93 protein-coding genes, 2 tRNA genes, 1 rRNA gene and 1 pseudogene (2 of these 97 cut by a window edge) are annotated in these 115,343 nt (G+C 45.0%); 79 read left to right on the top strand and 18 right to left on the bottom strand.

Annotated elements, in window-relative coordinates; genetic code table 11:
• From AC04Q6_RS09190 to AC04Q6_RS09245, 12 genes are all read left to right on the top strand, one after another.
• A 23S ribosomal RNA gene (locus AC04Q6_RS09190) occupies positions 1 to 2,000 on the top strand (it extends 888 nt beyond the left edge of the window).
• Between the two features lie 117 nt (positions 2,001 to 2,117).
• A tRNA-Trp gene (locus AC04Q6_RS09195) sits at positions 2,118 to 2,188 on the top strand.
• 233 nt (positions 2,189 to 2,421) lie between these two features.
• On the top strand, positions 2,422 to 3,552 hold the full coding sequence (locus tag AC04Q6_RS09200) for a hypothetical protein (protein ID WP_119247944.1): 1,131 nt from the start codon (positions 2,422 to 2,424) through the stop codon (positions 3,550 to 3,552).
• Between the two features lie 139 nt (positions 3,553 to 3,691).
• A complete protein-coding gene (locus AC04Q6_RS09205; protein WP_118071730.1) occupies positions 3,692 to 4,783 on the top strand; it encodes a zinc ribbon domain-containing protein in 1,092 nt (363 codons plus the stop codon).
• 284 nt (positions 4,784 to 5,067) lie between these two features.
• The gene (locus tag AC04Q6_RS09210; RefSeq protein WP_021975806.1) at positions 5,068 to 5,247 is read left to right on the top strand and encodes a hypothetical protein; all 180 of its coding nucleotides are present in this window, start codon (positions 5,068 to 5,070) and stop codon (positions 5,245 to 5,247) included.
• A complete protein-coding gene (locus AC04Q6_RS09215) occupies positions 5,244 to 7,550 on the top strand; it encodes a sigma-70 family RNA polymerase sigma factor (RefSeq protein ID WP_119247961.1) in 2,307 nt (768 codons plus the stop codon). The genes AC04Q6_RS09210 and AC04Q6_RS09215 overlap by 4 nt, the downstream gene beginning before the upstream one ends.
• 212 nt (positions 7,551 to 7,762) lie before the next feature.
• On the top strand, positions 7,763 to 7,906 hold the full coding sequence (locus AC04Q6_RS09220; protein WP_021976375.1) for a hypothetical protein: 144 nt from the start codon (positions 7,763 to 7,765) through the stop codon (positions 7,904 to 7,906).
• Positions 7,907 to 8,134: 228 nt separating this feature from the next.
• Positions 8,135 to 10,603, top strand: coding sequence for a sigma-70 family RNA polymerase sigma factor (locus tag AC04Q6_RS09225; protein WP_118071728.1), 2,469 nt, complete (start codon positions 8,135 to 8,137; stop codon positions 10,601 to 10,603).
• 169 nt (positions 10,604 to 10,772) lie between these two features.
• Complete coding sequence (locus tag AC04Q6_RS09230; protein ID WP_119247945.1) at positions 10,773 to 11,252, top strand: zinc-ribbon domain-containing protein; 480 nt, start codon at positions 10,773 to 10,775, stop codon at positions 11,250 to 11,252.
• Positions 11,253 to 11,381: 129 nt separating this feature from the next.
• A complete protein-coding gene (locus AC04Q6_RS09235; protein ID WP_118071726.1) occupies positions 11,382 to 12,290 on the top strand; it encodes a hypothetical protein in 909 nt (302 codons plus the stop codon).
• A gap of 132 nt (positions 12,291 to 12,422) precedes the next feature.
• On the top strand, positions 12,423 to 12,920 hold the full coding sequence (locus AC04Q6_RS09240) for a LemA family protein (RefSeq protein ID WP_118062520.1): 498 nt from the start codon (positions 12,423 to 12,425) through the stop codon (positions 12,918 to 12,920).
• A 72-nt stretch (positions 12,921 to 12,992) separates the two neighbouring features.
• Positions 12,993 to 14,339, top strand: coding sequence for a zinc ribbon domain-containing protein (locus AC04Q6_RS09245; RefSeq protein WP_021975996.1), 1,347 nt, complete (start codon positions 12,993 to 12,995; stop codon positions 14,337 to 14,339).
• Positions 14,340 to 14,397: 58 nt separating this feature from the next.
• Here AC04Q6_RS09245 and AC04Q6_RS09250 read toward each other — a convergent pair whose 3' ends face one another.
• The gene (locus AC04Q6_RS09250; RefSeq protein WP_021975997.1) at positions 14,398 to 14,991 is read right to left on the bottom strand and encodes a 50S ribosomal protein L25; all 594 of its coding nucleotides are present in this window, start codon (positions 14,989 to 14,991) and stop codon (positions 14,398 to 14,400) included.
• Positions 14,992 to 15,620: 629 nt separating this feature from the next.
• On the opposite strand from AC04Q6_RS09250, the gene AC04Q6_RS09255 reads away from it, so the two are divergent.
• The 22 genes from AC04Q6_RS09255 to AC04Q6_RS09360 all read left to right on the top strand — a co-directional run bounded on the left by AC04Q6_RS09255 (position 15,621) and on the right by AC04Q6_RS09360 (position 43,471).
• Positions 15,621 to 16,766: an ABC transporter ATP-binding protein gene (locus AC04Q6_RS09255; RefSeq protein ID WP_118071725.1), complete on the top strand. Its 1,146-nt coding sequence runs from the start codon at positions 15,621 to 15,623 to the stop codon at positions 16,764 to 16,766.
• A gap of 2 nt (positions 16,767 to 16,768) precedes the next feature.
• Complete coding sequence (locus AC04Q6_RS09260; RefSeq protein WP_118071724.1) at positions 16,769 to 17,632, top strand: carbohydrate ABC transporter permease; 864 nt, start codon at positions 16,769 to 16,771, stop codon at positions 17,630 to 17,632.
• Positions 17,632 to 18,549 carry a carbohydrate ABC transporter permease gene (locus AC04Q6_RS09265; RefSeq protein ID WP_118071723.1) on the top strand — a complete coding sequence of 306 codons (918 nt, stop codon included), beginning with the start codon at positions 17,632 to 17,634 and terminating at the stop codon, positions 18,547 to 18,549. Before AC04Q6_RS09260 ends, AC04Q6_RS09265 begins: the two co-directional genes overlap by 1 nt.
• Positions 18,550 to 18,683: 134 nt before the next feature.
• Positions 18,684 to 20,045, top strand: coding sequence for an ABC transporter substrate-binding protein (locus AC04Q6_RS09270; RefSeq protein WP_118062578.1), 1,362 nt, complete (start codon positions 18,684 to 18,686; stop codon positions 20,043 to 20,045).
• Between the two features lie 212 nt (positions 20,046 to 20,257).
• A complete protein-coding gene (locus AC04Q6_RS09275; protein WP_476389651.1) occupies positions 20,258 to 21,277 on the top strand; it encodes a sugar transferase in 1,020 nt (339 codons plus the stop codon).
• Positions 21,237 to 21,632, top strand: a complete 396-nt coding sequence (locus tag AC04Q6_RS09280) for a sugar transferase (protein WP_476389652.1) — start codon at positions 21,237 to 21,239, stop codon at positions 21,630 to 21,632. Before AC04Q6_RS09275 ends, AC04Q6_RS09280 begins: the two co-directional genes overlap by 41 nt.
• Positions 21,633 to 21,713: 81 nt before the next feature.
• The gene (locus AC04Q6_RS09285) at positions 21,714 to 22,457 is read left to right on the top strand and encodes a glycosyltransferase family 2 protein (protein ID WP_118071722.1); all 744 of its coding nucleotides are present in this window, start codon (positions 21,714 to 21,716) and stop codon (positions 22,455 to 22,457) included.
• Between the two features lie 202 nt (positions 22,458 to 22,659).
• Positions 22,660 to 25,236 (top strand): acyltransferase family protein, encoded by a 2,577-nt coding sequence (locus tag AC04Q6_RS09290; protein ID WP_476389653.1) that lies wholly within the window; start codon positions 22,660 to 22,662, stop codon positions 25,234 to 25,236.
• Positions 25,237 to 25,239: 3 nt separating this feature from the next.
• A complete protein-coding gene (locus tag AC04Q6_RS09295; protein WP_118062526.1) occupies positions 25,240 to 27,519 on the top strand; it encodes a LicD family protein in 2,280 nt (759 codons plus the stop codon).
• 41 nt (positions 27,520 to 27,560) lie between these two features.
• Positions 27,561 to 28,715 (top strand): LicD family protein, encoded by a 1,155-nt coding sequence (locus AC04Q6_RS09300; protein WP_476389654.1) that lies wholly within the window; start codon positions 27,561 to 27,563, stop codon positions 28,713 to 28,715.
• Positions 28,708 to 30,525 carry a thiamine pyrophosphate-binding protein gene (locus tag AC04Q6_RS09305; RefSeq protein WP_119247948.1) on the top strand — a complete coding sequence of 606 codons (1,818 nt, stop codon included), beginning with the start codon at positions 28,708 to 28,710 and terminating at the stop codon, positions 30,523 to 30,525. The genes AC04Q6_RS09300 and AC04Q6_RS09305 overlap by 8 nt, the downstream gene beginning before the upstream one ends.
• A 1-nt stretch (position 30,526) precedes the next feature.
• Positions 30,527 to 31,264 carry an SDR family NAD(P)-dependent oxidoreductase gene (locus AC04Q6_RS09310; RefSeq protein ID WP_118170055.1) on the top strand — a complete coding sequence of 246 codons (738 nt, stop codon included), beginning with the start codon at positions 30,527 to 30,529 and terminating at the stop codon, positions 31,262 to 31,264.
• Between the two features lie 326 nt (positions 31,265 to 31,590).
• Positions 31,591 to 31,740, top strand: coding sequence for a 50S ribosomal protein L33 (gene rpmG / locus AC04Q6_RS09315; RefSeq protein ID WP_044961412.1), 150 nt, complete (start codon positions 31,591 to 31,593; stop codon positions 31,738 to 31,740).
• A gap of 25 nt (positions 31,741 to 31,765) precedes the next feature.
• On the top strand, positions 31,766 to 31,972 hold the full coding sequence (gene secE, locus AC04Q6_RS09320) for a preprotein translocase subunit SecE (RefSeq protein WP_021976010.1): 207 nt from the start codon (positions 31,766 to 31,768) through the stop codon (positions 31,970 to 31,972).
• A gap of 15 nt (positions 31,973 to 31,987) precedes the next feature.
• The gene (gene nusG / locus AC04Q6_RS09325) at positions 31,988 to 32,509 is read left to right on the top strand and encodes a transcription termination/antitermination protein NusG (RefSeq protein ID WP_015525332.1); all 522 of its coding nucleotides are present in this window, start codon (positions 31,988 to 31,990) and stop codon (positions 32,507 to 32,509) included.
• A gap of 68 nt (positions 32,510 to 32,577) precedes the next feature.
• Positions 32,578 to 33,003 carry a 50S ribosomal protein L11 gene (gene rplK / locus AC04Q6_RS09330; RefSeq protein WP_015525333.1) on the top strand — a complete coding sequence of 142 codons (426 nt, stop codon included), beginning with the start codon at positions 32,578 to 32,580 and terminating at the stop codon, positions 33,001 to 33,003.
• Between the two features lie 95 nt (positions 33,004 to 33,098).
• Positions 33,099 to 33,794, top strand: a complete 696-nt coding sequence (gene rplA / locus AC04Q6_RS09335; RefSeq protein WP_021976011.1) for a 50S ribosomal protein L1 — start codon at positions 33,099 to 33,101, stop codon at positions 33,792 to 33,794.
• A 252-nt stretch (positions 33,795 to 34,046) separates the two neighbouring features.
• Positions 34,047 to 35,042, top strand: coding sequence for a D-alanyl-D-alanine carboxypeptidase family protein (locus AC04Q6_RS09340; RefSeq protein WP_021976012.1), 996 nt, complete (start codon positions 34,047 to 34,049; stop codon positions 35,040 to 35,042).
• Between the two features lie 193 nt (positions 35,043 to 35,235).
• Entirely contained in the window at positions 35,236 to 37,152 is a 1,917-nt protein-coding gene (locus tag AC04Q6_RS09345; RefSeq protein ID WP_244832745.1) for a leucine-rich repeat protein, read from the top strand.
• A 985-nt stretch (positions 37,153 to 38,137) separates the two neighbouring features.
• Entirely contained in the window at positions 38,138 to 40,399 is a 2,262-nt protein-coding gene (gene pflB, locus AC04Q6_RS09350; RefSeq protein ID WP_242996985.1) for a formate C-acetyltransferase, read from the top strand.
• A gap of 8 nt (positions 40,400 to 40,407) precedes the next feature.
• A complete protein-coding gene (pflA, locus tag AC04Q6_RS09355) occupies positions 40,408 to 41,157 on the top strand; it encodes a pyruvate formate-lyase-activating protein (protein ID WP_118071711.1) in 750 nt (249 codons plus the stop codon).
• Between the two features lie 211 nt (positions 41,158 to 41,368).
• On the top strand, positions 41,369 to 43,471 hold the full coding sequence (locus AC04Q6_RS09360; RefSeq protein WP_119247951.1) for a diguanylate cyclase: 2,103 nt from the start codon (positions 41,369 to 41,371) through the stop codon (positions 43,469 to 43,471).
• Between the two features lie 47 nt (positions 43,472 to 43,518).
• Here AC04Q6_RS09360 and AC04Q6_RS09365 read toward each other — a convergent pair whose 3' ends face one another.
• Positions 43,519 to 44,259, bottom strand: coding sequence for a lysophospholipid acyltransferase family protein (locus tag AC04Q6_RS09365; protein ID WP_118062535.1), 741 nt, complete (start codon positions 44,257 to 44,259; stop codon positions 43,519 to 43,521).
• Between the two features lie 142 nt (positions 44,260 to 44,401).
• On the opposite strand from AC04Q6_RS09365, the gene AC04Q6_RS09370 reads away from it, so the two are divergent.
• From AC04Q6_RS09370 to AC04Q6_RS09410, 9 genes are all read left to right on the top strand, one after another.
• Positions 44,402 to 44,821 carry a protease complex subunit PrcB family protein gene (locus tag AC04Q6_RS09370; protein WP_118071709.1) on the top strand — a complete coding sequence of 140 codons (420 nt, stop codon included), beginning with the start codon at positions 44,402 to 44,404 and terminating at the stop codon, positions 44,819 to 44,821.
• A 27-nt stretch (positions 44,822 to 44,848) separates the two neighbouring features.
• On the top strand, positions 44,849 to 46,417 hold the full coding sequence (locus AC04Q6_RS09375) for a DUF3794 and LysM peptidoglycan-binding domain-containing protein (protein ID WP_181988218.1): 1,569 nt from the start codon (positions 44,849 to 44,851) through the stop codon (positions 46,415 to 46,417).
• Between the two features lie 114 nt (positions 46,418 to 46,531).
• Positions 46,532 to 47,413, top strand: coding sequence for a 4-(cytidine 5'-diphospho)-2-C-methyl-D-erythritol kinase (gene ispE, locus AC04Q6_RS09380; protein ID WP_021976975.1), 882 nt, complete (start codon positions 46,532 to 46,534; stop codon positions 47,411 to 47,413).
• Positions 47,403 to 48,104 (top strand): GntR family transcriptional regulator, encoded by a 702-nt coding sequence (locus tag AC04Q6_RS09385; RefSeq protein WP_021976976.1) that lies wholly within the window; start codon positions 47,403 to 47,405, stop codon positions 48,102 to 48,104. The genes ispE and AC04Q6_RS09385 overlap by 11 nt, the downstream gene beginning before the upstream one ends.
• A 73-nt stretch (positions 48,105 to 48,177) precedes the next feature.
• On the top strand, positions 48,178 to 49,683 hold the full coding sequence (locus tag AC04Q6_RS09390; protein ID WP_119247962.1) for a spore germination protein: 1,506 nt from the start codon (positions 48,178 to 48,180) through the stop codon (positions 49,681 to 49,683).
• A complete protein-coding gene (locus AC04Q6_RS09395; protein WP_119247952.1) occupies positions 49,680 to 51,365 on the top strand; it encodes a GerAB/ArcD/ProY family transporter in 1,686 nt (561 codons plus the stop codon). The genes AC04Q6_RS09390 and AC04Q6_RS09395 overlap by 4 nt, the downstream gene beginning before the upstream one ends.
• 106 nt (positions 51,366 to 51,471) lie before the next feature.
• Positions 51,472 to 51,717: a hypothetical protein gene (locus tag AC04Q6_RS09400; RefSeq protein ID WP_021976979.1), complete on the top strand. Its 246-nt coding sequence runs from the start codon at positions 51,472 to 51,474 to the stop codon at positions 51,715 to 51,717.
• A gap of 59 nt (positions 51,718 to 51,776) precedes the next feature.
• Complete coding sequence (murI, locus tag AC04Q6_RS09405) at positions 51,777 to 52,598, top strand: glutamate racemase (RefSeq protein WP_021976980.1); 822 nt, start codon at positions 51,777 to 51,779, stop codon at positions 52,596 to 52,598.
• Between the two features lie 9 nt (positions 52,599 to 52,607).
• Positions 52,608 to 53,054, top strand: a complete 447-nt coding sequence (locus AC04Q6_RS09410; protein WP_021976981.1) for a YwiB family protein — start codon at positions 52,608 to 52,610, stop codon at positions 53,052 to 53,054.
• A 61-nt stretch (positions 53,055 to 53,115) separates the two neighbouring features.
• Here the strand turns inward: AC04Q6_RS09410 and AC04Q6_RS09415 are convergent, their stop codons facing one another.
• The gene (locus AC04Q6_RS09415; protein WP_021976982.1) at positions 53,116 to 53,556 is read right to left on the bottom strand and encodes a type IV pilin; all 441 of its coding nucleotides are present in this window, start codon (positions 53,554 to 53,556) and stop codon (positions 53,116 to 53,118) included.
• A 242-nt stretch (positions 53,557 to 53,798) separates the two neighbouring features.
• On the opposite strand from AC04Q6_RS09415, the gene AC04Q6_RS09420 reads away from it, so the two are divergent.
• From AC04Q6_RS09420 to AC04Q6_RS09445, 6 genes are all read left to right on the top strand, one after another.
• A complete protein-coding gene (locus AC04Q6_RS09420; RefSeq protein ID WP_021976983.1) occupies positions 53,799 to 55,310 on the top strand; it encodes a polysaccharide deacetylase family protein in 1,512 nt (503 codons plus the stop codon).
• 51 nt (positions 55,311 to 55,361) lie between these two features.
• Entirely contained in the window at positions 55,362 to 56,858 is a 1,497-nt protein-coding gene (locus tag AC04Q6_RS09425; RefSeq protein WP_118062538.1) for a polysaccharide deacetylase family protein, read from the top strand.
• A gap of 100 nt (positions 56,859 to 56,958) precedes the next feature.
• Positions 56,959 to 58,287, top strand: coding sequence for a trigger factor (tig, locus tag AC04Q6_RS09430; protein WP_021976985.1), 1,329 nt, complete (start codon positions 56,959 to 56,961; stop codon positions 58,285 to 58,287).
• A gap of 268 nt (positions 58,288 to 58,555) precedes the next feature.
• Positions 58,556 to 59,998, top strand: coding sequence for a polysaccharide deacetylase family protein (locus tag AC04Q6_RS09435; RefSeq protein ID WP_242996987.1), 1,443 nt, complete (start codon positions 58,556 to 58,558; stop codon positions 59,996 to 59,998).
• Positions 59,999 to 60,209: 211 nt separating this feature from the next.
• The gene (gene glgB / locus AC04Q6_RS09440) at positions 60,210 to 62,096 is read left to right on the top strand and encodes a 1,4-alpha-glucan branching protein GlgB (RefSeq protein WP_118170045.1); all 1,887 of its coding nucleotides are present in this window, start codon (positions 60,210 to 60,212) and stop codon (positions 62,094 to 62,096) included.
• A 230-nt stretch (positions 62,097 to 62,326) separates the two neighbouring features.
• The gene (locus AC04Q6_RS09445; protein ID WP_119247953.1) at positions 62,327 to 64,936 is read left to right on the top strand and encodes a cation-translocating P-type ATPase; all 2,610 of its coding nucleotides are present in this window, start codon (positions 62,327 to 62,329) and stop codon (positions 64,934 to 64,936) included.
• Positions 64,937 to 65,079: 143 nt separating this feature from the next.
• Here AC04Q6_RS09445 and AC04Q6_RS09450 read toward each other — a convergent pair whose 3' ends face one another.
• A complete protein-coding gene (locus AC04Q6_RS09450; RefSeq protein ID WP_021976990.1) occupies positions 65,080 to 66,705 on the bottom strand; it encodes a CapA family protein in 1,626 nt (541 codons plus the stop codon).
• 750 nt (positions 66,706 to 67,455) lie between these two features.
• Between AC04Q6_RS09450 and AC04Q6_RS09455 the strand changes: the two genes are divergently transcribed.
• Together AC04Q6_RS09455 and AC04Q6_RS09460 are read left to right on the top strand one after the other, a co-directional pair.
• Complete coding sequence (locus AC04Q6_RS09455; RefSeq protein WP_180214425.1) at positions 67,456 to 67,869, top strand: acyl-CoA thioesterase; 414 nt, start codon at positions 67,456 to 67,458, stop codon at positions 67,867 to 67,869.
• 5 nt (positions 67,870 to 67,874) lie between these two features.
• A complete protein-coding gene (locus AC04Q6_RS09460; RefSeq protein ID WP_021976992.1) occupies positions 67,875 to 68,156 on the top strand; it encodes a hypothetical protein in 282 nt (93 codons plus the stop codon).
• Between the two features lie 29 nt (positions 68,157 to 68,185).
• Here AC04Q6_RS09460 and AC04Q6_RS09465 read toward each other — a convergent pair whose 3' ends face one another.
• Positions 68,186 to 69,958 carry a DUF885 domain-containing protein gene (locus AC04Q6_RS09465; protein ID WP_242996990.1) on the bottom strand — a complete coding sequence of 591 codons (1,773 nt, stop codon included), beginning with the start codon at positions 69,956 to 69,958 and terminating at the stop codon, positions 68,186 to 68,188.
• 320 nt (positions 69,959 to 70,278) lie between these two features.
• Between AC04Q6_RS09465 and trxB the strand changes: the two genes are divergently transcribed.
• The 13 genes from trxB (at position 70,279) to AC04Q6_RS09530 (ending at position 86,883) form a co-directional block, all read left to right on the top strand.
• The gene (trxB, locus tag AC04Q6_RS09470) at positions 70,279 to 71,217 is read left to right on the top strand and encodes a thioredoxin-disulfide reductase (protein WP_119247954.1); all 939 of its coding nucleotides are present in this window, start codon (positions 70,279 to 70,281) and stop codon (positions 71,215 to 71,217) included.
• The gene (locus AC04Q6_RS09475; protein ID WP_118062545.1) at positions 71,204 to 72,238 is read left to right on the top strand and encodes a LacI family DNA-binding transcriptional regulator; all 1,035 of its coding nucleotides are present in this window, start codon (positions 71,204 to 71,206) and stop codon (positions 72,236 to 72,238) included. The genes trxB and AC04Q6_RS09475 overlap by 14 nt, the downstream gene beginning before the upstream one ends.
• A 243-nt stretch (positions 72,239 to 72,481) precedes the next feature.
• The gene (locus tag AC04Q6_RS09480) at positions 72,482 to 73,504 is read left to right on the top strand and encodes a PTS sugar transporter subunit IIB (RefSeq protein WP_476389655.1); all 1,023 of its coding nucleotides are present in this window, start codon (positions 72,482 to 72,484) and stop codon (positions 73,502 to 73,504) included.
• Positions 73,505 to 73,608: 104 nt separating this feature from the next.
• Positions 73,609 to 74,424, top strand: coding sequence for a PTS mannose/fructose/sorbose/N-acetylgalactosamine transporter subunit IIC (locus AC04Q6_RS09485; RefSeq protein WP_118062547.1), 816 nt, complete (start codon positions 73,609 to 73,611; stop codon positions 74,422 to 74,424).
• Positions 74,421 to 75,251, top strand: a complete 831-nt coding sequence (locus tag AC04Q6_RS09490) for a PTS system mannose/fructose/sorbose family transporter subunit IID (protein ID WP_118062548.1) — start codon at positions 74,421 to 74,423, stop codon at positions 75,249 to 75,251. The genes AC04Q6_RS09485 and AC04Q6_RS09490 overlap by 4 nt, the downstream gene beginning before the upstream one ends.
• A gap of 199 nt (positions 75,252 to 75,450) precedes the next feature.
• Positions 75,451 to 77,130, top strand: a complete 1,680-nt coding sequence (locus AC04Q6_RS09495) for a glycoside hydrolase family 13 protein (RefSeq protein WP_119247956.1) — start codon at positions 75,451 to 75,453, stop codon at positions 77,128 to 77,130.
• 159 nt (positions 77,131 to 77,289) lie between these two features.
• Positions 77,290 to 78,132 (top strand): Cof-type HAD-IIB family hydrolase, encoded by an 843-nt coding sequence (locus AC04Q6_RS09500; protein WP_119247957.1) that lies wholly within the window; start codon positions 77,290 to 77,292, stop codon positions 78,130 to 78,132.
• A gap of 178 nt (positions 78,133 to 78,310) precedes the next feature.
• Positions 78,311 to 79,168, top strand: coding sequence for a YitT family protein (locus AC04Q6_RS09505; protein WP_119247958.1), 858 nt, complete (start codon positions 78,311 to 78,313; stop codon positions 79,166 to 79,168).
• A 956-nt stretch (positions 79,169 to 80,124) separates the two neighbouring features.
• Positions 80,125 to 80,814, top strand: a complete 690-nt coding sequence (locus tag AC04Q6_RS09510; RefSeq protein ID WP_118062552.1) for a C40 family peptidase — start codon at positions 80,125 to 80,127, stop codon at positions 80,812 to 80,814.
• A gap of 309 nt (positions 80,815 to 81,123) precedes the next feature.
• On the top strand, positions 81,124 to 82,437 hold the full coding sequence (locus AC04Q6_RS09515) for a M28 family metallopeptidase (RefSeq protein ID WP_118170032.1): 1,314 nt from the start codon (positions 81,124 to 81,126) through the stop codon (positions 82,435 to 82,437).
• Positions 82,438 to 82,866: 429 nt separating this feature from the next.
• On the top strand, positions 82,867 to 83,628 hold the full coding sequence (locus AC04Q6_RS09520; protein ID WP_015525379.1) for a DeoR/GlpR family DNA-binding transcription regulator: 762 nt from the start codon (positions 82,867 to 82,869) through the stop codon (positions 83,626 to 83,628).
• Between the two features lie 28 nt (positions 83,629 to 83,656).
• Positions 83,657 to 84,403 (top strand): copper homeostasis protein CutC, encoded by a 747-nt coding sequence (locus AC04Q6_RS09525; protein WP_118170030.1) that lies wholly within the window; start codon positions 83,657 to 83,659, stop codon positions 84,401 to 84,403.
• Complete coding sequence (locus AC04Q6_RS09530; RefSeq protein WP_118170028.1) at positions 84,403 to 86,883, top strand: transglutaminase domain-containing protein; 2,481 nt, start codon at positions 84,403 to 84,405, stop codon at positions 86,881 to 86,883. The genes AC04Q6_RS09525 and AC04Q6_RS09530 overlap by 1 nt, the downstream gene beginning before the upstream one ends.
• 185 nt (positions 86,884 to 87,068) lie before the next feature.
• Here the strand turns inward: AC04Q6_RS09530 and AC04Q6_RS09535 are convergent, their stop codons facing one another.
• Positions 87,069 to 88,085: a LacI family DNA-binding transcriptional regulator gene (locus tag AC04Q6_RS09535; protein ID WP_118170026.1), complete on the bottom strand. Its 1,017-nt coding sequence runs from the start codon at positions 88,083 to 88,085 to the stop codon at positions 87,069 to 87,071.
• Positions 88,086 to 88,088: 3 nt separating this feature from the next.
• Positions 88,089 to 89,153 carry a LacI family DNA-binding transcriptional regulator gene (locus AC04Q6_RS09540; RefSeq protein ID WP_118170024.1) on the bottom strand — a complete coding sequence of 355 codons (1,065 nt, stop codon included), beginning with the start codon at positions 89,151 to 89,153 and terminating at the stop codon, positions 88,089 to 88,091.
• 243 nt (positions 89,154 to 89,396) lie between these two features.
• Here AC04Q6_RS09540 and AC04Q6_RS09545 point away from each other — a divergent pair, with 243 nt between their 5' ends.
• The 6 genes from AC04Q6_RS09545 to nagB all read left to right on the top strand — a co-directional run bounded on the left by AC04Q6_RS09545 (position 89,397) and on the right by nagB (position 96,246).
• A complete protein-coding gene (locus AC04Q6_RS09545; RefSeq protein ID WP_278278400.1) occupies positions 89,397 to 90,761 on the top strand; it encodes an alpha-L-fucosidase in 1,365 nt (454 codons plus the stop codon).
• Positions 90,762 to 90,825: 64 nt separating this feature from the next.
• Positions 90,826 to 92,181 (top strand): ABC transporter substrate-binding protein, encoded by a 1,356-nt coding sequence (locus tag AC04Q6_RS09550; RefSeq protein WP_119247959.1) that lies wholly within the window; start codon positions 90,826 to 90,828, stop codon positions 92,179 to 92,181.
• Between the two features lie 90 nt (positions 92,182 to 92,271).
• On the top strand, positions 92,272 to 93,192 hold the full coding sequence (locus tag AC04Q6_RS09555; protein ID WP_118170019.1) for a carbohydrate ABC transporter permease: 921 nt from the start codon (positions 92,272 to 92,274) through the stop codon (positions 93,190 to 93,192).
• Positions 93,193 to 93,212: 20 nt separating this feature from the next.
• Positions 93,213 to 94,058 carry a carbohydrate ABC transporter permease gene (locus AC04Q6_RS09560; RefSeq protein WP_227752335.1) on the top strand — a complete coding sequence of 282 codons (846 nt, stop codon included), beginning with the start codon at positions 93,213 to 93,215 and terminating at the stop codon, positions 94,056 to 94,058.
• A 30-nt stretch (positions 94,059 to 94,088) separates the two neighbouring features.
• Positions 94,089 to 95,399, top strand: coding sequence for an alpha-L-fucosidase (locus AC04Q6_RS09565; protein ID WP_021653144.1), 1,311 nt, complete (start codon positions 94,089 to 94,091; stop codon positions 95,397 to 95,399).
• 103 nt (positions 95,400 to 95,502) lie between these two features.
• The gene (nagB, locus tag AC04Q6_RS09570; RefSeq protein ID WP_118062558.1) at positions 95,503 to 96,246 is read left to right on the top strand and encodes a glucosamine-6-phosphate deaminase; all 744 of its coding nucleotides are present in this window, start codon (positions 95,503 to 95,505) and stop codon (positions 96,244 to 96,246) included.
• Between the two features lie 192 nt (positions 96,247 to 96,438).
• Here nagB and AC04Q6_RS09575 read toward each other — a convergent pair whose 3' ends face one another.
• From AC04Q6_RS09575 to AC04Q6_RS09625, 11 genes and pseudogenes are all read right to left on the bottom strand, one after another.
• Positions 96,439 to 97,770, bottom strand: coding sequence for an MATE family efflux transporter (locus AC04Q6_RS09575; protein ID WP_119247960.1), 1,332 nt, complete (start codon positions 97,768 to 97,770; stop codon positions 96,439 to 96,441).
• Between the two features lie 275 nt (positions 97,771 to 98,045).
• A complete protein-coding gene (locus AC04Q6_RS09580) occupies positions 98,046 to 98,435 on the bottom strand; it encodes a hypothetical protein (RefSeq protein ID WP_147343326.1) in 390 nt (129 codons plus the stop codon).
• Positions 98,436 to 98,665: 230 nt separating this feature from the next.
• Positions 98,666 to 99,289, bottom strand: coding sequence for a V-type ATP synthase subunit D (locus AC04Q6_RS09585; RefSeq protein ID WP_021976336.1), 624 nt, complete (start codon positions 99,287 to 99,289; stop codon positions 98,666 to 98,668).
• Positions 99,290 to 99,301: 12 nt separating this feature from the next.
• On the bottom strand, positions 99,302 to 100,684 hold the full coding sequence (locus tag AC04Q6_RS09590; protein WP_015525388.1) for a V-type ATP synthase subunit B: 1,383 nt from the start codon (positions 100,682 to 100,684) through the stop codon (positions 99,302 to 99,304).
• Between the two features lie 15 nt (positions 100,685 to 100,699).
• Positions 100,700 to 102,468 (bottom strand): annotated as a pseudogene (locus AC04Q6_RS09595) (V-type ATP synthase subunit A).
• The gene (locus AC04Q6_RS09600) at positions 102,461 to 103,048 is read right to left on the bottom strand and encodes a V-type ATP synthase subunit E (protein WP_178705027.1); all 588 of its coding nucleotides are present in this window, start codon (positions 103,046 to 103,048) and stop codon (positions 102,461 to 102,463) included. The pseudogene AC04Q6_RS09595 and the gene AC04Q6_RS09600 overlap by 8 nt, the downstream one beginning before the upstream one ends.
• A gap of 12 nt (positions 103,049 to 103,060) precedes the next feature.
• Entirely contained in the window at positions 103,061 to 103,369 is a 309-nt protein-coding gene (locus AC04Q6_RS09605) for a V-type ATP synthase subunit F (RefSeq protein WP_021653137.1), read from the bottom strand.
• Between the two features lies 1 nt (position 103,370).
• Positions 103,371 to 103,802, bottom strand: a complete 432-nt coding sequence (locus tag AC04Q6_RS09610) for an ATP synthase subunit C (protein WP_015525392.1) — start codon at positions 103,800 to 103,802, stop codon at positions 103,371 to 103,373.
• A 67-nt stretch (positions 103,803 to 103,869) separates the two neighbouring features.
• Positions 103,870 to 105,810 carry a V-type ATP synthase subunit I gene (locus tag AC04Q6_RS09615; protein ID WP_021976331.1) on the bottom strand — a complete coding sequence of 647 codons (1,941 nt, stop codon included), beginning with the start codon at positions 105,808 to 105,810 and terminating at the stop codon, positions 103,870 to 103,872.
• An 18-nt stretch (positions 105,811 to 105,828) separates the two neighbouring features.
• Positions 105,829 to 106,872, bottom strand: coding sequence for a V0D/AC39 family V-type ATPase subunit (locus AC04Q6_RS09620; RefSeq protein WP_244832758.1), 1,044 nt, complete (start codon positions 106,870 to 106,872; stop codon positions 105,829 to 105,831).
• Positions 106,873 to 106,891: 19 nt separating this feature from the next.
• A complete protein-coding gene (locus tag AC04Q6_RS09625; protein WP_118062568.1) occupies positions 106,892 to 107,212 on the bottom strand; it encodes a hypothetical protein in 321 nt (106 codons plus the stop codon).
• 613 nt (positions 107,213 to 107,825) lie between these two features.
• Between AC04Q6_RS09625 and trmB the strand changes: the two genes are divergently transcribed.
• From trmB to AC04Q6_RS09670, 9 genes are all read left to right on the top strand, one after another.
• Positions 107,826 to 108,482: a tRNA (guanosine(46)-N7)-methyltransferase TrmB gene (trmB, locus tag AC04Q6_RS09630; protein ID WP_021976327.1), complete on the top strand. Its 657-nt coding sequence runs from the start codon at positions 107,826 to 107,828 to the stop codon at positions 108,480 to 108,482.
• 10 nt (positions 108,483 to 108,492) lie between these two features.
• Entirely contained in the window at positions 108,493 to 109,821 is a 1,329-nt protein-coding gene (locus AC04Q6_RS09635; RefSeq protein WP_021976326.1) for an MATE family efflux transporter, read from the top strand.
• 208 nt (positions 109,822 to 110,029) lie between these two features.
• Complete coding sequence (locus tag AC04Q6_RS09640) at positions 110,030 to 110,203, top strand: hypothetical protein (RefSeq protein WP_161206342.1); 174 nt, start codon at positions 110,030 to 110,032, stop codon at positions 110,201 to 110,203.
• 87 nt (positions 110,204 to 110,290) lie between these two features.
• Positions 110,291 to 110,363: transfer RNA gene (locus tag AC04Q6_RS09645), tRNA-Lys, on the top strand.
• 738 nt (positions 110,364 to 111,101) lie between these two features.
• Positions 111,102 to 112,643 carry an alanine/glycine:cation symporter family protein gene (locus AC04Q6_RS09650; protein WP_021976325.1) on the top strand — a complete coding sequence of 514 codons (1,542 nt, stop codon included), beginning with the start codon at positions 111,102 to 111,104 and terminating at the stop codon, positions 112,641 to 112,643.
• A gap of 120 nt (positions 112,644 to 112,763) precedes the next feature.
• On the top strand, positions 112,764 to 114,341 hold the full coding sequence (guaA, locus tag AC04Q6_RS09655; protein ID WP_118170009.1) for a glutamine-hydrolyzing GMP synthase: 1,578 nt from the start codon (positions 112,764 to 112,766) through the stop codon (positions 114,339 to 114,341).
• A gap of 426 nt (positions 114,342 to 114,767) precedes the next feature.
• Positions 114,768 to 114,995, top strand: a complete 228-nt coding sequence (locus AC04Q6_RS09660; RefSeq protein WP_008705329.1) for a hypothetical protein — start codon at positions 114,768 to 114,770, stop codon at positions 114,993 to 114,995.
• Positions 114,988 to 115,206, top strand: coding sequence for a hypothetical protein (locus AC04Q6_RS09665; protein WP_008393122.1), 219 nt, complete (start codon positions 114,988 to 114,990; stop codon positions 115,204 to 115,206). The genes AC04Q6_RS09660 and AC04Q6_RS09665 overlap by 8 nt, the downstream gene beginning before the upstream one ends.
• On the top strand, positions 115,203 to 115,343 hold the 5' portion of the coding sequence (locus AC04Q6_RS09670) for a MerR family transcriptional regulator (protein ID WP_024853999.1). Its footprint extends 57 nt past the window's final position; 141 of the gene's 198 nt are visible here — the first part of the coding sequence; the start codon lies at positions 115,203 to 115,205; its stop codon lies off the right edge, out of view. The genes AC04Q6_RS09665 and AC04Q6_RS09670 overlap by 4 nt, the downstream gene beginning before the upstream one ends.

Here is a 115,343-nt window from a genome sequence, read left to right on the forward strand (position 1 = left end):
GGAGGTAGAGCACTGAATTTCCTAGGGGGCGTCAAAGCCTACCGAAGAATATCAAACTCCGAATGCCGTGTAGATATCACCGGGAGTCAGACTGCACGAGATAAGTTGGGCGGTCAAAAGGGAAAGAGCCCAGACCTACAGTTAAGGTCCCAAAGTGCGCGTTAAGTGGAAAAGGATGTGGGATTTCGAAGACAACCAGGATGTTGGCTCAGAAGCAGCCATACATTCAAAGAGTGCGTAATAGCTCACTGGTCGAGAGGTCCTGCGCCGAAAATGTCCGGGGCTGAAACGCGCCACCGAAACTAAGGAATCCGTAAGGATTGGTAGAGGAGCATTGCATATGGGAAGAAGCAGTACCGTAAGGAGCTGTGGACTATATGGAAGAGAGAATGCCGGAATGAGTAGCGAGATAGAGGTGGGAATCCTCTAGGCCGAATATCCAAGGTTTCCAGGGTAAAGCTGATCTGCCCTGGGTGAGTCGGGACCTAAGGTGAGGGCGGGAGCCGTAGCCGATGGACAACAGGTTGATATTCCTGTACTGCAGTATAACAGAACTGTGGGGACACGTAAGGAGAGCGGGAGCCGGGAATGGAAAGCCCGGTACAAGCGAGGTACCAGTATGGTAGGAAAATCCGCCATGCAATGGGAAGACGTGATGTGGAGTGAAATATAGTAACGAAGCCCGTGAGCCATGCGTCAAGAAAAGCCGCTATTGTTTATATTGTACCCGTACCGTAAACCGACACAGGTGGATGAGGAGAGAATCCTAAGGCCGGCGGAAGAAGTATTGCCAAGGAACTCGGCAAAATGGCCCCGTAACTTAGGGAGAAGGGGTGCCTGCGAGAGCAGGCCGCAGAGAATAGGCTCAAGCAACTGTTTAGCAAAAACACAGGTCTATGCGAAACCGAAAGGTGAGGTATATGGGCTGACGCCTGCCCGGTGCTGGAAGGTTAAGAGGAGAGGTTAGACATACGTCGAAGCTTTGAATTTAAGCCCCAGTAAACGGCGGCCGTAACTATAACGGTCCTAAGGTAGCGAAATTCCTTGTCGGGTAAGTTCCGACCCGCACGAAAGGCGTAATGATTTGAGCGCTGTCTCGGCAATACATCCGGTGAAATTGAAGTGCCAGTGAAGATGCTGGCTACCCGCGCCAGGACGGAAAGACCCCATGGAGCTTTACTCCAGTTTGGCACTGGGGTCCGGTGTTGCATGTACAGGATAGGTGGGAGGCTGAGAGATAGTGACGTCAGTTGCTATGGAGCCGCTGTTGGGATACCACCCTTGTGATATTGGGCTTCTAACCAGCCGCCGTAATCCGGCGGTGGGACAATGCCAGGCGGGGAGTTTGACTGGGGCGGTCGCCTCCGAAAGGGTATCGGAGGCGCCCAAAGGTTCCCTCAGAATGGACGGAAACCATTCGAAGAGTGCAAAGGCAGAAGGGAGCTTGACTGCGACACCGACGGGTGGAGCAGGTACGAAAGTAGGGCTTAGTGATCCGGTGGTATTAAGTGGGAATGCCATCGCTCAACGGATAAAAGCTACCCTGGGGATAACAGGCTTATCACTCCCAAGAGTTCACATCGACGGAGTGGTTTGGCACCTCGATGTCGGCTCATCGCATCCTGGGGCTGTAGTAGGTCCCAAGGGTTGGGCTGTTCGCCCATTAAAGCGGTACGCGAGCTGGGTTCAGAACGTCGTGAGACAGTTCGGTCCCTATCCGGCGTGGGCGTAGGATATCTGAGAGGAGCTGTCCTTAGTACGAGAGGACCGGGATGGACGGACCGCTGGTGGACCGGTTGGCTTGCCAAAGCCATGGCCGGGTAGCCAAGTCCGGAAGGGATAAACGCTGAAGGCATCTAAGCGTGAAGCCCCCCTCAAGATGAGATATCCCATTCTTTAAGAAGTAAACCCCCTTGAAGACGACGAGGTAGATAGGGCAGAGGTGGAAGTGTGGTAACACATGGAGCTGACTGTTACTAATCGGGTGAGGGCTTGACCAAGAAACGCAGGTTAAGAATTGATTCAAGAAGTTTGATTAACCATCAACAAGCATGTATGTAGTTTTGAGAGTACAATGTAAAAGAATTTGTGGCCAACAGCCACTTTTTCTTGTATATAGGGGATTGGTCAAATGGTATGATAGGGGTCTCCAAAACCTTTGGTGGGAGTTCGATTCTCTCATCCCCTGCTATTAATGAGTCGGTAGAACTTTAAAATTAAAGTTTTCCGGCTCTTTTTTGTTATGTTGAAAAAAATAAAAATTTTTTTTAAATATTAAAACCAAATCTCTTTTTGCATCGTCTATAATATAGAAAGAGGGGAAAAAGTAACTATAAGAAGGCACTGAAATAAGTATCGACAGTGAGTACACAAGAATATGATGAAAAAATCATATAAATAAAAACAAAGGAGAGAAAAATTATGTTAAGAGAAAAAGTTGCAAAACTGACAAAGCTTCTGTTTGCAGGAGCAACAATGGCACTGTGTGTAGCAGCAGTCAATCCGGCAGTGCAGGTTCAGGCGGGAATGCTGGAAGAGAGTGAACCGAATAACAGACCTGGAACTGCAAATAGAATTTCTTTAAATACCTGGGTAACGGGAGAAATGACATATTCTGATGAAGACTGGTTTCAGTTTACAATTCCAGCAGGAAGAGGTTATACATGGTTTCAGATAAAACCAACGATGAATAATGTTTATGATGATTCAAACTGGTCTATTACCTTAAAAGATTCGGATAATCATACATTATTAGATGGTGTGTCTGGTCATTCATTCAATACATTAAAATATGGATGGAAACCAGGAAAGTATTATGTACAGATACGACATAGTTATACTAGAGAAAAAGATGATTACATGTTTATAACTCGCTATACAAAATCCAGTGACTGGGAGGCAGAGAACTATTGGGGAAATAAAAAATATGGCGATCCCAATTATATATATGTAAATAAACAATACACAGGAAATATATATTGCAACAATGATACTGACTACTATCGCGTGAAATTAAACGGAACAAATAAAGTTTCATTGAAATTTGATATAGATGACAGTGTTTCTCATCCGGGAAGCTGGAGAATAGCGTTTGCTGAGTGTAAAAGCAGAAAACCATTAGGTGAGTATACGGTTAATTCAAATGATACAGTGACAATTCCCAAATGTACGGGAGATCTGATGATAGAAATTAAAAATGATGGTTATAATTCTGCAACAGGTCAGATCTACCACATTAAGGCATCCGTAAAAACAAACACAATTGTAAAACCAACCGCAACAACAATCTCCTCAATCAAAGCCGGCAAGCGCCAGGCAACAGTTTACTGGAGAAAAGCCAACAATGCAACCGGTTACTATGTATACCGAAGCACAAATTCAAAGAGTGGATACAAAAAAATCGCAACAGTAACAGGAAAGACATACTACACAGACAAGAAATCCCTGACCAGCAAAAAAACATACTATTATAAAGTAGTTTCTATCCGTAAATCCGGTTCCAAGGTTTTGACAGCGAAATCTTCAGCTTGCAAGAGTGTAAAGATTAAATAAAATCGGATAGTGCTGTATAATGCCGGAACTTTTGTAACTGGGTTCCGGCATTATTAGTCAAGCGGATATTTGCAACTCTCGCAGGGGACTTCTTTAATTCGGTTAAACATTAAAATTATCAGAGAAGGAGATTATGAAAATGAATGAAATTAGTAATATTTCTTCTGAAAAGAAGAAACTATCTGTTACAGTGAAAAATATAATACGAACACTGACATTTTGTTGCGTAATATTATTTTTTTGTCCGATGTTTATGGTTTCCTGTTCAGATTCAGACTGGGGTGTAGATACAGATCTGATAAAGGTATCAGCAGTAACAGCAATAAAAGGTATCTCAAGTTATGGTGAGACACTTGTATCTCCACAGCCTGTTATTGCATTATGTCTGTTGCTGCCTGTAGCTGTATTAGTGTTTCTTTTTATAAAGAAGTTTACAGATAAACAGACGTCAGCAGCTGTTTGTGGAATGACAGTGCTGGATCTTATTATATGGATCATTTTCAGAACATCTGCAAAGAAGTTTGCGGAGGATGCTCAGTGTCAGTTTAAAACAACAGGATGGTATGTCATCAATATAATAGCATTGCTTTTGATTCTTATATTTACAGTGTTAATACTGATAAATCGTTTACAGATGCAGACAGATTTAATGGATGTTTTTTCAAAAAAGGATATACATAATGCTATGGGGCAAATGTCAGATACAGTAGGGCATTTTTCCAATACAATGTCACAAATGGCGGGAAACGTAGCAGGTAATATTCGAAAAAGAACAATGAAAGAGGATATAATAGGTTATTGTGCAAAGTGCGGAAAACCGATTACATATGGACATAAATTCTGCATTTCATGCGGAACGCCTGTTCCGGAAAGTATGATTGCGGAAGCGGAAGCAGCGAGAAAAGCGGCAGAAGAAGCAAGAAGAGCAGAAGAAGCAAAGCGCGAGGCGGAAGCAGCAAGAAAAGCAGAAGAAGCAAAGCGCAAAGAGGAAGCAAGAAGGGAAGAAGCGAAACGTATAGCGGAAGAACAGAGAAAATCCGCGGAATCGGTAGCAAAAACAGAAGAAATTGCAGAAAAGCAGACGAAAATGCAGGAAAAAACAGATGATACACCAGAATCTGCAGAACAGTACATGGAAACAGAGGATAAGGTTGTAAAATGCCCTCAGTGTGGTGCAGAAATAGAAGCAAATGCGAAATTCTGTAAATTTTGCGGGTTCAAACAGTGGTAATTTCGGGTAAGGCAGAAATTATCATAGTGTGCGAAGAAAAATAGAATACAGATGAATGATAGCCCTGTGTATATGTTCAAAACATATCCAGGGCTATTGTGGATTTTTCAACCGAATCAAGTAAGTCCCCTGCCTCTATTGCGGAAAGCAATAAGCTGTGAGTGGGGACTTGATCGTGAATATTCGCCTGATTTTTAAGGCGTTAAAGTTACTGATTTTCCATAAAAATATAAAACCGGCAGTAACTCTGAATCGTCTATAAAGTAGAAAGGGGAGAAAAAGATATGACAGAACATGACATTGGAAAAATGATTACCTGTACGATTGACAGTATGCCGGTTCCCTGGGAAAAACTGTGGACTGTGTTTCGAAAAATCCTTCAGTTGACACAGCGGGAAAATGAGAATAACATCATACAAAAAGAAGAAAATAGTGAAGTGGAAACAACGGGGGAAGAAGAATGAGATGCAGTAAATGTGGAAGTGAAATACCAGATCATGCAAATTTTTGCAGGAACTGTGGAAGTCCTACCAGAAACAATATGACATGGCTGGTTCAGCGGGCGAGGGCAAATGATCAGCAAGCGCTTGCGGAAATATATGAGATCAGCAGTCCGGCAGTGTATAAAGCCATAAGAGTACTTATTAAAGATGAAGATACGGTTTATGATATTTTGCAGGATACCTATGTAAAAGCATTCACCAGACTTGATCAGCTGCAGGATGCAGAGAAACTGATCCCGTGGCTGAAAATGATCGCGAATAACCGTGCCAAAGACTGGCTGAAAAAATCAAAACCCGTATTTTTTACAGATATTTCCGGTACAGAAGAAGAGGACAATGTGTCTTTCGAGGAATCAATAGAAGATGTCCGTTCTGATATGAATCCGGAAATGTCTATGGATGAAAAAGAAGTTCGTCGTCTGGTAATGGAAATCCTGGATCAGCTTCCGGAAGATCAGCGAATCGTGATCGGTATGTTTTACTATGAAGAGATGCCGGTAAAGGATATTGCGGCGGCACTGGAAGTCAGTGAAAATACGGTTAAAAGCAGATTGTCTTATGGTCGTAAAAAAATAAAAGAACAGGTCCTGGATCTGGAAAAGCATGGAACCAAACTTTACAATGTCGCGCCGTTTGTATTCTTCCTGTATCTGCTTCGCAGAGTGGATTCTGTGTCCGCAGAGCCGCTTGATCCAGATGCGTTGCAGGGAATCCTGAATTCCTGTTCTGGAGGAATATCCGGGAAACAACTTACATGGGGAAAACCCGATTCAGACAGTAATTTACATAATGGCCAAAATGTTCAGGGAGGAACCGGTGCAGAAGGCAGTGCGGGTAACTCCTGGAATCGCACAGATGCATACGGAGATAATGGAAACAGCTGGAGTGATACAGGTATTTCAGAAAACAGAAGGAATCCGCAGAGCAGTACAGATGGATATGGAGATAACAGAAATAACTGGGGTAATACAGGTGCATCAGGAAATGAGAGAAAAAGATGGAATGGAGCCAACACAGCCGGCAATGACAGAAAAGCAGCCGGGGCTGCTGCAAAGGCTGGGACTGCTAAAACTGCAGGTGGTGCGGCAGCCAAATTTGCAGGAATTAAAATTGCGGCACTGATTCTGGCAGGATCTCTGGGTGCCGGAGGTATTACATATGGTATTGTGAGAAATGCGGATACCTTGCCGTTTGTCCATGGGCAGAAAGTTAAAGATACCTCTGATTCTGCAAAAGGAAAAACGTCTTCCGGTTCAGAGAAGAAATCGGGTACAAAAACGACAACAGGAACTGAAAAAACGACTGACACAAAGAACTCAGCAGATTCAAATACTGCATCCAACGCAGATAAAACTTCAAATACAAAGAAGTCTGCGGATTCAAACGGAACACAGCAGAATGCCCAGAATCCACAGACAGAATCCGCAGTCACACCAGAACCAACGGCCATACCGGAACCAACGGCCACACCAGTGCCGGCAGAAAATCCAAGTAATTATCAGGATATGCCGGAATATGCCAAATATGCATCTTTTATCCAGAATCTCTGTGCAAATACAGCTGGAACTACAGAGATAGCATTGTACGATATTGATGGGGATGGAATCCGGGAACTGATATTTTCTCATGGAACCTGTGAGGCAGACTGGATCAATGATGTTTACACTTTGGAAAATGATACAAATGTAATTTCTATTGGAAGTATCGGAAGCCATGTAGGACTTTATACGGCACCGGACGGAAATGGAATTTATTCTCAGTTTGGACATATGGGATACGAGAAAATAGATCGTTTTACCAAAAACGGAAATGCACTTAATGAGGAAAACATTGCGACCACAGATGTTGGCTCAGGAGAATACACAACCTTTGACAGAGAAATCAAATTAATTCCTGTTTCGGAACTTGGTGGTGGTCAGCAGGATCAGAATGGAGATTCGCAGGAAGTGGAAGGATTGGATTTGATTGCGGGAACGTGGTATACCTGGGGAGGAGATCCTTATCATTTTAAAGCGGTGATTTCAGGAAATACAATAAAAAAATATGGTCCTGGTGCAACAGAGCCGTCTTTGGAAGAAACGATCAGTGAAGTGATAAAAACCGATTACGGCTACTATTATTTGGTGCACTATGGATTTGGTGATGCGGGATATCGATATGAAGTAAATGATCCGGAAAATTTGTTATCAGTCGGTGCTGATCCATATAGTACAGAGGGATTTAGTGGTACTGATAGTTTTTGCAGAAATAAAGATTTTAACTGAAATAAGTAAGCCTTGCGAGGGTGCAAAAAGCAATAGGCAGCAGTTTAAAAAGCACATACAGGGATTCGCTCCCCTGATATGTGCTTTTTTTCAAAAAATTTCTTTTTTCTTAAAACCTGTACATCATGGTGATCGTCTATAAAGTGAAGGAGGTAAAAAAGGTAAAATCCAGGAAGATACTTAAAAACGATGAGAGAAAAAGGAGCATTTTTATGAATAAGAAATGGAAAAGAACAACAGTACTTGGCGGGTTAGCAGTGATTGTGATGGTCATTTTGAGGAGAAGAAAAAAACAATTGAAATTGAGCGAAAACAATATTAAAATTGTACGTGAAAAGAAGAAAAAACGACAATAAAACAGAAAAATGAGGCATATTCGACAATATAAACGACATAATTGTAGAAACCCCAATTATGAAAAAAGTAAATTCGTAAGATATTTATAATATCATATAAGACTTGCTTCATTTAACCAAATCAAGTAAGTCCCCTGCGGGGTTGTGAGAAGCAACAAGCAGAGGCTGGGACTTGTTAAACAGAATTTTTCATATAAAAATGAACGGAAGAACAACGGGAGGAGAAATATGAGGTGCGTGAAATGTGGACAGGAACTTCCTGATGATGCAAATTTTTGCAGAAGATGTGGAAGTCCTACCATAAGAAATATGTCTTACCTGGTTCAGAAAGCGAGGGAAAATGACCAGGAAGCACTTGCAGAAATATATAAGATCAGCAGCCCGGCAGTTTATAAAACGATATGGGTTTTGATAAAAGATGAAGATACGGTTTATGATATCCTGCAGGATACATATGTGAAGGCATTTACCAGGCTGGATCAGCTTCAGAATCCGGATAAACTGATCCCCTGGCTGAAAATGATCGCCAACAATCTTGCAAAAGACTGGCTGAAGAAATCAAAACCGGTATTTTTTACAGATATATACGGCGGAGAAGAGCTGGAAGATATCCCTTTTGAGGAGTCCATAGAGGATGTCAGGTCAGAGCTGAATCCTGAGATGGCTATGGACCAGCAGGAAGCAAAGCGTCTTGTAATGGAGATTCTGGACCATCTGCCAGAAGATCAGCGAGTGGTTATCGGTATGTTTTATTACGAGGAGATGTCCGTGAAAGATATCGCGCAAACTCTCGGAGTCAGTGAAAATACCGTAAAAAGCCGACTGTCATATGGGCGCAGAAAAATAAAAGAGCAGGTTCTGGATCTGGAGAAACGTGGAACGAAACTTTACAGTGTTGCACCGTTTGTATTCTTCCTGTATCTGCTTGGAAAAGCCGACAAAGTATCTGCAGAACCAATGGTGCAGAAAGCTCTGCCGGATGTTATGCAATCCTATTTCAGGGAGATATCCGGACATACTGCATCTCAGGCAGGGGCTGCTGGAAGCAGTTGGGGAAATAATAGCAGAAATCCAAATAACAGGTTATCAGGAGGTGCTGAAAGTTCAGGACAGACCGGACGTAGTTCAACAGGTCCAACGGGATATGATGGATCAACAGGGAGACCACCGGGGATAGGAAGTCCTGGTCCGGGTGCTGCAGGGTCAAATACAAACGGATGGGCATCCAATGCGGCACATACAGCGGCCTCGACATCGTCAAAGGCAACAGGGACCATAGCAGGAACTGCTGCGAAACATGCAGGGGTGAAAATTGCGGCAGTGATCCTGGCTGGTTCTCTGGGGGCAGGCGGTATCACCTATGGAGTTGTAAGAAATATAGATAAACTGCCATTTGTTCATCAACAGGAAGAGGAAACGCAGGAAAAAGAAACAGCAGAGACTCAGAAAGAAAAAACGACGGAAGCTGAAGAAACTCCAAAAGTAACCCAGGCAGTACCCAGGACAGTGAAAGCCACCGGTAAGAAGGAAGAGAAGTCCTCTGAAAAAAAGGCGAAAAAGCTTTCAGAGGAAGAACTCTACCGGACATTTTATGACGGATATGTGAAGGAAGAAAACCTTCAGGTGCTCCAAGATGGTTATGTAGCGGATTATGATTTCAATACAGGTTATGCAAATGATCTGCTGTTAAGCGCTACGATGGAAGACTTTGGAGGAGGTGGAAATAAAGAACTGCTTCTGATCCGGACCAGGGCGAAGGAAAAAGATGAGAACAGCAGTAATTATACAGATGTAGAACGACCGTTATATATGGAACTTTATGGGATTGATGATCAAAAAGTAACCTTGAGGAAGGAACTGGAGATCCCGGATACAGATCTGAATACATATGGAGACAGTATTGAAGAGAAGCTTGAACTGCGAAAAAAAGAAGGTTCTTATTATCTATACAGATCTGGACGATGGTCACCGAGTCATGGGGCAAGTGATTATCTGGACACTTTTATAAAAATGTCAGAAACCGACATGGTACAGGAGTGTAACCTCAGATGGTGTTTTGGAGCTACTTATGGAACATGCCAGATCAATGGACGGGATTTTTATACCGGTAATAAAGATTCGGATATGCAGCAGATTGAGAATCAGCTTGAAGTTTACGGGATGAATGGCGGTCAGGAATTAACAGGCCCATATTTGCTGGATTTTAACAGAGGGGCAGATTTGGATGCACAGACATACAGCCAGCGAGACAATGTAATATTACAGAACTGTTTCGCCGCACAGCCTGCAGTCGTCTCACCGACATTTACCCCGATGCCAACCATTGAGATACCGCAGGAGGAAACTGGGGTTACGGAATATTATTTTACAGTATTACATCCAAAATACAGTGAGGGAAGCACTTTGCCATGGACAACACAGGTGGATTATAATGCGGATGATGACACACTTACTTTTTACGCAACATTTAGGAAGTCGGATAAAAGCTCATTTGTATACGATGAAGCAATAGAGGTGTCGTATGGTCAGAGAACGTTCCAGCTGACTCCGGATACAAAATATTTATATAATGAAACAGATGAACAGGTTGCCAGACCAAAAGAAGATGCTGTGAATACCTGTGTAAGAGTAAATGGTTTGCAATTGTTAATAAAAGTCGTCGATGGAAACGTAGAATCCATGACATTTTCTTCATAAAAAACAAAAATTTTTTTCATCCCCCTAAAACCTTCCCCTTCCCTGAATCGTCTAATAATCAGAAAGGGGGGAAAACAGGCGGGGAATTGCAGCATACAGGGAAAGCTGCCAGAAGAGGATATGATAAAAAAATCATATACATTAAAAAAGAGAAAAGGAGAGAGAAACTATGGTATGTAAACATTGTGGAACTCAGAATCCGGACAGTTCTACATTCTGCCAGGGATGTGGAGCGAAACTTGGAGGCTCCGGTACAGCCGGAAGCAATGGCGCCGGAGGAAATAATTCTTATGGCGGAAACACCGCAGGCTTTAATGGAAGCACCGGAGGTTATGCAGGAAATAACGGAGGATTCCAGGGAGGCAATTACAATCAGAACAGTAATTTCAACAGATCACAGTTACCGAACACCGCTTCTATCCCGGAAGAATATCAGCCAATTTCCATGTGGGGATATTTTGGATATGAACTTCTGTTTTCTATCCCGCTGGTAGGATTTATCCTTCTTCTGGTATTTTCGTTTGGTGGAACAAAAAATAAGAACCTGAAGAATTTTGCCCGTTCTTATTTCTGCTTTACGATTGTGATCATTGTTCTTTCCATTATTTTCCTGGGAAGTACGATAGGCACTGCATTGAGTTATATGTAATTAATATGAAATAATATAAAATCTGGTGTAATGTCGGTGGTTAACTGGAGGTGGGCGAATTCTCCTGCCTGCAAACCCCCGGCATATGTCAGATATAATTTCCGTAGACAGAATAAAGGACACATACATATGAACGGTGAATTAAAAGATTTTGTCCTGAGAAAACAGGATGAACATACAAAAAACCTGGCATTATTTAAAACATTTGAAAGAATACGGTATTTTGGAAAAAACGTATTCATCATAGGTGGCATAGACGATCCGGATGACAGTGACTTAAGCGGACCAATTGAAAAGGTCATACATGTGGTTATCCTGCTGGCCTGTCTGTTACTGATCGGTGGAAAGTATTGGATCATAAAGGCACTTATCGTATATGCATTGATTCATTATATTCTGCAGAAACTGGGAAAATATTTCATTGATACTTATAAAGAAAAGCTGGATGAAATAGCAAAAGAATGTCAGGAAAGACTGAACAGTTTCTGCCAGGAACAATATCAGAAATATGAAATTGTATGGGGCAATGAATATGGTGAAATTTTATTTGATGGTCTGATGATAAAAAACGGATGTTTTGAAGCAGACCTGGGAGTGGAATGTGGCCCAATTGATATTTATTGCTTAAGTGATACAGTTGCCGGTGAGCGATATAAAGCAGAAAAAGCACAGAAATATCCAAATGGAAATAATGTGTACATTGATATGAAAAAGAATATTGCATCAACAGAGTTTAATAAAAAAATGGGTGTTCTTACATTACCGGAAAAAGAACATGAATGCATGAAATTTTTATCGACATCCTGTCAGCTTGCTATCGTGCAGGCAGCAGGAAATAATATAGTGAGAGAAATCCATATCTGGCAGGGAAAACTTCATATAACGATGATGCAGGCTTTTGGGCGTGCGGATGCAAATATTGCAGTATATGCAGAAAATGCGATCGTAAATGCATTTGGAGCAGTTGAGTATTCCTGCAGCCAGATACAGCATCAGGAAGAACTGGTACGCTCCTGTTATCAAAGCTTAACTGAATAAACTGCGGAGCAGTTATTTGGCCATGCAGTGAATGCATATGATTTTATCTGCCTGATACAGGAAGTAAATACATGAATACAAAGCGGAATAAGAATAATATCTGCTTTATAAATAAAAGAAAAGGGAGGATCTATGATGTATTTTTTAATTATTGTCGCTGCGATCGCAGTATACGTTATCATGACAAGAAACAAATTTAATGAGCTTCAGCAGATGATCAAAAACGGAGTATCTGATATTGGAGTACAGAGTGAAGCATTGGACAGAACTCTGGATAAACTGATCGATATTGCCAGAAACGGTTATCAGAAAGAAATCGAAGGTATTGCACAGCTGACAGCAAAAGACAAACTTGACAGACTGTTATTCCTCGGACAGAAATATCCGGATCTGAAAAGTATTGGAGAATATTCCGCGATTGCCAGAAAGTCGGAAATGCTGGATAAGAACCTCACCGCAGCCCGTCAGCTGGTAAACGGAAATATCCGTGAATATAATACAGCGATCAATAACTTCCCTGGAACCATCGTTGCATCTATGTTTGGTTTCAAAGAAGAAGCGTTCATTGATGCGGAAAATTACGAAAAGAATAAATCACTTGAAAGAAGAAACCTGGATCTTACAAAATAATTTTGAACGAATCAATCAGTCAGACAGCGAATATGGATGTGTTTATATGTCTGACTGGCACAGGAGAGAAATATGAATTGCAAAAAGTGTGGTGCAGAAAATGTTGATGGCGCAAAATTTTGCTGCAAATGTGGAAGTCCGTTAGACACCCCTGAAAAGAACACAAAGATAAATTTTTCAGATATAAATGTAGAAAAAATATTATCCAATGATAAGATACCGAAACAGGTAAAGGACATTATAAATAAAATCATGCAGCTTCCCAGAAAGGTTCTGATTGGAGCAGTAGCAGGAATTGTTGTTCTGATCGTACTGATCGGAGCTGTTCGCAGTCACGGCAGGACAATAGATCTGAATAAATATCTGACCATTAATACCAGCGGTTATAATGGATATGGATCAGTCACGGCAGAGGTTGACTGGGATTCTTTTGAGGAAAAGTATGACTCTAAAATTTCATACAAAAAGAAAAACCTCCTGAATAAGCTGGAAAGGTTCTTATGGGATGACCGTTCTCCAATGAATTTTCTGGAAGGAAACGTAAGTGTAAGTATCGAGAATGATGGAACTTATTTTTCCAACGGAGATAAGGTGGCATATACATGGAATGTCAGTGATGATCTTCAGGGAGCTCTGAATTATAAGCTCAAATATAAAGATGGTACCATAAAGGTTTCCGGACTTGAAGATGCGAAAAAAGTTGATGTTTTTGACGATGTATCTGTGGATTTTGAAGGACAGGAACCGGAAGGCACGGCTACCATGACTTATCAGGGAAATGAACTGGATGATTCTTATTTTCAGTATGAGCCTTCAGAGGGCCTCAGTAATGGAGATAAAGTTACCGTAACACTGAGCGAGGAAGGAGTTGCAAGCCTGACCCGGGATTATGGTGAAGTGCCGGAAGAGACAGAGAAAGAATATACAGTTTCCGGTCTTGTATGTCCACTTAAGAGCCTGAATCAGATTGACGATGATTCCATGAAAACTTTAAAGAAGCAGGCAGAAGATGTTTACGCTTCTTATATGGGACAAAACTGGGATGAGACATCTACTCTGGAATCTCTTACATATCTTGGAGATTATCTGCTGACAGACAAAAATGACAGTGATGGAAATATCTTGTATCTGGTATATAAGGCAGAGATAAGAAGCCAGTATTCTGACGAAGAAGATGGTGATACAGATACTACTGATGATATTTACTGGTACATCAGCTACAGCAATGTGATGCTAAGTGACGAGGGCTTACAGCTGGATCTTGTGGATTACAGAACGCCAGGCGAAACTACGGAAGTAGAAGGCAAGGGATATAACTGGAGTTATTATGGATATGATTCTCTGGATTCTCTCTATAAAGATGTAGTCACATCAAATATGGATGTATATAATCATGAAGATAACGTAGAAGACAAATAACAGACAAAAATCAGGGGATTGCTTAAATGCAATCCCCTGAAATCGTATATATTGAAAATTATTTCGCTTCTGTCTCAGCGCCTTCAGCATCCTCGTCTTCTTCAGGAGCAGCTTCGTATTCACCGATGTGAACAACAACCGCATCCTCAGGTGTGATGAAATGAACCTGTTTGCCTTCCGGAATCGGGAGATCTTTTACATGGATGTCACGGACATCAGCAGGATAGCCATTGAAGTCGATGACGATGGTATCCAGCAGGTTGGCTGGATCTGCTTTATAGTGGATTTCCTCCATCTCCTGTTCAACAATACCCTGAACCAGTTCTGTATGCTCCAGTTTGACAGCTACGGTTGTGGATACTTTTTCACCGGCAACCAGTGCCTGGAAGTCCAGAGCCATCAGCTGTTTCTCAATTGGATTATAATCGATATTCTTTACCAGGGCATCTACTTTTTCGCCTTCGATGTCCAGATAAATCTGAGTTCCTTCTTTATTTGCTTTAATGAATTTCGCAGCCTCGGCAGCGTCAAACTGAAGTGCTACCGGCTCTTTCATTTCTTTTCCACTAAGAATTCCTGTGACGTAACCCTCACGTCTTAATTTTTTAGCCTTTACATTTGGGTTTCTCTTCTCTGCTTTCAATGTGATCATGTCAAATTCCTCCTCCTGATGCATGGATTCCGGTAATGTTGCTGTTCGCGCTGTTCGCAGTAACACGAATTCTGCATTTCTTTTTTGACTGTGATTATTATAGCACTTCTCGACCGAAGTGGCTAACAAAAAGTTAGAAAATTTAAGAGAAATATTTTGTATTGTTTGACTTATACACGAAACTTCAATAGTAAAATTAGACAAAAACATAGATGAGATTTGAGATTTTACAGAAAAAATTAAAACAACATGAAAAATTGCACAAATCAAGTGGCGATGAAAGCCCCAAAATTGCCATTTATTTTGTATAGAAATGAGTGATGAATACAAAATCTGATTTATTTTCTGACCCAGGAATGGAAAAATGAGGCGAGAGTCCATGTTTCGGACATGCTTGGCGAGAATTGTTCGAATTAATGCAATAAACCAGTACAGATCAGGAACAGGATTCTGAAGAATATGGTCGAAATTTTACCCAGGAGAAAGAATTTAACGGAATTGCATATAATTTCCGAAATAATTTAACACACAATTCACAAACCCTTAGCGCAACTACGATATCTGAATATCCGGAAAACTTCTATACTAAGAACCATGCGAGCGAGGAGAGAAGAGAAAGGAGATAAGTGATGTCAGAAATTGCACTTAGAAATGTATGTAAGCAATTTGATTCGGAACATTACGGTGTAAAGGATTTTAATCTTGATATACATGACAAGGAATTTGTGATCTTCGTAGGTCCGTCCGGATGCGGAAAATCCACAACTTTGCGGATTATTGCAGGCCTGGAGGAAATCACAGACGGTGAACTGTGGATTGACGGAGAACTTTCCAATTATCTGGAACCAAAGGAAAGAGGAATGTCCATGGTGTTCCAGAACTATGCCTTATATCCAAACATGACTGTTTATGGAAATATGGCATACGCCCTGAAGATCCGCAAAATGCCAAAAGATGAGATCGATAAAAAAGTCCACGAGGTGGCAAAGATCCTGGAGATCGAGCAGCTTCTTGACCGGAAACCGGCAGCTCTTTCCGGTGGTCAGAAACAGAGAGTTGCCATCGGAAGTGCCATTATCCGGAAGCCGAAAGCTTTCCTGATGGATGAGCCTCTTTCCAACCTGGATGCGAAACTCCGTGCACAGATGCGTGTGGAGCTTGTGAAATTACATAAACAGCTGGATACCACTATTATTTACGTAACACACGACCAGACAGAGGCCATGACTCTTGGGACTAAGATCGTGGTCATGAAAGACGGCCTGATCCAGCAGGTGGGTGCACCACAGAGTATTTATGACAATCCGGTAAATCTTTTTGTAGCAGGCTTCCTTGGTTCCCCATCCATGAACTTTTTCCAGTGTACCGTAAAAGCAGAAGAAAACAACCGCACAGCCCTTCTTCTGGATGACGCAAAAACTGTGAAAAAAGTTTATCTGGATGGCACCAGAGGAAAACAGATCGCAGACAGATATAACGGCAGACACGTGATCCTGGGAATCCGTCCGGAAGATATCTACGAACTTGAAGAGGCGAAAAAACTCGGAATTGAAAATGACAGCGTAGATGTGGACGAACCTGTAGTAAACCGGGAAATGCTTGGAGCGGAAGTGATCCTCTATTTTGATGAGCAGGGCAAAACCCTGGCAGTCCGCCTGAATCCGGAGAACCAGACCAAGGTCGGCGAAAAAGTTTCCTTATATTTTGACATGGATAAAGCCCATGTGTTTGATCCGGAAACCGAAGAGAATCTTTTTTACAGGGAGGAAAAATAATCATGGGAAACAACAGCAAAAGTAAGCTCACACCGTACTTATACCTGGTACCCTGTATGCTGATCTTCGGAATTTTCCTGTTTTATCCGTTTGTAAAAACAATCTATTTAAGTCTTTACAAAACAAACAAAATGGGACAGGCAAAACTGTACGTTGGCCTGGACAACTATAAGGAACTGCTTCAGTCCGCATCCTTTATCAACAGTCTGAAAGTGACACTGATCTTTGTTCTGATCGTGGTGATCGGCGGCATGCTTCTTGGGCTGATCGCTGCAGTACTCTGTAACAAAGCATTTCCGGGAATCCGGGTGTTCAGTACTTCCTATGCGCTTCCAATGGCCATTGCATCCAGCTCTGCGGCAATGATCTTCCAGATCATGCTTCATCCGGCAGTTGGTATTGTAAACAAGCTTCTGGGACTTGATATCAACTGGCTGAACGATCCGAAGACCGCACTGATCTGTGTGGCAATTCTTACAGCCTGGCTGAACAGCGGAATCAATTTCCTGTATTTTTCCGCAGGTCTTGGAAACATTGACGAGACCATTTATGAGAGAGCTTCTGTAGATGGAGCCAGCAGTGTGCAGCAGTTTTTCAGCCTGACACTTCCAGGGCTTTCTCCGATCATGTTTTATACACTGGTAGTAAATATTATTCAGGCCTTCCAGTCTTTTGGACAGATCAAGATCCTCACAGAAGGCGGACCTAATGAATCCACCAATGTTATTGTCTATTCCATTTACAGGGACGCATTTTTCAACTACCGGTTCGGAAGTGCGGCAGCCCAGTCTGTAATCCTGTTTATAATCATTATGATCATCACACTGATCATGTTCCGTATTGAAAAGAAGGGAGTAAATTACTGATGAGTCAGATGGAAAATGTGGCAGTTCCCGTTGTGGGAAATCTGTCAAAAGAAGAACTTCTGAAGCTGAAAGAAGCCATGAATGCAAAAGCACTCACAAAGAGAAGAGCAAGAACCGCCCTTCGTGTGGCTGCCAATGTGGTGTTCGCGATTCTGATCCTGCTTCCTTTGCTTTATGCGATCAGTATTGCGCTGATGCCTTCCAATGAACTGTTTACAACAGAGTTGAATCTCTTTCCAAAAAATCCGACCTTTTCCAACTTTATCAATGCATTCCGTACCGTTCCGCTTCTCCGTTTCATTTTGAATTCCTTTATCATGGCGGGATGCATTACCATCGGACAGATCATTACCTGTTCTCTTGCTGCTTTTGCGTTTTCTTTCCTGGAATTCAAAGGAAAAGGTATTCTCTTCATGGTTGTGATGGCGACTATGATGGTTCCAGGAGAGGCAACGATCATTTCCAACTACCTGACCGTATCAAGCTGGGGCATGCTGGATACTTACCAGGTGCTGATCGTGCCTTATCTTACATCTGCAATGGGAATTTTCCTGTTCCGTCAGTTTTACATGACTTTTCCGATCTCACTGTATGAATCGGCAAAACTTGACGGCTGCAGCAATCTGAAGTTTATCGTAAAGATTCTGCTTCCGCTGACAAAATCCGCCATCGGAGCCATGGCAGTGTACACCTTCATCAATGCATGGAACATGTACATGTGGCCACTTCTTGTGACAGGTTCCAACAATATGCGAACCGTTCAGATCGGCATCAGCATGCTGGACAGCGTAGATTCCCAGTCCATCACCCTGATGATCGCAGGTGTTGTCATGATCATCATCCCGTCCATTTCCATCTTTATCATTGGACAGAAACAGCTGATCCGTGGAATGTTCTCCGGAGCAGTCAAAGGCTGATACCGGAGAGAACAATAAACCCGGAGCACTTTTTCCACAGGGGAAAAGATATTGCAGTGCTGCAAGGCCTGCAGTTCATCTTATATAGAAAGAAGAAAGAAAAAGAGAAAATTTTTCAAGAGGAGAAAAAAGTTATGAAGAAAAAAATCATCGCAGCATTTCTTACCGCAGCAATGACGATCGGGTCACTTTCCGGAGTGACTGTATTCGCCGCAGATGCCGGCACAGATGAAAACGTGGAGATGGCAGATGCTTCCGATGTAGACGGAACAACCATTACTTTCTGGCATTCCATGGGTGGTGTCAATGGCGAGGCGATTGATACACTGGTAAAAAAATTCAACGATGAGAACAAATATGGAATTACGGTAGATGCTCAGTATCAGGGCGAGTATGATGATTCCCTGAACAAACTGAAAAGTGCACAGATCGGAAACATGGGTGCGGATCTTGTACAGGTATATGAGATCGGAACAAGATTTATGATCGATTCCGGATGGATCGTTCCCATGCAGCAGATGGTAGACGCAGACAATTATGATGTATCTGAGATTGAGCCGAACCTGGCTGCTTACTACACTATCGACAATGAGCTTTATTCCATGCCGTTCAACTCATCCACACCGATCATGTATTACAATAAGGATATGTTTGACAAAGCAGGTATCACAGAAGTTCCGGACAGCCTGGAAGGAATCGGCGAGATCGGACAGGATCTTCTGGACAAAGGCGGCGCAGGTGAAGTAATGTCTCTTGGAATCTACGGATGGTTCTTCGAGCAGTTCATCGGAAAACAGGGCCTTGAATATGCAAACAACGGAAACGGAAGAAAAGACGCAGCTACTGCTGTAGCATTCGATGAGAACGGTGCTGCAAAGAACATCCTTACCGCATGGAAAGACCTTAACGACAAAGGTTTCGCACCGATCGTTGGAAAAGGCGGCGATGCAGGACTTGCAGATTTCTCCGCAGGAAAAGCAGCTATCACACTTGGTTCCACAGCTTCCCTGAAACAGATCCTTCAGGATGTAAACGGAAAATTTGAGGTTGGTACCGCATATTTCCCGAAGATCAAATCCAGCGACGAGGGTGGTGTTTCCATCGGTGGTGCATCTCTCTGGGCATTGAACAACAACGATCCGAAAAAACTTCGTGCAACATGGGAATTTGTAAAATTCCTTATTTCTCCGGAATCTCAGGCTTACTGGAACGCACAGACCGGATACTTCCCTGTAACTGTAAAAGCTCAGGACGAACAGGTATTCAAGGACAATGTTGAGAAATATCCACAGTTCCAGACAGCGATTGACCAGCTTCATGATTCTTCCGCAGACTATGTAGGTGCTCTGTTAAGCGTATTCCCGGAGGCGAGAGCTACTGTGGAATCCGAGATCGAGAGCATGCTCAACGGAAAAGAAGATGTGGATACAGCTGTGAAGAACATGGCAGATTCCATCAACAAATCCATCGAAGAGTATAATCTGGTGAATGAATAATCGCAAAAAGCGCGGAAATTGAAAAAGAAAAATAAATATTAACAGTCAAAAATCCCTGGAAAAATTCCGGGGATTTTTGCCATATTTACAGAGAAAAACGGTGCGAACGGAAAATATCAGAATAAAAATCAGAGGAATCTCTGGACGTAAGAGTATATATTGGCTATAATGGTATGGTTAATAACAACTCCTAAGGAAGGGAGAAAAAATCTGTGAACAGAAGTAAAAGAGAAGATTATAAAAGATTTGTGGTGTTTTGTCTGGCGAGTCTGATCATTATTGCGCAGACAGCAATCTTTGCTTATGTGTGGTATGATTTTTACAGCAGCCTGATCCTGAAACCATTCTGGAGAAAAGGTAACTGGGTGCTGATCCTGATCTATGCACTGATCTATCTGATGTTTGCCAAGCTTTACGGAGGATTGAAGGTAGGCTATCTAAAAAGGATCGACGTGTTTTATTCGCTGACTTTGGCAAGTATCTGTACCAATGTTGTAACGTATTTTCAGATCACTCTGATCAACCGCTGGTTCCTTGCAGCCGGTCCTATCATAGAAATGACGCTGGTCCAGATTGTAGTAACCATCCTCTGGATCTGGGGAAGCCGCTTTATTTATTCCAGACTGTACGGAGCCAGAAGACTTCTGGTTATCTACGGTGACCGTGATCCCGGAGATGTCATCCACAAGATGAACACCCGAAAGGATAAATACGATATCAGCGGCAAGGTACACATCCGCGAAGGAGAAGAGAAGATCCACGCCATGATGGAAGATTATGAAGGCGTGATCATCTGGGATCTTCCGTCCCAGATCCGAAACAAGTATCTGAAATACTGTTTCTCTCATTCCATCCGCTGTTACATGAGCCCGAAGATTTCTGATATCATTCTGTTGGGAACGGACCGGATCCACCTGTTTGATACCCCGCTTCTGATGTGCAGAAACCAGGGACTTTCCATGGAGCAGCGCGCAGCGAAGAGACTTCTGGATATTGTTGTTTCCGGCCTTGGAATTATTGTATCTTCCCCGATCATGCTGATCATTGCCATTGCGGTGAAAGCCTATGATGGCGGCCCGGTATTTTATCTTCAGGATCGTCTCACTTATAGGGGAAAAGAGTTCCGTATCCGGAAATTCCGGAGCATGTGTGTGGATTCCGAGAAGAACGGAGCACGTCTTGCATCCAAACATGACTCCCGTATCACACCGGTGGGACAATGTTCTCCGTAACCTGCATCTGGATGAACTTCCGCAGCTGTTTAATGTATTTGCGGGAGATATGTCTCTGGTAGGCCCACGCCCGGAACGAGATGTGATCATGCAGGAATACGAGCAGGAGATCCCGGAATTCCATTACCGTCTTAAGGTAAAAGCAGGACTGACCGGTTATGCACAGGTCTATGGCAAATATAACACCACACCGTACGACAAGCTGAAACTGGACCTGTTCTATATTGAGAATTATTCATTCCTTCTGGACATCAAGCTTCTGTTTATGACTGTGAAGATCTTTTTCCAGAAAGAAGTATCCGAAGGTGTGGATGACGATCAGAAGAATGCCCTGAAAGATTCACAGGATAAATAGGAAATAATACGAAATCAAAAAGTGCGTGTCAGGCTGGTTCTGGCGCGCATTTTGTAAATAAAGAAAAGGGAGGTCGTTTTTATGGAAAAACCACTGGTTTCTGTGATCATGCCGGTTTATAACGGTGAGAAATATATTGGAAAAGCAATCGAGTCCGTGCTGGCACAGAACGTTCCAACAGAACTTCTTGTCATTGATGACTGCTCCACAGACAAAACAGAACTTACCGTAATGAAATATATGGACAGCGGAAATATCCGTTATATCCGAAATAAAGAAAATATGGGAGCCGCCCGTTCCAGAAACCGGGGAGTAAAAGCTTCAAAAGGAAAATTCATTGCCTTTCTGGATGCGGATGACTGGTGGGAAAAGGGCAAGCTGGAAGCACAGGTAAAGACGATGGAGCTTACCGGATGTGATATCTGTTCTACCGGGAGAGAGCTGATGCAGCCGAATGGACACACCACAGGGAAATACATCCCGGTAAAAGAACGTATTACCTATCATGATCTTCTGAAACATAACAGCATTAACTGCTCGTCTGTGCTTCTTAAGAGAGAAGATGCCCTTGCGTTTCCGATGACTCACGATGACAGTCACGAAGACTATATTACCTGGCTGAAGATCCTTCGGAGAGGCGGTTTTGCAGTGGGGATCAATAAACCGTATCTGAAGTACCGGCTCAGCGAAGGGGGAAAATCCAGAAACAAACTGAAATCTGCCGCAATGACTTATCAGGTGTATCGTTATGTCGGATATGGACGTCTGAAAAGCCTGCTCTTTTTTATTTCCTATGCAGTTCACGGAGTATGGAAATACCGTTAAAAACAGGGATTACAGGGAAAAAATATCGTCCTGTATAGTTTTGGAAATGGAGAATAATTGTGGCAAATATTAATTTTTTATTTCCAAATTCATAAAGGTATGTTATTATTTATTCATACTTTCATCAAAATTAAGTAAGAATCTCTGACCTGATGAAGGAACAGAGGGAATTATCAGTAAGAATATTACAAGGTGGAAACAAATGAAACAGAGAATGGAAAGTCAGGGGGTACCATATTCCTACCTGGTTGATAACATTAAAGTATTATTGATTTTTCTTGTTGTATTTAACCATCTGATCGCTTTTCAGCTGGTTAAAGTGGACGTTGTAGTGCGTTATGTATGGTATGCCATTACTATTTTTCATATGCCTGCATTTGTATTTATGTCCGGATATCTGTCCAAGAAGCCGCAGGATGTGCTGAGGAATGTGAAGAATCTTCTGATTCCTTATATTCTTGGATACAGCCTGACCTGGTATGCATATATCTGGCTCGGCAAGAGTATGGATTATGAGCTGCTTCGCCCGTCTGGCACGGTTATGTGGTATGTGCTGGCATTATTTGCATACAGACTGACTATTGAAGCACTGGGTAAGGTGCGTTTTATTGTGCCGATAAGTATTATTTTTGCGTTATGGGCAGGAACAAGACCGGAATTTACAACATATCTTTCTACTTCAAGGATTGTTGTATTTTTTCCTTTTTTTGTGGCAGGCTATCTGTGGAAGAGTGATTATACCAAGATTGTCCGTAAGTTCAAGGGAAAATGGGTTCTGGTGCCGATTTCGGGACTGCTTCTGTACGGAATCCCGAATTTTATGATCGCCAATGAAATGCCGGTTGATATCCTCAGAGGTAATCACTCTTATCAGGTATCGGGAATGGATGATGTCACTGGAATGCTGATCCGTCTTCTGATGTATCTGGTATCTTTTGTGCTGGTCCTTACTTTTCTGGCACTGATGCCGGACAGGAAGCTGCCGATCACCTTCGTGGGAAGAAATACCATGGGTATTTACTTCTTCCATTATCCGATCATGATCGTGTTAAATGGTCTGCTTCTTCTCAGCATCCCGCAGACATTGAATGTATGGGCACTGTTCGGAATTTCCTGGCTGTTTGTGCTGATTCTCGGAAGTGCGCCGGTTTCCTTCATTTACAATGGCATCCTGAAGCTTCTGACTTTTATCCTGTTTAAGAAAGAAAAACAGGTCCAGGATGAAGGACTGGAGGAAGAATACGACGAAGAAGACGACTATGAGATCATGCGTAAGAGAAAGAAAGCGATCGAAGAGCTGGCTGCAACACTGGAGGAAGAGACAGAGGATGCCGGAGATCCTCAGGAGTTTCAGGAGCTTCAGGATGCACTGGAAGAAGAGAATGACAGTGCGGAAGAGTTTTTTGATGAAGAAGATTTTTATGTGGAAGAGGACGATGCTGACGGGAAAGGAAGATCAGAAAGAGAAGGACGTATAATGAAAAGAGTCATTACTTATGGTACTTTTGATCTGTTCCATCAGGGACATTATAATATTCTGAAGAGGGCAAGAGAGCTGGGAGATTATCTGATCGTGGGAGTCACCAGCGAGAGTTATGATATTGAACGCGGTAAGCTGAATGTTCAGGACAGCCTCCTGAAAAGGATTGAGAATGTCCGGAAAACAGGTTTTGCAGATGAGATCATTGTAGAGGAATATCAGGGACAGAAACTCAGCGATATCACCAAGTATAATATTGACCTTCTGGTTGTCGGATCGGACTGGCGCGGGAAGTTTGATTATCTTAAGAACTACTGCCAGGTGGTTTATCTGGAACGGACCAAGAATATTTCCAGCACCAAACTGAGAAGTGAGGGAACCATTTACCGTGTAGGCATTGTAACTGATGATGCGGAAGATAATGGAATGGTTCTGGAATCCAAATTTGTAAGCGGGCTTCATGTGGAGAGTGTTTACTCAGAGGATATTTTTGTTGCCCGGGAGTTCTGTGACAGATATGAACTGGACTCTTATGGTACAGATTACGGGGAATTCCTGAACGGTCTGGATATCATCTATATTAAATCCGGTCTGAAAAACAGGGCGGCTTATATAAGGCATGCACTGGAGCAGAATAAATATGTGATCAGTGACACGCCGATGACGCTGGCTCCGGGGGAAATGGAAGAACTGTTCGCACTTGCGAAAGAACACAGGGTAGTTCTTGTGGAAAGGCTTACCCTTGTTTATCTGCGCGCTTTTACACAGCTTGTATGGCTTACACATGGTGCGCTGGTAGGAGATGTGATCGCTGTAAAGTGTGCGGTTTCCCAGGATGATTTTGAAGGCGGCAAGACATTTAACGAGACAGTAAGCCAGGCGCTCTGTGCATGCATCAAGCTTCTTGGCAGCAATTATCTGGATGTGAATACCAATGCTGTGAAGGGAAATAACGGAGAATTTATTTATGATATGATCACTGTCCGTTATCCGAAAGCACTGGCGACCATAGAGATCGGAACAACGGTTGATGTGGAGAATGAGCTTGCGATCATCGGAACCAGAGGTCGCATTACAGTGCCCAATGACTGGTGGAATACAGGATATTTTGAAGCGAAAGTGGAAGGTCAGGAGTTTCTGAAACGATACAGCTTTAATTTCGAAGGAAACGGACTTCGTTATCTTCTTCAGGAGCTGATGATCATGATCCGTGACAGACGGACGGAGTGTACGAGATTTTTTTATGAAGAATCCGAGACGCTGGCAGAGCTTTTGAAAATTATTGATCAAAGAGGTTAACAGATGACAGAAAAACAGGAACTTCTTTTGCAGCTCTTCCGGGAGGTTGACGCAATCTGCAAAAAGCACAATCTTAGATATGTAATGGCAGGGGGAACACTGATCGGAGTTCTTCGAAATGAGGGATTTATCCCATGGGATGATGATGTAGATATCTATATGCCAAAGAGTGACTGGGATAAATTTGTAGAGATCTGCAAAACAGAAATGCCGGACAACCGGGCAATTTACTGCTCAGACGTAGACCGCACCTATACCAACAGTTTTCCGCGATATGGAAGTACAGATACCTGTTCCATCCATAAGCATCAGATCATCGGAGACGATAAAGCCGGAGAGATCATAGATGTTCTGACACTGGATCCGATCCCGGATGATGACAGGGAGTATGAGAAGTACAGAACATACATGATGATCTATACGGATCTTATCAATATCAGTATGGTAGTCGGAGCAAGATGGGAAATTTCTGCATGGAAGTATCTGTACTGGCTGTTCCGATATAAATTTTTCGGAAAAGACAGAACACTGAAAAAACTGGAAAAACTCATGTTTTCATATAAAGAGGAAGAGTGCAGCCGCTATGCCATGCGCTGGGGTGGCTGCCCGTTTCTTTTTGATAAGGATATGATGTTTCCGGTGAAATATATGGATTTTGAAGGGGAAAAGGTAATGGTTCCCCACAGGGTCAGTGATTATCTGATCTGGCATTACGGGGACGAATGGTCCTATATACCGCCTCATGGGGAAAGAGAATCCCATGAGTCTATTTATGTACCGGGAGCGAATTATCAGGAAATCCGTGATGAATATATGCCGAGGATATCCAGAGGAAGAATTCGCAGACAGATGACATTCCGTAAATTTTACTGTCTGCTTATGGCAAAAAAAGACCATAAACTGGATGTTGAGCGAAACCGGATCAGAGCAGAAGCAGCGGCGAAGGATCTTGAGGCGAGACTTCTGAGATCTGAGAGATCACTGGAAACTCTGCTGGCAGAGAAGCGCTTTGACGTGCTGAATGAGATTTTTGACAACTATTATAAGATCCAGCTCAGTGCAGAATTTATCGGCCGTGAGGATTATAACGGGATACGGCCATTTTATCATCCTACACTGATCCGTACAGAGGACGGTACTTTTCAGGCTGCCATGCTGACCCTGATCTATACAGAGCGTGTTTCCAAAGCATATCGCATGTATGAAGTACGCAGAAAAATGGATCATATTACTCCGGAAATGGAACAGACGGTGGAAGATATCCGTGCATTCCGGAAAGCTGCCAGTCTGTATGAATTTCACGAGAAGAAAGAAGCAGAAGCGATCGTAGATGACCTTCTGAAAAAATATCCGGATGCGCCTGGCTTTATAAAGTTCAAGTGCAGGTTTGTTATGGAACGCCTTGAAGAGGTGAAGGATTTTTCCGAGGCAGAAAAATTTCTGGCGTATTGTCTGAAGCATTTTCCGCAGGATGGATACTTCATCAAATATAAGGGCGATCTCCTCTGGAAAAAAGGTCTTCAGAATGAAGCCATGGAAAAGTACGCACTTGCAAGAGAAACCACCAACAATGGAATTGTGCATCTTGAGCTGGATAAGTTCCTTCAGGACAAAAAAACACAGGTCATTTCCCAGTGCAGAAAACTTCTGGAAGCACGTCATAAGTCCGAGGCATCTGTTTACATGGAACTCTGGAAAAAATTACTGCCGGAGGATACAGAAATAGACGGAGCATTTTATCTGGCAAAGGTATCTGTTGTGCGCACAAAAGCGGAGCTTGAGGAACTGGTAAAAGAGCTTTATCTGAAAATCGGTATTTCTGGTAAGATAGAAAAGAAGCCGCTTTCGGAGGAAATGCTTTACCGGGAGGCACTTACCCTGGCATGGAAACGGTTTGGATATCCGGAAGTTCTTGCTGACTGCCGTACCAGATTTCTGTGTACAGACGAAGTAAGTGATATGGAATATCTGGCAGAAGAAGTCAGAAGCTATCTGGTTCATAAGCAGTGGCAGGGAGAAACCTGGAAACTTCTTGGCGATATCCGCAGAAAGCAGGGCCAGACAAAGGAAGCTTTCGAAAATTATTTCAAAGCTCTGGAGCATATGCAGCATCCATATCTTAAGACGGAACTTGCCGGAATCTTCCTGCGAGATCTTTACAATGGCAGCAAAAGAAGTGCGTTTTTTGCAAAGAAATCCGATGTATCGGAATTTCTGGATGTCTGGCTGGATAAATACAAAAGCCAGGAAAATATTCAGGAACTTCTGAAAAAGATCATGTAGTTGTACCATACACCAAAACAATAGAAATGAGGCAGAGTGTATTGAACAGAGAACAACAGAAAGTACTGGAACTCCTTAAAGAAATAGATATCATATGCAGAAAAAACAAGATCACATATTTTCTTTCTCCGTATCTTACTCTCTGCGCAGTGACGGAACGGCCTTTTCCACTGAATCCCGAAGCTGGTGTTATATATATGAAAACCGGAGACATGGAAAGGTTCAAGAATGTTTTTGAAGAGGAACCGGTGCTGAGGAGAGCGTTGGAATCCATGGACAGTTATAAATATTTCCCCGGATTTTATCTTCGGTATACAGATAAAGACACATTGTTTTACAAGATGGATGATTACGGAAAATTTCAGTATCCCGGTATGGCAGTAAGAATACTGCCGCTGCAATGTGAATATGGTCCCAGGAGAAAATATCTCTGGAACCGTATGCGGGAAGATGGATGGAGAAGAATCCACGAAAGAAAAGAAAAGTGGAGAAATCAGAGAGCTTTTGCCTGTGTCTGTATGGTACGTCTGCTTATGCTCTGTGGAAGAGAATGGCTCGGTAAGAGGATATTTCGGGATCTGCTCCATCAGCCACAGGAAGATGTACAGAATTATGTGGTGCGTTTTCTGAATAAAAATGTCTATTATCCTGCATATGTTTTTGAGGAACAGAAGGAAGTAGAGATTGAGGGAGAACATTTTTTTATACCGGTTGATGCAGAGAAATATCTTATGACTTCCTACGGAGCGAATTACCGGGATAAAGGACCTGAGAATTACCGTCAGAGTGCCATAGCTGTGTGCAGCACACTGATTCCCTGCGAAGAATTCATGCAGCAGGGAAAAGATCTGAAGAGACTTGCTTCCCGGAGAAAAAGAAGAGCACGCCGGCAGAAATTTGGTCTCAGCTACCGGGAATATTTCAACCAGTGCTGGAATTACGCAAAGCTCTGCGGTAAAAAATATACATGTGCGAGAGCATATCGAAAGAAGTTGGATTATATCCGAAACCTGCATAAGAATCAGGATTATGTGCAGCTGGAAATTGTGTTTGGCAGATATACGGATATGATGAATAAATGCCTGAAATACGATGAGATATTTGAAGCAGATCCGGAATTACTGGATATCTATATTCAGTATCTGGAAAAAACAGGCAGAGTTGGTTTTATGGAAAAGGTAAAAAAATATGTTTAAAATGAAGCTTACAGATTATGTTGTAGAATTTTTACAGAAAAAAGGGATCCGGGATTTCTTTGGATATCAGGGAACCATGATCGCACATCTGGTAGATTCCATTGAAAAGAATCCTCATACAAAAAGTCATTCCAGCTATCATGAGCAGGGAGCTGCTTTTGCGGCCTGCGGTTATGCTCAGGCGAAAGGAGCCTGCGGCTGTGCATATGCCACAAGCGGTCCCGGAGCTGCCAATCTGCTCTCCGGCGTGGCTGATGCATATTTTGATTCGCTTCCGGTGATCTTTATTACCGGACAGCTCAATACCTATGAGTATTCCGGTATTGCAGGACTTCGACAGCAGGGCTTTCAGGAGATCGATATGGTTTCCATGGCGAAGCCGGTAACCAAGTATGCCATACAGGTCCGTGACCCGAAAGATATCGTCCGGGAACTGAACCTGGCATGGCAGATCGCCAACACAGGACGGAAAGGCCCGGTTCTTATCGACCTGCCTATGAATGTACAGAGAAGTGAAGTGGAAGATCCGGTTTATGATATGAAATTTTCTGAAGAAGAGATCGATACAGCCATATATGGAAAAAATGATCCTGAGAATGGAGCCGCTTTTTACAGGGATGCTGTTGCAAAAGCAGATTCTTCTGATGCGGCAGAGGCAGCAGAGTATATTCTGGATAAGATTAAAGGTGCGAAACGTCCGGTATTTATGATCGGCCACGGAGCGAATGGCGAAACAGAAAAAATGCTTACTGATCTCGCACGCGTCCATCATATTCCTATGATCACAAGTGTACTCGCCCGTTCTGTTCTGAAATTTGATGATCCGCTGAACTTCGGATGTATCGGCGGTGCCTACGGACACCGGTATGCAAATATGATCGCCAATGCGAAAAGTGATCTCCTGCTTTGTTTTGGGATTTCGCTCTGCACACGCCAGATCGGAACGAAGGTCCATGAGTTTGCCAAGGGAGCGGAGATCGTCCGTGTGGATATCGATCCTTATAACCTTCAGAGAGAGATCCATGAGGGAAGAAAAGGGGAGAAATGTTTTTGCGTCAGCGCAGAGGATGTAGCGTGTAAACTGACAGAGCAGCAGGCGCAGATCGGCTCTTATGAGGAATGGCTGGCTGTATGCCGGAAGATCCGAAAAGAGCTGGAGCAGGTGGATGATGCAACACCGCAGCGTTATCCGAACCGCATGATCGCATATTTAAGTGACAGGCTTTTCGATACTGGAGCCGTTGCTGTGGATGTGGGACAGCATATGGTCTGGAGCTATCAGTCCTTTCACAACCGACAGGGCCAGAAGACACTTTTTTCCGGTGGACATGGCGCCATGGGATATGCACTTCCGGCAGCGATCGGTGCTTATTATGCAACAGGAAAACCGGTGGCATGTATCTGCGGAGACGGAGCATTCCAGATGAACATTCAGGAACTGCAGTGGGTGAAGCGTGAGAACATCCCGGTAAAAATGATCGTGATGAATAATGAGGCGCTGGGAATGATCCGTCATCTCCAGAGAGACTATTTTGACTGCGTGTATGCGGATACTTCCGATGGCAGCGGATTTTCTTCCTGTAATTTCTCAGACGTGGCGCAGGCTTACAAAATTCCTGCGAAGCGTATCCAGGGAGAAGATGTGGAGAAATATGCCGGTAAGTTTCTGGAACAGAGCGGACCGGAGCTTCTGGAGATCATGCTGGAGCATGGAACTTACGCATACCCGAAGACCTGTCTGGGAGAGCCGATCCATAACCAGCAGCCTTATATACCGAAACCGATATTTGATGAACTGATGGAGTTATAAAATGGGAAAAATAACTGTGATCACAGGCGGTACCTCCGGAATCGGAAGAGGGATCGCCGAAAAGATCCTGGCGGAATCTGCGAAAGAAGACAGGATCTTTGTAACATACGGACATGATGAGAAAAAGGCTGCTGTTTTTCGGGACAGCCTTCCTGAGGAAAAAAAATCTCAGGTGATCCTGATGAAGGCAGATATGTCTTCCTATGATGAAATGATGGCTTTTGTGGAAGAGCTGAAAAAACGGGCTGATCATATTGACTGGCTGGTAAGCAACGCCGGGATCAGCACCTATGCGAAATATGAGGACTATAGTTTTGAGGAATGGACAAGGATCGTAAACACCAATCTTTCCGTGCCGGTATTCATGGTCAAAGAACTGCGGCCCATGATGGTGGAAGGCGGCAGTGTGCTTTTTACCGGTTCCTATGCAGGGCAGCAGGCGTATTCTTCTTCCCTTGTATACGGAGTTACCAAGGCGGCCATTCATTTCCTGACCAAATCTCTGGTAAAGGAATTTGAGCCAAAAGGCATCACCGTTAATGCCATTGCACCGGGATTTATCGAAACTCCCTGGCACAGTGCCCGCACCCAGGAGAGCTACGACCGTATCAACAGAAAGATCGCCCTTCACAGGTTTGGAACTGTGGAGGAAGTGGCGGATATGGCGTACGCGGTGCTGTCTAATGGGTATATGAACGGCAGTGTTGTGGATATCCATGGAGGATATGATTACTTTTAATACCAGTCGAAAGTGTGCAGGAAGACAGAAGAAGACACGTTGTGCCTGCACATAAGAGGCTTCTTATGACTTGCTGCATAGGGGCGACGCCCCGAAAACGAGATGCAGCGAAGCGGAATCGAGTTTGTGCACTTGAGGCGTCTGTATGGAACCGTGAATTTCTTTATATATTAAGCGAAAAAGGCTTGACTTGCACACCTGCTCTGTGATAAAATTGACGAGCGACATGGAAGTTAGGTCTTTTTTTTATGCCCGAAAATGACGACGGATACACGTTCCGGGCGGCGTAAAAGACCGTGCAAATGAAAACACTGGAGGTGGAAGTTGTGCGCGTTAAGATTACATTAGCATGCACCGAGTGCAAGCAGCGTAACTACAATATGACGAAGGAGAAAAAGAACCATCCTGAGAGAATGGAGACCAAGAAATATTGTAAGTTCTGTCATACACACACTCTGCACAAGGAAACAAAGTAATCACAGAGATTTGTGAGGTTATGCTATGGAAAAACAGAAATCTGCGGATAAGCCGCAGAAGAAAAGTTGGTTTCAGGGACTTCAGTCAGAATTTGAGAAGATTGTCTGGACAGACCGTCCCACACTGGCAAAGCAGACTGTTGTGGTCGTGATCATCACGATCATCCTGGCAGCGGTTATCAGTGTAATGGATTCCGGAATCCTGGAATGCATTAATTTCTTAATGAAGTAAGGACAAGGTGATTATATGTCAGAAGCAGCAAAATGGTACGTTGTCCATACCTATTCCGGGTATGAGAACAAGGTAAAAGCCAACATTGAAAAGACGATCGAGAACAGACACCTGGAAGACCAGATCCTGGAGGTACGTGTTCCGCTGCAGGATGTAGTGGAGATGAAGAACGGAACCTCAAGACAGGTTCAGAAAAAGATGTTTCCAGGCTATGTGCTTCTCAATATGGTGATGAATGACGATACCTGGTATGTTGTCCGTAACACCAGAGGTGTTACCGGATTCGTAGGGCCGGGATCGAAGCCTGTGCCTCTTACAGAGGAGGAAATGATGCCGCTTGGTATCCAGAAACCGGATATCGAAGTGGACTTCGCAGAGGGCGACATGGTAGTCGTTACTGGTGGTGCATGGAAAGATACTGCAGGTGTGATCACAGGTATCAACATGCAGAAACAGACAGTAACGATCAATGTTGAGCTTTTCGGTCGTGAAACACCGGTAGAGATAAGTTTCACAGAAATCAAAAAAGCTGAGTAATTAAAAAACAAGGTAACAGCAAGTGGGAGGGACACACCCCCGCCAATACCACATAGGAGGTGCCGAAAATGGCAAAGAAAGTAACAGGATATATCAAATTACAGATTCCGGCTGGTAAAGCAACTCCAGCACCACCTGTAGGTCCGGCTCTTGGACAGCACGGTGTAAACATCGTACAGTTTACTAAGGAGTTCAACGCAAGAACAGCTGATCAGGGAGATCTTATCATCCCGGTTGTCATCACTGTTTACGCTGACAGAAGTTTCAGCTTCATAACCAAGACTCCGCCGGCAGCAGTTCTTCTTAAGAAAGCTGCAAACATCAAATCTGGTTCCGGTACACCGAACAAGACTAAAGTAGCTAAAGTTACTAAGGCACAGGTTCAGGAGATCGCTGAGCTGAAGATGAAAGACCTCAATGCAGCATCCATCGAGGCTGCTATGAGCATGATCGCCGGTACAGCAAGAAGTATGGGAATCGAAGTCGTAGACTAATAAATACCGAAGATTAAGTTCGGGGTTCCCGTAGAAAAAGTGAAATTTTCAAGTGGGAGGGCTTTTCCCCGCAAATACCACAGGAGGTTATAGAAATGAAACGAGGAAAGAAATATGTGGAAGCTGCGAAAGCAGTAGACCGCGCAACATTATATGATGCACCAGAGGCTATCAGCCTTGTTAAAAAAGCAGCTGTAGCTAAGTTCGACGAGACCATCGAAGTTCACATCCGTACAGGCTGCGATGGACGTCACGCAGATCAGCAGATCCGTGGAGCAGTTGTTCTGCCACACGGAACAGGTAAAAAAGTTCGTGTACTTGTATTTGCTAAAGATGCTAAGGCAGAAGAGGCAAAGGCAGCAGGAGCAGACTTCGTAGGAGCTGAGGACCTCATTCCGAAGATCCAGAACGAGGGATGGCTTGACTTTGACGTTGTAGTTGCAACACCGGATATGATGGGCGTTGTAGGTCGTCTTGGTCGTGTACTTGGACCGAAAGGTTTAATGCCAAACCCGAAAGCTGGTACTGTAACAATGGACGTAACAAAAGCTGTTAACGACATTAAAGCAGGTAAGATCGAGTATCGTCTTGACAAATCCAACATCATCCATGTTCCGATCGGAAAGGCTTCCTTTACCGAGGAGCAGTTAAGCGACAACTTCCAGACGCTTATGGGAGCTATCACAAAGGCTAGACCTAGCACACTGAAAGGTCAGTATCTGAAGAGCGTTACAATCGCTCCGACAATGGGACCTGGTGTTAAGCTTAACCCGGTTAAATTAGCTCAGTAATAAATTTTAAATGCCCTGTACAGAGGAGACTTTGTACAGGGTATTTTTTTGTATAGGTATCTTGATTTTTTCTTCAATGCTTTTATAATAAATAAGGCTCAAGCAGATTTGGAAAATTATTAGAGATTTTTCATATAAAGTTTACAGATGAAATTCTGAATTGTGTTAAGATAAAAATGACGGGGAAAACAGGGCAGATAATGTTTTCCACGGGGATATTGTGGATGAGTTGATCTGAATGGGGAGTATAAGTTGAAATCAAAAAAGCGTAAAGCGAAGAAAATAAAAAAAGAAGTAAACAAAGTAAAAATGGCACTCTGCCTTCTGGTGGAGGCGATTGTGATCCTGACACTTGTAGTGATCATAGGCTGGAATAAAGGTGTAGGAGACTGGATGGAGTCGTTGCAGAGACCTGTTGTCCGTAAGCTTGAAATGAGCGGTATCAACAGCCCGTATGCAGTTCTGATGCAGGTAAAAGGTGGAAAGATCATCGGAAATATGAAGGGCGATGAGAAAATCTATCCAGCTTCCATGACGAAGATCATGACTGTGATCGTGGCCATTGAGAACCTGGATGATCTGGATGAGGAGATCACCCTGACTCAGGAGATGTTTGCCGGACTTTACGAGCAGGATGCCACACAGGCCGGTTTTCAGCCCGGTGAGACCGTGCGAGCCATTGATCTTCTTTATGGTGCCATGCTGCCATCTGGCGCGGAGTGCTGTATCGCACTGGCGGATACCGTAGGCGGTTCCAGGGATGGATTTGTGGAAATGATGAATAAAAAAGCGCAGAAGCTTGGAATGAATGGAACGCATTTCTGTGATACTACCGGACTGCATGATCCGGATCATTACAGTACGGTGAGGGATATTGCAGTGCTGCTCAGATATGCACTTCGGAACGATACGTTCAGAGAGATCATTGAGAGTCCGCGGCATTCTACCGGAGTTACCAACATCCACCCCAGTGGAATTACATATTACAGTACCATGTTCAAGAACCTTTCGGATACTTCTGTTACTGGGGGCAAGATCCTGGGAGGCAAGACGGGATATACCAGTGAGGCGGGCCTGTGCCTGGCCAGCTTTGCGGAAATTTATGACCGGGAATATATTCTGGTAACTGCCGGCGCTGCGGGGAATACGGGAAGCCCGCTGCATGTGCAGGATGCGGTAACGATCTATAACCGGCTTGGAAAGGCTATTGAAGCACAGATGACAGAGAGTGATGGATCGGAGTCCTGAAGACAGATAAGGGATATATTATTCCGGGTAAACTTTTTTGTGCCATGTTGTAAAATATTGACACGATTGGTATGAAAACGTATAATCATAACATAGTATTGCGACAGAGAAAACGGGTTCTGTGTATAATACACAGGATCCATTTTTTGTATTCAAAAATGGGAAAAAGTTGCAGGAGAAGGAGGAAATATCTATGAAAAAGAAAGTGGTTTCATTACTGATCGCAGGTCTTATGATGCTGGAACCATGCACGATGGCAGATGCGGCAGATCTTTCTGACACGGAAGTGATCGAGCAGAGCGTGGAAAGCGCAGGGGATTCTGTGGAGACAGAAGCAATGGGGGAGACTCCAGAGGAGACAGGAGATATTGCAGAATCCGGGGCACAGGATACAGAGGTTTCCGAAGAGGGATCCGTCGATGAAGAAGAACTTTCTCTTGATGAAGGTGCGGAAGCAGTGCAGGATGTAAACGAAGAAGAGGGATTTGGAGATGGAGAAGAAGCAGATTTTTCTGATAATGCGGAAGCAGCTACAGATGTTGGCGCTTCAATCCAGAAATCAGGGCGTCTGTCAAATACGGTCACATGGGATTTTTATGACAATGGAGAGCTTGTGATCAATGGCACAGGAGCTGTTCCGGATATGCCGGATGGGCTTTTTACGCAGCCGTGGGCAGCATTCGACATTACCAGGGTAAAAGTCAGTGATGGAATCTCCACATTGGGTGCAAATACGTTTGCGAGTATGTTGTATCTGGAAGAAGTGGAACTAGGAAAAAATGTCAAAAAGATCGGAACAGAGGCATTTTACAATGACACCGTACTGAAAAAGATCAATTTTCCAGATGGCCTTACATCTGTAGGTGATGGAGCTTTCTGGTTCTGTGGAGGTCTGGAAGGAGAACTGAAACTTCCCAAAAGTATTACCAGCATAGGAAAAAAGGCTTTTAACGGCTGTGACAGCCTGAAAAGTATCGTATTGCCGGAGAGCCTGAGAGAAATTCCGGCAGGCGCATTTCAGTATGATTACAATGTTAAAAGAATATTCATTCCTGCAAGTATCACAAAAATCGACAAGACTGCGTTTGAAGGCTGTGATCCATCAGTGATCCAGTATACAGGAACACAGGCACAGTGGAAAAAGCTGCAGCTTGATACAGTTTTTAATCCGGATTTTATGAATATTGAGTATAATTTTGCATCAGATAAAGTAGATGAACATATCTGGAGCCAGGAAAGAGAATGGGACGGAGAAGATCCTTACGACTGCACGGTTGCAAGAACTAAAAGCTATCACTGCATCGTTTGCGGCGCAATCGACGAAAGAAGTACGGTTACCGTGCCAGGTAAGGAACATACCTGGAGTGCAGAGAAGATCTATGATGAAAAAAATGATACGGATTTTTATGACTGTACAAAGGGTGGAACCAAGAGTTATCATTGCAAAGAATGCGGTGCGATTGATAAAGATTCCACAGAACCGATCCTGCCGAGAAGTGCACATTCTTACGGACCGTGGGAAGTGACGCAGGAAGCTACCATAAGCCAGCCGGAAAAAAAGATGCGTACATGTAAAGTATGCTATCACACAAGTAGGGTAACCGGAAATAAGCTTACCCCAACCATAAAAGTTTCCAGAACAGCAGTAACTCTGAATCCACAGCAGAAGCTGACATCCCTTTATGTGACTTATAAAAAAGGTGATTCCGTGGTTTCCTGGAAATCCAGCAATACGAAGGTTGCCACAGTTACAAAACAGTCAAACGGAAAGTGTGTGGTTGTTGCTGGCAAAACTCCAGGCAGGGCAACTCTGACCGTTACACTCAAGAGTAACAAAAAAGCATATGTGACGGTAACTGTTCGTTCTGTTAAAACGACAAAGATCACAGGGGTAAAATCTTCCCTTGTCCTTCGGGTGAAGAAAACTGCCACATTGAAACCGGTTCTTACACCGAGAACCAGTACGGAGAAGATTACTTATAAATCAAGTAATACAAAAGTTGCGACTGTTACTTCTGCTGGTAAGATCATAGCGAAGAAGAAAGGTACGGCTTATATTTATGTGAAGTCCGGAAGTAAGACTGTGAAATGTAAGGTTGTAGTGAAATGATTTTTGGCTTTTGTGAAAAGTGGGGGGAAAACCGTGGGGAAGGGAAGCATTCGAAGTTGCGAAGGCCATTTCCCTTCCCCACACCCCAACCCTCCGGCCACGCCGCTGTGATGCGCTGTAGAGGGTGATAATTTATTGGCTCAGTCCTGTATGCTGCTGTATTGGCAGCGACAGGCTGAGCCGATTTTTTGTTTTACCGTACGGGAAAGCGGCCCGCTTGGCGTGCCTGTTCCCTGAGATTCATTGGAAGAGTTGGCGTGCCTGTTCCCTGAGAGCGTCTTAAACATAATTGCGGTATGAAAGTCAAGCGGATATTCGCAATCCGCTTCGCTACGTAGCTCTACACCAAATAACTGCTCCGCAGTTTATCAGGAGGAGCTTGCACTCCTCATAATACAAGCAAGTCCCCACCCATTGCTTATTGCTTTTCGCAACCCCGCAGGGGACTTGCTTGATTTGGTTAAAATTAATTACAAACAGAACAGGTCCCAGGAAACAACAGAAACAGGCCTGCCAAGCAGGCCGCATTTCGTCCAAAGCGAATAAAAATCGGCACAACGAACCACACTCAATACCGTAGAATCCATCGCCCCTCCGATAAACATACACATTCCCACAACCTGCAGCAAATTGCGTGGCCGGAGGGGAGGAGTGCGAGGAGGGGAAATGGCCTTCGCAACTAGGAATGCTTCCCCTCCTCGCAAAAACGCCCGCAGCGAAAGCGTCCCGCCCGGGCAGGGCAAAACCCACTGCGAAGTGCGTCTCCAGACGCGCCCACAATGTACAATATCTAGTACAATTTTATCATTAATTTTATCAATAGTACAATCCCTTGTATATTATAAAAAACATACATCCAATCTGTTGACTTTAAAATCTGAATCTGGTATCTTATGGTCGTCATGAGAAATGTTATATATTACTAACTGCGCGGGCAGTGAACGAATAATCATTGAAACAGAACAAAGAAAGGATGTGCAACAAATTGGCAAAAGTTAATTTCGAGCAGTGGAACGGATTCAAAGGTGACCGTTGGAAAGAGAAGATCGATGTTCGTAATTTCATCAGCATGAACTATACACCATACGACGGAGATGCTTCTTTCCTGGAAGCGCCAACAGAGGCAACAGACAAACTCTGGGGCAAACTTCAGGAGCTTCAGAAAGAGGAACGTGCTAAAGGCGGCGTTCTTGATATGGAGACAGAGGTAGTAACAGGAATTACAGCATACGGTCCTGGATATATCGATGCGGAGCTCAAAGATCTGGAGCAGGTTGTAGGTCTTCAGACAGACAAACCTCTGAAACGTGCTTTCATGCCATACGGCGGAATCAAAATGGCAGAGCAGGCATGCGAGACTTACGGATATCACGTAAGCGACAAGATCAAAGATGTTTTCAATAACTATGAGTTCAAAACACACAATCAGGGTGTATTCGATATCTACACACCGGAGATGAAGAGAGCACGTCACAACAAGATCCTTACAGGACTTCCGGATACTTACGGACGTGGACGTATCGTAGGTGATTACAGACGAGTTGCTCTTTACGGAATTGATTACCTGATCGCAGGCAAAGAGAAAGACTTCGCAGCATGCGACCGTCAGGGTATGAGACGTTATGACTTCCAGCTTCGTGAGGAGATCGCAGATCAGATCCGCGCTCTGAAGAAGATGAAAGAAATGGCTCAGATCTATGGCTTTGATATTTCCCAGCCGGCCAAGAACGCAAAAGAAGCATTCCAGTGGCTGTACTTTGGATATCTTGCAGCGATCAAGACTCAGAACGGAGCTGCAATGAGTGTTGGACGTATCTCCACATTCCTTGATATCTATATTGAGAGAGACCTTGAGAACGGAACTCTTACAGAGAAAGAGGCACAGGAGCTTGTTGACCATATCGTAATGAAATTCCGTATGGTTAAATTCGCTCGTATCCCGTCTTACAACCAGCTCTTCTCCGGTGACCCGGTATGGGCAACTCTGGAAGTAGCAGGTATGGGACAGGACGGACGTTCCATGGTAACAAAGAACGATTATCGTTTCCTTCATACACTTGAGGATATGGGACCGGCTCCGGAGCCGAACCTTACAGTTCTCTACTCTTCAAGACTGCCTGAGAACTTCAAGAAATATGCGGCAGACATCTCTGTTACAACAAGTTCCATCCAGTATGAGAACGATGATGTTATGCGTCCGGTATGGGGCGATGACTACAGCATCTGCTGCTGTGTATCTGCTACAGAGACCGGTAAAGAGATGCAGTTCTTCGGTGCTCGTGCTAACCTTGCAAAATGCCTTCTTTACGCGATCAACGGTGGTGTTGATGAGAAGACAAAACAGCAGGTAGGACCGCAGTACCAGCCGATCACTTCCGAGTACCTTAACTATGACGAAGTAATCGCAAAATATGATCAGATGATGGACTGGCTTGCACATCTGTATGTTGGAACACTGAACATGATCCACTACATGCATGATAAATACTACTATGAGGCAGCTGAGATGGCACTTATCGATACAAAGGTTGACCGTTCCTTTGCAACTGGTATCGCCGGATTCTCACATGTAGTAGATTCCCTTTCCGCTATCAAATATGCAAAAGTAAAAGCAATCCGTGACGAGGACGGAATCACAACAGACTTCCAGGTTGAGGGTGACTTCCCACGCTATGGTAACGATGATGACAGAGCAGATGAGATCGCAACAACACTGCTTTCCACATTCCTTGAGAAACTGAAACACATCCATACCTATCGTGATTCCAAGCCAACCACATCCATCCTTACCATCACATCCAACGTTGTATATGGTAAAGCTACAGGATCTCTTCCGGACGGAAGAAAAGCCGGTGAGCCTCTGGCACCGGGAGCTAACCCGTCTTACGGCGCAGAGCAGAACGGACTTCTTGCTTCCCTGAACTCTGTTGCAAAACTTGACTATGAGGATGCCCTTGACGGAATCTCCAATACTCAGACCATCAACCCGGATGCCCTTGGACATTCTGAGGAAGAGCGTACAGAGAACCTTGTAAACGTACTTGACGGATACTTTGACCGTGGTGCACATCACCTCAATGTAAACGTATTCGGTAAAGAAAAACTCATCGATGCTATGGAGCATCCGGAAAAAGAGGAGTATGCAAACTTCACGATCCGTGTTTCCGGATATGCTGTTAAGTTCATCGACCTTACAAGAGAGCAGCAGCTTGACGTTATCGCAAGAACCTGCCACGAAAGGATGTAATAAAAAATATGGACGACCAGAAAAAAATCACTGGCTACGTCCACTCACTGGAGAGCTTCGGCTCTGTTGACGGACCAGGAGTCCGGTATGTGATCTTTTTGAGCGGCTGTGCCATGCGCTGCCAGTTCTGCCACAATCCGGACACCTGGCAAATGAAAACAGGAACGGAGTACACAGCAGATGAACTGCTTGAAAAAGCATGTCGATACCGCTCTTACTGGGGAAGTAAGGGCGGTATTACTGTGAGTGGAGGCGAGCCACTGTTACAGATCGATTTCCTCACTGAGCTTTTTAAGAAAGCCAAGAAACTTGGAATCCACACAACACTTGATACCAGCGGCAATCCTTACACAGAAGAGGGCCCATGGCATGAAAAATGGGAAGAGCTGATGAAATATACAGATCTTGTCATGCTGGATATCAAACATATTGATGAGGAACAGCACAAGATCCTCACAGGATGTACCAACAAAAATATCCTTGCCATGGCGAAGAAACTTTCCGATATGGGCATAGCCATGTGGATTCGCCATGTACTGGTACCGGAGCGCAATGATCGTGACGATTACCTTCATCGCCTGGCTGATTTTATCGGTACGCTGAAAACTGTAGAGAGAGTGGAAGTTCTTCCGTATCATACGCTCGGAATTTTCAAATGGGAAAACCTTCATCTTGACTATCCGTTGAAAGGTATTAATCCTCCAACAAAAGAACGGATTGAAAATGCGGAGAAAATCTTGGGAGCAGGTACACATTAACGCACATATCTGAGGCAGGCTTCGGGTCAAGCGGATATTCGCAATCCACTTCGCTACTTGCTCATAACCATATCACATGTCTAAAAATCGACATGGATATGGTTTTTTTATATTTTTCACTATACTTTAAAAAAAATTAGTGATATCATAGATATAATAGGTAATAAAAATGAAATGGAATACTATGGACAGGTAAAGCAAAGGAAGAAGAATGGGGACAAAAGATATCATGACAATGCAGGAAGTACAGGAGATGAAGCAGCAGCTGGAGCAGGTTTTTTCTATTGTACGTCTGCTGGATGGAGAAACACTGGAAACAGGAGAAGGAATAGAGCCCCCATGTCAGTGCTATTCCATATGGGGTAAGGACGAAAGATGTACTAACTGTATTTCCAGAAAAGCACTGAAAGAAAAACGCCAGAAAACAAAAATAGAAATAGTAGACTCTAAAGTTTATCAGGTAATTTCCAAATATCTGAATATTGATGGCAAACCATATATCATGGAAATGATCAATAATCTGGAAGATGACGATATCATTGATTCAGAAGACAGAGAGAATCTTCTTGCAGAACTCAGTGGATATGCGGATGAATTGTATAAAGACGCTCTTACAGGTGTTTTTAATCGAAGATATTATGAGGATAAGGTCAGAAATCTGGAGAGTTCTGCCGGCGTGGCTATGGTGGATCTGGATGATTTTAAACTTTATAACGATACCTATGGACATGATGCAGGTGATAAAGCATTAAAGGTAGTTGTGGAGGTTATCCGTCGACATGCACGTAAGACAGATAAGGTTGTTCGTTTCGGAGGAGATGAATTTCTTCTGCTGATACCGGACATCAATGTGGATAATTTTACCAAGAAACTGAAGGAAATCCAGGAAGAAGTTCATGCAGCCAGAGTACCTGGATATTCTCAGCTGAAGTTGTCAGTAAGTATTGGCGGAGTACTTTCTACCGGAGAAAAACTGGGAGAAGCAGTACTTCGTGCAGATAAGTTTATGTATCGTGCGAAACAGCGCAAAAATATGGTCGTGATCAGTGAAAATGAGATTGCAGGAAGAAACAGCGCACAGGAGATCCTTCTGCAGGATAAAACAAGGCTGACGATCCTGATCGTAGATGATTCCGAGATGAACCGCTGCATTTTGTCGGAAATGCTTGGAGCAGATTATGATATTCTGGAAGCGACCAATGGCGAGGAAGCCATCAAGCTTCTGAGACAGTATGAAACCGGAATCTCGCTTGTACTTCTTGACCTGGTAATGCCCGTAATGGATGGATTCGGTGTACTGAGTTATATGAACGAAAGAAACTGGATCGAGGATATTCCGGTTATCATGATTTCCGGGGAGGACTCTGTTTCTTATGTAAGACGGGCCTTTGATCTGGGAGTTGCAGATTATATCAAGAAACCGTTTGATGCGCAGGTTGTATACAAGCGTGTTTATAATACCATTACTCTGTATGCGAAACAGAGAAGACTTCTGGTTCTTGTCACAGATCAGATTTACGAGAAAGAAAAAAATAACCGTATGATGATCAGCATCTTAAGCCAGATCGTGGAATTCAGAAATGGTGAAAGCGGTGCTCATGTTCTGCATATCAACATTATCACAGAACTGATTCTGGAAAGGCTGATACAGAAAACGGATCAGTATGATCTGTCCAGCTCTGTAAGAAGAATGATTGTTACAGCATCTGCTCTTCATGATATCGGAAAGATTGGTATTGATGACAAGATCCTGAATAAACCGGACAAACTGACAAAAGAGGAATTCGAGGTTATCAAGACACACAGTGCCATCGGTGCCTCCATGCTGGAGAGCCTGGAATATTATAAAAACGAACCGCTGGTTCGGATTGCCCATGACATCTGCAGATGGCATCACGAACGCTACGATGGAAAAGGTTATCCGGATGGACTGAAGGGAGAAGAAATCCCGATTTCTGCACAGGTAGTTGCACTGGCTGATGTATATGATGCGCTGATCAGTGATCGTGTATATAAGAAAGCTTATTCCCATGAGAAAGCGGTTGAGATGATCCTGAATGGAGAATGTGGAACTTTTAATCCGCTCCTCCTGGAATGTCTGAAAGATATTCAGGGCCGTCTGAAAGAAGAAATGACTACAATGTCAGAAGAACGTGCAGAAACTGCAGACAGCGGAAGCGCCACTTCAGAATTTGAAGGCTATGAAAAGACAAAAGAACAGCTCTTTAAATCCATGTCAGAAGATATTCGAAAAGAATATATAGATACTATCCCAACAATCGGGGGGGGGGAAACAGACGTTCCTGAAAAGTAAATAAAAAATAACCAACGGAAACGAGAAAAGCTGATGTGATTCATGGATCACACCAGCTCTTTGTTTTTAATAAGCATTTCTTTGATAATATTCTGAGTATACGCACCCAGGTGACGCTGAGTATCCCGGTCAAGCTCAGATGGAATGATTGGTTTGCCGTACTCAATTACCACATGAGTAGGAGACATCTTTGGAAAATTGGCTTCCCAGATGTTTGCGGAATTGCTGATCGCGATAGGAATGATCGGACTCTTTGCTCTGGTTGCGATCTTGAAACTACCGTCATGAAATGACAGCATATCGGTTTCATCTGCGTTTTTGTTTCTGGTTCCTTCCGGGAAGATGCATACGGAGATTCCGGATTTTACATAATCTGCCGCCTGAAGGATGGTTTTCAGTCCCTGTTTGATATCCTCTCTGTCAAGGAAGAGGCAGTAGAGGTTACGCATCCAGTTGGAAAGCAGCGGGTAACGTTCCATTTCTTTCTTTGCAACATAACCGGTACGGATCGGGCAGCGGCTGTAGGTCAGCAGAATGTCAAAATAACTTCTGTGATTCGCCACATAGAGAACAGCCTGATCTTTCGGGACATTCTCTTCACCGATGACGGTGACCTTGGCACCTGTGATCCACAGGATAAATTTAAATATGGCCTGTACCATACGCAGAGAGCTGATATCCTTGGTCATTGGAGAGAATTTGCCGATGATCCATTCCACCAGAAGAACCGGGATCGTCAGCACCAGATAAGCGATGACAACGATACAGACAAGTATAAATCGAATCATGTCTTCTGTCCTTTCTATATTGTGATGCAGTTTTGCATTCTGACACCATTATACGAAGAATTTTCGATAGTTGCAATAAATCTTTCCCGGATTACATAGAATAAATACTGAGTAATGCAGGCTGCTGATAAAAGAGGGGATTATGAAAAGATCAGTTTTTCTGCTAATTGCTGTAATAACGGCTTTTCTGCTTTCCGGCTGCCGTTTCGTCCGGATCGAGGAAGAAGAGCGGAAACCGATTGCCTATACAGTGGTAGAAAAGTCCGATATCCCGGAGGAACTTTCCCGGATCATGGAAGAAAAAAAGGAAAAAGAATTTCAGTTAAGTTATGAAACTGGAGAAGACCTGTATCTTGTAAAGGGATATGGCCGGCAGATGAGCGGAGGTTACAGTATCCAGGTGGAAGAACTTGGAGAATCCGGTAACGGGCTTTTTTTTGTTACAAGACTTCTTGGCCCGGAAGATCTGAAAGAAGCCGGAGTACCATCGTATCCCTGTATTGTGATAAAAACCTCAAGGCAGAAAAAACCGGTAACGTTCACAGAGGGAAGCGGCAGGTAAAAAAATTCTGAGAAAGGGGAACCAATTGTGGAATTAAAGAAGGAGATCATGCAGATACTGAAAGAAAAAAGCAGGGCAAAAAGCCAGATCACCTTTGATGAAGATTTTAATGTACCAGATGCGAAACCGGATGTGGGAAGGCTGATCCAGTATAAAGGAAGGATCAGTATGGATGATGTCCATCTCGCTGACGGAAAAGGGATCCTGAGAGGAGATCTGCAGGTAGATATTCTTTATGTGGGAGAAGAAAACGGAATTATCAGCAGCATTACGGCAAAATTGCCGTTTGAGGAAACACTGAACCTGAAAGACATTGTAAATGGAGATAAACTGTGCCTGAAGTGGGAGATTGAGGATCTTACCATCCGGCTGATCCATTCCAGAAAGCTGAATATCAAAGCACTGGTAACATTTTATGGAGCAGTAGATGAGACGGAGCAGGTTCGTCTTCCGGTAGCGCTGGATGCTACGGATATCTCTGTCAGAAAGAAAACAGTCCGATTTCTGGGACTTACCGTACATAAAAAAGATACCCTGCGTGTTAAGGATGAATATACCATTGCTTCCAACCGTCCGGACATTTCCGGCCTGATCTGGTATACCATGGATATACGGGGACTGGATCTGAAACCGGAAGAAAACATCGTAAAAGCAAGGGGAGAGCTGACGGTTTTTGTACTGTACGAATCAGAAGATACAGAGACACCGGTACAGTGGCTGGAATATTCACTTCCTTTTTCAGGAGAAGTGGAATGTCCGGATTGTACAGAAGAATTGATCCCGGATATTGAAGTTTCCGTGATGCACCAGAGCCTGGAAGTAAAGCCGGATGCAGATGGAGAGGAACGGATACTGGTTTCTGATGTAGTGCTGGAACTGGATATGAAATTTTTCCGGGAGGAAGAATATTCACTGGTTACAGATGTGTATACACCACTTCGGGAATGCGTTCCGGAAGGGAAAAATGAAGTTTTGGAAAAACTTCTGGTGCGGAATTTCTCCAGATGCCGGATCACTGACCGCATTCAGGTAAAAGAAACCCAGGGGAAAATCCTCCAGCTCTGTCACAGCCAGGGAAAAGTAAAGATCGATAAGACCAGGATCGTGGAAAACGGAGTGCAGGCAGATGGAGTGATCATGCTGAAGATCCTGTATATTATCGGAAACGACAGTATGCCTTTTTACTCCATGGAGGCCATGATCCCGTTTTCTCATGTGGTGGAAGCGAGAGGAATCCGGCCGGACAGCAGCTACCGGTTAAAGGCAGAACTGGAACAGCTTTCTGCAGCCATGGCGGACGGAAATGAGATCGAGATCCGGGCGTCAGTGGGCCTGAATCTTCTTGCAGTCATCCGGGAACCCGTATTTATCATTGACAAAGTGGAAGAAAAACCTCTGGATATGAAAAAGATCCAGGCTATGCCGGGAATCCTGATCTATATGGTAAAACCGGGAGATGAGCTGTGGGATATCGCAAGAAAATATCATACATCCATTGAAGAAATCTGCACTCTGAACGGGCTTAAGGAAAATCAGGAGCTATCTCCGGGAACACCGCTTCTTGTGGTGAAAAAAGTAGAAGGACAGATCAAATGAGAAAAAAACAGCAGAAAATGAAAAAAGCTGGAAAATTTTGCTGTTGAAAAGACTGCAAAAATCATATAAAATATACATATAAATACTGTATACAAAGTACAAATGGAGGGGCTTATGCGTTTAAAAGCAATGGCAAAGATCAATCTCGGACTTGATGTTCTGGGGAAGAGAGAGGACGGCTATCATGAGGTACGCATGATCATGCAGACCATCCGTATGTATGATATCCTGGATATCAGAAAGACGAAACGGCCGGGAATCGTGCTGACAACCAATCTTCCGTTTATTCCCACTGACAGCCGAAATCTTGTATATAAAGCAGCAGAGATGCTGATGGAAGAATTTGAAATAGAAGAGGGACTTTCCATTAAACTTCGCAAGTTCATTCCGGTAGCGGCAGGTATGGCAGGCGGAAGCTCTGATGCTGCGGCTGCATTTGTAGGTGTGAACCGGATGTTTCATCTGGGCCTGACGGAAGAGCAGCTGATGGAGCGCGCAGTGAAGGTAGGAGCAGATGTTCCGTACTGTATCATGCGTGGAACAGCCCTTGCAGAGGGAATCGGTGAGAAGCTGAAGCGACTTCCGAAAGTTCCGGAATGCTATGTGCTGGTAGGAAAACCGGGAATCAATGTTTCCACAAAAACCGCCTACGAAAATCTCAATCTGGCAGGAATCGGGAAACATCCGGATATCGATGGACTTATCAGGGATATTGAGGACGGTGATCTTTATGCCATGGCATCAAAAATGGAGAATGTATTTGAGCCTGGAATTATCCGTCAGTATCCTGTAATTGGAAATATCAAAGAACTCATGGAAGAAAAAGGAGCGCTGAAAGCGGTGATGAGCGGAAGCGGTCCAACGGTATTTGGTATTTTTGATAACAGAGATAAGATGGCGGCGGCAGCCAGAAGTCTCAGAAAGAGCGGACTGGCAAAAACAGTATTTGCCACGGATATTTACAACAGGGATGGAGGAGTTACAAATGACAAGTGATTTTTCTGTGGATATGAATGAGTATCTGCCACTTCGGGATGTTGTTTTTAACACCTTGAGGCAGGCAATTCTGAAAGGAGAACTGAAACCGGGGGAGAGACTTCTGGAGATCGCTCTTGCAGAGCGTCTGGGTGTCAGCAGAACACCGGTGCGTGAGGCCATGCGTAAGCTGGAGCAGGAAGGCCTTGTAGTGATGATCCCACGCCGGGGAGCCCAGGTTGCAAGCATCACCGAAAAAGATCTGAACGATGTTCTTGAGGTGCGTATCGCGCTTGAGAATGTAGCCATAGAAAAGGCATGTAAGCTGATCACAGAGGAGGAGCTTGGACGGCTCTGGGTAGCAGCCAAAGAATTCGAGAAAACAAAAGCAGAGGGAAATCTTGTTCGTCTTGCGGAGGCGGATGTGGCGTTCCATGAGATCATTTACCAGGCTTCCGATAACAAGCGTCTGAACCAGGTACTGAATAATCTCCGCGAGCAGATGTACCGCTACCGTGTGGAATATCTGAAGGAAGAGCAGACCAGAAATCTCCTTGTCAGCGAGCATGAAGAACTGGTAAAAGCGATCCGGGAGGGTGATGTGCAGAAAGCACAGGATATTTCTTTTCACCATCTGGAGAATCAGAGAATGGCAATTATCCGTACCATCCGTGCGGAAAATGCTGCCAGAGAATCCGAGAAAAAAGAATAAGAACCGGATATCCGGGGATATTAAGAGAGATGCCACTGGCATCTCTTTTTTATTGGAAAAGGATGGTGAAGCTGTGGAAAAAAAAAAGATTTCAGTATCTCTCCATGAAAATGAATCTTATATCCGGAAGCGCTGTGAAAACTGCGATGATATTCTGATCCGGCCCATGCGCCTGGGAGAGGGTCATAAAGTGGACTGTCTGATGGTTTATATTGAAGTGGCAGTTTCCAACATGATGCTGGACGATTCTGCCATTGGAAAGATGATCAATCATTTCTGGGAAATTCCGGAAGAAAAGATCCGGGAATTTATTCGGAGAAACAGTCTCGGAATTGCGGATGTGGAAGAACTTTTTTCCATGGAAGAAGTCTTCGGGGCGGTTCTTTCCGGAAATGCGGTTTTCTTTATGGACGGTTATGACAGGGCCATGAAGATATCCAGCAAAGGCTATCCGGGGCTGGATGTATCAGAAGCGGAAACGGAAAAAGTGCTGCGGGGTTCCAAAGAAGGCTTCTGCGACAGCGTAAAAACCAATGCGGCCCTTGTACGGAAGCGGATCCGGGATACCCGCCTTAAAGTGGAACAGCAAAATATCGGGGTGCGTTCCAACACGGTGGTGCAGCTTCTGTATGTGGAAGATCTGGTGCACGAAGAACTTCTGATTGCGGTGAAGGAACGGCTGGAATCTTTTACTGTGGATGGAATCCTGGATAGCGGAATGCTGGAGCAGCTGACAGAAGAAGCCTGGTATTCGCCTTTTCCACAGTTTCAGACAACCGAACGTCCGGACCGGGCGGCACAGGAACTTCTCAATGGAAAAGCCGTGCTGCTCTGTGACAATTCACCGGTGGCACTGGTGATTCCAGGTGCGTTTAACAGCTTTATGGAAAGCAGCGAGGACTGGTATAACCGTTTTGAAATGACTTCATTCCTGTGTGTGCTGCGATATCTGGCCATGGCTGTGGCAACGTTGCTTCCGGGACTTTATCTGGCTGTGATACGGTTTCACACCCAGATCCTTCCGGCCAATCTGATCCTTTCTTTTGCACAGGCAAGGGAAGGAGTGCCGTTTTCCAGCGTGGTGGAGCTGGTGTTTCTGGAGCTGTCTTTTGAGCTGATCCGGGAGGCGGGCGTACGGATTCCCGGAACTCTTGGAAATGCCATCGGGATTGTTGGAGGCCTGATTATTGGACAGGCAGCTGTGGAGGCTAATCTGGTAAGCCCCGTGGTGGTAATTATTGTGGCATTAACGGCGCTTGGATCTCTGGCGATCCCCAATGAGGAATTTGCGTCTGCGTTCCGGCTTCTGAAGTATGGATTTCTTTTTCTGGGAGGATATCTTGGCATCTTCGGAATTGTGCTGGGACTGTATCTGACAGCGGCACATCTGGCAGGACTTTTAAGTTTTGGTGTCCCATATCTGGTACCCTTTGTAGAAAAAAACGGCCAGGCGGAAACAGGAGGAAGAATTTTGCGCCAGCCATTCCGGAAACGGAAATTCCGGCCGTTGTATGCAAGAGATGACCAGAAGCGCAGACTGCGGACAAAGCCGTGGAGGCAGAAAGGAAAAGGATTATGAGATTTGCAGAAAACAACAGGATTTCCCACAGACAGCTTTTCCGGCAGATCATACTTGTGTTTCCGGCGCCTTTTCTTCTGTGCCTTTTTAAAAACGGAGAAATGCTGGGAGTGAATGCTATGGCAGGGACGATCCTGGCGGCGGTGCTTCTTTCATTTTATGTGATCTGGCTGATCCGTCTTGCTCCTGCTTATGGAGAACTTTCCAGAATGACAGGAAATATTACTGTACGGTTTATTGGACTGTTCTTTCTTTTATATGTAATCTTAAGTGCGGCTTTTCTGGCGGATCTTCTTGCAAAAGTAATTCCACAGAGTCTGATCAGCGGGATTTCCGGGAAATGGCTGTCTCTGCTTGCTGTGGCAGCATGCAGTCTGGGAACGCACCGGGGAATGCAGAGAAGAGGAAGGATTGCAGAAATTTCCGGTGGAATTTTTCTGGCAGGGATTCTCCTTCTTATGATTTTGAGTGCAGGACAGGGAAAAGCGGAATATTTTCTGGAAACCGTGGAGGGTACCGGTAGCAGGTTTTCCGGGAAATGGATGATCCGGGATGTGTATGCATTTCTCTGTGTTTTTTCCGGAGTGGGGCTTCTGCCTTTTGGGCTTGAAAAAGTAGAAAAACAGGGAAGTGCCAGAAAGCCGGTGATCCTGGCCTTTCTTACCGTGTGTGGAATTGTCCTTGGTATGCAGGTTCTGCTTCCTGCTGTATTTGGAAAAAACAGGCTTCTGGCGGAAACATATCCGGTGCTGCCTCTTCTGGACGGGGCAGATCTTCCGGGAAATGTGCTGGCAAGATTTGATGTGATCTGGATGGGATTTCTGGTGTTCGGGCTTCTTTTTTCTCTGGGAAGTCTTTTTCATTACGGGAATCAGATTGCGGAAAAAACAAAGCTTAGAAGTGGACGGTACTGGATTCCGGCAGCAGGGTGGATCCTTTCGCTCTACGAAAGAAACGGCGCCGGGATAGAAAAGTATTATGGATGGTATCTGGCATATATTTTTGTGCCGCTGCTTCTTGTGATCCAGATTTTTCTCAGTGTGGAAAATAAAGGCCGCTGGAAGAAAAAAGCGTTGTCTGTGAGCCTGTTTTTCTTTGTAAGCCTTATGGGAACCGGGTGTGCGGCTGTGGAACCGGAAAAAAGGATGTATCCGCTGGCACTGGGGGCCGGCGTTTCGGAAGAAGGCTTTGTGCTGAAGTATGCCATGCCGGATATGAATGTGACCACCGGGCAGGAAAAGCCGGAAGAAGATCCGGTTTCCGTACTGACCCTTGCGGGCAGAAATTTTCAGGAAATCGAGGAAGTCTACAATCGTTCCCAGGAAAAATTTCTGGATCTGGGACACCTTCAGGTAGTGATTCTGGATGAGAGCATGCTGACAGAAGAAAACAGAAAGGCTTTTCTCGAATATCTGAAGCAGGAAGAACATGTAGGCGAAGATGTGTACATGTTCCGGACCGGAATGCTGGGAGAGGTTTTTCACTGGAAGGGAGCAGAGGAAAGTTCTGTGGGTGAATATCTTCAGGGAATCCAGGAGAACCGTACTACCGGGCAGCAGAAAAAAGGAGTGACTTTGAGAGAGGCATATCATCAGTTTTACCAGGACGGAACATTACCATGGATTCCTTCTGTATGGGTAAATGGGGATCTTCTGGAAGTGGATTATGGAAGTGCTGAATAAACAGGCGATAAACTGTCAATAATGCAGATATTCTTAAAAAGATGGCAGGTACCATCATCTTTGGACAGGATTATCAGAAAGAAGATTTTGGCAGGAGGTTTTACTCATGGAGCATATAAAGATAAAGAGTCGTATTCATATATTAAAAAGAACAGGATGGGCCATTCTGCTCGTGTCGATGATCCTTGCAGGCGGTATCAGAGCACAGGACACATTTTCTTCCCGGGATCCAAAGGTTTATGCCTGGTGGGGAACCATCTATCCGGAATTCTGTTTTGAAAAAGTGGAGGATAACGGGGAAAATAAGCCGGTGAAGATTTCCTTCTGGCTTGCGAAAGCGCTGGATTGGTGATACAATATTCCAACGAGTAATTATAGTGCTCGATTAATTATTTCAGGAGAATAAGATCAATGAATATAGACAGAAACGCACCGGTTGGTGTGTTTGATTCCGGTATCGGAGGATTGACGGTGGCCCGTGAGATCATGCGGAATCTGCCGTCCGAAAAAATTGTATATTTCGGAGATACAGCCCGGGTTCCATATGGAAGTAAGTCCAGAGAGACAGTTATCCGTTATTCCCGCCAGATCATTCATTTTCTGCAGGAACAGAAAGTAAAAGCCATTGTTGTAGCCTGTAACACAGCCAGTGCTTTTGCTCTGGATGCGGTAAAGGATGAACTGGATATCCCTATTCTCGGAGTGATCGAAGCCGGTGCTAAAGTGGCTGCTGAGGAGACCAGGAACAAGAGAGTAGGGATCATTGGCACAGTAGGTACGGTAGACAGCGGTATCCATGCTTCCTATCTCAGGGAGCTGGATCCGGAGATCACCGTGATCGGGAAAGCATGTCCGCTTTTTGTACCGCTGGTGGAAGAGGGATGGTATCATGATCCTGTCACAGAAGAGGTTGCAAGAAGATATCTGAAGGAACTTCAGGATCAGGAGATCGACACACTGATTCTTGGATGTACACATTACCCGCTTCTGCGATCTACGATCCGTAAGATCATGGGGGAGGATGTCCGGCTTGTGAATCCGGCCTATGAGACTGCACTGGAACTGAAGAAGCTTCTGGCAGATCTGGATCTAGCAAGTGATGAGGCGGCACAGGAGGAATTTCCGTATCGCTTCTATGTAAGTGATCTTGCCGAGAAATTTAAGGATTTTGCCAATTCCATCCTGTCATATAATGTAGAGAAAACACAGAAGATCGATATTGAGAAATATTAGGAGAAAAAAATGCAAAAAGAAGTTTTGATCCATGTAAGAGGGCTTCAGATGATGGACGCACAGGGAGACCAGGAGCCGATCGAGATCGTCGTAGCGGGACAGTATTATTTCCGCAATGGTTCTCATTATCTCAGATATGAGGAACTTCTCGATGAAACCGCTGAACCTACGATCAATTACATAAAAATGTCAGAGAAAGGTCTGGAAGTAAGTAAAAAGGGTCTGGTAAATGTCCATATGGTATTTGAGCAGGGTAAGAAGAATATGACTTATTATTCCACACCGTATGGAACACTTCAGATGGGAATTGCCGCCACAAACCTGGAGCTTATGGAGAGTGAAGAGAATCTTCAGATGAAAGCAGATTACGCGCTGGATATGAATGAGGAACATGTGGCAGACTGTTACCTGGCGATCCAGGTACAGCCCAGAGACTGTAAGGATTTTGTCTTATAAAAAATAACCGCCGTGTATCAGGGAAAATTCCTGAAACCACGGCGGTTGCTTTATATTCGGATTATTTACGGAATCTTGAGAGGAAACCTTTTTTCTTCTTCTGTGGTGTTTCAAGAGAACCACGGATTCCTTTTACGCCAACGATGTAAAGACCGCTGACTTCGGCTTTGATCTCTTTCTTAACCGGGATCAGATCGAATACTTTCTCATCTGCGATGAGGATGCTGATCTTCGGACCAACTTTAGCTTTTACGATCGGAAGTTTGGAGCGGCGCATAAGCTTCGGTGTCTGGTCAATGACCATCTGTGGAAGTCCGGAATCTTTCAGTGGCATCCGCTTTTTATCGATGATCAGCATGGAAACTGTCTGCTTGTTGGCCTGGATCTGAGCCTGCTGTTCGTCCTGTTTTTTCTGAGCTTTCTTTCCGAAGAAGTAGAGTGCGATTACTGCTGCGATCAGAATAACGAGGATGACCAGAAGAACAATGGTAACTGTACTCATTTGAGAATCCCCCTGTATGTATATTTGTTTCGCAATCGGTTACATTACGTACAAAACATTTTAGCATTGTTTTCTTAAAAAGGCAAGATAAAAGAAAAGCGAAAAAGACAGGAGGAACGGTGGAAATTTCAGTATTTACAAGGTATAATGAATGTGCTGCGGTTTACAATACAAACCGCAGGATAGATGGATATTCAGATACAGACAGTGTATTTATACACAACAGATGGAGGAAATAAAGTATGGAAGAGAAAAAACACCGGAAACCCAGACCGGAAATGGGAACTCCGGAGTATGAGGAATGGCGTAAACGTATGCTGCAACGCCGCAGAGAGAGGCTGAAACGGGAACGCAGGAAACGGCTGATCGCCATAGGAGTGGCAGCGGTACTGATCGCAGGTGGAGTGTCGGCAGGCGCAATTGCTTTAAGCAACAGGTTTGCTTCCGGATCAGACAGGAAAGTGGTAACTTCTGATACGAAAAAAGAAAATAAAACGGAAACGGGAACAGACTCCGGCGAAGCAGTTTCTACAGAGGCTTCCGGTGATTCATCCGGTGATACAGTTTCCGGCGATACTCTGGCGCAGGCGGATCTTCTGGCTCAGCAGTATGATTATGATAAAGCCATTGATCTTCTGAAAAATGATCCTGCTTATGGCTCAGACCAGAAGATGCAGGCAGCTGTAAAAGAATACGAAGATACAAAAGCAACATGTACGGCATGGCCATTGGAACAGGTGACACATGTCTTTTATCATATTCTGATAAAAGATACATCCAAGGCTTTTGACGGAGATTATAAAGAAGCGGATTATAACCAGGTTATGACCACGATCGATGAGTTCAATAAGATCACTCAGACCATGTATGACAAGGGCTATGTCATGGTAAGCATTAAAGATATGGCAAAAGCAGATGAAAACGGCAATATCACAGCAGGAGAGATCCTTCTTCCGCCGGGGAAAACGCCGTTTGTCCTCTCACAGGATGACGTGTGTTATTATCATTACATGGATGGAGATGGATTTGCCACAAAACTGGTTGTGGATGAAGAAGGGAAGATCCGCAACGAATATGTGGAAGATGATGGAAGTGTGTCTGTAGGTGATTACGATATGGTTCCACTGATCGACCGTTTTGTGGAGCAGCATCCGGATTTTTCCTACCGTGGTGCCAAGGGAATCGTGGCACTCACCGGATATAACGGAATCCTGGGATACCGTACAGATGAGAGTTATGAAACCCGCCCGGCAGATCTGGACGAAAATAAAGTACAATGGCTCGATGCACATCCGGATTTCAGCCTGGAAAAGGAACGGGAAGGGGCGAAGAAGGTTGCCGATGCCATGAAAGCAGAAGGCTGGGAATTTGCAAGCCATACCTGGGGACATCAGAATGTAGGTCAGATCTCTCTGGAGAAACTTCAGGAAGATACCGAAAAATTCAAAAAAAATGTAGATCCGCTGATCGGGGGAACGGATATCATTATTTTTGCTTTTGGAACAGATATAACAACAGAACCAGAGTATTCCGGTGATAAATTCGAATATCTGAAGGGACAGGGATACAATTATTTCTGTAATGTGGATTCCAGCCAGTATTATGTACAGATCCGGGACCGCTATTTCCGTCAGGGAAGACGAAACCTGGACGGATACCGGATGTATTATAATCCGGAACTTCTGGAAGATCTTTTTAACGCAAAAGATGTTTTTGACCCGGCAAGACCAACGCCGGTACCACCGATGGGATGATCGGATTTTGAAAGATACGAGGGGACTTAAAAGAAAGGGGCTAGTTATTTTATGAAGAAAAAAATTGCAGGGGTCCTGACAACAGTACTTGCAGCATCACTTTTTGTCAGTGGAAACGCACCAGTTACTGTTCAGCAGGATAATATGACCGCACAGTCGCAGGACAACGAGGATACGCAGTCAGATGAGGCAGACGCAGAGGATACACAGACTGAAGTGGAGGAAGAAGAGGCTAAGGTAGCAGCAGATCCGGAAGACCAGCCGGCAGCAACCGAGACACCGGAAGAAGAGAAAGAGGCTGAAAAAGAAACACAGAAACGTGAGAAGTCAGAGGACACTTCCGGCAGTACTTCCTCCAATGAAAAGGCACTTCTCGCAAAGGCAAAGAAACTGGCTCAGCAGTATGATTATACAGGAGCGATTTCTGTTCTGAAGAACAACTGGAAATTTGCCACCAGTGATAAAATGCAGAAGGCAGCTGCTTCCTATATGAAAAAAAGAGATGCCTGTGTAGAGTATCCTCTTGAGCAGGTGACACATGTGTTTTTCCATTCCCTTATCGTAGACACCTCTCTGGCTTTTGACGGGGATTCTGATGAGGCAGGATATAATCAGATGATGACGACAGTCAGTGAGTTCAAAAAAATGATCCAGATTATGTATGATAAGGGATATGTTCTGGTAAGCCCTCACGACATGGCGGTAGTGAATGATGACGGAACCATGAGCAGAGGCAAGATCATGCTTCCGGAGGGCAAGATTCCTTTCGTACTTTCTGAAGATGATGTCAGCTATTATCATTACATGGATGGAGATGGATTTGCCACAAAACTGGTGATCGATGATAATGGAGACATTAAATGTGAATATAAAAAGGCTGACGGAACGGTTGTGACCGGCGATTACGATGTTGTGCCGATCCTGGATTCTTTTATTAAGGAACATCCTGATTTTTCCTACCATGGAAGAAAGGGGATCCTGGCAATGACCGGTTATGACGGAGTGCTGGGATACCGTACAGATGGTGCATATAAGTCAAAAAAGAACCTTCAGGACGACCAGAAAGCTTTTCTCAAGGCTAACCCGGATTTTGACTATAATAAAGAAGTAAAAGCAGCCAAAAAAGTGGCAAAAGCCATGAAAAAAGACGGCTGGGAATTTGCAAGCCATACCTGGGGCCACAGAAATGCAACTTCTTCTACTGCGGCTGAACTGAAAACAGATAACAAGAAATGGGAGAAATATGTAGCACCGATCCTTGGAAAAACCGACATGATCATTTTTGCCTTTGGCGCAGATATCGGCGACTGGGAAGGATATACCTCTGATAATGCCAAGTATGAATATTATAAGAGTCGTGGCTACCGCTATTTCTGCAATGTAGATTCCAGTCAGTATTTTGTGCAGATCACAAGTGAGTATTTCCGACAGGGAAGACGGAACCTGGATGGTTATCGTATGTATTATAATCCGGATATGCTCAGCGACCTGTTTGATGTATCTGAAGTCTGGGACGATTCCAGACCGACACCGGTTCCAGAAATGTAAGGAAATAGATTTTACAAAAGTATACAGAAAATGTTTATAATCTATTATGGTTAGAATATATGTGTATTTTCAGATGATTTTGATATGAAGGGAGTAAGATATGAAGAAAAAAACATATCTCGTTGTGCTTGCATTGTGTACAGCGCTGGCGATAACAGCCTGCGGCACATCTGCAGACAATAAAGGGGAAACAAAATCTACAGCAGAAACACAGGATACAGCCGATAAAACAGATTCAGCAGAATCAGGATCGGATTCAGATAAAAACAGCAAAGATACAGCTTCCGGAGATACAAGACTTGTTTCTGTGGATGATGTGAGCAAATATATAACGATCGGACAGTATAAAGGCCTGACACTTGATAATTCTGTAGAAGCTGTGACCGATGACATGGTTGATGGAAGGGTTCAGGAAGAACTTCAGAATAAGGCAGAGGAAGTAACAGAAGGTACGGTTCAGAACGGTGACATTGTTACGATCAATTACGTAGGAACCAAAGACGGAGTAGCTTTTGACGGAGGTACAGCCAACAATTATGAGCTGACGATCGGTTCCGGAACTTTTATTGATGGTTTTGAAGATGGAATCATCGGAATGAAAAAAGGCCAGACAAAAGATCTCGACCTTACATTTCCGGAAGAATATTCATCCGAAGAACTGGCAGGCCAGGAGGTTGTGTTTAAAGTTACATTGCAGAGCTTCAAACGTGCTCCCGAACTGACCGATGACTGGGCAGCCAAGAATACTGACTGTAAGACTGCGGAAGACTACAAAAAAGAAATCCGCAAGACACTGGAAGAAGAAGCAAAAACAAGCGCCCAGAATACTCTTCGTGAGACAGCATGGAACACAGTGCTCTCTGCTTCCGAAGTAAAAGAATACCCACAGGATGATCTGGATACGGCAAAAACAGAATTTAAGACTCTGTACGAAAATTATGCAAAACAGGGTGATATGACCCTGGAGGATTTTGTAAAGGCACAGGGCATTTCCATGGATGATTTTGAAGAGCAGAGCAGCCAGTATGCGGAATATAAGGTGAAACAGAACCTGATCGTGCAGGGAATCATGGATGCGGAAAATATGACACTTGAGGATGAAAAATCTCTTGGTATCCAGAACGAACTGATCAAATCATATAATGTAAAAGATATCGCGGCACTGGTAGATAAGTATGGCCAGGCAGCTGTGGATGAATCTATCGGACTGCTCCGTGTGGAGGACTTTATCATAGATAACGCAACCGTTGAAGAAAAAGTAACTGCCGGTGACACACAAGGTGTGGACGGAGATGATCCGTCTGTAGATGGAAGCAGTGCTGAGGGAACTGTTGACGAAGAGCTGGAAACGGCAGAAGCGACAGATATGGTTCCTGAGGAAGAACCGACAGAAGAGGCAGACAGCGCATCAGATGCATCAGCAGAATAACAAAAAATCACACGCATTATGTGATGCGTACAAAAAAGTGCGGGGCCCGGGAGAATTTCCGGGAACCGCTTTTTTGACAGTAACACATAAAAAGAAAATTAAGAGATTCTTTCGGGAATTACCATTGTATTTGAACATTAAATGCGGTATGATTAAGTTTAGACATTAAGGAAAGTTATAAATATATAGACGGGGATATAATCAAATGGACAAAAGAGTTTTGCGCGAGAGAATGCGCAGAAAGCAGCAGCAAATAAGACGGCGGCGGATGATGAAGCGGATAACCTGTGTGGTTGCGGCGATTCTTCTGCTGGTTTTTGTTGTTCGAGGAGTAATTTTACCAATCGTCAACCGTGTAGGCGGAGGAAGCAGTAAGGGTACGGAGACTGTGAATGTACAGGCGAATACAGCAGGAACTTCCTCAGATGGAAGTACGGAGGATGCATCTGCATCGGCTGATTCGGCTACATCGGATTCATCCGGTGACAGCAGTACAGATGCTGTGGTGATGCCGATAAAGGGCAGTACAGCAGGAGACAGACTTTCTGTTATGACACCGGGATGGCATGAAGACTCCACAGGAAAGTGGTATCAGAATCCGGATGGTACATATTATATCAATGGTTTTGCCGAAATCGACGGAACTACATACAGTTTTGATGAGAATGGTTATATGCAGACAGGATGGGTTGAGAAAGGTGTGAAGGATTATTACTTTAATGAAGATGGTTCTTATGATCCTTCCAAGAAACGTCCGATGATCGCACTGACCTTTGATGATGGACCGGGAGAGTATACAGAGACTCTTCTTGATACAGTTGAGAAATATAATATTCATGTTACCTTCTTTATGCTGGGACAGAATGTTGAGGGACGGGAATCTACTGTACAGAGAATGTTACAGCTTGGATGTGAGATTGGTAACCATACTTGGGATCATCCGGAGCAGACTCTTCCGAATATGGATCTGGATTCTGTTGTACAGGAATTCCAGAAAACAGATGACGAGCTGGTGAAAGCCTGCGGACAGGCTGCAACCGTGTGCCGTGCACCGTATGGAGCAATCACAGAAGAACAGATGGCAGCAGTAGGCAAACCGTTTTTCATGTGGTCCACAGACTCCCTGGACTGGAAACTGATGGATGCGGATGCGGATTACAATGAGATCATGAACAGCGATCTGAGTGATGGTTCTATCATTCTGATGCATGATATCCATGAGCCATCTGTAAAATGTGCTACTGAGAAGTTGATTCCGGAACTGGTCAATGAGGGATATAAGCTGGTGACAGTCAGTGAACTTGCAGCAGCTAAAGATGTTACTTTACAGAGTGCTTCCTATTCTGACTTCTGGGACAGCTCTCTTCAGGCTGGACGTGTTGCCGGTTATGCGGGAAACTCCAGTGATTCAACAGACAGCAGTGATTCTTCTGACGGAAGTACAACTTCTGATGACAGCGCTTCTGCAGACAGTACCTCCGCAGATAGTACAGACGTCAGTGATGGTTCCACAGACAGTACAGTCAGTGACGGATCGGACGGTTCTTCTGATGGAAGTGGTGATGGATCAGATGGTTCCACAGACGGAAGCAGTGACGGATCGGATGGTTCTTCCGACGGAAACTATGATGATGGAAGCTACGATGACGGAAGCTATGATGATGGCTCCTATGACGATGGTTCCTATGATGACGGAAGTGAAGAATACTAAAGAATAATACCAGGAGACCTGAGTGACAAAATGTGTGTCATTCAGGTCTCTTTTTTGACTTTATACGACACTGTCGGATAATAGACACATATTATATGGGAGGGTTTTTCCTTGACTGAAAATATGGGGATTGGTATAATTATAGAATAAAAAACTCCACTTAAAATTGGGGAATGGACGGTGGCAGAACTATAAAGGGAGGTACCTGAAAATGGGAAAGAAATTACAATTTACGGAGCTTGACCAGTATCTGTTCGGTCAGGGCACGAATTATGATATTTACAGGAAACTGGGAGCACATCCGGATACACAGAACCGGAAAAAAGGAGTTTATTTTGCAGTGTGGGCACCTAATGCACAGGCGGTTTCTGTTGTAGGTGAGTTCAACGAATGGGACACAAAGAAGAATCCCATGAAAAAAGTTGGACCCATTGGTGTTTATGAGATATTTGTACCGGGAGCGAAGATTGGACAACTGTATAAATTTTACATTACAGGTGCACATGGCGAGGAACTTTACAAGGCAGATCCCTATGCCAACGCTGCTGAGATGCGTCCTGGAACAGCCTCCCGTGTTACCGACATCACCAATTATAAATGGAAAGATGATACCTGGATGAAGAACCGTGAGGCCTTTGATCCGGATACAAGTGCCATGTCTATTTATGAGGTGCATCCGGGTTCATGGATGAAACATCCGCAGACTGCGGAAGACGAGGATGGTTTCTATTCCTACAGAGAACTGGCGCCGAAGCTTGCCCAGTATGTCAAAAAAATGGGTTACACACATGTTGAGCTTATGGGCATCGCAGAGCATCCTTTTGACGGTTCCTGGGGTTATCAGGTTACCGGCTATTATGCACCGACCTCCCGTTACGGAACACCACAGGATTTCAAATATATGGTTGATTATCTCCATCGCCAGAAGATTGGTATTATCCTTGACTGGGTACCGGCGCACTTCCCGAAGGATGCACACGGACTTGCCAACTTTGACGGAACTGCAGTATACGAGCATGCAGATCCGAGACAGGGCGAGCATCCGGACTGGGGAACCAAGATCTACAATTACGGACGTCCGGAAGTAAAGAATTTCCTGATCGCCAATGCCCTTTACTGGGTAGAAGAATGCCACGTTGACGGTCTCCGTGTAGACGCGGTTGCATCCATGCTCTATCTGGATTACGGTAAAAAAGACGGTGAGTGGGTTGCCAATAAATACGGTGGAAACAAGAACCTGGAAGCCATTGAATTCTTCAAGCATCTGAATACGGTTGTTCTCGGAAGAAATCATGGAACTGTCATGATTGCGGAGGAATCTACCGCATGGCCGATGGTAACCGGCAAGGCAGAAGATGACGGCCTGGGATTCTCCCTGAAATGGAATATGGGATGGATGAACGATTTCCTGGAATATATGAAGCTGGATCCGTATTTCCGTAAATTTAATCATAATAAGATGACATTTTCCATGACTTATGCATACAGTGAGAAGTATGTTCTGGTTCTTTCCCACGATGAGGTAGTACATCTGAAGTGCTCCATGCTGGAAAAAATGCCAGGCGAACTGGATGATAAATTCAAGAACCTGAAGGCTGGCTATACCTTCATGTTCGGACATCCTGGTAAGAAACTTCTGTTTATGGGACAGGATTTTGGACAGCTCCGGGAGTGGAGTGAGGCCAGAGAGCTTGACTGGTATCTTCTTGGAGAGGAGAATCATCAGAAACTGCAGCAGTATGTCAGTGATCTTCTTCATATTTACAGGAAATATCCGGCACTTTATGGTGCGGACAATGATCCGTCTGCATTTGAGTGGATCAATGCCAACGATGGCGACAGAAGCATCTTTAGTTTTGTGAGAAAATCCCCCACAAGACGTAACAACATTCTGGTTGTATGCAACTTCACGCCGGTAGCACGTCCGGATTACCGTGTAGGTGTACCGAAGAAGAAACAGTACAAACTGATTATGAATGAGCAGGGACTTCTTCCGAAAGGCAAGGCATTCAAGGCAGAGAAGAAGAACTGCGACAACCGGGAATTTTCTTTTGCATATCCGCTGGAAGCTTATGGAGTCGGCGTATTTACATACTGATATTCCGGGTTGACAAATGTCTTTTTGGACAGTATAGTAAGCCATATAAAGGAGAGTAGCTGGCACGTCAGTGTTCATGATGTCGTCAATCTCGATGGGTGAATGCCTGTCCGTATCGTGATGAAACAGCGAGACTTTTATTGCATGTTTTTTGTGCAATAAAAGTCTCTTTTTTTACGATTCTGCCCATACTGTTAACAGGGATTTTGCTGAGGATCTGTAAAGGAGGAATGGTATCTGTGAAAGCTTATTACAATGAAACGGTAGAAACTGTACGCAGAGATCTGAATGGGGAACAGGATTTTCTGACGAATGAGGAAGTAAAAAGAAGGCAGGAAAAATTCGGATTCAATGAACTTGCGGAAGGTAAGAAAAAAAGTGGTCTGCAGATTTTTCTGGAACAGTATAAAGATTTTCTGGTGCTGATCCTGATTGTTTCGGCGGTGGTTTCCCTGTTCCTGGGGGAAACAGAGAGTGCGGCGGTAATTCTGGTTGTGATTACTATGAATGCTATTCTGGGAACTGTGCAGACCATTAAGGCAGAGAATTCCCTGGAAAGCCTGAAACAGCTGGCTGCACCGGAGGCGAAGGTGGTTCGAAACGGTGCAGTGGTGAGAATTCCGGGAAGGGAAATTACAGTAGGAGATGTGGTCCATCTGGAGGCTGGAGACTATATTCCGGCGGACGGACGTGTGCTGGAAAGTGCCAGCCTTAAGGTTGATGAAAGTGCACTTACCGGAGAAAGCATTGGTGTAGATAAGATCAGCGCTCCGCTTACCGGGGAACTTCCGTTGGGAGATCGCAGGAACATGGTATTTTCCGGAAGCTATGTGACTTATGGAAGAGGTGTTTTTCTTGTAACCGGGATTGGAATGAACACAGAAGTAGGAAAAATCGCCGGTCTTTTAAAGAATACTTCGGAGAAGAAAACACCGCTTCAGATTAATCTGGATCGCTTTGGGAAAAAGCTTTCTATGATCATTCTTCTGTTATGTGCTGTACTTTTTGCCCTGCAGGTGCTGAAAGGCGGAGCTGTTGCAGATGCATTTCTCTTTGCAGTGGCACTGGCTGTGGCGGCGATTCCGGAAGCACTCAGTTCCATTGTGACAATTGTGCTGGCGTTTGGAACCAGAAAGATGGCGAAAGAAGGAGCAATCATACGGAAACTGCAGTCTGTGGAAGGGCTGGGAAGTGTATCGGTAATTTGTTCTGACAAAACGGGAACACTGACACAGAACCGGATGACCATTGAACATTATTATGTGGATGGACGGGATATTCCGGCAGATCAGATTGATCCGGCGAACCCATTGCAGGAACAGATGCTGAAGTTCAGCATTCTCTGCAATGATTCTACCAATGTGGAAGGCCAGGAGATCGGAGATCCTACAGAAACAGCAATGGTAAACCTGGGAGATAAAAAAGGAATTTCGGCACAGGAAGTCAGGGATGCCTGTCCGAGAAGCAGCGAGGTTCCTTTTGACAGTGATCGGAAACTGATGTCTACCTTCCATAAGATGAAGGATGGATATACCATGATCACCAAAGGCGCGGTAGATGTGATGCTGAAACGTGTGGATTATATCCAGAAAGGTGGAAAAATCTTTCCTGTTACAGAGGTGGATGTGGAAAACATCTGCAGAGTTAATGAACAGTATTCAGAGTCAGGTTTACGTGTTCTTGGAATCGGATACCGCCATTTTCCGGTGGAAAAAAATATCTCCACAGAGGATGAACAGGGGCTGGTTTTTCTGGGGTTACTGGCAATGATGGACCCGCCCCGTACGGAAAGTGCAGCGGCGGTTTCGGACTGTAAGCGTGCAGGTATCTGCCCGGTGATGATTACAGGAGATCATAAGGTGACAGCAGCCGCTATTGCAAAGAGAATCGGAATTCTGGATGATATTTCCCAGGCCTGTGAGGGTGTTCAGATTGATGGTATGAGTGATGAGGAGCTTAACGAGTTTGTGGAAAATATCCGGGTGTATGCACGTGTGACGCCAGAGCATAAGATACGTATTGTGCGTGCGTGGCAGGAGAGGGGAAACATTGTGGCCATGACCGGAGATGGAGTCAATGATGCACCTGCACTGAAACAGGCAGATGTGGGAGTTGCTATGGGGATCACAGGAACAGAGGTAGCAAAAGATGCGGCTTCAATGATTCTGACCGATGATAATTTTGCCACGATCATCAAGGCTGTGGAGAGTGGACGAAATATTTATGAAAATATCAAAAAGGCTATACAGTTCCTTCTTTCCGGAAATTTTGCGGCGATCCTGGTAGTGATTGCAGCTTCTCTGATGAATCTTCCAGTGCCTTTTGCACCAGTTCATCTTCTGTTTATCAACCTGCTTACGGACAGTCTGCCGGCCATTGCTCTGGGGCTGGAACCTTACCATCATGATGTGATGGGAAAAAAGCCCAGACCTGTAAAAGAATCTATTCTTACAAAAGAGTTCCTGATCCGTGTTGGTGTGGAAGGTGGTGTGATCGGTGCTGTGGTACTGACGGCATTTCTGATTGGCTACCGGGACGGCAATGAGGTACTGGCAGGTACCATGGCGTTTGCAGTGCTGTGTCTGTCCAGATTACTTCACGGATATAACTGTAAGGCTGGAAAACCGGTAATCTTTACAGGGGAATTTTTTGATAATCGCTTTATGCAGGGAGCATTTCTGTCTGGATTTGTGCTTCTTACAGCTGTGCTTGCAGTTCCGGTGCTTCATGGATTTTTTGCGGTGCAGACGCTTAAGATTGGAGAACTTTTGGCGGTTTACGGACTGTCAGGGGTAAGTATGCTGGTGATTCAGGGACTGAAACGGATGGTAAAGTTCTGATGATGTAAAAAAATACCGGGGATCCGGATCCTTTGAAGTGTGTACTTCAGGGATGCCGGATCTCCGGTATTTTTTATGCACGTTGCTGGATTGGCTGGTTTGCTGAGTCGAGCGAATCTTCGCAATCCGCATTCGTTAAAGCTTTATTCTTCACTTTCGTCGTAACTGTCATCGTAAGAGCCGTCGTCGTAGGAACTGTCGTCATAGGAACCGGAATCATCATCAGAACCATCATCTGAGGAGTCGTCTGTGCTGCCGGAACCGTTATCAGCAGAATTGAAGTTTTCGGAATTGATGTCGATTCCTTTGTCTGCATAATATTGCTCTGCTGTGATGGAATCCGTATCTTCTACGATATTTCCGGAAGCATCGATCATGTTCAGGTCTGTATTAATGGTTACGTCCAGAAGATTGGTTCCTGTGGATGGGGTAACATTCATGGACATGATCTCATTGAATTTCTTTTTCAGGTTGTCGAGAGTGAATACACCGGAACCAATGTATTTCTGGACACCGTTCTGAGATGCCAGTTCTTCCGTATAGTCGGAAAGCATATATGGCCCAAATTCTCCGGCATCACTGTTATAGTGCATGACCAGAGGTTCTACGGTTGGAGTCAGGATTTCAATTGAAGTTTTTCCATCTTTTACTGTTTTCTGGATGGTGAATTTTGCCATTCCGCCAAGGAGCTCTTCCAGTTTCTGCTGGGTGGATACAAAATTTCCCAGAGAGTAGAAGACTACGGTTTCATTGCCTTTATCATCGGTGAGACGGCCGTATGGCTGAAGTACGTGAGGATGTCCTCCGATAATGACATTTACACCCTGTTCCATGAGGTAGGCTGCCCATTGCTTTTCGTATTCATTTGGCATGGTTTCGTCTTCAGTGCCCCAGTGAGCCACGAAGATGATGCAGTCGGCCTGCTGTTTGGCTTTCTGGATCATGGTTGTGATCTTGTCCTTACGGATCATGTCGATCATGTAGTCTTTTCCTTCAATGCCTCCTACGTTTGTTCCGTAGGTATAATCCAGAAATGCAATTTTTATACCGTTTACTTCGCGGATCTTGACGGTGTCTGCATCTTCCTGTGAGTCGTGGATTCCAAGAAGTGTGACATCCGGATAGGTGGTTTTCCAGAAATTCAATGTGTCGGTGAGAAAACCTTCGCCGAAATCATCAATGTGATTGTTGGCGGATTCCACTACGTTGAATCCGGCTTTTATGATGGCGTCTCCTACTTCGGTCGGGGTTGCGAAGGAGGGGTAGGAGCTTACGCTGTCATGGTCGGTTGTGAAGACGGTTTCCTGGTCGATCATTTTGATGTCTGCGTCTTTGATGGCGTCCTGGATGTGGGTGTAGATTTTGTCGTAGTTCCAGTTACCGTCAGAGGATGCGCCTGCGTCTATGAGGCTCTGGTGGTAGAGGTTGTCGCCTACTGCGATGACAGAGGCTGTGGTGGTTTCACCGGTGGTAGTGGTGGTTTCCTGTTTTTCTTTTGAAATGGTGGCTTTTTTGCGGGCATCTATGGCTGGTTTACGGATGAGGCGGTAGTCCAGCTGGTTGAAGAAGAGGACCAGAATAGCCAGGACAACGATGGAGGCTATGAGGCTCAGGCGGGCGTTGCTGCGCTCGCGGAAGTTTAATGGGATGTTGTCCTTGGGGTTGCGCCTGATGGGGCGTTTGGGTTCGCGGAGAGGATCCGGGGTGGATTCTCTTTTGAGGACTCGTTTGAGGGAGTCGGGGATTTTGATGTTGGGTGAGAATTTCATTTATGGTTTACCTTGTCTTTCTTTGGATTTTGAATGTAATTGGTTTGCGTGGTTGTATTATAGCAGATTTTTTTTTTCGTGGGAAGAGGGTGGTGGGGGTGAACGTACGCCCGTGCCAGCTGGTTTTTCAAGCCGGGAAGTGCTGGTGGCTGTCCGGGCAGTGAGGTTCAGGGCGTGAGGATAGAGTGGCGGGGTGGGAGTTCGGTTTAGAGTGTGAGGCTGAGTGGTTTCCCGGGAGTTGGATGAGCCGTCAGCGCTGCGCTGGACGGCGTGGAGGAAAGGCTGAGTTTCCTTGTGGTTTGAGGGGAGTAAGTGATTGACTGTAAAAAGTTGTGGAGAATAGGAATAAATCGGCACAGCGTTTTATATCCGATACCGCAGCATCCATCGCCCCACCAGTACATACACACATCCCCACAACGTACAACAAAACTGCGTGGCCGGAGGGGAGGAGCGCGAGGAGGGGAAATGGCCTTCGCAACTATGAATGCTTCCCCTCCTCGCATTTCTTTGAAAAGCGAAAAAATTTCCATCTATCTGACTGAAGATTACGATATCTTGCTATCAGCTTGTTGAATTATGGTGGAATTTTCGCGGCTTTGTATGATATATTTAAGATGTATCAGGAGGAGTGCAAGCTCCTCATGATAAACTGCGGAGCAGTTATTTGGTTATGAGAAAGTAGCGAAGCGGATTGCGAATATCCGCTTGACTACAATATCAGACTTTGACAAGAGAGAGGATGCAGTTATGGGTGTTTACAGACGTAAGGCGCAGTATCATGAGACGGATCAGATGGGGATCATCCATCATTCCAATTATGTGAAATGGATGGAGGAGGCCCGTATTGATTTTATGAAGGAGATGGGGTTCGGTTATGGTGAGGTGGAGAAGCGGGGGATCGTTTCTCCGGTTGCCGGGGTTTCGGTTTCTTATAAGAAGCCGGTGCTTTTTGATGATGTGGTGGAGATTTCGGTTTCTGTGAGGAAGTACAGTGGTGCGGTTCTGGAACTGGATTATGAGTTTTTTAATGTGACCAGGGATGAGGTTTGTACGGTGGCTTCTTCGAAGCATTGTTTTACCAGGGATGGGAAGCTGATTTCTCTGAAGAGGGAGATTCCGGAACTGGATGTATTGTTCAGAAATTGCGTGAAGGGAGAGTGAGCAGGATGGAAGTTGTGGAGATGCTTGATAATCTGAAGGAAAAGGCCCGCAGGGACCCGGCGCTTCGGGAGGTTTTGCTTGCTACCCGTAAGGAGAAAGAGCCGCTGGCTGCTTTCTGTAAGAAGTGCCGGGAACTTGGGGTTCCGGTTTATGAGATGGATCTGATCGCGGCAGGGGAAGAGTTTTATGCAGCTATGAAGCGGAGCACCAATGGTGGTGGAGAGAATTCTCCGATGCTTGAGGGTGAAGATGATTTTTATGAGCTGTTTTTTGCGGGGCTGGAGTAAAGAGTTATAATTTTGGCCCAGGGATTCGGTTAAAATTCCGCATCAATATACTTCTCCAGCACCGGGAATTGCACACCGCCGATTTTCAGCACCTGGCTGTGAAATTTTTTCAGGTCAAAATCCTGGCCCAGACGGTTCTGCTCGGAGGTGCGCAGGTCCAGAAGGCTTAAGTAGCCCCAGTAGTATTTCAGATAATTCCCGGGGGTTTCCAGGATGTACTGATAGATTTCGGAGACAACGGTGCTTTCTTCGATGCCAAAGGCTTTCAGGAAGCTGGCTGCTTCGGCCTGGGTCCAGCCGTTGTAGTGGATCTCAATATCCAGAAGTGAGTACATACATAAGTTGATGCTGCGGTTCAGCCAGGAGATCCTGGCAAGTTCTGTGGCAGAAGGATCCTTTATATAACCGGCTGCGTACTGGTAGGCAAAGGGCTCAATATAAGTGGCCCATCCTTCCGCAAAACCGGAGGTGCAGAGCAGATTCCGGATGCCGGAGGGATTCTGGCGCTCAAAAGTGACAGTCTGGTAAAGATGTCCCGGGAATCCTTCATGTGCCAGTGTGGTAAAAAGTTCCAGACCCTGATAACTGGCAGCCGGATTTATATAGATCACATTAGGCGTTCCGATATCCATGGGCGGGGTGAGATAAAAGGCGGGACTTAAATAATCTTTCATGGAATCGTGGACTGTGCGGAGTTCAAAAGTGACATCTGCAAGGGCTGGAAAATCTGCCTGGATCTTCTGCTGAAGGGCGTTCAGCATCTGGGCGGGTTTCATTTCTTTGAAAGTGATTCCCTGGTTGAGTGTAGCCAGAAGTTCCGGGTTTTTGCGGAGCATGGTTCCTGCAATACCGATCTCACTGGAAAGCTGTCTGGAGAGGCGTTTTTCCATTTGTTTCACAGGAACGTAAGATCCGGTCTGGCTCTGGAGAAGATAGAGATAGTAGGCTTTTCCTCCCTTAAAATAAGTCAGGCCACGATTGTTTTTCCCTGTGCCACGCAAAGCTTCCAGTCCGGTCATAAGTTCCTGATAGGCGGGAATGACTTCTGTTTTCATGAGACTTTTGTGGGTCAGGATCAGAGCGTTCTGTTCTGAAACGGAAAGTTTTCCATAATCCGAGAGCTTTTTCTGAAAAATATCCAGCATATAATTGTTGTCCGGATTCTGGATAAAAGCGCTGCATTGTGCCAGAACCCGGTCCAGAGTAGTGTCGCTCATAAAGAAACCAGCTTCGGATTTCTTTTTCTCAAATTTCAGGATACTTTGAAAGTAAGGCCGGATGGTGGTGAGAAGGTTGAGATAATCGGTGATATCTTGATCTTCATAAAAAGCGTATTCCGCCAGAAGTACGGGAAGCTGGGCCTGAATGCCGAGACTTGGGCCAAGTGGTTCCTGGAGAAGATAATTGTCGCCCAGAGATTTTTCCGTATGATAATAGAGGAGCATGGAATCCAGGGTCAGCTGATTTTTCGTGGAAAGACAGCTGTAGCGGAAAGATTTCAGCTTTTTTTCGTACTGGCTGCAGATCTGATATGTATTTTTCATGTCTGTCGGGATGGTTCCAAGAGTTGCTTTTTTCCGCGGGATGCCCTGTTTTTCCGGATGTGCAAGGGTATAGTGGAGGGTGAGGGTGCTGCCGGAGACTTCATTTTGAAAAACTTTCCTGGAAAAAGCTTCGAATTTTCCGTTTTCCGTGATCCCATGAGCGGAAAAATAGCCGGCAGTAAGGCCGGTGAGTAATGTCAGAATAAGAAGCAGGATGATGAAAAGAGGGGATTTATTTTTCCTTATTTTAAGAGGCATAAGACATCTTTCATTACTGTTTACAGGCAATATTCCGCAGAGTATGTTGCTGGCCTCGAAATAAACAGTAACGTCCTTTCAGAGCGGCGCTTTGTTCTATCATATTGGAAAATTACGGAATCTATGATATTATGTGAGCGGAAATATACAAAAATGGAAACTATGGAATGGCTATTCCGTATAAAATCATAAAGTGTCAGCGGATCATGAGCACAGACAAGATTCCTCAGTTATAAGTGCATGAAGAATGATGCTACTTTCCGAAATGTTGCGGAGGATGGTGTTGTATTATCCGTTCGACCTGAAAATGGAGAAATAACATGAGCGATATCTATGATCTTGCAATTTTAGGCGGAGGTCCGGCAGGGATCACGGCGGCGATCTATGCGTCAAGGGCCCGATTAAATACCATATGGATCGATAAAAATTTCGCACCGGGCGGTCAGATCACAGCTACCTATGAGGTGGATAATTATCCGGGAATGCCGGGAATCTCAGGTATGGATCTGGGGGAAGCGTTCGGGGAGCATGCACGGAAACTGGGACTGGAACCGCAGCGCGAGAAGATTCTTTCCCTGGAAAATATTTCCGGGGAGGTCAAGACGATCCGTACAAAAAAACACGAATACCAGGCAAAAACGCTGATCCTTGCATTTGGGGCAGAGCACCGGAAGCTGGATATCCCGGGAGAAGATGATCTTGGCGGCCTTGGAGTTTCCTACTGCGCTACCTGTGACGGAGCTTTTTATAAGGACAAAACTGCAGTGGTAGTGGGCGGCGGAAACGTGGCAGCAGAGGACGCGGTTTTTCTTTCCGGTCTCTGTGAAAAAGTATATCTTGTCCACCGACGTGATGCGCTTCGGGCGGATAAGGCCCTTCAGGAAAAGGTTTTTGCCTGCGAAAATATAGAAATGGTGTGGGACAGTGTTCCACTTGAGATTTTGGGCCAGGAAGAAGTGACAGGTCTTAAGATCCGTAATGTAAAAACCGGGGAAGAACGGGAACTGAAAGCAGACGGTGTCTTTATCGCAGTGGGCATTGTTCCCAGTACGGCACTTGTAAAAGACCAGCTTAAGCTGGATGAGAACGGATATATCTGTGCAGGAGAAGAAGGTGTTACTAGCGCACCTGGGGTTTTTGCAGCGGGAGATATCCGAACCAAGGCACTTCGCCAGGTAGTAACTGCTGTTTCAGACGGAGCCAATGCAGTGGCTTCCGCACAGAAATATCTCTGGAGGACAGACAATGGCAACCATTAAGGAAATCGCGCAGAGAGCAGGTGTAAGTACAACAACTGTTTCCAACGTCATACATGGAAAAACAAAAAAAGTATCTCCTGCCAACATTGAGAAGATCGAGAATCTTATCCGGGAAATGGGCTATGTCCAGAAAATGGGACTGAGAGTTCTCAATAAGGAGAAGTCTCAGCTGATCGCAGTTGTGATCAATTATCATAAAGACTTCAAGGATTCTGTTATCGGAGATCCTTTTTATGGAAAGATCATTGGTTTTATTGAAAAATACGTGCAGGAACTTGGATACTATCTGATGCTCTATTCGGCAAAGGATACGGACAAGATCTTTCAGATGGTCATGGGCTGGGATGTGGACGGCGTCATTGCTATCTCTTTCAGCAAAAGCAACTGCGAAAAAATCTATCAGCTGATCAACAAGCCCATCGTTTCCATTGATGCCTACGGCGAGCTTGATGCAGGCCAGGAAAACCATGTCCTGAATATTGGACTGGATGACGAGAGCGGCGGCTACCTTATGACAAAATATCTCCTGGAATGTGGCTATGAGCATATCCAGGTCTGTGCAGGCCGTGACAATGGTGTGGATCATTTCCGTTACATGGGTGCCCAGCGCGCAGCAAAAGAATTTGCGGGAAAAAAACAGAAGGTGCAGTTTACCGCTCTTGGAATGAACTACGCCAAACGAAAAGAAAGCTATGCGTGGCTGATCCAGCGGAAAAAACCGAAGACTGCGCTGTTTTTCCTGTCAGACCTTTATGCACTGGAGGCAATCAGCTTTTTCAGCATCCGTGGAGTAAAGATCCCGGAGGAAATCGGAATCGCGGGATACGATAATATCAGCTATGCGGAATTTTCCGTGCCAAGGCTTACTACGATCAGCCAGAATGTGGAGCAGAAAGCTTCCCTTGCCGTAGAGATCCTGATGGAGCGGATCAACGGTGTGGAGAAAGAGCGTGAGAATGAGATCGAACTTCCGGTCACCCTGATCCCCAGGAAGTCGGTACAGCCGCAGGATGAGAATTAAACAGAATAAAAATGTCAAAAGCCGAAACATACGGGAACTGTCAGTATCTGACAGCCAGAGTATTTTCGGCTTTTTTGGTAAAATTTTCTATGTGAAACCTGCACAAAACCATAATTTCCAACTTGTCACAATAATAGGTTATGTACATAACCTATTTACACAGCCTGGCTTTGATGCTATAGTGTGAGCATAAAGGTTAGGTATATAACCAAAGGGAAAGAGTACAGAAGGAGTGAATACCAGATGAAACAGATTCTGATCGCCACACATGGAAAAATGGCCTCCGGTATCCGTTACACAGCAGAACTGATCGTTGGAAAAATGGCCGAGATCACAACCATCGACGCTTACGTAACACCGGAAGACAATGTGGAGAAAAAGTTTGAAGAATATTTCGCACAGCATGAAAACGACAGGATTTTCGTTTTCACAGACCTGATGGGAGGAAGCGTAAACCAGAAACTTCTGGGATACAGCCAGAAAGAAAATGTTACGCTGATCACAGGAACCAACCTTCCTGTCCTGATGCAGGTGATGATGGCAGATGACGATGTAACAGAGGAAGAGATCCAGGAGTTCATCGATGACGCCAGAGAGGAACTTCAGGTGGTAGACCTGGGCGGTGGAAAGAAATCCACAGCGGGAAAACATGATGCAGAAAGCATTGCACAGGGAGAAAAAATCACAGCGCAGACCGCCGCGCCGGATGTAGAAAAATCCGCACCGAAAAAAGAACCGGCCCCGCAGTCCTACGACAATTCCACAGCAAAGATTACCGCACTTCGTGTAGATGACCGTCTGATCCACGGACAGGTTGCCATGACCTGGACCAAACAGCTGGCAGTACAGGGAATCGTGGTAGCCAACGATGAGGCAGCCAACGACAATACCCAGAAGATGGCGCTGAAAATGGCCGTACCTGGCGGAATCAAATCCCTGATCAAACCGGTGGACGAAGCCATCCGTATCTTAAACAACCCGAAGGCATCCAGGATGCGTATCCTGGTTCTTACAAGAACGGTAAAGGATGCTCTGAAGATAAGACAGAGCGTTGGTGAGATCGGCTTCCTCAATGTAGGAAATACAGGACGTTTTGACGGGATCGATGTTTCCGAGAAGCTTGTCCTGACCCCGACGATCATGCTGACAAAAGCAGAGCAGCAGGCATTAAAAGAGCTGGTAGCTCTTGACCCGAAGGCATGTATGCAGCAGGTTCCCAATGATGAGCAGAAGCTTGTGAAGGATGTGCTGGACAAATTAAACTGATACCTATCAAAAAGAATGAGCGCAACAGTGCTGAATGTAAACCGTGAAATATGAATGTCCACGGAATGAATAAGACGTAACACAAAAAAGGGAGGAAAGAAAAAATGTTAAATGCATTTCTTGTAGCACTTGCCGTATTTATCTGCGTCGGCGGTGCAGAGCTGATCGGATTTACCATGCTGAACCGTCCGATCGTCATCGGACCGCTGGTAGGTCTGTTGCTTGGAGATCTTCATACAGGAGTTATCATCGGAGCTTCATTGGAAGCTGTTTTCATGGGAGTTGTAAATATCGGCGGTGCTTCTGCGGCAGAGCCCGGAATCGCCACAGCTGTAGGAACTGCTTTTGCCATCATGCTTGGCAAAGGCTCTGAGGTTGCCCTGACACTGGCACTTCCTATCGGTATCCTTGGTCTTCAGATCAAAACAGTTCTTTATATCTTTATTGTAGGTATGTTTGCAAAAACCTTTGACCGCCTGGCAGCAGAAGGAAAAGAAAAACAGATCGTTGCTCTTCACTATGGGCTCTGGGCTGTAAACTGGTTTTTATATTCTCTGTTTGCATTCTTCGGGATCCTGTTCGGATCTGACGCAGTCAGCGCACTTCTGGATGCCATCCCGGATGTTGTTATGAATGGTCTGACAGTTTGCGGCGGACTTCTTCCGGCAGTAGGTATGGCAATGCTGATGAAGATGCTCTGGGACAACAAGATCTGTATGTTTTATTTCCTGGGATTTGTTCTTGCAGCATACTTAAAGCTTCCGCTGATCGCCCTTGCCGTGATCGGTGTGATCATTGCCATTTCCATTGGTATGAACGATTACAAGCTGAACCAGCTTGCGGCACAGAGAGTGGCAGCTTCACCAGCCGGTGGTTCTGACGAATATCTTGATGAAGAAGAGGAGGAATTTTTCTCATGAGTAATTTAACGAAATCCATTCCTGCAGATGAAAGAAAAATGCTGAGAAAAGCGTTCTGGCGTTCCTTCACTCTGTATGCGGCAGTAAGCCCGGCAAAACAGGGAGCTTCCGGTTTCTGTTATTCCCTGATGCCGTTTATCAACAAATTTTACAAAAACGATGAGGAAGGCAAAAAAGCTGCCCTCACAAGAAGTATGTCCTACTTCAATACAACCATCACCTGTTCCACGTTCATTATGGGCCTTGTGGCATCCATGGAGAAGAAAAACAGCGAGCAGAAAGATTTTGACGCAAGCTCTATCAACGCGGTCAAATCCTCTCTGATGGGACCTCTGGCAGGTATCGGTGATTCCATTTTCTGGGGAGTTCTCCGTGTAATCGCAGCCGGAATCGCAGTAGGTCTTGGTGCATCCGGAAACGTTCTGGCACCGATCGTGTTCCTGCTTCTTTTCAATATTCCGTCTATTCTTGTGAAATATTACGGAACCTTCCTGGGATACAAGCTTGGTTCCGAATACATCCAGAAGGTTTATGCAAGCGGTCTTATGAACATCCTGACAAAGGCTGCCAGCATTGTAGGTCTGATCATGGTCGGCGGCATGACTGCCAGCATGGTAACCTTTAATTCCACTTATGAACTCACCATGAAGGGTGAATCTGTTCTGAATCTCCAGAACATGCTGGACCAGATCTTTGTCGGCATCGTTCCTCTTGGACTGACTCTTCTGTGCTACTATCTGCTGAAAAAGAAAAATATCAGCATCACAGTTCTGATCATTGGTGTTATCATCCTGAGCATCCTTCTCTCTCTTCTTGGAATTGCATAAGCCTTAAGGATAAGGAATAAAGATCAGAATTATGAAAAGGCGGGCCGTATAGGGTCCGCCTATAAAAAAGCCTAAAAAAAGTTATATCGAAATAACTGACCGCAAAAAGGGCAGTTGAAGAACACCTGACCGGATATAAATAAGCAGCAAATACGGATTATAAATATCTGCTCAATGCAAAATAAAGGAGACATAAGAAATGAAAGATTGGTGGAAGAATTCCGTTGTATATCAGATTTATCCAAGAAGCTTTAAGGACTCCAACGGAGATGGCTTCGGCGATCTCAGGGGTATTATTGAAAAGCTCCCCTACCTTCAGAACCTTGGGATCGATGTGATCTGGCTTAGTCCTGTTTTTGACTCCCCACAGGACGACAACGGTTACGATATCAGTGATTACCGGAAGATCTACGCAGGTTTCGGAAGTAACGAGGACATGGATGAGCTGATCCAAAAAGCTCATGAGCATGGTATCAAGATCGTTCTGGATCTTGTTGTCAACCATACTTCCGATGAGCATGCATGGTTTGTGGAAAGCCGGAAGTCAAAAGACAGCAAATACAGTGATTATTATATCTGGAAGGATCCGAAAGCAGACGGCAGTGAGCCGAACAACTGGGGTTCCAGCTTCTGTGGAAGTGCCTGGGAATATGATGAAGAGCGTGGCCAGTATTACCTTCATTTCTACAGCAGAAAGCAGCCGGATCTCAACTGGGAAAATGAAACTGTCCGTAAGGAAATCTATGATCTGATGAAGTTCTGGATGGATAAAGGTGCTGATGGATGGCGCATGGATGTGATCGCGTCTATCTCCAAGGATCAGTCCTTCCCGGATTACCCGAAGACTGATGACCGCAAGTATTATACAGGAAAATATCACAGCAACGGACCAAGACTTCATGAGTTTATCCATGAGATGAACCGGGAGGTGCTTTCAAAATATGACTGTATGACGGTAGGTGAGGCGCCGGGCTCCACACCGGAGGTTGCAAGACTGTTTACAGATCCGGAGCGTGAGGAGCTGAATATGATCTTCACATTTGAGCATATGAACATCGACCGTATTCCGGGCTCTGTAAACCGCAAGTGGGAATTGAAGCCTTTTGATCTCCGTGATCTGAAACGTGTTATGAGTGAGTGGCAGAACAAGCTTTATAACAAGGGCTGGAATGCTCTGTATTTTGAAAATCATGACCAGCCACGTGTGATCTCCAGATGGGGAAATGACACTACTTACCGCGAGGAATGTGCAAAGGCTTATGCTACCGTTCTCCATGGTATGCAGGGAACTCCTTATGTATATCAGGGAGAGGAGATCGGTATGACAAACGTGCAGTTCCCGCTGGAGGAGTACGAGGATATCGAGGTTCGTAATGCATATCAGGATCTTGTCGTTAAGAACAAAACCATTTCTGAGGATGATTTCCGCAAGGCAGTATGGAACAAGAGTCGTGACAATGCCAGGGTTCCGATGCAGTGGGATGACAGCGAAAATGCAGGATTTACGACCGGTAAGCCATGGTTCCGCCTTTCTGATCGTTACCAGGAGATCAATGTAAAAAAAGCTCTGGAAAAAAATGATTCCGTGTTTTATTATTATAAGGATCTGATCTGTCTTCGTCATGAGGAAGAGCTTCTCACAGAAGGTGACTATCAGCTCCTTCTTCCGGAAGATGAGAAGGTCTTTGCATATTTAAGAACCTCCGACAAAGAGCAGTGGATCGTGGTGGCAAACCTTTCTGAGGATACGGTAAGTACAGAAGGTCTTGCGAAATATGTGTCCGATAAAGAGGATATTAAGATTGCAAACTATAAGGACAGAACAGGGATCAAAGCGGACTTAAGACCGTACGAGGCGTTTATGATGAGGATCCGGTAATTCCTGAGCTGTTGTATATGAGTAGTAAAGTGGAAGAAAAGACTCCGCTTTACAGAGAGCAGGTATGAGTATTTGTGCGTATCTGTACTGCCAAAGGATATCCGGGTGCAGTGCAGATACGCTTTTTGCCTGTGAGGAGAAGACAAACAGGAGGAAATTATGGAAAAATATATCATTGCAGTGGATATGGACGGAACTCTTCTGAACAGCGAGAATAAGATTTCTGAAAGGAACAGAAATGTTCTGCAGCGGCTGATCGATGACGGACATTATGTGGTACCGGCAACCGGAAGGACCAGAGAGCTGATCCCTCAGGAGTTTTCTGTGCTCCGGGGTGTGAAATGGGGAATCGTGGAAAACGGCTGTGTTGTCTGGGATTACGATAAAAATGAGATGATCTGGCGAAAAACCATGCCAAAAGGAATGGTAAGTAAAATCCTGAAGGATGTGGAAAACAGCGGCGCAAAAGGCTGGATCGCAGAGGCTTATGCAAATGGGATCGCCTATTCTGATGCGGATGCCAGAGATTATGTGGCATCTGTAGCGGATAAAGATCTGCTGGAAAAAACTTTTGTAGATTATTTCCTCAGCAGACATGTATATGTTAAGGATTTTTATCATCAGAAAGATATTCTGGATCAGGCAGAGAAGATCAATATTTATTTTGATGATATGGAGACCAGCAGGGCACTTCGTGAGAAATGGAAGGATCTGGATGATGTGGCAGTGACCACTTCCATCAGCGGCAATGCGGAGTTTAATGCTGCAGGTGTGGACAAGGGTGTGGGTCTTGCCATGCTCCGCACAAAGCTTGGTATTGACCGGATGCATGTGATCGCTTTCGGAGATAATGAGAATGATCTGGAAATGCTGGAGGGGGCAGGTATCGGTGTTGCTATGGGCAATTCCAAACAGTATGTAAAGGATGCAGCGAATGAGGTGACCGGAGATAACGATCATGATGGTGTGGCGGAATTTCTGGAGAGGTTTTTCGGGTTGTAAGCTGTGGTTGATCGTGATCGTTGATATAAGGGACAGGGAAATGTATTTTTCTCTGTCTTTTTTTATTTCCATTTTTGGTGATATAAGGTATGATAAACGAAGAGGATGAGGGGATTGCCGGCTTTGACCGGTAGTTCCCAGTGAAAATTTTTTGAGGAGATCAGGAGGATATTTTTTAATGAAAAATCTGATACCGAAGCGTGTGATGGAGTATATCATTATCACATTTGCTGTTGTTCTGATGGATGTGGGGATTTATGTGTTTAAGTTTCCGAATAATTTTTCCTTTGGTGGTGTTTCGGGTATGGCGGTTGTGTTTTCGCATTTTATTCCGATGACGTCTGCGCAGATCAACCTGGTGATCAATCTTATTTTGCTGGTGATCGGGTTTGTTATTCTTGGCAGAGATTTTGGAGTGAAGACGGCTTATGTTACGGTTGTTTCTTCTTTGCTTCTGAATGTGTTTGAGAAGGTTTTTCCTATGGACAGGGCGCTGACGGGGAATATTATGCTGGAGCTTTGCTTTGCGATCATTTTGCCGGCGCTGGCTGCGGCGCTGCTGCTTTTTGAGAATGCTTCGGGTGGTGGCACGGATATTGTGGCGATGATCATTAAGAAGTATTCTACGATGAATATTTCGGGTGCGTTGTTTGCAGTGGATTGTGTGATCGTTGTTGTTTCGTTTATGGTGTTTGATCTTACTACGGGGCTTTGTTCTGTGCTGGGGCTTATGGCTAAGACGTTGATGATCGATAAGTCTATTGAGAGGATGAAGCTGAATAAGTATTTTACGATCATTTCCAGTAAGCCGGATGAGATCTGTGAGTTTATTATGAATGGGTTGGGTCGGAGTGCTACGGTTTATCATGGGGAGGGTGTTTATTCGCATAAGGATAAGAAGATTATTCTGACGGTTGTTGATGTGAGACAGGCGGTGCTTCTGCAGAGGTTTATTGATGAGGTGGATCCGCAGGCGTTTTTGATGGTTACTAAGAGTAGTGAGGTTGTTGGGAAGGGGTTTATGAGTTATATTTGATGCGATCGTATGGGATTATTGTATGCTGATCGTAGGTGATTGTGTATGATTGTAAGCTGATGGAATTAGGAGAGCGTTCTTTGTGGTCTAGATGGGCTGCGGGGCGCTCTTTTTTGTGGTGGAGGGCGGATGGCGGATGACGGACGCCGGGGAGACGGGTGCCGGTTGGCTACGACTCTGCAGAACGGGAGCTGATTCTTGGCTGGCGGAAATCTGCGTTGTTTTTAAAAAGTCCGCTGTCTGAGCGGCAGCAAGCCGCAAGTTCGGACTTTTTAAAAACGGTTTTAGCAGAATTCCGGCAGCCTAGAAGCCAGCCCCCGACGAAGCCCGGAGCCAACCGGCACCCGTCTCCCCGGCTGTTCGGTTCCGGGCGGGAGGTAGTGGTGGGGGTGTGGGGCGACTGGCGGAAGTGGGGATTGATGAGGGCTGGAGGATTGAGTGGATTCCCGGGAGTTGGATGAGCCATCAGCGCTGCGCTGGATGGCTGGGAGGAAAGGCTGAGTTTCCTGTGGCCTGAAGGTGAGGGATGAGCCATCAGCGCTGCGCTGGATGGCTGGGAGGAAAGGCTGAGTTTCCTGTGGCCTGAAGGTGAGGGATGAGCCATCGTCGCTGCGCTGGATGGCTGGGAGGAAAGGCTGAGTTTCCTGTGGCCTGAAGGTGAGGGATGAGCCATCGTCGCTGCGCTGGATGGCTGGGAGGAAAGGCTGAGTTTCCTGTGGCCTGAAGGTGATGGCTGGGGCATCATCGCTGCGCTGGATGGCTGATTGGTGTGTGAAGGTTTTGTGAAAGGGTTTGACAGGTGGGGATTTTTATGGTAGGATACACACTTGCGTAACAAAATTAATAAAATTGTAACAAATTAGTGAGCGAGGAGCGTGGCGAAGTGGATTGTGAATCTCTGTCTGAATGGATGGATTGTGTTGCTGCGTGGTTTTCTGAGAGGAGTTTTATTGTTTATGTTTTATAAGAAATTTGCTGCTGTTGTTCTGAGTGCTGTTCTTGTGGGTGTGGTTCCTTCTGTTGTTTTTGCGGATGTGGATGGTGTCAGTGCTGTGTCTGATGGAGATGTGGAGGTGCTTTCCATTGAGGATGGTTTTTCGGATGGTGCGGATTCTATTTCTGCTTTTGCCAGTGCTCTGGCGGATAAGACGGTTTCTGAGGTTCAGGGGTATCAGGAGGCGAAGGCTGAGGCTGAGGTGATTGCGCAGGAGAGGCTTGAGGCTGAAGCGGCTGCTGAGGCTGCGCGTAAGGCGGAAGAGGAGCGGAAGGCTGCTGAGGCTGCGCGTCTGGAGAAGCGGCAGGGGATTGTGGATTTTGCGCTGCAGTTTGTGGGGAATCCTTATGTTTATGGTGGTACGAGTCTGACTAACGGGGCGGATTGTTCGGGGTTTGTGATGTCAGTGTTTGCGGAGTTTGGGTATGAGCTTCCTCGTGTTGCTGCAGCTCAGTGTGCGGCTTCCGAGAAGAAGGATGTTTCGGATATTGAGGCTGGTGATCTGGTTTTTTATGGTGATGGTGGTATTGATCATGTGGCTCTTTATATTGGTGATGGCAAGATCGTTCACGCCAGTACAGCAGCTACAGGGATTAAGGTTTCCGACTATGATTACCGGGCTCCGGCTGCGGTTGGTACGTTTGTGAAGTAAGATAAAGATACGTTTGATCTATAGATGTGAAATATAAACTGTCTGAGGAGATTTTCTGGCCGGATAGGCTGAAAAATAGCTGCAGGCAGTTTTTTTGCAGAAAAATAGTGTATAATCTGGTACAGCGAATATTAAGTAACCGCCATATTGACTTGTCTGATTTTTCATCTGCTGCGTTGTCGTCAATCGTCGTAGCCACCGCTACGCCTCATTCCTCCGCCTTGCAGATGAAGAAATCATCCTGCGTCAATATAGCAGAAACTTAATTTTCGCTGTACTACTCAGAAAAATTCAGAAAGGTTGTGGGGTATGAATACGAAGGAAATCAGTGGTAAGCGGCAGATGGAGTTTCTGGCCGGGTTTGATTTTGTCAGAGAAGCGGGTACTGCTGGGGAAGTGAAGGCGGCGAAGATGATCAGGGATACTTTGGACAGCTTCGGAGTGAAGAATTGGATGGAGGAGTTTTCTTTTTGGGGTTTTCGGATCAACAGGGCGGTGCTTAAGGTTGTGGAGCCTTATCAGAAGGAGTATGTGGTGACCGGGTATGGAAGATGTGGAAATACTGGGGCAGAAGGTCTGAAAGCGGATTTTTTGTATGTGGAGAATGGAGATGCTGTCAGTCTTTCCCGGGCGAAGGGTAAGATCGTTATGGTGAATGGCCGGGTGAGTGGTGATGTGTATCAGAGACTGGTGAGCGCCGGGGCTGTTGGTTTTGTCAGTGTGGAGGGTTCTCCGCTGGATGAAGGAGTGGACAGGGTGCCCTGTCAGCGTAGCCTGCCGATGATCTTTCCGGGAAATGCAGAAGGAGAGATAGAAGGATTGTCGGAGTCTTCAGAGGATATTCACGAGATGCAGGAAAAATATAGTGGTAGGATCCCGGGTGCGAATCTTCATTATAAAGATGCGGTGGAGCTGGTGACGGAGGGTGCAGCTGTGGTTTGTCTGGCTGTAGAACAGGAAGTGACGGCCTGTACATCCCGAAATGTAGTGGCGAGGATTGAAGGTACGGATAAGAAAGATGAGATTTTAACGCTTACAGCGCATTATGATTCGGTACCGGAGGGACCGGGGGCCTATGATAATATGGCCGGAGCGGCGATCATCATGGAGCTTTGCAGATATTTTCAGCAGTACAGACCGCGCAGGACTATGGAGTTTGTGTGGTTTGGTGCTGAGGAGAAGGGCTTGCTGGGCAGCCGGGATTATATCAGAGTTCATGAGAGTGAGCTTGGAGCGCATCGTTTTAATATGAATGTAGATCTGGCCGGGCAGCTGATCGGAGGAAATGTTCTGGGAGTGACGGGAGAGGCTTCTGTTTGTGATAAGCTTCTTGAGATCGCTGACGGAGCAGGGATCGGAGCGTCTGTGAAGAATCAGATCTGGGGAAGTGATTCCAATTCTTTTGCATGGAAGGGAATTCCGGCCATGACTCTGAACCGGGATGGTTTTGGCATGCATACCCGTTACGATACCATTGATCTGCTGTCTGCCTGGTCGCTGGAGAGAAGTGCGATCCTTTTGGGATGTATTGCAGATGAACTGGGGAATGCGGAGGTTTTCCCATTTGAGAGAAAGATGCCGGGGAAATTTATCAGAGAGCTGGATGAATATATGTGCAGATAGTAAAAATCTGATTTTATCTGCTCATAACTGGATATTTGTTATGGAACTGTGGGGACTTGTCTGTTTCGGAAGAGTACAGGCAAGTCCCCATAAGTTATTCAATATTTTCAATGTTTATTGACCTTTATAATTTCGCAAGAGAACATGTGGCTTTGAGTCAGGGGGATATTTGCAGCTTTGTAAGGGATTTCCGGAACAGGGGCAAGTGGATGTTCGCAATTGAATCATGGAACTTACTTGATTTGGTTAAAATACGATAAAACAATAAAAAATAATACTAAATAATTGACAGTAAGATACCGAACTGTTATACTGAAATTACAGACTTTCCAGAGATCAATGCGCCGGATATTGTTTTGCGGAGCATTGATTTCTGGAACTTTTATAGATGATTATTTATAGAAAAATCAGGGAAGAGGAGATAGGAACATGTTTACAGAAGAACGACAGAATGCAATAGAGAAATGTCTCCGCGAAAAAGGAAAAGTCAGGGTCAAAGAATTAAGCGAGATGTTTCAGGTTACGGAGGACTGTATCCGCAAGGATCTCAAGATCCTTGAAAATGCAGGCAGATTAAAGAGGACTTACGGCGGAGCGATCCTGTCACAGGAGTATCCTCTGGAGAGAAACGTAGTAGACAGGCGTATGTACAATCTTGATAAGAAGAAAGTGATCGCTGCGAAAGCCTTTAAGCTGATCAAAAATAACGAAACGATCTTTCTGGATGTTTCCACTACAAATATAGAGCTGGCAAGGCTTATCGCTTCGTCGGGCATGCATGTTGTGGTTGTCAGCAATATGATCGATATCCTGCAGATCCTTGCTGCGAATCCGTCCATCACGGCCATAGGCACAGGGGGAACTATGTACCGTTCGGTGAATGGATTTATGGGAGCTGCGGCCATTGAGGTGATCAAGCAGTACAGCTTTGACCGGGCATTTTTGGGAAGCTGTGGCGTGGATATGACAGATTTTGCAGTTACTACATCCGGAGTGGAGGATGGATTGACCAAGAAGGCGGCAGTGCAGAGCAGCAGACATAAATATGTGGTTATGGAGAGAGAGAAGTTTTATTTTAACGAATCTTATAAATATACACATTTTGATGATATCAGCGGGATCATTACCGATGAATTTCCGGATGATACCATTGTGAACATACTGAGGAATACCGGAGTGAAATTACTCTGAGCAGACAGTAACAAAGGGGGCTTTTTACATGAAAGACTATATTCTGGAAACCTGTGTGGATTCTGTGGAATCCGCCATGGCAGCAGCCGAGGGTGGTGCGGACAGATTGGAGCTTTGCAGCAATCTGATCATCGGGGGAACAACTCCCGGCCCATGGCTTTTTGAGGAAATAAGGAAGCGTTCGGATATCCGGATCCATGCGTTGATCCGTCCGCGGTTTGGAGATTTCTGTTATACAGATGCGGAATTTTCCATGATAAGGAATGCGGTAAAGGATTTCCGCAAAATGGGAGCGGAGGGTGTTGTGGTAGGTATCCTGAAACCGGATGGCACCTTGAATATGGAACAGATGCAAGAACTGATGAATGCGGCGGGAGATATGTCTGTTACGCTGCACAGGGCTTTTGATGTGTGCGCAGACCCGATCGAGGCTATGGAACAGGCAATTTCGCTGGGAATCGATACTATCCTTACCTCCGGACAGAAGAATACCTGCCTTCAGGGTGCGGAGCTTCTGAAGGAACTGGAAACCAGGAGCCGGGGGCGTATTACCATCCAGGCGGGGAGTGGCGTCGGTGCGGAAGTGATCCGCCAGCTTTATCCCCTTACTGGGATCAAGGCTTATCATATGAGCGGCAAGGTTGTAACGGATAGTGCGATGCAGTTTCGCAAGGAAGGTGTCAATATGGGACTTCCGACATTCAGTGAATATGAGATATGGCGTACAGATATTGAAAATGTCCGTGCTGCAAAGAAAGTTCTGGAGGAATTATAATGGCTGAGGGTAAGATTTTTCTGAAAGAAAACCGTGATCGGATTGAAAAAAAATATCGGGAGCAGGTGATGGAGTTACCGCAGGCTTTTGCGGAGATTGATAAAAAGCTTGCGGAATGCACAGACGAAGTGGCTCTGGCGTGCAAATATTTATATGCGTTCATGCCGTACAGTGATATCGGAAATTACGCGTTTGAAGTATTTCTGGATTATGCGGAAAATGGCGTATATTTATGGAAGGAAAACTCCGGGGTGGCAGAACTGCCGGAGGAAATCTTTTTGAATTATGTGCTGTTTCACAGAGTAAATGAGGAGGAGATCGCACCCTGCCGTACATTTTTCCGCAGGGAGATCGGAGAGAGAACTGAGGGAATGAGCTTCCGGGAAGCTGCCCTGGAGGTGAACTACTGGTGTGCACAGGAGGCTACCTATCATTGTACAGATGACCGTACCCTGTCTGCACTTGCCGTATACCGCAGAGGAAACGGAAGATGCGGAGAGGAATCTGTATTTACCGTTAATGCACTGAGAAGTGTTGGTGTACCTGCCCGTCAGGTATATGCACCAAAGTGGTCTCATTGTGATGACAATCATGCCTGGGTGGAAATCTGGTGCGATGGAAGCTGGTATTTTCTGGGAGCCTGTGAGCCGGAGGAGATCCTGAATAAGGGATGGTTTACCAACGCTTCCTCAAGGGCCATGATGGTCCATTCAAGAGTTTTTGATACCATGATCCCGGAGGGAGAAGTGATCGGCAAAGATGGTATGGTGACTATGCTCAACGAGCTGAAACGATATGCACTGACAAAAGAGATCACTGTGTCCGTAAAGGATTCACATGGAAAACCGGCAGAAGGTGCAGAAGTTTCTTTTGAGGTGCTGAATTATTCGGAATATGCCCCGATTGCAGAACTGAAAACCGACAGCCTGGGCAAAGTCTGTCTGACAACAGGACTTGGAAGTATCCATATTTCTGCAAGGATGTATGCAGATGGAGAATGGCTGCATGCAGAAAGCAGTATGGATACAAAAACAGAGGACTGCTGTGAGATCCGTCTGATGCCTGTAGGAAAGGAAAAGGGTGTTTTGTATGAGGAGTGGACGGAGATCGATATGATCGCACCTCATGACGCACCTGTAAATAAAGATATGCCAACACCGGAGCAGAAGGAAAGAGGCAGCAGACGTCTGGCAGAGGCAAACGCTTACCGGGAACAGAAGGTAAGAAACCTGAGCAATCCGGAGTGTCGGAAATTCCTGGAAGAAGCCGGAGATTCTCCAATAAGAAAAAAACTCCTTGAAGTCCTCACAGAGAAAGACAGAACAGACTGTATCAGCCAGGTTCTGGAGGAGCATCTGAAATTTGCATTACCGTATGAAAAAAACATGGATGCAGATATTTTTGTACCATATGTACTGAACCCGAGAGTTGACGATGAAGTTTTGCAGAAATACAGAAAAGCGATCCTTGAGCAGCTGTCGGAAGAAGAAAAAAATATGCTGCAAAAGGAACCGGCAAAGATCTGGAAGTGGATAGAGGATAAGATCATTTCCAGCCCGGAGAAAGAACGCAGCAGTGTGATCACCACGCCGTCCGGATGCCTGAAAACGGGAACAGGAAGCCTTCTGTCAAAGAAGATCCTTTTTGTGGCAATGGCGAGAACACTGGGAATTCCGGCGCGCCTGAACCCTCATGACCGTTCTATGGAGTATATGAAAAACGGAAAATCCATCCCGGTATCTGCAGAAACGGAGAAAACCTCATCGATCCTTCTGAAGGCAAGTGAGGATACACAGTGGAAATATTTCCAGAACTGGAGCATCGCAAAACTGGAAGCCGGAAAATATATCACACTGAAGCTGGAAGCCGAAAATTTCAGAGATCAGGTGATGAAGCTGCCATTGGAAGCGGGAAATTACAGGATCCTTACCTCAAACAGACTGCCAAATGGAAATATATTTGCAGCGGAATATTATTTTGAGGTTCAGATCGGAGAAATGAAGAGGGTGGAGCTGGCATTTCGGAATGCAAACCTGGAAGACATGCTGGAAAATATTTCTATACCGGAATTTACTCTCAGAAAAGAGGATGGAAGCACTGTGAAGGCATCGGAGCTGACGGCAGATGGGAAGCATATCCTGGCGTTTCTGGAAGAGGAGAAAGAACCGACGGAGCATATCTTAAATGAGATGATGGAGCAGGAAGAAGCTTTTTCCCGATATGCGAATAGGATCATTTTTGTAGTAAAAAGCAAAAAAGCGCTGGAGACCCCTACCCTTTCAAGAGCACTGGGTAAGCTTGGAAATGTTCAGATCTTATATGATGATTTTTCAGAGATCATCAATACACTGGGAAGAAGAATGTACGTAGATCCGGATAAGCTTCCGCTGATCATTGTGACAAACGGAAGCCTGAATGGGATCTATGCAACCAGCGGATACAATGTGGGAACCGGAGATATGCTGCTGAGACTGCTGTGACAGATATAACGGATATATACAGAAGGAACACAGGCCGTATCATCGACTGTGTCGGTGACGGTCTGTGCCCCCTGTAAAAGCTGTGAAATTATTGCAGTGGTTCAGATGCTCAGAATATGCGAGCAGATCGGAATGAAAATGCCTGTTATGCTTCCCGAAATTGCCGTAATAAAAGTTGCTTTGCATTACTTAGCATCAGAAAAGAGATCACGCACAGAATCCCGGTAAATGCATTCAGGCTTCAGGCGTATCGTCCTTGGAAAATCACTGTAGTCTCCGTTCATTCTGCGAAGCAGCAGATCACAGGCCTGCTCTGCCAGACCGCTCAGTGGCTGACGGACAGCGGTCAGCTGAGGAGAAAGCAACATGGACAGTTCAAAATCATCAAAGGAGACAACAGACAGGTCTTCCGGGATCCGGATGCCAAGGCTGTAGATCGCTTCATAAATACCGAGGCATAGTGTATAGTTCGCAGAAAATACGGCAGTCGGACGTTCCGGAAGATTCCATAATTTCTGCATTGCCTGATATCCAAAGTCGTTTGTGTAATTTTCAGCGATGATATAATCGGGGTTAACAGGAATATCGTAGTCTTCCAGTGCCCGGAGATATCCTTTTTTTCGTTCGCATGCGGTATAGGATGCAGGAGAACCGGTGACAAGGGCGATCTTCTGATGCCCCATTTTTATCAGATGCTCCACGATCTCGTAGGCTCCGGAGGTACAGCTGGTCTGTACACAGTCTGTACGGTGGAAATGGCTGTGTTCTTCCAGCTCCACAACAGGGATTTTGGCGTGTTCCACAGCAGAACAGATGTCCTGGTTCAGACTGAAAGAGGTAATGATAAGGCCGTCGATCCCAGAGCGGAGCATGTGAGGGACGAATTTATTGACATGATCCTTATATTTGTCGCCGCTCATAAATGTGAGAGAATAACCGTGAGCGCGCATGGTGTTTTCTATTTTGCTCAGAAGAAAAGCATTATGCGGAGTATTGGGAGGACCGGATACCAGACCGATACGGTAAGTCTTGGAGGAACGAAGTCCCCGGGCCGTATTTCGTGGAACGTAATTCAGTTTCCGGATCGCTTCGTCGATCTGCTTTTTGTTTTGCGGCCGTACAGTTCCGCCGTTGATATATTTTGAAATGGTGGCCAGTGCCAGACCGGTTTCTCTGGCAATGTCCTTGATGGTTGCACTCATAAATCAATCCTTTCCGGATGCTGTACTGTTGTGTTCGGACAGGTCTTTTACGGAGCGCCGCGGGTGGAATACAACATCCAGCATGTCTATTTTTGGAAAATCCGTATAGTCTCCATGGATCCTTTTTAAAAGTAATTCCACAGCATGTTTCCCCATGCTTGTCAGATCCTGTGAGACGCAGGTCATAGTCGCGCTCATGGTCTTGAAAAGCGGATCATCATCAAAGCACACAAAGGAAATATCCTGAGGAACGGAAATCCGTGCCTGGCTGGCAGCGCTTAAACCACCCATTGCGGAGAGATAGCAGTTAAAAAAAACAGCAGTAGGGGGATCGGAAGAAGCAATAAGCTTCTGGAAATGTTGGTTGCTCCGGGCTATCGTTTCTGCAGTGGAACCAAAGGAAACAGGGGGGAAAGAATCCTGCTGCTTCAGAAGGTCAATGCCATTTTTCTGATATACATCCACAAAGCCCTGGATCCGCTGCTCGATGGTGTAGGCGTCCAGATACTGTTCCATGATCCAGACCTTTGTGTGGCCTTTTTCCAAAAGGTGCTCTGCCAGCAGTGCACCGCCTTTGTAATTATCAGAAATAACACAGTCTACAGGAAAATGTCTCATGGAAGCAGGAATCTGATCGAGCAGTACAACCGGTATGCCAGCATTCTGTAAAAGCTGGTACAGGTCATCATGCCAGCAGGATGGGAGCATGATAACTCCGTCAAAGTGCTGGGAGATAATATCCTGTATCGTATCGATCTCCTTCTGATGTTCAAAAAAGAAAGAACAGACAATAACGGTATAGCCATGATCTGTGAAATGCTTGATAATGGAATTGACAAGCTCGCCCCAGAAATAATTACCAAGATCTGAGATCAGGATACCGATGGTATGTGTGTTTTTGGCACGGAGAAGCTGGGCATTCCGGTTTGGGGTGTATCCAAGCTCCTGAATTGCCTTTTCTATAAGGATACGATTTTCTTCCCGTATTTTTTTGTGGTTTATATATTTGGAGATCGTTGCGGTGGACAGGCCTGTCGCACGGGCGATATCATTGATCGTAACGTTCATGTAAAGCCTCCGGTTCTGATGCATTTACAGATAATATAGTATTTTCATATTATATCATGAAAAAGAAAATGCCTCAATACACAAGGCATTTTTTACACATAAAGTATCAGAAAAAACGAGCGTATTGTACATAAAATTGATAAAAATGAAACGTTTAACAAAACCTGATACGAAAAAGTACACAAAAACAAGACGGAATAATTGTAAAAAATAGGAAAAATGATTTTTGCCCTATGATTTTACTTGAAAAGCTGCTTCGGATGCGGTAAGATAGTCTTAACAAAAAACGAAACGTTTTACGTAACAAGAAAATCAGCTATACGAAACAAGGAGAAGGTTATGGCAGACACAAAGCAGCAGTGGTATAAAGATGCCAAATACGGATTATTCATCCATTGGGGACTTTATTCCATCCTTGCAGGAGAGTGGAAAGATCCGAAGACCGGCGAGGTCACCAAGACAGACCGTATCGCAGAGTGGATCGAGAACAATCTCAACATTGACAAGGAAGATTACAGAAAGCTGAAAGATGAGTTCCATCCGGACAAATTTGACGCGGACATGTTTGTGAAAAGAGCGAAAGAACAGTGGGGTGTTAAATATATCGTTCTTACTTCCAAGCATCACGAGGGATTCGCAATGTACGATTCCAAAGTCAGTGATTTTAATGTAGTGAAGGCTGCAGGAAGAGATATCTTAAGAGAGCTTTCCGATGCTTGTAAGAAATATGACATGACAATGGGTATCTATTATTCACAGGCTCAGGACTGGGATGATGACAATGCCTACAAGAAAGATTTCGAAGACAAGAATGAGTGGAAACCTGAGTTCCGTACATACTTCGATGAAAAATGTAAACCTCAGTTAAAAGAGCTTCTTGAGAACTACGATAACATTTCCCTGATCTGGTTTGATACTCCGATGGGAATGACCGCAGACGAAGCTCAGGAATTAAGAGACTGGGTTAAGGGCATTAAGCCTGACTGCATCATCAGCGGACGTATCGGACATCAGAAGGGTGATTACATGACCACCGGTGATAACTTTATCCCACGTCTTCCATACGACGGTGACTGGGAAGTGCCGGCAACTGTAAATGATACATGGGGTTACAATAAATACGATACAAACTGGAAGAATCCGGATGATATCCTGAACCTTCTTCTCAAGATCGTCGGCAGAGGCGGAAATTACCTGCTGAACGTAGGGCCAATGGCAGACGGAACTGTTCCGGAGGCTTGTGTCGAGGTCATGAATGAGGTTGGTAAATACGTAACTGAGAATGCAGAAGCAATTTACGGAACCAAGAATGTTGGTATCTATCCGTATGAGATCCCAAGCATTGAATTTACCAAGAAACCACATAAGCTTTACGTACACGTACTTGCACCGAGATATCGTGTTGAGCTTTTGAACATCGGTAATCAGTTAAAGGGCGCATATGTGGTAAGCACAGGAGAAAAGCTTCCGTGCCGCGCATTAAAGTGCTGCGAAGGAAACTCGATGATAGAGGTAGAGCTTCCGGAGAAGCTTCAGGGGGCAAAGAACTACTGTGTATGCCTGGAGCTTGAGGAAGAAGAGCCGATTTTTGAGGCGATCATCGATTGATCAATTTATGAACATCAATGGGAAAACTATATAATAAAAAATCATATTAAGGGAGGATTTATTCATGAAGAAACGAATGAAAAAAGTTGCAACACTGTGTCTCGCCGGTGTAACAGCAATGTCAACAGTAGGCGTAACAGGAAGCACCGTATTTGCAAAAGGTGACACAAACTACGATGTAGACAATATGGATTTTGAAAACGTTGAGCTTCGTGTAGCATTCAGATTTAACAACGGATCTGATACAGACGGACAGGCTAAATGGTATTACAAAGCACTTGATGAGTTCAACAAAGAGAACGAAGGAAAGATCCATGTAACAGATGAGAGTATTTCTACGGAGTCTGATTATGAAGAGAAGCTTACAACAGATTTTGCTTCCGGTAATGTACCGAACGCATTCCTTCAGTATGGCGGAAGCCGTACAAGAGAGTATGTAGATGCAGGATATATACTGGATCTGACACCATACTTTGAACAGTATCCGGAATGGAAAGAGGGAGTTCAGGATTTTGCATGGGAGACAACACAGTTTGACGGCATTGAAGGAACCTATGGTATTCCGTGGTCCGCTTATCAGCTCTGCCTCTACTACAACAAAGATTACCTTGATCAGGTTGGCGTAGATGTTCCGGAGTCCTGGGATGATCTTGTTGATGCCTGCGCGAAATTAAAAGATGCAGGAATCCAGCCATTCAACTACTCTGACAAAGATAACTATCACTTCGAGCATCTGATGAGTGCTCTTGCTCTGAAAGCTTACGGAACAAGCATCGCAGATGATCTTGCAAGCGACAAAGAAGCTTACAACGGCGAGAAGATGGTTGCAATCTATCAGAAGATGAAAGATATGATCGATGCAGGATACTGGGGAGACGGAATCCTCAGCACAGACTTCAACACAGAGAGAAATATGTTCGAGGCAGGAAAAGCTGCATTTACAGTTGACGGAACATGGAACTGCGGTAACTTCCAGAATGACTCCGATACAACTCTCTTCGATGCTCAGAAGATCGGTGTTACAAGAATTCCTTATATCGACGAAGCAAACAAGACTGTAGAGATGGGCGGCGGTTCTGATACATACTACATCACTACATTAAACAAGAGCGATGAGGAAATCGCAGCAACTGTTAAATTCATCAAATACCTTACAAGTGTAGATTCCATCAACGAAATGTGCAAATCCAGCCCGACAACATATGCTGAGAAGGTTACGATCGATACAGGTAACTATCTGCTTGATGATGTAAATGCGATCATGGCTGAGAATACAGAGTCTAAACTTGAGATTCCGACATATGATACAAACACAGCAGCTATGGATACAATCCGTAATTCTCTTCAGGCATTAGCAACAGGTGCAAGTGCACAGGAAGTTGGAGACGATATCGTTGACAAAATGTCTGCTTACGAATAAAGAGAATTTTGACTGAACGCATGATGTGTGGATAAGAGAAACAGGGGGAAGCATCATCTGCTTCCCCTTGTTCATTACGGAGGTATACATATGGCAGGTAAATCTGTACCAAAGGTAAAACAGAAGCTGGACAAAAAAGATCTTACGCTTTCTTTAGCGTTCCTTCTTCCGGCAATTTTAATAACTGTTATTTTTGTTATCTACCCTGTTTTTGACACCGTAGGCTTATCATTCCGCAAATGGAACGGTATGTTTGGTGCAGCAAAGCAGTGGGTAGGACTTGAGAACTATCAGAAGATCTTTTCAGATAAGCTGTTCTGGAATGCAATGCTCAACAGCGTGTACTTTATGATCGGTGGTTTCGTTATCCTGATGCCACTTTCATTTGGTCTCGCAATGCTGGTAACTGCAAAGATCAAGGGAACCGGATTCTTCAGAACCTGTTACTTCCTTCCGAATATGTTAGGAACAACAGCAGTAGCCCTGATGTGGACATTTATGTTAAATCCGAACTTTGGTATCTTTAATACCATTGAAAATATTTTCGGCCTTCATGGTACGATCCCTGATGTGCTGACGATAAAGACTGTAAACGTTTGGATCGTTATCCTGGTAAATGAGTGGATGTATGCCGGATATAACATGCTGATATTTGCAGCGGGTCTGGTGGCGATCCCGGATGAGTTAAATGAGGCAGCAGCACTGGATGGAGCTACCGGATGGCAGAGAGTTCGTTACATTACCCTGCCTCTGATGAAAAACTCCTTCAAGGTATTCTCTATTTTGTGTATCACAGGATGTCTGAAAGTATTCGATATTATCTGGGCGATGACAAGAGGAGGCCCGAACGATATCAGCTCCACACCTTCAATCATGCTTTATACACAGGGATTCTCCTATAAGCTGTTCGGACGAAGCAGTGCATACGGTGTTATTCTGTTAGTGCTGGGTGTTGCACTGAGTCTTATAACCAATCATTTGTTCCGTGAAGATAAAGATCTTGCAATGTAGGCGGAAGGAGAAGAGACGATATGGAAAAAACAGCTAATAAACAGAAAATGCACGGAGGAAAGATAGCGCTGTACGTTATCGCGATCCTGTGGACAGTTGTTACACTGTTTCCGGTAGTAGTGACCGTAATGGCTTCCTTCAAAACAAACTCAGAGATCTACCTGAACCTGTTAAGCTTACCTAAGAAGCTTATGTTCCAGAACTATATCAGCGCAAACAAAACAGCGGATGCATTGAATACCATCAAGAACTCTCTGGTTGTAGCGACTCTGACAACTGTATTTAATACTGTAGTCGGAATGATGGCAGCATACATCTTATCAAGAAAAGATTACAAATTCCTGAAATGGGTATATGTATTCTTTATGATCGGAGTAATGGTTCCGGTTCACTGTACACTGATCCCGATCAACAACATTGCAACAGCATTAAATGCAAAGAACAACCTGTTCTTCCTGATCCTGATCTATGTTGCGTTTGGTATGTCCCAGGCAATCTTCCTTTATACAGGATTCATGGATGGAATCTCCAGGAACCTGGATGAGGCGGCGATCATTGATGGATGTAACAACTGGCAGCTGCTGTGGAAGATCCTTTTCCCTGTCTGCAAGCCGATCATCGCAACAGAGGCGATCTTCGTATTCATCTATGGATACAGTGAACTTGTATTCTCCATGATCCTGATGACAGATACCAAATATTTCACAGTTTCACGTGCGATGCTGAACTTCTCTTCCGCGCATACACAGGAGATCGGAAGCCAGTTTGCATATGTAGTAATGTCTGTAATTCCGATGATTATCATTTACATCGTGTTCCATAAACAGATTGAAAAAGGTATGCTTTCCGGAGCTATCAAAGGCTGATGCTTTTAATCTAAACAGGAGGAAAAAATCATGTATCAGTTTGACAGAAAAGAATATGAAAAACGTATGGAGTGGTACCAGGATGCCCGCTTTGGAATGTTTATCCACTGGGGATTATATTCTATCCCTGCAAGAGGCGAGTGGGTACGAAGTGTAGAGGAAATACCTGAGGAAGAATATCTTCCATTTATGAAAGAATTTGATGCAAGAGACTACAACCCGAAGCAGTGGGCAAAAGAGGCTAAGGCTGCAGGTATGAAATATGTAGTCCTGACAGCGAAGCATCACGACGGCTTCTGCTTATTTGACAGTAAATACACAGACTACAAGGTAACAAACACACCGGCAGGAAGAGACCTGATCAAGGAGTATGTAGAGGCACTTCGTGAGGAAGGCCTTAAGGTTGGAATCTATTTCACACTGCTTGACTGGCATCATCCGGATTATCCGCATTACGGAGACCGTATCCATCCGATGAGAAACCACAAAGAGTGCGGAAATGAGAACCGTGATTTCTCACGTTATACAGAATATCTGTATAATCAGGTAGAAGAGATCTGTACAAACTACGGACAGATCGATATCATCTGGTTTGATTTCTCCTACGACGATATGAGAGGGGAAAAATGGGGCGCAACAAAGCTGATCAACATGGTGCGCAGCTTACAGCCGCAGGTTATCATCGATAACCGTCTGGAAGCCAGCGGAGAGGGAAGAGGATCCCTGTATGAGTGTGATCCGACACCGTACCATGGCGATTTCGTAAGCCCTGAGCAGATCATCCCGCCGGAAGGAATCTGCGATAAGGAAGGCAATCCAATGGTTTGGGAAGCATGCTTTACCATGAATAATAACTGGGGATACTGCGCAAATGATCATTACTATAAACCGGCTTCCATGCTGATCAAAAAGCTGGTAGAGTGCGTTTCCAAGGGTGGAAATATGATCCTGAACGTAGGACCGGATGCAAAAGGTAAATTCCCGAAGGAATCTTCTGCGATCCTGGCTGAGATCGGCCGCTGGATGGATAAGAATCATGACAGTATCTACGGCTGTGTACCGGCTGAAAACATTCCGAAGCCGGATTACGGACGTATCACCAGAAACGGAAACAAATACTATGTGCATATTTATGAGAATACACTGGGACCACTTCCGCTTCTGGGATTTGATAAGGATAAGATCGTGAAGGTGCGTGCACTGGATGACGGACATGAGGTGCCAATCTCCAACGCATGGATGCACAGCGATTACCCGGATATCGCATTCGTTGATCTGGGACCTGACCCGGTACTTCCGGACCCGGTAGACTATGTTCTCGAAGTAGAGATGGCTGAGTAAAAAACGAATCAACAATAAAAAAAGAACAACAGGAAAAGCAGGAGATATGTGAATCCCAATTATCCGGTTGTTCTTTTTTACCGTAAGGAGAAGGGGAAAGATTATGGTTATTTATACAGGAAAAGATTATTACGACGTAAGCAGAAAAGCAGCAAATATCATGTCTGCCCAGATCATCATGAAGCCAAGAGCGGTTCTTGGTCTGGCTACAGGTTCCACACCGGTTGGAATGTACAAACAGCTGATCGAGTGGTACAAAAAAGGAGATCTGGATTTTTCTCAGATCACATCCGTAAACCTTGATGAGTATAAAGGACTTTCCGGAGACAATGATCAGAGCTATCGCTATTTCATGAACACCAATCTGTTTGACCACGTAAACATCGATAAAACAAAAACCTACGTACCAAACGGCCTGGAAGAAGACAGTGAAAAAGCCTGCGCGGATTATAATGAAATCATCCGCAGCGTAGGCGGTATCGACATGCAGCTGCTGGGAATCGGCGGAAACGGGCATATCGGCTTCAATGAGCCGGGAGCGGCTTTTGAAAAGGAAACTCACTGTGTGGATCTTACAGAGAGCACCATCAAGGCAAACGCAAGATTTTTTGAAAGCATGGATGATGTGCCGAAGCAGGCGTATACCATGGGAATCAAGAACATCATGGCGGCTAAAAAAATCCTTCTGATCGCGACAGGAGAGGCCAAAGCAGATGCCCTTTACAAATCTCTCTACGGACCGATCACTCCAAATGTACCGGCATCCATCCTGCAACTTCATCCGGATGTGACGGTAGTGGCTGATGAGGATGCTTTAAAGCTGATCCGTGAGAAAGGCCTGCTGTAAAAAAATGCCTGATCTGATCAGATAAAATGTTGTAAACAATTGTGAATAAAAGAAGCTTCGATCTAACTCTCGTTTGTGAGCGATATGCTCAGAGAGTGGATTGAAGCTTCTTTTGTGCTTTCCGGTCGTGCTTTTATGTTTTTACAAGTGACTGCAAACGGGCCAGCAGGCTGGATGTTTGCATTTGCAGTATCAGGCCTTTTTCAGCGTTTTGCGATAAACCATAACAGAAACGATAGCAGTAAACACCTCCGTGATCCAGAATGCGTTCCAGACGCCTTCAGGCCCCATAAAATGGGACAGAAGATAGGCGGTGGGCATGATAACGATCACATAGCGGAAAAGGGAAATTACAAGGGACTGCGTGCCTTTTCCGAGTCCTTCCATAGCTCCGGAAGTGGTGACGGATATTGCGGAGACCAGAAAACCGGCACTGATGATCTTAAGGGCTTTGGAACCGGCGGCAATGGTTTCCGGGATGGTGGTGAAAAGTCCCATAAGCTGTCCGGATGCCAGAAGGCAGATAACAGTACCAAGGAGCATGATCACACAGCTGGACTCCAGGGTAAGCCGGAAGATCTTTTTCACGCGCTTCATCTCCCGGGCTCCGAAGTTGTAGCCGATCAGCGGGCGCATGCCCTGGATGATGCCGTTAGCCGGCAGATACAGGAAAGTCTGCAGCTTGTAATAAATGCCAAGGATCACTACGTAGCTGTCTGAGTAGGCGGCCAGCACGGAGTTCAGAAAAGAGATCAGGAACGATGGCAGTGCCAGGTTCAGGATTGCGGGAACACCAATGGCATACAGGCTCAGATCCGTTTCTTTGCTTGCTCTCAGGGCTTTTGGTGTCACGCGTACCGGAATCGGTTTCAGGATATAAAAGGCCATATACACTACAATGGTGAGCGCCTGGCCGATACCGGTGGCCAGAGCCGCACCACGGATCCCCAGTTTCGGGAAAAAGCCGATTCCCCAGATCAGGAACGGGTCCAGGATAATGTTACTGATACATCCCACCAGCAGGGCGATCATAGACACTTTCATCCGTCCTACAGCCTGGAAAAGTTTTTCGAAGAACAGGCTGATGGCGATCACTGTGGAAAACAGAAAAACGATGGTGGAATACTCCAGGCCCATCCGGATCACGGTTTCATCCTGCGTGTACATTCGAAGGAATGCAGGCATAACAGCAATACTGATCACGGTCATCAGGATACCGTGGATCACAGACAGGAGAAAGCCGTGGGTTGCTGCGGTGTCTGCCATTTTCTTGTCGCCGGCGCCAAGATGATAGGAAACTCTGGCGTTGATACCGATTCCAAAACCGATGGCAACGGCATTGATCATGTTCTGAACCGGATAGACAAGAGAAAGAGCGGTCATGGCCTGTTCGCTGATCTGCGCTACAAAGAAACTGTCCACAATGTTGTACAGCGAGTTTACAAGCATGGAAAAGACCATAGGCAGTGCCATGGATGCCAGTAGCGGGCCTACAGGCTTTTCCTTCATAAAAGTATCATTCATGAATAATCCTCCTTTATATCAGAATCGTATGGATATCAGGTGTGGGAAACAGAGCGTGCTTTTTTTACACAATAAAAGCCACACAACCTGTCCCTTCTGAATGGGGCGGGTTGTGTGGCGAAAAAAGTCGGAACTGAAAAATCCACACGTTGTTTTAGTGCTTTCACCTTAACAAAAAATGGGCTGTATGTCAATAGGCATGGCTTAACCAAATCAAGTAAGTCCCCTGCTTCAATTGCGAAAAGCAATAAGCAGTGTGTGGGGACTTGCTTGTATCAGGAGGAGTGCAAGCTCCTCCTGATAAACTGCGGAGCAGTTATTTGGTGTAGAGCTACGTAGCGAAGCGGATTGCGAATATCCGCTTGACGAATATCTGCCTGACTGCGGGCAATTGCGGGCATAATGGGGTTGAAAAATACAATTCTGGCAAAGTGCACAAAACCTGTCGAATCATGGTGGATAAGTGAAAAACTTTCCAAAAAGTTTTCCACATGACAAAAATCCGCAAATCCGCTAATAATCAAGTTATACACAAAATTATCCACATTATCCACAAGGATAACAATGTGGATGACCTGATTTACATAAATAAAATGAAACGTATGTTTTGTGTAAAATGATAAATCTGTAAAAAACGTTAAAAATATTTTTAAAACTATTGACATTTTTAAATTCTAAATATCATAGAATGTTTTGCGAAAAAGACATAATTTAAAAGGATAAAAATAAATAATCAGAAAATAACAGATAAATTCTCGCGGAACTAATCTATTTAAAGGAGACACTATCAGATGTATGGAAATGAGGGTGAAATAAGAACAGTGCCCGGATAAAACGGGCACTGTAAGATGTTGAAAAGTCATTTTCAGGTGTGGATAAGTGTGGATAAATCTGCTTATCCTCCCTGTTTCATACGTTTGATCACCTTCAGACGGGTAAACTCTTCACGTTCTTTTTCTTCCAGGGCGTTGGTAATGTCCCTGGTGAGAGTTTCATATCTGGGGATGGTGATGTTTTTCAGGGCGTTGGCACGCTTCTGTGTTTTCTTGATGTTGGTGGCAAGACGGATTGCTGCATTTTCGATCATGGAGAGCTGGATGGACAGCTCTTTTACACGCTCGAAGGCGGCTTTGGCCTCGTCCAGGGACAGCTTGGTGCTGTAGTAGGCGTAGGTAGGAGTATTGCCGGCTTTTTTATCGTATTCCACAAGCGGGATCTCAGTTCCCATGACACTCCTGGTCTTGATCCGGATGGAATTTTCTACAGGAACGGTATGGGAGATCTGATCTACAAAAGCGATTCCGATCTCCATGTTTGCTTTCTGCAAAGCAGCGTAGGCAGTGCGGAAAGTCTCATCGATCTGGGTCTGGATATCCTTTGCCTGGTCGATCAGCTCCATCATTTCACGGATCAGGATATTACGCTTTTTGTCCATAAGCTCATAGCCCTGTCTGGAAAGGGCCAGAGAATTTTTTGCAAGTATGAGATTTCCCTTGGTGGGAAAGGTATTCGGATCCATAAAATCACCTCACTAACGGACGGTTTCTCTGTAATACTGATCCAGAACTTTGGTATCGATACGGTCGAGTTCTTCTCTTGGGAGAAGTCCCAGAAGTTCCCAGCCTTTATCCAGAGTTTCAATGATGCTTCGGTTTTCTGTCTCAGACTGTCCCACAAACTCTGCCTCAAAAGCTTTTCCAAATACAAGGTACTGCTTATCCAGCGGAGAAAGCTCGTCTTCGCCGATAACCGATGCCAGGGCTCTTGCATCGCCTACTTTTGCGTAGCAGGAGAAGAGCTGGTTGGCAACATCCTGATGGTCGGCACGTGTGAAGCCTTCACCGATACCGTCCTTCATCAGACGGGACAGGGACGGCAGAACGTTGATCGGCGGGTAGATCGCCTGTCCATGAAGCTGACGGTCCAGTACGATCTGGCCCTCGGTGATATATCCGGTAAGGTCAGGAATCGGGTGGGTGATGTCGTCGTTTGGCATGGTCAGGATCGGGATCTGGGTTACAGAACCGGTGCCTCCACGGACGATTCCCGCACGCTCGTAAAGAGTTGCCAGTTCACTGTACAGATATCCCGGATAACCTTTTCGGGAAGGAATCTCACCTTTGGAGGAGGAAACCTCTCGCATAGCCTCGCAGAAGGAGGTGATGTCAGTCAGGATAACTAGGATGTGCATGCCTTTTTCAAAAGCAAGATATTCAGCAGCAGTGAGGGCAATCTTCGGTGTCAGAAGACGCTCTACAACCGGGTCGTTGGCAAGGTTCAGAAACATTACAACGTGGTCGGAAGCACCGCTTTCCTCGAAGGTCCTGCGGAAGAATTCGGCTACGTCGTATTTAACGCCCATTGCTGCAAAAACAATAGCGAATTTCTCATCGGAGTCTGCGCCAAGGGAAGCCTGCTGAACGATCTGTGCAGCCAGCTTGTCATGAGGAAGACCGTTTCCGGAAAAGATCGGCAGCTTCTGGCCGCGGATCAGGGTGGTTAGTCCGTCGATGGCGGAGATGCCGGTGTTGATATAGTTTCGCGGATATTCACGGGTTACCGGGTTCAGCGGAAGTCCGTTGATATTCAGGCTGACTTCCGGTGTGATCTCGCCAAGTCCGTCAATGGGCTGGCCGATACCGTTAAAGGTACGTCCCAGGATCTCCGGGGAAAGCCCGATCTCCATAGGATGTCCGGTAAGACGTGTGTGTGTATTGCCGAGGGACATATTATCAGTTCCCTCAAAAACCTGGATAACAGCCTTGTCTTCATAGATTTCCACGATACGGCCGATCTTCTGTGTGCCGTCTTCCATGTGGAATTCCACGATCTCCTCGTAAGATGCGTTTTTGACACCCTCAAGGACAACAAGAGGGCCGTTTATTTCACTCAGGCCAAGATATTCGATTGCCATAAACTGATCCCTCCTTTAACCGTTTCTTTCCAGTACGTTGTCGTAGAAGCGGTCGATATCTTTATGATACTCATCAAAACGTTCCAGTTCTTTGTTTGGAACTTCGTATTTGATGGCGATGATACGTTCGAAGATATTATCCTCTTTCAGTACGGAAACCGGCATGCCACGGTTTACAAGGGCACGGCATTTCTCGTAGAGATAAAGGATGGTTTCCATCATCAGGAACTGTTTTTCCATTGGGACACTGGTGTCCTCCTGGTGAAAAGCGTTCTGCTGCAGGAAGCCCAGACGGATGACTCTGGCAATCTCCAGTGTCAGTTTCTGGTCATCCGGAAGAACGTCGCTTCCGATCAGTTTTACGATTTCCATAAGAGAACTTTCCTGATTGAGGATCGCCATGATCTGGTTTCTGTCGTAGACAAATTTCGGGAAACATGCTCTCTGTACCAGGGAGTCAGATCCTCCAGATATTCGCTGTAACTGGTCAGCCACTGGATCGCAGGGAAGTGACGGGCATAGGCGAGGGCCTTGTCCAGTCCCCAGAAGCAGCGGACAAAACGCTTGGTATTCTGAGTGACAGGTTCGGAGAAGTCACCGCCCTGAGGGGAAACCGCACCGATAATGGAGACGGAACCTTCTGTTCCGTTCAGGTTCTGCATCATTCCCGCACGCTCATAGAAGGCGGAAAGTTTGCTTGCCAGATATGCAGGGAAACCTTCCTCTGCAGGCATTTCCTCCAGACGTCCAGAAAGCTCACGGAGAGCCTCAGCCCATCGGGATGTGGAGTCTGCCATGATCGCTACGTCGTAACCCATATCACGGTAATATTCTGCAAGGGTAACGCCGGTGTAGATGGAAGCCTCACGGGCTGCAACCGGCATGTTGGAAGTGTTGGCGATCAGGGTGGTTCTGTCCATCATCAGGTTTCCGGATTTCGGGTCGATCAGTTTGCTGAAATCCTCAAGAACCTGTGTCATCTCGTTTCCACGCTCACCACAGCCGATGTAGATGATGATATCTGCGTCAGACCACTTGGCGATCTGGTGCTGGGTCATGGTTTTTCCGGTTCCGAATCCTCCCGGAACAGCAGCAGTGCCGCCCTTGGCAATCGGGAAAAGAGTATCCAGGATACGCTGGCCGGTAAGAAGCGGAACGCTTGCCGGGAAACGTTTGTAGGTCGGTCTCGGCACACGGATCGGCCATTTCTGTGCAAGTGCCAGTTCTTTTTCAGTTCCGTCATCAAGACGAACGGTAACGATGGGTTCCAGAACCGTATAAGCTCCGTCAGGAACGGCATGGATAACAGTTCCGTGTGTGATCGTCGGCGGAACCATGGACTTGTGAAGGATAGAAGCGGTTTCCTGTGTCTCGGCGATAACCGTACCTGCGCCGATGACATCGCCTTCTTTTACTGTAATGTGTGTTTCCCATTTTTTTTCGGTGTCAAGAGAGTCAACGCTGACACCACGGGAAATATATTTTCCAGAGGCCTGTGCAATCTCTGCCAGAGGTCTCTGGATACCATCAAAAATATTGTGGATGATTCCCGGACCAAGGAGAACGGAAATGGCGTCTCCTGTTCCGATCACGGTTTCTCCGGGTTTCAGTCCGGTAGTTTCCTCAAAAACCTGTACGGTGGTCATATGTTTCTTAAGACCGATGACTTCGCCTACCAGTTTTTCAGGGCCTACATAGACCATCTCGGAGATCTTGAATCCGGTGTCGCCCTTTAAGTAGATAACAGGACCGTTAACACCGTAGATAATACCTGTTTTACTCATGTGCTGGACCTCCGTCAAATTTGAATTCTCTGTAAGCTGCCTGGTAACCTTCCTCAAAGGAATTGTCTATGAGGATGTTTTTTTCAGGGATGATCGCCTTGATTCCGCCGATAAAGGACTCGTCGGAAAGCTTCAGCGGAAAGCCGGTTTTTACAGTGAGAGATTTCAGACGAGGTTCATCTTCTTTTGAAAGATAGATCTGGATCTCATCGTGTTCCGCGAAGCAGACAGCTTCTTCAATTTTTGTACAAAGATATTCTTCATAACGGGAAGATTCCATGAATTTCAGGATCTGTTCCCGGACTTCAGCAAAAAGTTTTTCTTTTAAGCGGCTCTGTCTGGCAGTCCAGTCACGCCGGATGTGAAGCTGCTCTGCGGAAAGTGCCTTGTTGATCTCGCGCTTTGCGTTTGCAATCTCGGCTCTGCGGGAGCTGGCGGCGTTTTCCAGAGACATTTTTTTATGTTCCTCCAGTGCGGCATCCAGGGAGTCTTTGTGCTCCTGTACATCTTTTTCCGCCTGACGGCGGGCTTCTTCCACGGAGGTGTCATAGAAGTGCGTAAGCTTCTCTTCAATTGTCATAATATCACCTGCCTATAATTTTAATCCGATGGCCTCGTTTACATAAGAAGTAATGAAATCGGGCCTGCGGCCGGTACCATGTCTGTCAGGAATTTCAATGATGAGAGGTGTTTTATGATGAAGTTTGACATCATCGATGATCTCAGGAAACTCCCGGCCGAATTTTTCGGTCAGGAGTATGATTCCAATCTCTTTGTCTGCGATGGTGCGTTCCAGGGCTTCTTTCAGCTCGTCGTGTTCATGGACGATCACACCTTCTACACCGGCCAGTCTCATTCCTGTCAGAGTATCAATATTGTCACTGATCAGATACATTTTCATATCAAAGTTTACCCAGGATCATGAAGGAGATGATCAGTCCATAAAGAGCAACACCTTCGGCAAGACCTACGAAGATAAGAGATTTACCAAGGATGCTCTGATCCTCACTGATTGCTCCAAGGGCTGCGCTTGCCGCACTGGCAACGGCAATACCACCACCGATACAGGAAAGTCCGGTAACGAGTGCTGCTGCGATGTAACCCATACCTGTTGCAAGGCCTGCGTCAGCGCCTGTAGCAGCCTGTACGGAAGCTCCGCCTGCAAATGTTACGGCAATGGCGACAAGCATGATACCGAAGAAGAAAAAGGCATTGACACCAAGTGCTGTTTTGTAGCGGCCACGGCTTTTTTCGCCGAGAAGATAATAACCAAATGGAAGAATGATGCTGAGTACAAGTGCAACTGCGATTGTGATCTGTGTAATGACTGTCATGATGATGACCTCCTTAATATTCGTTTAATTGGCTGCCTGGATCAGAAGGAGTTCTGACTCTGGCATTTTATTTGTTTTTGGAGCAGAACGGCTCGAATTTCCGGCCGCTGCCTTTGTAAAAACGGCTGAACATTTCGTAATATTCCAGACGGAGTACCTGGATACCTACGATCAGGCCCTCCATGGCGCATACAAACAGGTTTCCGAGAATGATGACGATCCAGTTTGGACTGCCGTTCTCCGCACCCGCAAGCATAAGTACAACTTCCATCATGGCTGCGTGGCTGACTGCAAAAGCGCCGATACGCACGAAGGAGAGTGTATTGGAAAAGTAGCTCAGGATAACCTCAAACAGTTCAAAGATACCCTGTACGATAAACATGCCTTTTTCTTTTGGCATAACCTCGGCTTTTTTCTCTACCAGGTTTGTGAGCGGCTCCTTGAAGAAAATAAGAAGCAGCGGTAAACCGAACATAATGGCAAGAACTGCACCGCCAGGAACTGCATGCCCGGATACAAAAAGTCCGATGCAGAGAACTGCGGAACCATAAAATACAAGTCCTGCCACTGCGTTGGTGTCGAACCAGGTTTTTTCAACATCGTGCATCTTAAAGGAATTGATGATGTTGAAAACCATGCACAGGAGGATGATTCCCATGCCGAAGCCGATGGCAACGATAAATACGGTATTCAGTTTTCCGATAAAAGGTATGGTCGTCATACTGTCTACGGGCCGCAGCCACAAAGCAGGTATGAGATCCTCAAATCCAAAGACACTTCCGAACATCAGGCCGAAGAATGTGGAAAAGACTCCGGCGCAGCTGATGATTCCGGCAAGATCGATATGTTTCCGTTTGTACAGGAACAATCCTCCGATAAAGAGCAGGAGCCCCTGGCCTGCATCACCGAACATGGCTCCGAAGATAAAGGAGTAGGTGATGGCAACGAACCAGGTGGGGTCCATTTCACCGTAAGCAGGAAGTCCGTACATTTTTACGTACATTTCAAATGGTTTGAAAAGTTTTGGATTTTTCAGTTTGGTTGGCGGCTGATGGCTTGGGTCATGTTCCAGTGTGGAGGTATCTTCTCCGTCAACCAGACAGAAGATCCTCTCATCAGAAGCGATGTCCGCCTGAAAAGCCCTCGTGTCGGCTTCTGTCATCCAACCGCAGAGAATGTAAAAATTTTCATGTTTTCCGGTACATGCAGCAGCTTTTCGTACATCGAAGTTTCTGGAAAACTGTCGAAGTGTATTTCTGACAGAAACAATGGTTTCAGCTTTATCTGAGAGAAATCGCTGGTATTTTTGCTTCTGTGTTTCCAGGTGTTTCATGGCTTCTTCGTATTGGCTGCTCACGGTGGAAAAAGCCTGATGCGCTGTTCCGGTGTAATTATCCGGCACAAAAATCTTCTCAAAATGCATGGAAGCGTAAGCTGCATCGATCTTACGAGCCTCATGCTTCGGCACAAAGTAGACGCCCCAGACATACTGATCGTCTTCATCGCATTTGAGGAAGATGGTGTTCAGATTGTCGTAAATATATTTCTTGAATTTCTCATAATACTGTTTTTCGATACGTCCGAAATGAAAATGAATATATTTCAGATGCAGGATAGAGGAAATATCATAATTGATATTTCGGAATGGACGTATGATACGCAGAGATTCTTCCAGTGAAGAACATTTCTCTTCCAATTCTGCCTGTTCTTGCTGGAGCTGATCCGCCTGAGAGCGGATCTCCTTTACTGTGGAAAGTGCTTTTTCAATACCAGGACTTTCGCCGGAAGCGGCAGGAGGGCTTTTCAGCTCTTCATAAATGGCATTGATGGAATTCAGCGCATCTCTGTAAGGGTTGACCTCAAGAAAAGGTGTCAGGTTTTCTACTGTGGTCAGTTCAGAGAGTGCGTTCTCCAGATGAATTTCGTACTTGCACAGGTAGGTGTTTACAACCCGGTCGATATCTGCCTTCGGACCGGTGATGCTTAGAAAATTCATTTTTTCAATCACGTTGCTACCTCCTGGTTATTAACCGTTGCGTATATAACGCAGGGATTGTTCTGGATCCACGCCATAGCGCACGCATTCAAGGGCAATGGTCAGACGGTTGACTTCATGTTCTTTGTGATATAAATAGGAATAGATGACTGCTACGGAATAGGGATCCTTGCGTGCTTCCTGTTCCAGTATGCTACGAAGAATATAGTTATAAAATTCTTCCAGACTGGCAACGGTCAGCTGTTCGTATTTCTTACCATAATAAGTTCCATTGAAGATACGACGGAACTCTTCTGGTGTAGGGGCCTCCACAAGGGTGGTGATCTCCTCTTTGCGGAGCTTGTAGTTCATGGGGACCAGCAATGCGTAAATAGCAGCCGGTTCCATCTGAAAGCAGCGTTTGGAGCGCTGGATGAACTGCAGGTTCAGCATATCGAATTTTTCACCGTAAGCCTTGGTGATCTGTTTCAGATCGTTACCTTTGAAAAGCTTCTTCCGCATATTCCAGATCTGTGAAAAATACGAAAGGTCAAGTGCCATGCCGAAGTCAAAAAGCGTGGCATTTCCACGTTCGTTGACCTGAGACAGCGGAATAAAAAAATCATTTCCCTTCAGTGCCGCAATGAATTCATCCATATTGGTGCAGGCGGTAAGCCTGTCAATGTCCAGCTTGGAATGATGTCTGAAAAAATCGCGGTAGGGAGAAATATCTACGGGATCGGTGTCCCGGTGGTCAAAGAGATTCGTCATGATTTCTTTCAGGACGCGGATCTCATAACGCTTCGAGTAAAGCGACAGGAACGTTCGCTGTTCCTGATTTGCAAAGTGGTAAAGCCTTGAAAAATTCAGGAAGATGGATTTCTTCAGGAGTTTTTCTATCTGTCCGCGGTGAAGATCATTTTCATCGAGACCGGACCAGATATTCTGATATTCGGGAGTCCGTTTCAGGTAGGCTGTTACCTGGGGGACATTGGGAAGCTGAACGATTTCTTCCAGCTGCTCATCTGTCACAAGACGGCTCTGCATGGCTCGGATCTTAGTGGAGAGTCCGCTGTATGAGAGGACAGTGCCCATTGAATCACTTCCTTTCCCTTCAGGTTTCGGTGATGCCTGTTATTTTCTGAAACAGCTCACTGCAAAGACTTTCGTGATTGGCTTCGTAATAGGCGTCCAGCCTGGACAGCTGGTCTTCGGTTTCTGTGCGAAGCTCATTGATCCGGGCGTCTTTCTCGCGTGCCAGATCTTCACGGATCTTCTGGATCTCAGTGCCGGTTTCTTTTTCAAGTGCGGCATCGAATTCCCTGGTCTGTTTTTCTGCTTCTTCCGAGAGAGCCTTTTTTTGTCGCGCAGCGTCCTGCATGATGGCATTGGCTGTGGCTTCGATTTCCGAAAGCTTATTTAGGATTTGTTCCATAGTGCCCTCCTTGTTTGGTTATTGTTTATAATTGATTTTTATATGATACACCTTTTTTATGGTAAAAACAACTAAAAAGTTGTTAAATTTTTTGCAAAGTTTGAATAAATATGTTCAAAAAAAGACGGAAAAAGAATATTTGTTTATTAGACGATATATTCTTTTTTGGGAAAATGAAAACCGCAAAGGGGCCGTAAAGCCACGGCCCCTCTGCACACCCCTCGGGCTTTTTTTGAAGGAGTGCTTGGTTGTGGTGACGGGAGGTTGTTGACTTGTGGTTGTATTCTGCGGTGTTGGGATGTGGGAGGTTGTGCCGATAGGGTGGTAAGGGGACGGCGAGGCGTTTTGCTGTTGCTTGGATTGAGGGTTGATAAATTTTTTTATTTTTTGCTTGCGATAGCAGGCAAATTGCATGTATAGTTGAGTATTGGGACGTCTTGTGAATGAGTATTTTTGGGAATGATGGTAAATGAGAAAGTTTATCATATTTATGAGGGCGTTCTGGTTTATGCGGTTGGTGAGAGGGTGGATAGATGTGTCTGACTGGGATTGCTGGCTGCGGAAAGTTATGATTTGAGTTGTATATTATAAGAAGATTAATTGGAGGTTGTTTATGAGATTGCGTAATATTCCCGGGGCGAAGGATGCTATTTTGGAGTGTGACTGGGTGATTGATGAGCCGGAGAGGTTTAAGGGGAAGTGGGAGAGTGTTTTTGGGGAGAAGAGACCGCTTTTTCTTGAGGTTGGCATGGGAAAAGGGCGTTTTCTGATGGATATGGCGCGCCTGCATCCTGAGAGGAATTTTGTTGGAATTGAGATGTATGACAGCGTGCTGCTCCGGGCACTGCAGAAGAGGGAGGAGCTTGAGGAAGCCGGGGAAAAGTTTTCCAATCTTGTGTTTATCCGTGTGGATGCAAGGCTCTTACCGGAGATTTTTGAGAAGGATGAGGTTGACGGGATTTATCTGAATTTTTCCGATCCGTGGCCTAAGGCCCGTCATGCCAAGAGAAGGCTGACTTCCAGGGAGTTTCTGAAGAGATATGAGCAGGTCCTGAAGAAAGAGGGGGCTGTGGAATTTAAGACGGATAACCGTGGGTTATTTGAGTTTTCTCTGGAAGAGGTGAAGGAGTCCGACTGGAATCTGGAGGTTTGTACATTTGATCTGCATCATGATGAGGAACTGGTTAAGGGAAATGTGATGACAGAGTATGAGGAGAAGTTTTCTTCCATGGGCAATCCGATCTGCAAGATGGTGATCAGACAGAAATAGAGGCGATAAAATGCAGGAAGAGATTTTTGAAAAGTATCCGATTCCGAAGGCGTATTTTAAGCTGGCGCTTCCGGTTGTGTTCAGTATGGTGATTTCGCTGATCTATAATATGGTAGATACTTATTTTATTGCGGGAACCGGGAATACGGATCTGGTGGCGGGTGTTGCTCTGGGTACACCGATCTTTACGCTGATGATCGCCCTTGGAGATATTTTTGGCCTGGGCGGAAGTTCTTTTATTTCCAGGCTTTTCGGGGAAAAGAAATTCGAGGATGCGAAGAGGATCAGTGTGTTCAGTTTTTATGGGGCCATTGTCTGCGGTGTGGTGGTTACCGTTGTTCTGATGCTTTTGCGAAGCCCTATTCTGGGGTTGCTGGGTGCAAGTGAGGCAACCTGGGAGTATGCTTCTCAGTATTATACCTGTATCGCACTGGGCGCTCCGTTTATCATTGTGGCGTTGACGCCGTCCAATCAGCTGCGTACAGAGGGTTTTGCCACAGCATCTATGATCGGTTCTGTGCTTGGTGCGGTTGTGAATATCATTCTGGACCCGGTGATGATCTTCGGGCTTGGCTGGGGTGCGGCAGGTGCTGCCACAGCTACGGTGATCGGAAATGTATGTACGGATATTTTTTTCGTGTGGTTTCTTATTAAGAAGAGCAGAAATCTCTCTGTGAACCCTAAGGGATTTCATATTTCAGGGGCGGAAATCGGAGCGGTTTTTGCAATTGGGATTCCGGCATCGGTGACAAATCTGATGCAGAGTATCGGGATTGCTCTTACCAACCGTGCGTTGTTGGGATTCGGTGATGATAAAGTTGCGGCTATGGGTATCGTCATGAAGATCAATATGATCGCGGCGCTGGTGCTTGTTGGCTTTGCTTTTGGCGGGCAGCCGCTGATCGGGTACAATTATGGTGCGAAAAACCGCGAGAGACTGAAGGGAACGCTGAAATTTGCCTATCTGTTTGAGGGCGGGCTGGCTCTTGTCCTGATGGCTGTACTTGGATTTTTTGCCCCGCAGCTGGTGCGGATCTTTATGAGTGATCCTTCGGTTGTGGAAAACGGCGCACTGATGCTTCGCCTGCAGCTGGCGGGTATGGTGTTTATGGGAATTGTGCTGATCAGTACCTGTACTTTCCAGTCAGCAGGACAGGCAGTGGGAGCGTTTCTCCTGTCCGTCAGCAGACAGGGTGTGATCTTTGCCATTGTGCTGAATGTGGCGCTTCGGGTTGCCGGATATCAGGGGGTGCTTGCGTCTCAGGCGGTTTCCGATCTGTTGACTGCACTGCTTGCAGTGGTGTTGGTTGTCCGATGGTGGAAGTCTGTGGAGTTTTAACCAAATCAAGTAAGTCCCCTGCGGGGTTGCGACATTTATTGTGAATAAGATTTTTTTCAGGCTGATCGGGAAACTGATCGGCCTGTTTTCATATAATAAATAAGGAAAAGAGGAACGTAAAGTGGTATGTAAATGTTTGGTTTGTTCAGGCGCAGGCTCATGATCTTACCAGGAATCTGCCGAATATGGGAAAGGGGAGAAAGAAAACTTGAAAAAAAGAAAATCCGGTTCATTCCGACGAAATCTCAACAGTGTAAACCGCAGCATCAACAATCAGGCAGCCCAGATCAGAAATTCGCTGTCAGAAATAGAAAAAACACTGAACAAAATTGCATCAAATGAAGATACAAAAAATAAAAAAGATAAAAATAAAAAAAATTAAAAAAAGGTGTTGACTTTCACCGAACCATAACGTATAATACAACATGTCTTGAGGAACGAAACAAACGAAAGACAAACAATTAAATATGCGTTTTTAGCTCAGTTGGTAGAGCACCTGACTCTTAATCAGGGTGTCCAGGGTTCGAACCCCTGAAGACGCACTAAAAGCACTGTTTTTGCAGACATGGGAGCTGCGGGGACGGTGTTTTTTTGTGCTTAAAATCAGTGTTTATGCGTGTTACGGAATTTTTGAGGTTTTGTCTGGACGGAGTGAAATGAAACGAAATCGGGGTAAAATCGGGAAACAGTAAAATGCCGATCATCAGATGTGATCAGAGTGTCCGATTTAGACACCATGATTATAGGTATAGATCCTTTTGAATAAAGAAAGGATGGTATACGATGGGAGTTTGTAAGAAGATAAAAAGGAAGGATGATCAGGAGCGGAATGTATGGGAGAATATCTCAGAAAAAAAGGAGGGCCGGGTCTTGGAACGGACCCGGCAGAGTATGAAAAGAAAAATAAGTAATGATCTATAAGATGAAAAAGCTTTGTGCTTTATTTGCTTAATAATATACCGTCAAAATGTGATGGAACTGTGAGAAGCATTTTAAAAATCTGTGATTAAAATCTAAATATCTCATAAAGTCTTATAAAATCCTGCGAAACTTCTCGACTGTTTGTTCAGACTAATCTGCAAGCGGATGTGAAAAAGGCCATAAGGATGGAAAATTCTGGAATTTACTCAAAAATACTAAAAATTAAGAGGACTTTTGCAAGGCGATACGGTATAATAAACCATAGCATAAAAATCTGAAGCGGAAATGGAAGGTGACGGATGGGAATGCCTGTCTGTATTCAATTCTGAGACCTTCAGATAAAAAGGGAGGAAATAGCTATGGAGAGAGTGTTTGAGGCGATCAACGGAGTGTTCAGCTTTATCGGTCCACTGTCTGATTTTCTGTGGGATTTTCCTACAAATTTTGACTGGTACAGCAGCATTCCCATTCTGGGAAACATATCCTTTGCGATCATACTGCTTCTTGGATCCGGAATTTTTTTCAGTTTCAGGATTGGGTTCATGCAGGTGACCTATTTTAAAAAAGGAATCCGGACTATGACCGAGAAACGTGTCGTTGAAACAGGAATTTCACCGCTGGCATCGTTTTTCTTAAGTTCGGCCATGCGTGTAGGACCGGGAAATATTCTGGGTGTAACAGGTGCTATTGCAGTGGGCGGCCCGGGAGCTTTGTTCTGGATGTGGATTTCCGCATTTTTCGGAATGGCAGTGGCATATATGGAAGGTGTCCTTGCCCAGATTTTTAAAGAAAAAAAAGACGACGAATTTGTAGGAGGTCTTCCTTTCTATGGAAGAAAACTTCTGGGAAACAAAGTTTGGATCGGAGTTTTTCTTTCCGTATTGTATATTCTGTACGCCCTTTGCTGTCTGCCTGCACAGGGATTTAATGTTGTTTCCTCAGTGGGACGTATGGCAGAGATTGTAACCGGAACAACCATCGCAAGCGGATCTGCCTTCTATTATATAGTAGGAGCACTGATCGTAGTTCTCACAGCAGCCATCGCATTTGGCGGAATCAAAAAAGTTTCCAAATGGACAGATATGATGGTGCCGGTGATGGCGGTGCTCTATATGGTAGTAGTATTACTTCTTATAATATTAAACTTTACCCGCATTCCATATTTCTTCGGAAGCGTTTTTGCAGGAGCATTTAAGCCGGACGCATTCTTTGGCGGTGTTTTTGGAACGGTTCTTGCACAGGGTGTAAAACGAGGCCTGATGTCCAATGAGGCAGGTCAGGGAACTATTACAATGTCAGCGGCGGCAGCAGATGCAAAACACCCATGTGAGCAGGGTGTGATCGCCTCCCTGGGAGTTTTTCTGGATACCATTGTGATCTGCACACTTACCGGATTTGTGGTAGTTATGGCTCATTGCTGGACCGGTGCGGATGCGGAAAACTGGCAGGCTCTTGATAAACTTCCGAAATATACGGAATCTATCGCTGTGCTGACTCCGGGAACTGCAATGAACGGAATCGTTACATTTCTTGTGACATTGTGTTTCTGTCTCTTTGCGTTTACCTGCCTTCTGGGAATGATCAGTTTTTCGGAAATCGCGGCAAATCGTATCCGCAAGGATAAGATCTGCATCAATATTGTACGTTGTATCGGCCTTTTTGTTGCCGCATTTGGAATCCTCTGCAATATTGCAGGACTGGAACTTGGAAATCTCTGGGCGTTTTCTGACCTTGGAAATATTCTGATCGTGTTCTTTAACGTACCGATCGTTTATGTCGGCGCAAAATATGTTTTCCGTGCCACAAAACATTACAAAAAGAATGACGGCACTCCGTTTACATCAGAAGTAATTGGAAGAAATGACTGTGTCTACTGGGATGAGCGGGCGAAAAAACAGTGAAATTTTTTTGCAGAAAATAAAAATTCCGGCGTGAGATAAAATTAGCATTGTAAAAGTGCATACACTCATTTATAATGAGTAACAGATTCTAAAGATGTTATAAACAACAGGAGGAAAGCCTTGAAAAGAGAATTAGTTATTGTCATTGATTTTGGCGGTCAGTACAATCAGCTGGTTGCAAGACGTGTCAGAGAATGCAATGTATATTGCGAAATCTATTCTTACAAGACAGATCTTGAGAAGATTAAAGCGATGAATCCGAAGGGAATCATCCTTACCGGCGGACCAAACAGCTGCTATGAGGCAGATTCACCGACTTACCAGAAAGAATTATTCGAGCTTGGTATTCCGGTACTTGGACTTTGCTACGGAGCACAGCTCATGATGCATGTCCTTGGCGGAAAAGTTGAGAAAGCAGATGTCAGCGAGTACGGCAAGACAGAGCTTCTCATTGATAAAAAAGATTCCAAGATCTTCAAAAATGTATCCGACAAAACAATCTGCTGGATGAGCCATACAGATTACATTTCTCAGGCTGCACCGGGATTCGAGATCGCTGCACACACTGCAGACTGTCCGGTAGCAACTGCACAGAATGAGGAGAAGAAACTGTACGCGATCCAGTTCCATCCGGAAGTACTGCACACAGTTGAAGGAAAGACCATGCTGTCCAACTTCGTACTTGGTGTCTGTGAATGCGCCGGAGACTGGAAAATGGATGCCTTTGTTGAGCACACGATCAAAGAGATCCGTGAGAAAGTCGGCGATGGAAAAGTTCTTCTTGCTCTGTCCGGTGGTGTAGATTCCTCTGTAGCAGCAGGACTTCTTTCCAGAGCGATCGGCAAGCAGCTTACCTGTGTATTCGTAGATCATGGCCTTCTCCGTAAAGATGAGGGTGATGAGGTTGAAGGCGTATTCGGACCGAGCGGTCAGTTTGACCTGAACTTTATCCGTGTAAACGCACAGCAGAGATATTACGACAAGCTTGCAGGTGTTACAGAGCCTGAGGCGAAACGTAAGATTATCGGTGAGGAATTTATCCGCATCTTCGAGGAAGAAGCCAAGAAGATCGGCGCCGTAGATTTCCTTGCACAGGGAACTATTTATCCGGACGTTGTAGAGAGCGGTCTCGGTGGAGAATCCGCAGTGATCAAATCTCACCACAACGTAGGAGGACTTCCGGATTTCGTTGATTTCAAAGAAATCATCGAGCCACTCCGTGACCTCTTTAAAGATGAGGTTCGTAAAGCTGGCCTCGAACTTGGAATTCCGGAAAGACTGGTATTCCGTCAGCCATTCCCTGGCCCAGGCCTTGGAATCCGTATCATCGGAGAAGTCACCGAAGAAAAAGTACGCATCGTACAGGATGCAGACTACATCTACCGTGAAGAAGTCGACAAAGCAGCCGCCGACTACAAAAAAGAACACGGAGAAGACCCATCCTGGATGCCAAACCAGTACTTCGCAGCCCTTACCAATATGCGAAGCGTAGGCGTAATGGGAGACTTCAGAACCTACGATTACGCAGTAGCACTCCGCGCAGTTAAGACCATTGACTTCATGACTGCCGAGTCCGCAGAGATTCCTTATGCAGTACTTAATAAGGTGATGAACCGTATTATCAATGAAGTTAAGGGCGTGAACCGCGTATTCTATGATCTTACTAGTAAGCCGCCTGGTACGATTGAGTTTGAGTAGCTTGAAAAATCGCGGAAAAGCCCATAAATAAAGGCTTTGCGGGGTGTCGAAAAGACCAAATGGAGTGCAAATGGAGTTTAAAAATTATTTTTTTCTCTTGTTTATATTCCAGATTCACCTGCAAATTTCGTGAAATCGGTTATTCTCATAAAATAAAATTAGAGTAAATATGAAGAACAGTTTGTTTTGATTGAAGTGATTTTCGTCAAGGCAGACTGTTTTTTTGTTGCCTGCATTTAGAAAACAGATACCACAGAAAGGTTCTTTACTTTCGATGAGCTTAAACTCCATGACACAGTAATCACACTGATGGAGAATTAAAAAACAAGAAAATTTGATAAATTTCGGAAAATGATGTCCGATTTTGCATCTGCCAGTACAGAGTATATGAAGAGATAAATATTCAAAACACAGGAGGTACTGATTATGCAGAATAAATTATTTTTAAAGGCAGCCGATATATGTGAACTTCTGGAAGTAAAACAGACATCGGCTTATGAAATCATCGGAAATCTGAACAAGGAACTGGAAGAACAGGGCTACCTGACGCTTAGAGGAAAAGTTCCGACAAAGTATTTTGTGAAGCGTTTCTACGGAGTAGAAGATACTTGTGAGATTCCACAGGAAGAGGGAAAGGAATGGTTTCATGCGTAAGAGAAAAATGTATTTATCAGTGGAAGACATTGCAGAACTCTTTGGATTATCAGTTTCGTTTGCTTACCGGGTAGTGGAAAGAATGAATGCCGATCTGGCAAGCAAGAACTATTATGTGATTCTCGGTCGGGTGCCAACCCGCTATGTAGAGGACAAGATCTATGGTCTGGAACATGTTGAGCAGTATTTGAAGGAGGATAAAGCGGTATGAGTATGATGCAGGAAAAAATGTATATGGATGTGGATGATGTGTGTGCAATTCTTGGAGTTTCAAAAACTTATGCATATAGTCTGATGCGAGAATACAACAAAGAATTGAAGGCAAAAGGCTATATTGTAGTAGCTGGA

The sequence above is a fragment of the Blautia sp. HA9023 genome (genome assembly GCF_056504095.1).

Coding starts and splice junctions, on each gene's coding strand:
- AC04Q6_RS09200 (WP_119247944.1), top strand. CDS start 2,422: ATGTTAAGAGAAAAAGTTGCAAAACTGACAAAGCTTCTGTTTGCAGGA.
- AC04Q6_RS09205 (WP_118071730.1), top strand. CDS start 3,692: ATGAATGAAATTAGTAATATTTCTTCTGAAAAGAAGAAACTATCTGTT.
- AC04Q6_RS09210 (WP_021975806.1), top strand. CDS start 5,068: ATGACAGAACATGACATTGGAAAAATGATTACCTGTACGATTGACAGT.
- AC04Q6_RS09215 (WP_119247961.1), top strand. CDS start 5,244: ATGAGATGCAGTAAATGTGGAAGTGAAATACCAGATCATGCAAATTTT.
- AC04Q6_RS09220 (WP_021976375.1), top strand. CDS start 7,763: ATGAATAAGAAATGGAAAAGAACAACAGTACTTGGCGGGTTAGCAGTG.
- AC04Q6_RS09225 (WP_118071728.1), top strand. CDS start 8,135: ATGAGGTGCGTGAAATGTGGACAGGAACTTCCTGATGATGCAAATTTT.
- AC04Q6_RS09230 (WP_119247945.1), top strand. CDS start 10,773: ATGGTATGTAAACATTGTGGAACTCAGAATCCGGACAGTTCTACATTC.
- AC04Q6_RS09235 (WP_118071726.1), top strand. CDS start 11,382: ATGAACGGTGAATTAAAAGATTTTGTCCTGAGAAAACAGGATGAACAT.
- AC04Q6_RS09240 (WP_118062520.1), top strand. CDS start 12,423: ATGATGTATTTTTTAATTATTGTCGCTGCGATCGCAGTATACGTTATC.
- AC04Q6_RS09245 (WP_021975996.1), top strand. CDS start 12,993: ATGAATTGCAAAAAGTGTGGTGCAGAAAATGTTGATGGCGCAAAATTT.
- AC04Q6_RS09250 (WP_021975997.1), bottom strand. CDS start 14,991: ATGATCACATTGAAAGCAGAGAAGAGAAACCCAAATGTAAAGGCTAAA.
- AC04Q6_RS09255 (WP_118071725.1), top strand. CDS start 15,621: ATGTCAGAAATTGCACTTAGAAATGTATGTAAGCAATTTGATTCGGAA.
- AC04Q6_RS09260 (WP_118071724.1), top strand. CDS start 16,769: ATGGGAAACAACAGCAAAAGTAAGCTCACACCGTACTTATACCTGGTA.
- AC04Q6_RS09265 (WP_118071723.1), top strand. CDS start 17,632: ATGAGTCAGATGGAAAATGTGGCAGTTCCCGTTGTGGGAAATCTGTCA.
- AC04Q6_RS09270 (WP_118062578.1), top strand. CDS start 18,684: ATGAAGAAAAAAATCATCGCAGCATTTCTTACCGCAGCAATGACGATC.
- AC04Q6_RS09280 (WP_476389652.1), top strand. CDS start 21,237: ATGACTCCCGTATCACACCGGTGGGACAATGTTCTCCGTAACCTGCAT.
- AC04Q6_RS09285 (WP_118071722.1), top strand. CDS start 21,714: ATGGAAAAACCACTGGTTTCTGTGATCATGCCGGTTTATAACGGTGAG.
- AC04Q6_RS09290 (WP_476389653.1), top strand. CDS start 22,660: ATGAAACAGAGAATGGAAAGTCAGGGGGTACCATATTCCTACCTGGTT.
- AC04Q6_RS09295 (WP_118062526.1), top strand. CDS start 25,240: ATGACAGAAAAACAGGAACTTCTTTTGCAGCTCTTCCGGGAGGTTGAC.
- AC04Q6_RS09305 (WP_119247948.1), top strand. CDS start 28,708: ATGTTTAAAATGAAGCTTACAGATTATGTTGTAGAATTTTTACAGAAA.
- AC04Q6_RS09310 (WP_118170055.1), top strand. CDS start 30,527: ATGGGAAAAATAACTGTGATCACAGGCGGTACCTCCGGAATCGGAAGA.
- secE (WP_021976010.1), top strand. CDS start 31,766: ATGGAAAAACAGAAATCTGCGGATAAGCCGCAGAAGAAAAGTTGGTTT.
- nusG (WP_015525332.1), top strand. CDS start 31,988: ATGTCAGAAGCAGCAAAATGGTACGTTGTCCATACCTATTCCGGGTAT.
- rplK (WP_015525333.1), top strand. CDS start 32,578: ATGGCAAAGAAAGTAACAGGATATATCAAATTACAGATTCCGGCTGGT.
- rplA (WP_021976011.1), top strand. CDS start 33,099: ATGAAACGAGGAAAGAAATATGTGGAAGCTGCGAAAGCAGTAGACCGC.
- AC04Q6_RS09345 (WP_244832745.1), top strand. CDS start 35,236: ATGAAAAAGAAAGTGGTTTCATTACTGATCGCAGGTCTTATGATGCTG.
- pflA (WP_118071711.1), top strand. CDS start 40,408: ATGGACGACCAGAAAAAAATCACTGGCTACGTCCACTCACTGGAGAGC.
- AC04Q6_RS09360 (WP_119247951.1), top strand. CDS start 41,369: ATGGGGACAAAAGATATCATGACAATGCAGGAAGTACAGGAGATGAAG.
- AC04Q6_RS09365 (WP_118062535.1), bottom strand. CDS start 44,259: ATGATTCGATTTATACTTGTCTGTATCGTTGTCATCGCTTATCTGGTG.
- AC04Q6_RS09370 (WP_118071709.1), top strand. CDS start 44,402: ATGAAAAGATCAGTTTTTCTGCTAATTGCTGTAATAACGGCTTTTCTG.
- ispE (WP_021976975.1), top strand. CDS start 46,532: ATGCGTTTAAAAGCAATGGCAAAGATCAATCTCGGACTTGATGTTCTG.
- AC04Q6_RS09385 (WP_021976976.1), top strand. CDS start 47,403: ATGACAAGTGATTTTTCTGTGGATATGAATGAGTATCTGCCACTTCGG.
- AC04Q6_RS09395 (WP_119247952.1), top strand. CDS start 49,680: ATGAGATTTGCAGAAAACAACAGGATTTCCCACAGACAGCTTTTCCGG.
- AC04Q6_RS09400 (WP_021976979.1), top strand. CDS start 51,472: ATGGAGCATATAAAGATAAAGAGTCGTATTCATATATTAAAAAGAACA.
- murI (WP_021976980.1), top strand. CDS start 51,777: ATGAATATAGACAGAAACGCACCGGTTGGTGTGTTTGATTCCGGTATC.
- AC04Q6_RS09410 (WP_021976981.1), top strand. CDS start 52,608: ATGCAAAAAGAAGTTTTGATCCATGTAAGAGGGCTTCAGATGATGGAC.
- AC04Q6_RS09415 (WP_021976982.1), bottom strand. CDS start 53,556: ATGAGTACAGTTACCATTGTTCTTCTGGTCATCCTCGTTATTCTGATC.
- AC04Q6_RS09420 (WP_021976983.1), top strand. CDS start 53,799: ATGGAAGAGAAAAAACACCGGAAACCCAGACCGGAAATGGGAACTCCG.
- AC04Q6_RS09425 (WP_118062538.1), top strand. CDS start 55,362: ATGAAGAAAAAAATTGCAGGGGTCCTGACAACAGTACTTGCAGCATCA.
- tig (WP_021976985.1), top strand. CDS start 56,959: ATGAAGAAAAAAACATATCTCGTTGTGCTTGCATTGTGTACAGCGCTG.
- AC04Q6_RS09435 (WP_242996987.1), top strand. CDS start 58,556: ATGATGAAGCGGATAACCTGTGTGGTTGCGGCGATTCTTCTGCTGGTT.
- glgB (WP_118170045.1), top strand. CDS start 60,210: ATGGGAAAGAAATTACAATTTACGGAGCTTGACCAGTATCTGTTCGGT.
- AC04Q6_RS09445 (WP_119247953.1), top strand. CDS start 62,327: ATGGTATCTGTGAAAGCTTATTACAATGAAACGGTAGAAACTGTACGC.
- AC04Q6_RS09450 (WP_021976990.1), bottom strand. CDS start 66,705: ATGAAATTCTCACCCAACATCAAAATCCCCGACTCCCTCAAACGAGTC.
- AC04Q6_RS09455 (WP_180214425.1), top strand. CDS start 67,456: ATGGGTGTTTACAGACGTAAGGCGCAGTATCATGAGACGGATCAGATG.
- AC04Q6_RS09460 (WP_021976992.1), top strand. CDS start 67,875: ATGGAAGTTGTGGAGATGCTTGATAATCTGAAGGAAAAGGCCCGCAGG.
- AC04Q6_RS09465 (WP_242996990.1), bottom strand. CDS start 69,958: ATGCCTCTTAAAATAAGGAAAAATAAATCCCCTCTTTTCATCATCCTG.
- trxB (WP_119247954.1), top strand. CDS start 70,279: ATGAGCGATATCTATGATCTTGCAATTTTAGGCGGAGGTCCGGCAGGG.
- AC04Q6_RS09475 (WP_118062545.1), top strand. CDS start 71,204: ATGGCAACCATTAAGGAAATCGCGCAGAGAGCAGGTGTAAGTACAACA.
- AC04Q6_RS09480 (WP_476389655.1), top strand. CDS start 72,482: ATGAAACAGATTCTGATCGCCACACATGGAAAAATGGCCTCCGGTATC.
- AC04Q6_RS09485 (WP_118062547.1), top strand. CDS start 73,609: ATGTTAAATGCATTTCTTGTAGCACTTGCCGTATTTATCTGCGTCGGC.
- AC04Q6_RS09490 (WP_118062548.1), top strand. CDS start 74,421: ATGAGTAATTTAACGAAATCCATTCCTGCAGATGAAAGAAAAATGCTG.
- AC04Q6_RS09495 (WP_119247956.1), top strand. CDS start 75,451: ATGAAAGATTGGTGGAAGAATTCCGTTGTATATCAGATTTATCCAAGA.
- AC04Q6_RS09500 (WP_119247957.1), top strand. CDS start 77,290: ATGGAAAAATATATCATTGCAGTGGATATGGACGGAACTCTTCTGAAC.
- AC04Q6_RS09505 (WP_119247958.1), top strand. CDS start 78,311: ATGAAAAATCTGATACCGAAGCGTGTGATGGAGTATATCATTATCACA.
- AC04Q6_RS09510 (WP_118062552.1), top strand. CDS start 80,125: ATGTTTTATAAGAAATTTGCTGCTGTTGTTCTGAGTGCTGTTCTTGTG.
- AC04Q6_RS09515 (WP_118170032.1), top strand. CDS start 81,124: ATGAATACGAAGGAAATCAGTGGTAAGCGGCAGATGGAGTTTCTGGCC.
- AC04Q6_RS09520 (WP_015525379.1), top strand. CDS start 82,867: ATGTTTACAGAAGAACGACAGAATGCAATAGAGAAATGTCTCCGCGAA.
- AC04Q6_RS09525 (WP_118170030.1), top strand. CDS start 83,657: ATGAAAGACTATATTCTGGAAACCTGTGTGGATTCTGTGGAATCCGCC.
- AC04Q6_RS09530 (WP_118170028.1), top strand. CDS start 84,403: ATGGCTGAGGGTAAGATTTTTCTGAAAGAAAACCGTGATCGGATTGAA.
- AC04Q6_RS09535 (WP_118170026.1), bottom strand. CDS start 88,085: ATGAGTGCAACCATCAAGGACATTGCCAGAGAAACCGGTCTGGCACTG.
- AC04Q6_RS09540 (WP_118170024.1), bottom strand. CDS start 89,153: ATGAACGTTACGATCAATGATATCGCCCGTGCGACAGGCCTGTCCACC.
- AC04Q6_RS09550 (WP_119247959.1), top strand. CDS start 90,826: ATGAAGAAACGAATGAAAAAAGTTGCAACACTGTGTCTCGCCGGTGTA.
- AC04Q6_RS09555 (WP_118170019.1), top strand. CDS start 92,272: ATGGCAGGTAAATCTGTACCAAAGGTAAAACAGAAGCTGGACAAAAAA.
- AC04Q6_RS09560 (WP_227752335.1), top strand. CDS start 93,213: ATGGAAAAAACAGCTAATAAACAGAAAATGCACGGAGGAAAGATAGCG.
- AC04Q6_RS09565 (WP_021653144.1), top strand. CDS start 94,089: ATGTATCAGTTTGACAGAAAAGAATATGAAAAACGTATGGAGTGGTAC.
- nagB (WP_118062558.1), top strand. CDS start 95,503: ATGGTTATTTATACAGGAAAAGATTATTACGACGTAAGCAGAAAAGCA.
- AC04Q6_RS09575 (WP_119247960.1), bottom strand. CDS start 97,770: ATGAATGATACTTTTATGAAGGAAAAGCCTGTAGGCCCGCTACTGGCA.
- AC04Q6_RS09580 (WP_147343326.1), bottom strand. CDS start 98,435: ATGTCAATAGTTTTAAAAATATTTTTAACGTTTTTTACAGATTTATCA.
- AC04Q6_RS09585 (WP_021976336.1), bottom strand. CDS start 99,289: ATGGATCCGAATACCTTTCCCACCAAGGGAAATCTCATACTTGCAAAA.
- AC04Q6_RS09590 (WP_015525388.1), bottom strand. CDS start 100,684: ATGGCAATCGAATATCTTGGCCTGAGTGAAATAAACGGCCCTCTTGTT.
- AC04Q6_RS09600 (WP_178705027.1), bottom strand. CDS start 103,048: ATGACAATTGAAGAGAAGCTTACGCACTTCTATGACACCTCCGTGGAA.
- AC04Q6_RS09605 (WP_021653137.1), bottom strand. CDS start 103,369: ATGAAAATGTATCTGATCAGTGACAATATTGATACTCTGACAGGAATG.
- AC04Q6_RS09610 (WP_015525392.1), bottom strand. CDS start 103,802: ATGACAGTCATTACACAGATCACAATCGCAGTTGCACTTGTACTCAGC.
- AC04Q6_RS09620 (WP_244832758.1), bottom strand. CDS start 106,872: ATGGGCACTGTCCTCTCATACAGCGGACTCTCCACTAAGATCCGAGCC.
- AC04Q6_RS09625 (WP_118062568.1), bottom strand. CDS start 107,212: ATGGAACAAATCCTAAATAAGCTTTCGGAAATCGAAGCCACAGCCAAT.
- trmB (WP_021976327.1), top strand. CDS start 107,826: ATGAGATTGCGTAATATTCCCGGGGCGAAGGATGCTATTTTGGAGTGT.
- AC04Q6_RS09635 (WP_021976326.1), top strand. CDS start 108,493: ATGCAGGAAGAGATTTTTGAAAAGTATCCGATTCCGAAGGCGTATTTT.
- AC04Q6_RS09650 (WP_021976325.1), top strand. CDS start 111,102: ATGGAGAGAGTGTTTGAGGCGATCAACGGAGTGTTCAGCTTTATCGGT.
- AC04Q6_RS09660 (WP_008705329.1), top strand. CDS start 114,768: ATGCAGAATAAATTATTTTTAAAGGCAGCCGATATATGTGAACTTCTG.
- AC04Q6_RS09665 (WP_008393122.1), top strand. CDS start 114,988: ATGCGTAAGAGAAAAATGTATTTATCAGTGGAAGACATTGCAGAACTC.